General features: G+C 72.4%; 110 protein-coding genes and 1 riboswitch (2 of these 111 only partly in view). Of the genes, 57 read left to right on the top strand and 53 right to left on the bottom strand.

The window, feature by feature from the left end:
• Both AB0J46_RS16405 and AB0J46_RS16400 read left to right on the top strand, forming a co-directional pair.
• On the top strand, positions 1–533 hold the 3' end of the coding sequence (locus AB0J46_RS16405; RefSeq protein WP_364331969.1) for an aminotransferase class I/II-fold pyridoxal phosphate-dependent enzyme. Its footprint begins 640 nt before the window's first position; 533 of the gene's 1,173 nt are visible here — the last part of the coding sequence; the start codon falls outside the window, past its left edge; it ends in the stop codon at positions 531–533.
• A 47-nt stretch (positions 534–580) separates the two neighbouring features.
• Positions 581–1,516: a serine/threonine dehydratase gene (locus tag AB0J46_RS16400; RefSeq protein ID WP_364331966.1), complete on the top strand. Its 936-nt coding sequence runs from the start codon at positions 581–583 to the stop codon at positions 1,514–1,516.
• Between the two features lie 70 nt (positions 1,517–1,586).
• Here the strand turns inward: AB0J46_RS16400 and panB are convergent, their stop codons facing one another.
• A complete protein-coding gene (gene panB / locus AB0J46_RS16395; RefSeq protein ID WP_364331963.1) occupies positions 1,587–2,426 on the bottom strand; it encodes a 3-methyl-2-oxobutanoate hydroxymethyltransferase in 840 nt (279 codons plus the stop codon).
• 134 nt (positions 2,427–2,560) lie between these two features.
• Between panB and AB0J46_RS16390 the strand changes: the two genes are divergently transcribed.
• The 3 genes from AB0J46_RS16390 (at position 2,561) to AB0J46_RS16380 (ending at position 6,185) form a co-directional block, all read left to right on the top strand.
• The gene (locus AB0J46_RS16390) at positions 2,561–3,787 is read left to right on the top strand and encodes an MFS transporter (protein WP_364331960.1); all 1,227 of its coding nucleotides are present in this window, start codon (positions 2,561–2,563) and stop codon (positions 3,785–3,787) included.
• Positions 3,788–4,018: 231 nt separating this feature from the next.
• Entirely contained in the window at positions 4,019–5,560 is a 1,542-nt protein-coding gene (locus AB0J46_RS16385) for an MFS transporter (protein ID WP_364331957.1), read from the top strand.
• A 7-nt stretch (positions 5,561–5,567) separates the two neighbouring features.
• Positions 5,568–6,185, top strand: coding sequence for a TetR/AcrR family transcriptional regulator (locus AB0J46_RS16380; RefSeq protein ID WP_364331954.1), 618 nt, complete (start codon positions 5,568–5,570; stop codon positions 6,183–6,185).
• A 70-nt stretch (positions 6,186–6,255) separates the two neighbouring features.
• On the opposite strand, the gene AB0J46_RS16375 is transcribed toward AB0J46_RS16380, so the two are convergent.
• From AB0J46_RS16375 to AB0J46_RS16355, 5 genes are all read right to left on the bottom strand, one after another.
• The gene (locus AB0J46_RS16375; RefSeq protein WP_364331951.1) at positions 6,256–7,359 is read right to left on the bottom strand and encodes a DNA alkylation repair protein; all 1,104 of its coding nucleotides are present in this window, start codon (positions 7,357–7,359) and stop codon (positions 6,256–6,258) included.
• A gap of 129 nt (positions 7,360–7,488) precedes the next feature.
• On the bottom strand, positions 7,489–9,261 hold the full coding sequence (locus tag AB0J46_RS16370; protein ID WP_364331948.1) for an NAD+ synthase: 1,773 nt from the start codon (positions 9,259–9,261) through the stop codon (positions 7,489–7,491).
• A gap of 32 nt (positions 9,262–9,293) precedes the next feature.
• Complete coding sequence (locus tag AB0J46_RS16365) at positions 9,294–10,772, bottom strand: BTAD domain-containing putative transcriptional regulator (protein WP_364331945.1); 1,479 nt, start codon at positions 10,770–10,772, stop codon at positions 9,294–9,296.
• A gap of 49 nt (positions 10,773–10,821) precedes the next feature.
• On the bottom strand, positions 10,822–12,702 hold the full coding sequence (locus tag AB0J46_RS16360) for a sensor histidine kinase (protein ID WP_364331942.1): 1,881 nt from the start codon (positions 12,700–12,702) through the stop codon (positions 10,822–10,824).
• Positions 12,703–12,818: 116 nt separating this feature from the next.
• Positions 12,819–14,012 carry an MFS transporter gene (locus AB0J46_RS16355; protein ID WP_364331939.1) on the bottom strand — a complete coding sequence of 398 codons (1,194 nt, stop codon included), beginning with the start codon at positions 14,010–14,012 and terminating at the stop codon, positions 12,819–12,821.
• A 58-nt stretch (positions 14,013–14,070) separates the two neighbouring features.
• On the opposite strand from AB0J46_RS16355, the gene AB0J46_RS16350 reads away from it, so the two are divergent.
• Entirely contained in the window at positions 14,071–15,036 is a 966-nt protein-coding gene (locus tag AB0J46_RS16350; RefSeq protein ID WP_364331936.1) for a DUF5937 family protein, read from the top strand.
• Between the two features lie 18 nt (positions 15,037–15,054).
• Here the strand turns inward: AB0J46_RS16350 and AB0J46_RS16345 are convergent, their stop codons facing one another.
• Both AB0J46_RS16345 and AB0J46_RS16340 read right to left on the bottom strand, forming a co-directional pair.
• Complete coding sequence (locus AB0J46_RS16345; RefSeq protein ID WP_364331933.1) at positions 15,055–16,035, bottom strand: terpene synthase family protein; 981 nt, start codon at positions 16,033–16,035, stop codon at positions 15,055–15,057.
• An 8-nt stretch (positions 16,036–16,043) separates the two neighbouring features.
• Positions 16,044–16,589: an EF-hand domain-containing protein gene (locus tag AB0J46_RS16340; protein ID WP_364331930.1), complete on the bottom strand. Its 546-nt coding sequence runs from the start codon at positions 16,587–16,589 to the stop codon at positions 16,044–16,046.
• 153 nt (positions 16,590–16,742) lie between these two features.
• Here AB0J46_RS16340 and glnA (AB0J46_RS16335) point away from each other — a divergent pair, with 153 nt between their 5' ends.
• Positions 16,743–18,104, top strand: coding sequence for a type I glutamate--ammonia ligase (gene glnA, locus AB0J46_RS16335; RefSeq protein ID WP_352353441.1), 1,362 nt, complete (start codon positions 16,743–16,745; stop codon positions 18,102–18,104).
• 26 nt (positions 18,105–18,130) lie between these two features.
• Here glnA (AB0J46_RS16335) and AB0J46_RS16330 read toward each other — a convergent pair whose 3' ends face one another.
• Positions 18,131–18,475 (bottom strand): YciI family protein, encoded by a 345-nt coding sequence (locus AB0J46_RS16330; RefSeq protein ID WP_364331926.1) that lies wholly within the window; start codon positions 18,473–18,475, stop codon positions 18,131–18,133.
• Between the two features lie 45 nt (positions 18,476–18,520).
• Positions 18,521–19,114: an ABC transporter ATP-binding protein gene (locus AB0J46_RS16325; RefSeq protein ID WP_364331923.1), complete on the bottom strand. Its 594-nt coding sequence runs from the start codon at positions 19,112–19,114 to the stop codon at positions 18,521–18,523.
• A gap of 445 nt (positions 19,115–19,559) precedes the next feature.
• On the opposite strand from AB0J46_RS16325, the gene AB0J46_RS16320 reads away from it, so the two are divergent.
• The gene (locus AB0J46_RS16320) at positions 19,560–20,273 is read left to right on the top strand and encodes a hotdog fold domain-containing protein (RefSeq protein WP_352353435.1); all 714 of its coding nucleotides are present in this window, start codon (positions 19,560–19,562) and stop codon (positions 20,271–20,273) included.
• Positions 20,274–20,317: 44 nt separating this feature from the next.
• Here AB0J46_RS16320 and AB0J46_RS16315 read toward each other — a convergent pair whose 3' ends face one another.
• Positions 20,318–21,166 carry an alpha/beta hydrolase gene (locus AB0J46_RS16315; RefSeq protein WP_364331920.1) on the bottom strand — a complete coding sequence of 283 codons (849 nt, stop codon included), beginning with the start codon at positions 21,164–21,166 and terminating at the stop codon, positions 20,318–20,320.
• A gap of 113 nt (positions 21,167–21,279) precedes the next feature.
• Here AB0J46_RS16315 and AB0J46_RS16310 point away from each other — a divergent pair, with 113 nt between their 5' ends.
• Positions 21,280–21,966, top strand: coding sequence for a type 1 glutamine amidotransferase (locus AB0J46_RS16310; protein ID WP_364331917.1), 687 nt, complete (start codon positions 21,280–21,282; stop codon positions 21,964–21,966).
• A gap of 33 nt (positions 21,967–21,999) precedes the next feature.
• Here the strand turns inward: AB0J46_RS16310 and AB0J46_RS16305 are convergent, their stop codons facing one another.
• Positions 22,000–22,563 carry an HXXEE domain-containing protein gene (locus AB0J46_RS16305; RefSeq protein ID WP_364331914.1) on the bottom strand — a complete coding sequence of 188 codons (564 nt, stop codon included), beginning with the start codon at positions 22,561–22,563 and terminating at the stop codon, positions 22,000–22,002.
• A gap of 82 nt (positions 22,564–22,645) precedes the next feature.
• On the opposite strand from AB0J46_RS16305, the gene AB0J46_RS16300 reads away from it, so the two are divergent.
• Both AB0J46_RS16300 and AB0J46_RS16295 read left to right on the top strand, forming a co-directional pair.
• Positions 22,646–25,567 (top strand): bifunctional [glutamine synthetase] adenylyltransferase/[glutamine synthetase]-adenylyl-L-tyrosine phosphorylase, encoded by a 2,922-nt coding sequence (locus AB0J46_RS16300; RefSeq protein ID WP_364331911.1) that lies wholly within the window; start codon positions 22,646–22,648, stop codon positions 25,565–25,567.
• A 33-nt stretch (positions 25,568–25,600) separates the two neighbouring features.
• Positions 25,601–26,644: a hypothetical protein gene (locus AB0J46_RS16295; RefSeq protein ID WP_364331908.1), complete on the top strand. Its 1,044-nt coding sequence runs from the start codon at positions 25,601–25,603 to the stop codon at positions 26,642–26,644.
• A 13-nt stretch (positions 26,645–26,657) separates the two neighbouring features.
• On the opposite strand, the gene AB0J46_RS16290 is transcribed toward AB0J46_RS16295, so the two are convergent.
• Positions 26,658–27,485, bottom strand: a complete 828-nt coding sequence (locus tag AB0J46_RS16290) for a LysR family transcriptional regulator (RefSeq protein WP_364331905.1) — start codon at positions 27,483–27,485, stop codon at positions 26,658–26,660.
• 83 nt (positions 27,486–27,568) lie between these two features.
• Between AB0J46_RS16290 and AB0J46_RS16285 the strand changes: the two genes are divergently transcribed.
• Positions 27,569–28,843: an MFS transporter gene (locus tag AB0J46_RS16285; RefSeq protein WP_364331902.1), complete on the top strand. Its 1,275-nt coding sequence runs from the start codon at positions 27,569–27,571 to the stop codon at positions 28,841–28,843.
• Positions 28,840–29,562 (top strand): phenylalanine--tRNA ligase beta subunit-related protein, encoded by a 723-nt coding sequence (locus AB0J46_RS16280; protein ID WP_364331899.1) that lies wholly within the window; start codon positions 28,840–28,842, stop codon positions 29,560–29,562. The genes AB0J46_RS16285 and AB0J46_RS16280 overlap by 4 nt, the downstream gene beginning before the upstream one ends.
• Before the next feature lie 25 nt (positions 29,563–29,587).
• Here AB0J46_RS16280 and AB0J46_RS16275 read toward each other — a convergent pair whose 3' ends face one another.
• The 3 genes from AB0J46_RS16275 to AB0J46_RS16265 all read right to left on the bottom strand — a co-directional run bounded on the left by AB0J46_RS16275 (position 29,588) and on the right by AB0J46_RS16265 (position 32,604).
• Positions 29,588–29,821: a hypothetical protein gene (locus AB0J46_RS16275; RefSeq protein ID WP_364331896.1), complete on the bottom strand. Its 234-nt coding sequence runs from the start codon at positions 29,819–29,821 to the stop codon at positions 29,588–29,590.
• A 240-nt stretch (positions 29,822–30,061) separates the two neighbouring features.
• Positions 30,062–31,486 carry a type I glutamate--ammonia ligase gene (gene glnA, locus AB0J46_RS16270; protein ID WP_364331893.1) on the bottom strand — a complete coding sequence of 475 codons (1,425 nt, stop codon included), beginning with the start codon at positions 31,484–31,486 and terminating at the stop codon, positions 30,062–30,064.
• Positions 31,487–31,581: 95 nt separating this feature from the next.
• Positions 31,582–32,604 (bottom strand): hypothetical protein, encoded by a 1,023-nt coding sequence (locus AB0J46_RS16265; protein ID WP_364331890.1) that lies wholly within the window; start codon positions 32,602–32,604, stop codon positions 31,582–31,584.
• 77 nt (positions 32,605–32,681) lie between these two features.
• On the opposite strand from AB0J46_RS16265, the gene AB0J46_RS16260 reads away from it, so the two are divergent.
• Genes AB0J46_RS16260 through AB0J46_RS16245 form a run of 4 tightly spaced genes read left to right on the top strand, consistent with a single transcriptional unit; the run spans position 32,682 to position 35,950 of the window.
• Positions 32,682–33,143, top strand: a complete 462-nt coding sequence (locus tag AB0J46_RS16260; protein ID WP_352323046.1) for an RDD family protein — start codon at positions 32,682–32,684, stop codon at positions 33,141–33,143.
• Entirely contained in the window at positions 33,140–34,336 is a 1,197-nt protein-coding gene (locus AB0J46_RS16255; protein ID WP_364331886.1) for an MFS transporter, read from the top strand. Before AB0J46_RS16260 ends, AB0J46_RS16255 begins: the two co-directional genes overlap by 4 nt.
• A gap of 49 nt (positions 34,337–34,385) precedes the next feature.
• The gene (locus AB0J46_RS16250; RefSeq protein WP_364331883.1) at positions 34,386–35,009 is read left to right on the top strand and encodes a TetR family transcriptional regulator; all 624 of its coding nucleotides are present in this window, start codon (positions 34,386–34,388) and stop codon (positions 35,007–35,009) included.
• On the top strand, positions 35,009–35,950 hold the full coding sequence (locus tag AB0J46_RS16245; protein WP_364331880.1) for a hypothetical protein: 942 nt from the start codon (positions 35,009–35,011) through the stop codon (positions 35,948–35,950). The genes AB0J46_RS16250 and AB0J46_RS16245 overlap by 1 nt, the downstream gene beginning before the upstream one ends.
• On the opposite strand, the gene AB0J46_RS16240 is transcribed toward AB0J46_RS16245, so the two are convergent.
• The 14 genes from AB0J46_RS16240 to AB0J46_RS16175 form a co-directional block, all read right to left on the bottom strand.
• Complete coding sequence (locus AB0J46_RS16240; protein WP_364331877.1) at positions 35,931–36,695, bottom strand: class I SAM-dependent methyltransferase; 765 nt, start codon at positions 36,693–36,695, stop codon at positions 35,931–35,933. The two genes, AB0J46_RS16245 and AB0J46_RS16240, sit on opposite strands and share 20 nt — an antisense overlap.
• On the bottom strand, positions 36,695–37,375 hold the full coding sequence (locus tag AB0J46_RS16235; RefSeq protein ID WP_352323051.1) for a DUF4191 domain-containing protein: 681 nt from the start codon (positions 37,373–37,375) through the stop codon (positions 36,695–36,697). The genes AB0J46_RS16240 and AB0J46_RS16235 overlap by 1 nt, the downstream gene beginning before the upstream one ends.
• 57 nt (positions 37,376–37,432) lie before the next feature.
• Positions 37,433–39,787: a glycoside hydrolase family 3 C-terminal domain-containing protein gene (locus tag AB0J46_RS16230; RefSeq protein WP_364331874.1), complete on the bottom strand. Its 2,355-nt coding sequence runs from the start codon at positions 39,785–39,787 to the stop codon at positions 37,433–37,435.
• A gap of 67 nt (positions 39,788–39,854) precedes the next feature.
• Positions 39,855–40,646: an alpha/beta fold hydrolase gene (locus tag AB0J46_RS16225; protein WP_364331871.1), complete on the bottom strand. Its 792-nt coding sequence runs from the start codon at positions 40,644–40,646 to the stop codon at positions 39,855–39,857.
• On the bottom strand, positions 40,643–41,026 hold the full coding sequence (locus AB0J46_RS16220) for a VOC family protein (RefSeq protein WP_357967623.1): 384 nt from the start codon (positions 41,024–41,026) through the stop codon (positions 40,643–40,645). The genes AB0J46_RS16225 and AB0J46_RS16220 overlap by 4 nt, the downstream gene beginning before the upstream one ends.
• A gap of 96 nt (positions 41,027–41,122) precedes the next feature.
• Positions 41,123–42,109 (bottom strand): helix-turn-helix domain-containing protein, encoded by a 987-nt coding sequence (locus AB0J46_RS16215; protein ID WP_364331869.1) that lies wholly within the window; start codon positions 42,107–42,109, stop codon positions 41,123–41,125.
• An 84-nt stretch (positions 42,110–42,193) separates the two neighbouring features.
• Positions 42,194–43,123, bottom strand: coding sequence for a lipoyl synthase (lipA, locus tag AB0J46_RS16210; RefSeq protein WP_352353393.1), 930 nt, complete (start codon positions 43,121–43,123; stop codon positions 42,194–42,196).
• A 42-nt stretch (positions 43,124–43,165) separates the two neighbouring features.
• A complete protein-coding gene (locus tag AB0J46_RS16205) occupies positions 43,166–44,149 on the bottom strand; it encodes a M48 family metallopeptidase (protein WP_364331866.1) in 984 nt (327 codons plus the stop codon).
• 56 nt (positions 44,150–44,205) lie between these two features.
• The gene (lipB, locus tag AB0J46_RS16200) at positions 44,206–44,898 is read right to left on the bottom strand and encodes a lipoyl(octanoyl) transferase LipB (protein WP_358294179.1); all 693 of its coding nucleotides are present in this window, start codon (positions 44,896–44,898) and stop codon (positions 44,206–44,208) included.
• Between the two features lie 37 nt (positions 44,899–44,935).
• Positions 44,936–45,673, bottom strand: a complete 738-nt coding sequence (locus AB0J46_RS16195) for a peptidase E (RefSeq protein WP_358294177.1) — start codon at positions 45,671–45,673, stop codon at positions 44,936–44,938.
• A gap of 36 nt (positions 45,674–45,709) precedes the next feature.
• Positions 45,710–46,603, bottom strand: coding sequence for a TIGR01777 family oxidoreductase (locus tag AB0J46_RS16190; RefSeq protein ID WP_364331861.1), 894 nt, complete (start codon positions 46,601–46,603; stop codon positions 45,710–45,712).
• A 65-nt stretch (positions 46,604–46,668) separates the two neighbouring features.
• The gene (sucB, locus tag AB0J46_RS16185; RefSeq protein ID WP_364331858.1) at positions 46,669–48,126 is read right to left on the bottom strand and encodes a 2-oxoglutarate dehydrogenase, E2 component, dihydrolipoamide succinyltransferase; all 1,458 of its coding nucleotides are present in this window, start codon (positions 48,124–48,126) and stop codon (positions 46,669–46,671) included.
• A 38-nt stretch (positions 48,127–48,164) separates the two neighbouring features.
• On the bottom strand, positions 48,165–49,529 hold the full coding sequence (gene lpdA / locus AB0J46_RS16180) for a dihydrolipoyl dehydrogenase (RefSeq protein WP_364331855.1): 1,365 nt from the start codon (positions 49,527–49,529) through the stop codon (positions 48,165–48,167).
• A 51-nt stretch (positions 49,530–49,580) separates the two neighbouring features.
• Positions 49,581–51,050 (bottom strand): leucyl aminopeptidase, encoded by a 1,470-nt coding sequence (locus tag AB0J46_RS16175; protein ID WP_358294170.1) that lies wholly within the window; start codon positions 51,048–51,050, stop codon positions 49,581–49,583.
• Between the two features lie 105 nt (positions 51,051–51,155).
• On the opposite strand from AB0J46_RS16175, the gene AB0J46_RS16170 reads away from it, so the two are divergent.
• From AB0J46_RS16170 to AB0J46_RS16160, 3 genes are read left to right on the top strand one after another with little or no spacing between them, the layout of a single operon-like run.
• Positions 51,156–51,503 (top strand): GntR family transcriptional regulator, encoded by a 348-nt coding sequence (locus tag AB0J46_RS16170; RefSeq protein ID WP_364331852.1) that lies wholly within the window; start codon positions 51,156–51,158, stop codon positions 51,501–51,503.
• Positions 51,500–52,465, top strand: coding sequence for a hypothetical protein (locus AB0J46_RS16165; RefSeq protein ID WP_364331849.1), 966 nt, complete (start codon positions 51,500–51,502; stop codon positions 52,463–52,465). Before AB0J46_RS16170 ends, AB0J46_RS16165 begins: the two co-directional genes overlap by 4 nt.
• Positions 52,462–53,349 (top strand): CPBP family intramembrane glutamic endopeptidase, encoded by an 888-nt coding sequence (locus tag AB0J46_RS16160; protein WP_364331846.1) that lies wholly within the window; start codon positions 52,462–52,464, stop codon positions 53,347–53,349. Before AB0J46_RS16165 ends, AB0J46_RS16160 begins: the two co-directional genes overlap by 4 nt.
• A gap of 31 nt (positions 53,350–53,380) precedes the next feature.
• Here the strand turns inward: AB0J46_RS16160 and AB0J46_RS16155 are convergent, their stop codons facing one another.
• A complete protein-coding gene (locus tag AB0J46_RS16155) occupies positions 53,381–54,124 on the bottom strand; it encodes an adenosylcobinamide-GDP ribazoletransferase (RefSeq protein WP_364331843.1) in 744 nt (247 codons plus the stop codon).
• A 35-nt stretch (positions 54,125–54,159) separates the two neighbouring features.
• Between AB0J46_RS16155 and AB0J46_RS16150 the strand changes: the two genes are divergently transcribed.
• A complete protein-coding gene (locus tag AB0J46_RS16150; RefSeq protein WP_364331840.1) occupies positions 54,160–54,960 on the top strand; it encodes an ATP-binding cassette domain-containing protein in 801 nt (266 codons plus the stop codon).
• A 24-nt stretch (positions 54,961–54,984) separates the two neighbouring features.
• Here the strand turns inward: AB0J46_RS16150 and AB0J46_RS16145 are convergent, their stop codons facing one another.
• Both AB0J46_RS16145 and AB0J46_RS16140 read right to left on the bottom strand, forming a co-directional pair.
• A complete protein-coding gene (locus AB0J46_RS16145) occupies positions 54,985–55,968 on the bottom strand; it encodes a bifunctional adenosylcobinamide kinase/adenosylcobinamide-phosphate guanylyltransferase (RefSeq protein ID WP_364331837.1) in 984 nt (327 codons plus the stop codon).
• 10 nt (positions 55,969–55,978) lie between these two features.
• On the bottom strand, positions 55,979–56,668 hold the full coding sequence (locus AB0J46_RS16140) for an SCO2322 family protein (RefSeq protein WP_364331834.1): 690 nt from the start codon (positions 56,666–56,668) through the stop codon (positions 55,979–55,981).
• 84 nt (positions 56,669–56,752) lie between these two features.
• On the opposite strand from AB0J46_RS16140, the gene AB0J46_RS16135 reads away from it, so the two are divergent.
• The gene (locus tag AB0J46_RS16135) at positions 56,753–56,959 is read left to right on the top strand and encodes a hypothetical protein (RefSeq protein ID WP_358294157.1); all 207 of its coding nucleotides are present in this window, start codon (positions 56,753–56,755) and stop codon (positions 56,957–56,959) included.
• 62 nt (positions 56,960–57,021) lie between these two features.
• Here AB0J46_RS16135 and AB0J46_RS16130 read toward each other — a convergent pair whose 3' ends face one another.
• The gene (locus AB0J46_RS16130; protein WP_364331831.1) at positions 57,022–58,020 is read right to left on the bottom strand and encodes an aldo/keto reductase family protein; all 999 of its coding nucleotides are present in this window, start codon (positions 58,018–58,020) and stop codon (positions 57,022–57,024) included.
• 56 nt (positions 58,021–58,076) lie between these two features.
• Here AB0J46_RS16130 and AB0J46_RS16125 point away from each other — a divergent pair, with 56 nt between their 5' ends.
• The gene (locus AB0J46_RS16125) at positions 58,077–59,042 is read left to right on the top strand and encodes an SMI1/KNR4 family protein (RefSeq protein ID WP_364331828.1); all 966 of its coding nucleotides are present in this window, start codon (positions 58,077–58,079) and stop codon (positions 59,040–59,042) included.
• A 110-nt stretch (positions 59,043–59,152) separates the two neighbouring features.
• Here the strand turns inward: AB0J46_RS16125 and AB0J46_RS16120 are convergent, their stop codons facing one another.
• On the bottom strand, positions 59,153–59,737 hold the full coding sequence (locus AB0J46_RS16120) for a DUF3043 domain-containing protein (RefSeq protein ID WP_358294154.1): 585 nt from the start codon (positions 59,735–59,737) through the stop codon (positions 59,153–59,155).
• Positions 59,738–59,888: 151 nt separating this feature from the next.
• Here AB0J46_RS16120 and AB0J46_RS16115 point away from each other — a divergent pair, with 151 nt between their 5' ends.
• From AB0J46_RS16115 to AB0J46_RS16090, 6 genes are all read left to right on the top strand, one after another.
• The gene (locus AB0J46_RS16115) at positions 59,889–60,692 is read left to right on the top strand and encodes a PspA/IM30 family protein (RefSeq protein WP_364331825.1); all 804 of its coding nucleotides are present in this window, start codon (positions 59,889–59,891) and stop codon (positions 60,690–60,692) included.
• Complete coding sequence (locus AB0J46_RS16110; RefSeq protein ID WP_352323076.1) at positions 60,689–60,967, top strand: hypothetical protein; 279 nt, start codon at positions 60,689–60,691, stop codon at positions 60,965–60,967. The genes AB0J46_RS16115 and AB0J46_RS16110 overlap by 4 nt, the downstream gene beginning before the upstream one ends.
• A 5-nt stretch (positions 60,968–60,972) precedes the next feature.
• The gene (htpX, locus tag AB0J46_RS16105) at positions 60,973–61,872 is read left to right on the top strand and encodes a zinc metalloprotease HtpX (RefSeq protein ID WP_358294153.1); all 900 of its coding nucleotides are present in this window, start codon (positions 60,973–60,975) and stop codon (positions 61,870–61,872) included.
• Positions 61,873–61,878: 6 nt separating this feature from the next.
• The gene (locus AB0J46_RS16100) at positions 61,879–62,436 is read left to right on the top strand and encodes a hypothetical protein (RefSeq protein ID WP_364331820.1); all 558 of its coding nucleotides are present in this window, start codon (positions 61,879–61,881) and stop codon (positions 62,434–62,436) included.
• 25 nt (positions 62,437–62,461) lie between these two features.
• The gene (locus AB0J46_RS16095; protein WP_364331817.1) at positions 62,462–63,805 is read left to right on the top strand and encodes an alpha/beta fold hydrolase; all 1,344 of its coding nucleotides are present in this window, start codon (positions 62,462–62,464) and stop codon (positions 63,803–63,805) included.
• Between the two features lie 78 nt (positions 63,806–63,883).
• Positions 63,884–64,483, top strand: coding sequence for an SIMPL domain-containing protein (locus tag AB0J46_RS16090; protein WP_364331814.1), 600 nt, complete (start codon positions 63,884–63,886; stop codon positions 64,481–64,483).
• Between the two features lie 98 nt (positions 64,484–64,581).
• Here AB0J46_RS16090 and nadA read toward each other — a convergent pair whose 3' ends face one another.
• Complete coding sequence (gene nadA, locus AB0J46_RS16085) at positions 64,582–65,739, bottom strand: quinolinate synthase NadA (RefSeq protein ID WP_364331811.1); 1,158 nt, start codon at positions 65,737–65,739, stop codon at positions 64,582–64,584.
• 157 nt (positions 65,740–65,896) lie between these two features.
• On the opposite strand from nadA, the gene erpA reads away from it, so the two are divergent.
• Positions 65,897–66,250, top strand: coding sequence for an iron-sulfur cluster insertion protein ErpA (erpA, locus tag AB0J46_RS16080; RefSeq protein WP_049566397.1), 354 nt, complete (start codon positions 65,897–65,899; stop codon positions 66,248–66,250).
• Between the two features lie 108 nt (positions 66,251–66,358).
• A complete protein-coding gene (locus AB0J46_RS16075; protein ID WP_364331808.1) occupies positions 66,359–67,345 on the top strand; it encodes a carbohydrate kinase family protein in 987 nt (328 codons plus the stop codon).
• Positions 67,346–67,398: 53 nt separating this feature from the next.
• On the opposite strand, the gene AB0J46_RS16070 is transcribed toward AB0J46_RS16075, so the two are convergent.
• Genes AB0J46_RS16070 through AB0J46_RS16060 form a run of 3 tightly spaced genes read right to left on the bottom strand, consistent with a single transcriptional unit; the run spans position 67,399 to position 69,266 of the window.
• Positions 67,399–67,827: a CBS domain-containing protein gene (locus AB0J46_RS16070; RefSeq protein WP_358294148.1), complete on the bottom strand. Its 429-nt coding sequence runs from the start codon at positions 67,825–67,827 to the stop codon at positions 67,399–67,401.
• 54 nt (positions 67,828–67,881) lie between these two features.
• Positions 67,882–68,127 (bottom strand): sulfurtransferase TusA family protein, encoded by a 246-nt coding sequence (locus tag AB0J46_RS16065; protein WP_364331804.1) that lies wholly within the window; start codon positions 68,125–68,127, stop codon positions 67,882–67,884.
• Complete coding sequence (locus tag AB0J46_RS16060) at positions 68,124–69,266, bottom strand: aminotransferase class V-fold PLP-dependent enzyme (protein ID WP_364331801.1); 1,143 nt, start codon at positions 69,264–69,266, stop codon at positions 68,124–68,126. Before AB0J46_RS16060 ends, AB0J46_RS16065 begins: the two co-directional genes overlap by 4 nt.
• A gap of 142 nt (positions 69,267–69,408) precedes the next feature.
• Between AB0J46_RS16060 and AB0J46_RS16055 the strand changes: the two genes are divergently transcribed.
• The 4 genes from AB0J46_RS16055 (at position 69,409) to AB0J46_RS16040 (ending at position 73,654) form a co-directional block, all read left to right on the top strand.
• A complete protein-coding gene (locus tag AB0J46_RS16055; protein WP_364331798.1) occupies positions 69,409–70,242 on the top strand; it encodes a cytochrome c oxidase subunit II in 834 nt (277 codons plus the stop codon).
• Positions 70,239–71,900 carry a cytochrome c oxidase subunit I gene (gene ctaD, locus AB0J46_RS16050; RefSeq protein ID WP_364331795.1) on the top strand — a complete coding sequence of 554 codons (1,662 nt, stop codon included), beginning with the start codon at positions 70,239–70,241 and terminating at the stop codon, positions 71,898–71,900. Before AB0J46_RS16055 ends, ctaD begins: the two co-directional genes overlap by 4 nt.
• Positions 71,900–72,313, top strand: coding sequence for a cytochrome c oxidase subunit 4 (locus tag AB0J46_RS16045; RefSeq protein WP_352353336.1), 414 nt, complete (start codon positions 71,900–71,902; stop codon positions 72,311–72,313). Before ctaD ends, AB0J46_RS16045 begins: the two co-directional genes overlap by 1 nt.
• A gap of 141 nt (positions 72,314–72,454) precedes the next feature.
• Complete coding sequence (locus AB0J46_RS16040) at positions 72,455–73,654, top strand: Ig-like domain-containing protein (RefSeq protein WP_364331791.1); 1,200 nt, start codon at positions 72,455–72,457, stop codon at positions 73,652–73,654.
• Between the two features lie 101 nt (positions 73,655–73,755).
• Here the strand turns inward: AB0J46_RS16040 and trpD are convergent, their stop codons facing one another.
• Together trpD and AB0J46_RS16030 are read right to left on the bottom strand one after the other, a co-directional pair.
• Positions 73,756–74,802 (bottom strand): anthranilate phosphoribosyltransferase, encoded by a 1,047-nt coding sequence (trpD, locus tag AB0J46_RS16035; protein WP_364331788.1) that lies wholly within the window; start codon positions 74,800–74,802, stop codon positions 73,756–73,758.
• A 6-nt stretch (positions 74,803–74,808) separates the two neighbouring features.
• Positions 74,809–75,207: a hypothetical protein gene (locus AB0J46_RS16030; protein ID WP_352353671.1), complete on the bottom strand. Its 399-nt coding sequence runs from the start codon at positions 75,205–75,207 to the stop codon at positions 74,809–74,811.
• Between the two features lie 207 nt (positions 75,208–75,414).
• Between AB0J46_RS16030 and AB0J46_RS16025 the strand changes: the two genes are divergently transcribed.
• Genes AB0J46_RS16025 through AB0J46_RS16010 form a run of 4 tightly spaced genes read left to right on the top strand, consistent with a single transcriptional unit; the run spans position 75,415 to position 79,659 of the window.
• Positions 75,415–76,065 carry a heme-copper oxidase subunit III gene (locus AB0J46_RS16025; RefSeq protein ID WP_125630774.1) on the top strand — a complete coding sequence of 217 codons (651 nt, stop codon included), beginning with the start codon at positions 75,415–75,417 and terminating at the stop codon, positions 76,063–76,065.
• A gap of 14 nt (positions 76,066–76,079) precedes the next feature.
• Positions 76,080–76,889: a c-type cytochrome gene (locus AB0J46_RS16020; RefSeq protein WP_364331785.1), complete on the top strand. Its 810-nt coding sequence runs from the start codon at positions 76,080–76,082 to the stop codon at positions 76,887–76,889.
• Positions 76,886–78,004: a Rieske 2Fe-2S domain-containing protein gene (locus AB0J46_RS16015; protein ID WP_364331782.1), complete on the top strand. Its 1,119-nt coding sequence runs from the start codon at positions 76,886–76,888 to the stop codon at positions 78,002–78,004. The genes AB0J46_RS16020 and AB0J46_RS16015 overlap by 4 nt, the downstream gene beginning before the upstream one ends.
• Positions 78,001–79,659 carry a ubiquinol-cytochrome c reductase cytochrome b subunit gene (locus tag AB0J46_RS16010; protein ID WP_364331779.1) on the top strand — a complete coding sequence of 553 codons (1,659 nt, stop codon included), beginning with the start codon at positions 78,001–78,003 and terminating at the stop codon, positions 79,657–79,659. Before AB0J46_RS16015 ends, AB0J46_RS16010 begins: the two co-directional genes overlap by 4 nt.
• A gap of 267 nt (positions 79,660–79,926) precedes the next feature.
• Here the strand turns inward: AB0J46_RS16010 and AB0J46_RS16005 are convergent, their stop codons facing one another.
• Together AB0J46_RS16005 and AB0J46_RS16000 are read right to left on the bottom strand one after the other, a co-directional pair.
• The gene (locus AB0J46_RS16005; RefSeq protein WP_125630767.1) at positions 79,927–80,214 is read right to left on the bottom strand and encodes an Lrp/AsnC ligand binding domain-containing protein; all 288 of its coding nucleotides are present in this window, start codon (positions 80,212–80,214) and stop codon (positions 79,927–79,929) included.
• A 17-nt stretch (positions 80,215–80,231) separates the two neighbouring features.
• A complete protein-coding gene (locus AB0J46_RS16000; RefSeq protein WP_364331775.1) occupies positions 80,232–81,956 on the bottom strand; it encodes a DEDD exonuclease domain-containing protein in 1,725 nt (574 codons plus the stop codon).
• 137 nt (positions 81,957–82,093) lie between these two features.
• Here AB0J46_RS16000 and AB0J46_RS15995 point away from each other — a divergent pair, with 137 nt between their 5' ends.
• The 3 genes from AB0J46_RS15995 to AB0J46_RS15985 all read left to right on the top strand — a co-directional run bounded on the left by AB0J46_RS15995 (position 82,094) and on the right by AB0J46_RS15985 (position 86,774).
• Positions 82,094–83,596, top strand: a complete 1,503-nt coding sequence (locus tag AB0J46_RS15995; protein WP_364331772.1) for a serine/threonine-protein kinase — start codon at positions 82,094–82,096, stop codon at positions 83,594–83,596.
• Positions 83,586–85,028 (top strand): serine/threonine-protein kinase, encoded by a 1,443-nt coding sequence (locus tag AB0J46_RS15990; RefSeq protein ID WP_364331769.1) that lies wholly within the window; start codon positions 83,586–83,588, stop codon positions 85,026–85,028. Before AB0J46_RS15995 ends, AB0J46_RS15990 begins: the two co-directional genes overlap by 11 nt.
• A 69-nt stretch (positions 85,029–85,097) precedes the next feature.
• A complete protein-coding gene (locus AB0J46_RS15985) occupies positions 85,098–86,774 on the top strand; it encodes a hypothetical protein (RefSeq protein ID WP_364331766.1) in 1,677 nt (558 codons plus the stop codon).
• A 613-nt stretch (positions 86,775–87,387) separates the two neighbouring features.
• Here AB0J46_RS15985 and AB0J46_RS15980 read toward each other — a convergent pair.
• The 4 genes from AB0J46_RS15980 to AB0J46_RS15965 all read right to left on the bottom strand — a co-directional run bounded on the left by AB0J46_RS15980 (position 87,388) and on the right by AB0J46_RS15965 (position 90,234).
• Complete coding sequence (locus AB0J46_RS15980; protein ID WP_364331763.1) at positions 87,388–87,708, bottom strand: hypothetical protein; 321 nt, start codon at positions 87,706–87,708, stop codon at positions 87,388–87,390.
• A gap of 152 nt (positions 87,709–87,860) precedes the next feature.
• Positions 87,861–89,510 carry a PH domain-containing protein gene (locus AB0J46_RS15975; protein WP_364331760.1) on the bottom strand — a complete coding sequence of 550 codons (1,650 nt, stop codon included), beginning with the start codon at positions 89,508–89,510 and terminating at the stop codon, positions 87,861–87,863.
• Positions 89,507–89,998, bottom strand: coding sequence for a PH domain-containing protein (locus AB0J46_RS15970; RefSeq protein ID WP_364331757.1), 492 nt, complete (start codon positions 89,996–89,998; stop codon positions 89,507–89,509). The genes AB0J46_RS15975 and AB0J46_RS15970 overlap by 4 nt, the downstream gene beginning before the upstream one ends.
• Positions 89,995–90,234: a hypothetical protein gene (locus tag AB0J46_RS15965; protein WP_364331754.1), complete on the bottom strand. Its 240-nt coding sequence runs from the start codon at positions 90,232–90,234 to the stop codon at positions 89,995–89,997. Before AB0J46_RS15965 ends, AB0J46_RS15970 begins: the two co-directional genes overlap by 4 nt.
• A 111-nt stretch (positions 90,235–90,345) precedes the next feature.
• On the opposite strand from AB0J46_RS15965, the gene AB0J46_RS15960 reads away from it, so the two are divergent.
• Positions 90,346–91,563 (top strand): histidine kinase, encoded by a 1,218-nt coding sequence (locus tag AB0J46_RS15960; protein ID WP_364331751.1) that lies wholly within the window; start codon positions 90,346–90,348, stop codon positions 91,561–91,563.
• A gap of 20 nt (positions 91,564–91,583) precedes the next feature.
• Positions 91,584–92,240, top strand: coding sequence for a response regulator transcription factor (locus tag AB0J46_RS15955; protein WP_364332248.1), 657 nt, complete (start codon positions 91,584–91,586; stop codon positions 92,238–92,240).
• Here the strand turns inward: AB0J46_RS15955 and AB0J46_RS15950 are convergent.
• Entirely contained in the window at positions 92,230–93,309 is a 1,080-nt protein-coding gene (locus tag AB0J46_RS15950; protein ID WP_364331748.1) for a phosphotransferase family protein, read from the bottom strand. The two genes, AB0J46_RS15955 and AB0J46_RS15950, sit on opposite strands and share 11 nt — an antisense overlap.
• Positions 93,310–93,453: 144 nt before the next feature.
• On the opposite strand from AB0J46_RS15950, the gene AB0J46_RS15945 reads away from it, so the two are divergent.
• The 6 genes from AB0J46_RS15945 (at position 93,454) to AB0J46_RS15920 (ending at position 100,875) form a co-directional block, all read left to right on the top strand.
• Complete coding sequence (locus AB0J46_RS15945; protein ID WP_364331745.1) at positions 93,454–94,776, top strand: NYN domain-containing protein; 1,323 nt, start codon at positions 93,454–93,456, stop codon at positions 94,774–94,776.
• Positions 94,777–94,908: 132 nt separating this feature from the next.
• Positions 94,909–95,835, top strand: a complete 927-nt coding sequence (locus tag AB0J46_RS15940) for an NlpC/P60 family protein (RefSeq protein WP_364331742.1) — start codon at positions 94,909–94,911, stop codon at positions 95,833–95,835.
• 350 nt (positions 95,836–96,185) lie between these two features.
• A riboswitch (cyclic di-AMP (ydaO/yuaA leader) is annotated at positions 96,186–96,349 on the top strand.
• Positions 96,350–96,479: 130 nt separating this feature from the next.
• Positions 96,480–96,962, top strand: coding sequence for a C40 family peptidase (locus AB0J46_RS15935; RefSeq protein WP_364331739.1), 483 nt, complete (start codon positions 96,480–96,482; stop codon positions 96,960–96,962).
• 153 nt (positions 96,963–97,115) lie between these two features.
• On the top strand, positions 97,116–97,949 hold the full coding sequence (locus AB0J46_RS15930; protein ID WP_364331736.1) for a hypothetical protein: 834 nt from the start codon (positions 97,116–97,118) through the stop codon (positions 97,947–97,949).
• An 11-nt stretch (positions 97,950–97,960) separates the two neighbouring features.
• Entirely contained in the window at positions 97,961–99,784 is a 1,824-nt protein-coding gene (locus AB0J46_RS15925) for a M48 family metalloprotease (protein WP_364331733.1), read from the top strand.
• Positions 99,781–100,875: a glycosyltransferase family 4 protein gene (locus AB0J46_RS15920; protein ID WP_364331731.1), complete on the top strand. Its 1,095-nt coding sequence runs from the start codon at positions 99,781–99,783 to the stop codon at positions 100,873–100,875. The genes AB0J46_RS15925 and AB0J46_RS15920 overlap by 4 nt, the downstream gene beginning before the upstream one ends.
• Positions 100,876–100,919: 44 nt before the next feature.
• Here AB0J46_RS15920 and AB0J46_RS15915 read toward each other — a convergent pair whose 3' ends face one another.
• From AB0J46_RS15915 to AB0J46_RS15905, 3 genes are read right to left on the bottom strand one after another with little or no spacing between them, the layout of a single operon-like run.
• Positions 100,920–101,837, bottom strand: a complete 918-nt coding sequence (locus AB0J46_RS15915) for a carbohydrate ABC transporter permease (protein ID WP_364331728.1) — start codon at positions 101,835–101,837, stop codon at positions 100,920–100,922.
• Positions 101,834–102,706, bottom strand: a complete 873-nt coding sequence (locus AB0J46_RS15910; protein ID WP_352322927.1) for a sugar ABC transporter permease — start codon at positions 102,704–102,706, stop codon at positions 101,834–101,836. The genes AB0J46_RS15915 and AB0J46_RS15910 overlap by 4 nt, the downstream gene beginning before the upstream one ends.
• Positions 102,706–103,992 carry an extracellular solute-binding protein gene (locus AB0J46_RS15905; RefSeq protein WP_364331724.1) on the bottom strand — a complete coding sequence of 429 codons (1,287 nt, stop codon included), beginning with the start codon at positions 103,990–103,992 and terminating at the stop codon, positions 102,706–102,708. The genes AB0J46_RS15910 and AB0J46_RS15905 overlap by 1 nt, the downstream gene beginning before the upstream one ends.
• 182 nt (positions 103,993–104,174) lie before the next feature.
• On the opposite strand from AB0J46_RS15905, the gene AB0J46_RS15900 reads away from it, so the two are divergent.
• Positions 104,175–104,957 carry a DeoR/GlpR family DNA-binding transcription regulator gene (locus tag AB0J46_RS15900; RefSeq protein WP_364331721.1) on the top strand — a complete coding sequence of 261 codons (783 nt, stop codon included), beginning with the start codon at positions 104,175–104,177 and terminating at the stop codon, positions 104,955–104,957.
• A gap of 122 nt (positions 104,958–105,079) precedes the next feature.
• On the opposite strand, the gene AB0J46_RS15895 is transcribed toward AB0J46_RS15900, so the two are convergent.
• Complete coding sequence (locus AB0J46_RS15895) at positions 105,080–105,973, bottom strand: aldo/keto reductase (protein ID WP_364331718.1); 894 nt, start codon at positions 105,971–105,973, stop codon at positions 105,080–105,082.
• Between the two features lie 59 nt (positions 105,974–106,032).
• Between AB0J46_RS15895 and AB0J46_RS15890 the strand changes: the two genes are divergently transcribed.
• On the top strand, positions 106,033–106,401 hold the full coding sequence (locus AB0J46_RS15890; protein WP_364331715.1) for a MerR family transcriptional regulator: 369 nt from the start codon (positions 106,033–106,035) through the stop codon (positions 106,399–106,401).
• 3 nt (positions 106,402–106,404) lie between these two features.
• Here AB0J46_RS15890 and AB0J46_RS15885 read toward each other — a convergent pair whose 3' ends face one another.
• On the bottom strand, positions 106,405–108,150 hold the full coding sequence (locus tag AB0J46_RS15885; protein WP_364331712.1) for an AMP-dependent synthetase/ligase: 1,746 nt from the start codon (positions 108,148–108,150) through the stop codon (positions 106,405–106,407).
• 128 nt (positions 108,151–108,278) lie between these two features.
• On the opposite strand from AB0J46_RS15885, the gene AB0J46_RS15880 reads away from it, so the two are divergent.
• From AB0J46_RS15880 to AB0J46_RS15860, 5 genes are all read left to right on the top strand, one after another.
• A complete protein-coding gene (locus AB0J46_RS15880; RefSeq protein WP_364331709.1) occupies positions 108,279–109,046 on the top strand; it encodes a metallophosphoesterase in 768 nt (255 codons plus the stop codon).
• Positions 109,047–109,107: 61 nt separating this feature from the next.
• Positions 109,108–109,551 (top strand): SRPBCC family protein, encoded by a 444-nt coding sequence (locus tag AB0J46_RS15875; protein ID WP_352353271.1) that lies wholly within the window; start codon positions 109,108–109,110, stop codon positions 109,549–109,551.
• Positions 109,548–110,711 carry an ArsA family ATPase gene (locus tag AB0J46_RS15870; RefSeq protein WP_358294108.1) on the top strand — a complete coding sequence of 388 codons (1,164 nt, stop codon included), beginning with the start codon at positions 109,548–109,550 and terminating at the stop codon, positions 110,709–110,711. Before AB0J46_RS15875 ends, AB0J46_RS15870 begins: the two co-directional genes overlap by 4 nt.
• A gap of 39 nt (positions 110,712–110,750) precedes the next feature.
• Positions 110,751–111,158, top strand: a complete 408-nt coding sequence (locus AB0J46_RS15865) for a DUF5304 family protein (RefSeq protein ID WP_364331705.1) — start codon at positions 110,751–110,753, stop codon at positions 111,156–111,158.
• Positions 111,159–111,171: 13 nt separating this feature from the next.
• A protein-coding gene (locus AB0J46_RS15860; RefSeq protein WP_364331702.1) for an ROK family glucokinase crosses the window boundary here: on the top strand, positions 111,172–111,206 show its 5' end (the start). The gene runs 898 nt beyond the window's last position; only the first 35 of its 933 coding nucleotides appear in the window; its start codon is at positions 111,172–111,174; the stop codon falls past the right edge of the window.

The raw sequence follows: 111,206 nt of genomic DNA, 5'->3' as shown, positions 1-111,206 counted from the left end.
ACGTGATCGGCGGCGTCGCCGTCTTCGCCGACCCCGACCTGTACGGCAGGGTCTGGCACTTCGCCACCGAACTGGGGGCCGCGGCCGCGCCCTTCACGGCCTGGCTGACGCTGCGCGGGATCCAGACGCTGCCGCTGCGCATGGAACGCCACTGCGCCAACGCCGACCTCCTGGCCCGGCGGATCGCCGACCACCCCGCCGTGTCGGCCGTCCACTGGCCGGGGCTGCCCGCGCATCCGTCGTACGAGCTGGCCGCCAAGTTGCTGCCCGCCTTCGGCGGCGTGTTCTCCTTCGAGCTGGCCGGCGGGCGGGCGGCGGGGGAGGCGTTCATGCGGTCCGTACGGCTGGCGCGCATCGCCCCCTCGCTCGGCGGCGTCGAGACCCGCGTCATGCAGCCCGCCACCACCTCCCACCGCTTCCTCGGCCCCGAGGACCTGGCCAGGCACGGCGTGAGCGAGGGCATGGTGCGCGTGGCCGTGGGCATCGAGCATCCCGAGGACCTGTGGGCAGACGTGGCCCAGGCGCTCGGATAGCGTCGGCTCATGCCCGCTGATCGCGGGCGCACGACCGAAGGAGAGCCGTGACCACCGTCACTTACCAGGACGTCCTCGACGCGGCCGGCCGGATCGAAGGGCACGTGCTGCGCACGCCCGTCCTGGAGATCTCGCCGGGCCTGTCACTGAAGCTGGAGTTGCTGCAGCACTCGGGCTCCTTCAAGGTGCGGGGGGCCTTCAACCGCATCCTGTCGGCCGGCCCGTTGCCCGCCGCCGGGGTCATCGCGGCCAGCGGCGGCAACCACGGATTGGCCGTCGCCCACGCCGCCAGGGCGCTCGGCGTGCGGGCCGAGATCTTCGTGCCGGAGGTGACGAGCCCGGTGAAGGTGGCCGGGCTCAAGGCGCTCGGCGCGCACACCACCCAGACCGGGGCGATCTACTCCGAGGCCGCCGAGGCCGCCGCCAAGCGCGCCGCCGAGACGGGCGCGCTGGCCGTGCACGCCTACGACCAGGCCGAGGTGCTGGCCGGGCAGGGCACGGCCGGGCTGGAGATCATGGAGCAGACCGGGGGCGTGGACACGGTGGTGGTGGCCGTGGGCGGCGGCGGGCTCGCCGGCGGGATCACCCTGGGGGCCAGGGCCGGGGGAGACGCGCCGCGGATCGTGGCGGTGGAGCCGTACGCCATCCCCACGCTGCACGAGGCGCTGCGCGCCGGCCGTCCGGTGCCGGTGCAGGTGGGCGGCGTGGCGGCCGACGCGCTCGGCGCCACGCAGCTCGGCGGGCTGGCGTTCGAGGTGTTGTCGGGGGCCGGGGTGGACAGCGTCCTGGTGGACGACGACGCGATCGTGGCGGCCCGGCGGACGTTGTGGGAGCGGCACCGGCTGGTGGCCGAGCCCGCGGGCGCGGCGGCGTACGCGGCGCTGCTGTCGGGGGCCTACCGGCCCGCGGCGGGTGAGCGGGTGGCCGTCGTGGTCTGCGGCTCCAACACCGACCCCGCCACGCTCTCCGGCGCGGCGGGGTGAGCCCGTCCCGGAAGTGCGGGGCGCGGGAACGCGCCCGGGGCCTTTCCGGGGCGGGGGAAGGCGCTCGCGGTCAGCAGTAGGTGTGCTCGGGGGCCGGGAAGGCCCCCGAGGTCACCTCGTCGGCGAAGGCCCGCACCGCGCGGTCCATCTCCGAGGCCAGGTCGAAGTAGCGCTTGACGAACTTGGCCGGGCGCGGCGTCAGCCCCATCATGTCCTGCCACACCAGGACCTGCGCGTCCGTGGACGGCCCTGCCCCGATGCCGACCGTGGGGATCGACAGCGACGTGGTCACCCGGTGGGCCAGATCGGCCGGCACGCACTCCAGCACCACCGCGAACGCCCCGGCCCGCTCCAGGTCCTTGGCGTCGGCCATGAGCTCGTCGCCCGACTGGCCGCGCCCCTGCACCCGGTAGCCGCCGAGCGTGTTGACCGACTGCGGCGTGAGCCCGAGGTGCGCCATGACCGGCACGCCCGCCGACACCAGCGCCTCGACCTGCGGCAGCACCCGCCGGCCGCCCTCCAGCTTGACCGCGTGCGCCCCCGCCTCCTTCATGAACCTGGCCGCCGACTCCAGCGCCTGCTGCGGCGACCCCTGGTACGACCCGAACGGCAGGTCCGCCACGACGAGCGCCCGCGACGACCCCCGCACTACGGCCGCGGTGAGCGGCACCAGGTGGTCGAGGGTGACCGGGAGAGTGGAGTCGAAGCCGTAGACGACCATGGCCGCGGAGTCGCCGACCAGCAGCACGGGCACGCCCGCCTGGTCGAACACCCGGGCCGTCATCGCGTCGTAGGCGGTGACCATGGGCCACCGCTCTCCGCGCTCCTTGGCCGCCGCGAGGTCGCGGACGGTGACCCGGCGGCCCGACGCGCCGCCGTACAGCGTGGTGGAAGACGTGGTAGATGACATGGACTACCTCCAGAAACGTCTCGAGGCGTCCCAGTGACGTCCCCGGACTCCTTCGATGATGTCATGAGGGGAAATCCAGTGGCGAAACTGTCGGTGCCTCTTGACACAATCGACGCGGAGGTAAACGACACACCATGGCTCTCGACCAATACCGCAGGCTCTTCCGGCTGCCCGGCGTCCGCACTCTGCTCCTGGTGGGGATGCTCGCGCGCGTCCCGGCCACCGCCATGGGAATGGCGCTCACCCTCCACGTGGTCTTCGGGCTGCGCCTCGGCTACGTCGAGGCCGGCGTGGTGACGATGGCCAGCACGGTCGGCATGGCCGTCGGCTCGCCGCTGTCGGGCCGGTTCGTCGACCGCCACGGGGTGCGTCCCGTGCTCGTCGTCACCACCCTGGCCCAGGCGGTGTTCTGGTCGTGCGCGTGGGCGCTGCCGCTGCCCGCCCTCGCCGTCGCGGCGGCCGTGGCGGGCCTGCTCAACCTGCCGGTGTTCAGCGTGACCAGGCAGTCGCTGGCCGCGCTGGTGCCGCCGGAGCAGCGGCGCACCGGGTTCACGCTCGACTCGATGCTGGTCGAGCTGTCGTACATGACCGGTCCCGCGCTCGCCGCGGCCGGCATCACCACGCTGGGCAGCACGACCACGCTGGCCCTCATCGGCGTCGGCATCACGGCCGCGGGCCTCGGCCTGATCGTGTTCAACCCGCCCACCCGGTCGGCCGTCGAGCTGGAGGAGCCGGTGGTGAAGGTGCCGCGGCGGCAGTGGCTCACGCCGGGCTTCGTCGCGCTGCTCGGCACCACGGCGGCGGCCACGTTCATCCTCACCGCGACCGAGCTCGGGCTGGTGGCCACCATCAACACCGCGGGCGAGACGCAGTGGGTGGGCCTCGCCGTGGCGATCTGGTGCCTCTACTCGCTGGTCGGGGGCTTCGTCTACGGCGGGCTGTCGCGCGGCTTCTCGCCCCTGGTGCTCATCGCGGGCATGGGCCTGCTGACCATCCCCGTGGGCCTGGCCGGGGCCGACTGGCGGTGGCTGATCCTGGCGATGCTGCCCGCCGGTCTGCTGTGCGCCCCGGCGCTGTCCTCCACCGTCGACGTGCTCAGCCGCTGGGTGCCCGCCGCGGCCAGGGGCGAGGCGATGGGCCTGCACGGCACGGCCCTGCTCATCGGCGGTGCCGCGTCCTCGCCGATCGCCGGGGCGATCATCGACGGCAGCGGGCCGACGTGGGCGTTCGTGGTGGCGGGGCTGGTCGGGGTGGTCATGGTGGTGGTCGCGCTGCCGCTGTGGCGGCGGCGTCCGCCGGTCGCCGGCACGCCGGTCGAGGCCAAGGAGCACGTGCTGCCTCCGGCGGCGATCAAGAGCTGATCCGGCGGTGGTTCCAGCCTGCCGGCCGTTCGGGCCGGGGGGCCTGTCAGTGGTGTCCGCAGGGCCTTGTGACGGCCTGCGCGGGCGGGTGAACGGGGTTTCCCGTTTGTTTCCCCGTGCGCACTCCGCCCGTCAGGCGAAAGTTACGAAACGAGACCGTTGCGTATCGGAATACCTTGCGATACGGTGTCGTTGCGAAACTTGGTCGTATCGAAATTAAGGGACGTTCTCATGGATCAGAACGCGGGGCATCCACGCAGGTGGGGCATCCTGGGAGTGCTGGTGTTCAGCCTCCTGGCGGTCGTGCTGGACAACACGATCCTCAACGTGGCGATGAAGACCATCGCCGACCCCCATGCCGGCTTGGGCGCGACGCAGGGCCAGCTGGAGTGGGCGATCAACTCCTACACGCTGGTGTTCGCCGGGCTGCTGTTCACCTTCGGCGTGATCGGCGACCGCACCGGCCGCAAGCGCATGTTGTTCATCGGCATGGCGCTGTTCGGCCTGGCCTCGCTGGCCAGCGCCTACTCCCAGGACCCGATGCAGCTGATCCTCGCCAGGGCGGCGATGGGCATCGGCGGCGCGGCGATCATGCCGGCCACGCTGGCGATCATCTCCAACGTGTTCCCGCCCGGCGAGCGTGGCAAGGCGATCGGCATCTGGGCCGGCGGCGTGGGGCTCGCGGTGGCGATCGGCCCGATCACCGGCGGCCTGCTCATCGAGCACTTCTGGTGGGGCTCGGTCTTCCTGATCAACGTGCCGATCGTGGTGATCAGCATGTTCCTCATCGCGGCCTTCGTGCCCGAGTCGCGTGACCCGAAGCCGTCCAGGCTCGACCCGGTGGGCGTGCTGCTGTCGATCATCGGTCTGGTCGCGCTGGTCTACGGCATCATCCGCGGCGGCGACCAGGGCACCCTGGCCAGCGCCGAGGTGATCGTCCCGACGGTGGCCGGCCTGCTCGTGCTGGGCGTGTTCGTGTGGTGGGAGCGTCGCATCGACAACCCGGTGTTCGACGTGCGCAACTTCAGCAACGTACGGTTCAGCTCGGCCATCGGCATGATGGGCCTGGTCTTCTTCGCGATGATGGGCGGGATGTTCTTCCTGACCTTCTACCTGCAGATCGTGCTGGGCTTCAGCCCGATCCAGGCGGGGGCCCTGATGATCCCGTTCGCCGCCGCGCAGCTCATCTTCGCGCCGCTCAGCCAGCGGGTGAACCAGCTCTTCGGCGCCAAGCTGTCGGCCACGGTCAGCATGCTCGTGGTGACCGCGGCGCTGGGCAGCTACGCGTTGATGGACGTCGACACGCCCGTGGTGCTGATCGAGATCATCTTCTTCGTCCAGGGCGCGGCGATGGCGAACATCATGCCGCCCGCGACCACCGCCATCATGGAGGCGCTGCCCAGGGAGAAGGCCGGTGTGGGCTCGGCCATGAGCAACACCGTCCGCCAGGTCGCCGGCGCGCTCGGCGTGGCCGTGCTCGGCTCGGTCCTGTCCAGCAGCTACCGCGGCGAGATCGCCTCGGCGCTCCCGGCCGGCGCCCCGCACGCCGCCGGTGAGTCGATCATGGCGACGATGGAGTTCGCCGGGAAGCTCGGCGAGCGCGGCCATGCGCTGATCAAGCCCGCCTTCGCCGCCTTCGTCGACGGCATGCACGTCACGGCGATGGTGTCGGCCGTGATCGGCCTGGTGGGCGTCGCGGTGGTGGCCAAGTGGATGCCGGGCAAGGCGCGCCCGGTCCAGCAGGCGGAACAGAAGGAACCAGCGGTAGTGTGAGGCCGCGATGACGATCCAGGATTCAGGGACTGCCCGCCCGGCGGGCCGTCCGCGCAGCGAGAAGGCCGAGAAGGCGATCATCGACGCGACCCTCGACCTGATCGGCGAGGGCATGGGGGTGTCGGAGCTGTCGATCGAGGCCATCGCGGCGCGGGCGGGCGTCGGCAAGACCACGATCTACCGGCGCTGGTCCAACAAGGAGGACCTGGTCGTCGACGCCCTGTCCACGCTGAAGGCGCCGCTCCCGCCGCTGTCCGGCATCTCCGTGCGCGACGACCTGATCGTCCTGCTCGACGCGATGCGCCGGGAGGCGGGCCAGGCCCGCACCCGGTGCGTGATGAACATCGCGATGAGCGAGGCCGATCGTTATCCCCGGCTGATGGAGCGCTTCGTGAAGCGGGCCGTCGAGCCGCGCAGGGAGGCGCTGCGCTCGGTGGTCGAGCGCGGCGTCGCCACCGGTGAGCTCCGGCCAGACCTCGACGTCGACCTGGTGATGGCCCTGTTCTCCGGCACGATGATGTGGCAGTCCAAGTGGGGTCCGGCCGGCGACCTCCCGGCCGACCTGGCCGAACGGGTGGTCGACATGGTCCTGCTCGGGCTGGCCGGAGACCGCGCCGAGCCCTGAGCCGCCCACACCCGCCACGGAGGCCCGCCCCTCGGGACGGCCTCCGTTCGTCGTTCCGCGGGCCTGTGCCCTACTGCCGCGCCATGCCCTGCGCCGCCGGGCCGGGGGCGCTGGTCAGGGTGAAGGGCACGGTGGCGGCCACGCGGCCGTTGACGATGACGTCGAGCTCGCGCGGGCCGGGCGGCTCGTTGCGGGTGGTGACCGGGCGGAAGGAATGGCTCTTGCGCAGCGTGAACGCCGCCCCCTCGGCGGTGGCCGAGCGTTCGCCCAGGTGGAAGACGCGGCGCGAGCCTGCCCGGCGGACGGCGTACTTGAGCACCAGCGGGCCGGGCGCGCCCGCCGTGACCGTGACGGTGAAGGTCAGGCTGCCGCCGACGGCGACCGTGTCGGACTCCAGGGTGAGCGCCCGCGCCGAGCCGCTGCCCGGCGTGGCGCCCAGCAGCGCGAGCGCCTCGGGATGCCCGGACCGCAGCAGCCCGCGCACCGCGTGGCGGACGACCCGCTCGACGTGCGAGCCGCCGTCCGCCCGCCAGCGGGCCAGCACGGCGAGCGCCGCGTCGGGGTGGTCCTTGGCCAGGTCGTTGACGTGGTTGGCGACCGAGCGGCGGACGTATTCGCTCGGGTCGTCGCGCAGCAGGTCGAGCAGGGGCAGGGTGGGGCCGGGCGTCATCAGCCAGCCGACCCGCGGCGCCCACGGCAGGCGCGGCCGGGAGCCTTCGGAGGCCAGGCGGCGCAGGTGCTCGTCGGGGGACTCGGCCCAGCCGTACATGATCTTGAGGGCGTCGTCGCGGTGGCGGTCGAGGTAGGGACGCACGGCGAACTCGCCCGTCGAGTACGGCGTGAGCGCCGCCAGCGTGGCCATCGCCGCCTCCAGGTGGCCGAGCCCGTGGACGGCGGTGTGGTCGGTGAGCGGCCAGCCGCTCCACAGGTCGAGCTCCCCGCGCGCGGCGCAGGCCCGCACCAGCTCGGCGGCCCGCGGATAGGGCAGCGGGAGGGCGTCGTGCAGGGCCGCGGAGACGTGCCTGACGCGGCCCTTCAGCTCCAGCGGGCCGAGCCCGGCCAGGGCGTGCTCGGTGAACCGGGCGCGCGGGAACGACGGCCACACGGCGGCCATGCCGCCGGCCAGCACCGAGACGGACCGGGCGTTGATCAGGTCTTTGAGCGGTTGTGCCACGCGCCCACCCTGCCACCCACGACCGACAATCCGCCCGCCCCTCCGGAGTGGCGGGGGCGGGCGAGCCTGCCGGTCGTCTTGCGGAGGAAGGGGCAGCCCATCAGCCCGCGGGTGGACGAGGGCGGTGGGTCAGCCGGTCGTCTCCCGCCACCGGTTGGTGATGGGCAGACGGCGGTCGCGCCCGAAGTTCTTCGGCGTGATCTTCGGGCCCGGCGGGTACTGGCGGCGCTTGTACTCCGCCAGGTCCACCAGCCTGATCACCCGCGTGACCAGCGCCGGGTCGTGCCCGGCCGCGATGAGCTCCTGCGAGCCCATGTCCTTCTCCACGTAGTCGTCCAGCAGCCGGTCCAGCACCTCGTACGGCGGCAGCGAGTCGGTGTCGCGCTGGTCGGGACGGAGCTCGGCGCTGGGCTCCTTGGTGATCGAGTTCTCCGGGATCGGCTGCTCGACGGCCATCAGGAAGCCCTCGCAGGTGTGCGCGTTGCGCCACCTGGACAGCTCCCACACCATCGTCTTCGGCACGTCCTTGATCGGGGCGAAGCCGCCGGCCGAGTCGCCGTAGAGGGTGGAGTAGCCGGTCGCCAGCTCGCTCTTGTTGCCGGTGGTGAGCACCAGGTGGCCGTGCTCGTTCGACAGGCCCATGAGGATCATGCCGCGCACCCTGGCCTGGAGGTTCTCCGCGGCCAGGCCGGACAGCTCGATCTCCTTCTCGAAGGCCGTGACGATCTCGGCGATCGGCGCGATCCTGGAGTTGATGCCCTGCCTGGCCACCAGGTCCTCGGCGTCGGCCAGCGAGTGGTCGGAGGAGTAGCGCGAGGGCATGAGCACGACGTGGACCCTGGACGGGCCGATCGCGTCGGAGGCGATGGCCGCCGTCAGGGCCGAGTCGATGCCGCCGGACAGGCCCAGGATGACCGACTGGAAGCCGTTCTTGGCCACGTAGTCGCGGACCGCGAGCACCAGGGCCGAGTACACCTCGGCGGGCAGGTCGAGCCGCTCGGCGACGGGGGCGGGCGCCGCCGGGTAGGGCGCCACGGGCTCCTGCGAGAGCACCCGGCGCTCCACGGTGATCGTGGTGCCGTCGAGGGCGTCGTAGGGGAACGTCCCGGGCTCGGCGTCGGCGACCGGCAGGTCGAGGTCCACGACCAGCAGCTCCTCGCGGAACTGGCCGGCCCGCGCGACCAGCTCGCCCGAGCCGTCCACGACGATCGAGTCGCCGTCGAAGACCAGCTCGTCCTGGCCGCCGACCTGGTTGACGTAGGCGAGCGCGCAGCCGGCCTCGCGCGCCCTGCGGGCGCACAGCTCCAGCCGTACGTCGTCCTTCTCCTTCTCGTACGGCGAGGCGTTCGGCACCACCAGCAGCCCGGCGCCCGCCTGGCCGACGACGGACACCGGCCCGCCCTCCTGCCAGAGGTCCTCGCAGACCGCGATCGCCACGTCCACGCCGTGCAGCCGGAAGATCGGCAACCGGTCGCCGCGCACGAAGTAGCGGTACTCGTCGAACACGCCGTAGTTGGGCAGGTGGTGCTTGGCCGTGCGGGTGACGACCTCGCCCTTGTGCAGCAGCGCGGCCGCGTCCAGCGGCGCGCCCTTGGGCTGCCCCACGCGGGGGGCCAGGCCGGCGCGGTCGACGTAGCCGACGACCACGGGGAGGTCGCCCAGTCCCTCGCGGTCGAGCCTGCGCGCCACCTCCTCCAGGGTCCTGATGCTGGCGTCCACGAAGGACGTGCGCAGCACCAGGTCCTCGACGGGATAGCCGGTGAGGAACATCTCGGTGAAGACGACGAGGTGAGCGCCCCGCTCGGCGGCGTCACGGGTCCACGCGACCAGCCGCTCGGCGTTGGCGGCAAGGTCGCCGACGGTCGGGTTCGTCTGTGCCAGGGCTATGCGCAGTTGTGCCACGTCATTAGCCTAGTACGACCCGATTTTTATCGTCAAAGCGACGAAAAGTGGCCCATGTCGCCAGGAGTGACCAATCCGGACTCGTAGGCCGCCATCACCAGCTGCGCCCGGTCGAACAGCCCCAGGTGGTCCAGCAGCGACTTCACCAGCACCGACACCTCGTCCTCGGGCAGCGCGAGCGTCTGGCCGATCTGCCGGTTGGTCAGCCCGCGCGCGACGAGTTTGAGCACGTCGAGCCGGGCGTCGGAGAGCCCGGCCAGCGCCGGCGGCGAGGCCGGGTCGGTGCGGCCGGCGAACGCCGAGATCAGCCGGGTGGTGACCGCCGGGTCGATGAGCGCGTCCCCGACGGCGGCCGCCCTGATGGCGGCCAGGAACTGCTCGGGGGCCGAGGTCTTCAGCACGAAGCCGCTCACGCCCGCGCGCAGCGCCGCGTACAGGTTCTCGTCGCTGCCGAACGTCGTCATCATGACGACCTTGGGCGGGCGTTCCCCGGCCAGGATCCGGCGGGCGGCGGCCAGGCCGTCCAGGTGCGGCATCTGGATGTCCAGCAGCACGACGTCCGGCCGGTGCGCGCGCACGCCCGCGATGGCCTCCTCGCCGTTGGCGGCCTCGCCGGCCAGCGCGACGCCGTCCTCGCTGTCGAGCATGGCGCGCAGCCCCGCCCGGACGAGCGCCTGGTCGTCGGCCACCAGCACGCGCAGCACCCGCTCGTCGGCGGCCGCGGCCGGCGCGGGGGACGACGGCGCCGGGGACGGCGGGGGCGGCGGCTCCTCCAGCCGCTGGGCCAGCATGTCGGCCTCCAGCCGGCGCAGCCCGGCCGACAGGTCGAGCCCGAGCTCGTCCCGCCACACCGTGCGGGCCCGGCGCAGCGCGGCCAGCGCGTCACCCTGGCGGCCCATCCGGTACAGCGCGAGGGCCAGCAGCCGCCACGCCTCCTCGCGCAGCGGATGGGCCGAGGCGTGCGCCTCCAGGTCGGCCACCAGGGAGGTGGCCCGGCCGAGCGCGAGACCGGCGTCGGCGCGCCGCTCGACCGCGATCAGCCGCAGCTCCTCCAGCCGGCCCGCCTCGGTCGCCGCCCACGTCAGCTCGGCGAACTCGGCCAGCGCCGGCCCGCGCCACAACCCGAGCGCGCTGTCCATGGCCGCCCATACCTGCGGCGGCGGCCCCTCGGTCTTCACCAGGCCCTCGAACCGCCACGAGTCCACCTGCTCGGGCGCGGCGCGCAGCGCGTAGCCGGGCGCGGCCGAGACCAGCACCTCGGCCTCCTCGCGCGGCGCGCGGCCGGGCTCCAGCGCGCGCCGCAGCCGGGAGACGTAGCCCTGGATGGTGGACAGGGCCTGCGCGGGCGGATCGCCCGGCCACAGCTCGTCGATGAGGGTGTGCACGGGCACGGCCCGGCCGCCCGCCACGAGCAGACGGGCGAGCACCGCCCGCTGCCGCTGGCCGCCGAGGTCGAGGGGGACGCCGTCGCTCCAGGCGTGGAACGGTCCCAGTGCGGTGAATGTCAGCATGTCAGGGGTAAGCGTAGAGGGAGAACACGTCCGGGGATATGGCGAATTGTCACAGGGGGAGTTCGGCGTGGACAACCGTGCCACCTCCCGGTCCCGCTCGTACGGCGCAGGTGCCCCCGAGCTCGGCGGCCCGTTCGCGCATCGAGCCCAGGCCGACGCCGGGCCGCGCGTCCGGCGGCAGGCCGATCCCGTCGTCGCCGACCGTGACGCGCAGCCGGTCGTCGCGGCGCAGCGCCACCGTGATCCGCGAGGCACTGGCGTGCTTGCGGGCGTTGGTGAGCGCCTCCTGCACGATGCGGTAGGCCGCGACCTCGACCGCGGCGGGCAGGCCGGTCAGCTCGCCCGACGTCTCGATCGGCGTCCCGGCCAGCTCCTCGATCGCGCCGGCCAGGCCCAGCTCGTCCAGGGCGGGCGGGCGCAGGCCGTAGACGAGCTGCCGGATGTCGCCGGTCACGGCGTCCATGCCGGCGCGCAGCCCGGCCAGCAGCCGGTCGGCCTGCTCGGGGTCGCTGTGCATGGTCAGCCGGGCGGCGTTGATCGACATGGCCATGCCGGTGAGCGACTGGCCGAGCCCGTCGTGCAGGTCGCGGCGCAGCCGCCGCCGTTCCTCCTCCCGCGCGGTCAGGATGCGCTCGCGCGAGCGCTGCAACGCCGCCGTCAGCCGTACGGCGTGCGCGGCGTCGGCGATGTACGGCGTGATCGTGGCGATCACCCGCTCGTCGTGGGCCGCGGGGAACCTGCGCCGGTCCGTCGGCCCGATCAGCAGCAGCCCGACCGGCTCGCCGTGCCACACCAGCGGGACCGTCCTGGCCGCCGCGCCCACCACGCCGGACGTGGTCACCGCGCCGTCGGCCTCGACCGCCACGCCGGTCACCGACAGGCCCTCGCGCAGCACGTCGAGCGTGGCCAGCAGGCCGTGCACCGGGTCGGTGTGCTGGAGCCGGTGCCGCAGCCGCCGGGCCAGCGTGCCGGGGACGCCGGTGCTGCCGTACAGCAGGCGGTCCACGCCGCGCTGCAGGCCGCGGCGCATCGGCTGGAAGAACGCCCCGGCGAACAGGGCCGCCGGGATCCCGGCGATCCGGTCCACCTCCGACAGGAACAGGCTGAGCGCCGCGCTGACCGCCACGTACACGAGGGTGATCACGATGGCCAGGCCGGTGCCCACCAGCGCCCTGCTGATCAGCGTGTCGATGCCGAACAGCCGGTAGCGCAGCACCGCCACGGCGATGGCGGCCGGGATCAGCGGGATGGCCAGCGAGGCCACCCACCAGACGTCCGCGCCGAGCATCCAGGGCACCAGCAGGCCCGGCAGGGCCACCAGCAGCCACAGGAGCTGCCGCCGCTCGACCGCGTCGCCGCGCCGGAAGCGCACGACCAGCGAGGCGAAGGCCAGCACCATGCTCGCCGACAGCGTGCCGTGCCCGGCCTCGCGCAGCTCCGGCCGGCCGGTCAGCAGCCCGGCCCAGTCCAGCGCCTGCCCGGCCACGGCCAGCGCGATCACCGCCCGCCAGCGCCGCGACAGCAGCCTGCCCACCGGGTACAGCAGCGGCAGCAGGACGCCGAGGGTCAGCTCGCAGACGTTCCAGGTCAGGTTGACGACCGGCCAGCGCGGCCCCGGCCGTCCGTCGAGCAGCTGGTAGAGGTTGGCCGACAGGATGTTGGCCGCCGCGCTCGCCCCGCCCAGGCACAGCAGCCAGCCGATGACCAGCCGCGGCCTGCTGTGCACGAGGATCGCGCCGAAGACCGGGAAGGCCGTGCCCGCCATGTCCTCCGGCGCGAACGGCAGCGGCGTGTACGGCGACGGCGGCAGCTGGGCGGTCACCCAGATGTCGGCCAGCTCCAGCACGACGGCGAACGTGGCGATCCCGATCGCGACGCGGGGCGTGGCCAGCCTCGTCACCACCCGGCGCGCCCAGAGTGCGTGGCGCATCCCACCATTTCCTTCCGTGATCGGCAGGAAATTATCGGGAACCGGCCAACATCCGATCAAAATTCTCTCAACGGCGGCGGATTCCGTGGAGCGCCGCCCCGGACCTCAGGCCGGCGTCAGCGCCGCCGGATCGCCGGGCCGAGGGCCAGCATGCCGGCCGCCGAGACCAGCGCGACGCCGCCCACGGCGAACCACAGCGTCTTCGGCCCGGCCGCGAGCAGCGGGCCGCCCATCAGCGGCGCCAGCACCGAGGCCAGCGACCAGGCGAAGCCGAACAGCCCCGAGTACCGTCCCCGCAGGTGCTCGGGGGCCAGCGCGGCCACGATCGTCCCGGAGATGCCCGCGGTGATGATCTCGCCGACGGTCCACACCGCGATCGTGACGGCCAGCCAGAACGTCGTGGTGACGAAGGCCGTCAGCGCGAACCCGGCCCCCATGACCGCGAGCCCGAGCGCGAACGTGCGGGAGGGGTCCCTGCGCCCGAGCCAGCCGGAGACCAGCGGCTGCACGACGACGATCAGCACCCCGTTCAGCGCCATGGCCAGGCCGAACTGCCCCGGCGTCAGCTTCACCACCGACGTCATCGCGACCGGCAGCATGGTCACGGTCTGCAGGTAGACCAGCGCGTTGCCGAGCACCACCAGCGTGAAGGCCACCATCAGCCGGTCGCGCAGCACGACGCCGAACCCCCCGGACGACTCGCGCGCCGGCGGCCGGGTCTCCGGCACCGCCCGCCACACCAGCGCGGCGAAGACCAGGCACGAGGCCGCGTCGATCCAGAACAACCAGGCGAACCCGACGCTGGCCAGCCAGCCGCCGGCCGTCATGCCGACCGCGTAACCCAGGTTGATCGCCCAGAACAGCAACCCGTACGCGCGGGCCCGCTCCGACGGCGACACCAGGTCGGCCACCAGGGCGCTGGACGCCGGCCGGTAGATGTCGATCACCAGCCCGAGCACGAACATGGAGGCGACGATCGCCGGCAGCGAGGTGCTGTAACCCAGCGCCAGCATGGTGGCGGCGGTGGCCAGCATGCCGCCCGCCAGCGTGACCCGGCGCCCGATCCGGTCGGTGAGCACGCCGGCGAGGATCTGCGACAGCAGCGAGCCCGCGCCGTAGACGCCCATGACCAGGCCCACGGCGGTCACCGACATGCCGCGGGAGTGGGTCAGGTACACGCCGGTGAACGGCATGACCAGGGTGCCCAGGCGGTTGACGAGGGTGCCGCTCCACAGGGCCCAGAAGGGCCGCGGCAGTCCGCCGACCTGGGAGCGGAGGAAGGAAGGCTTCTCAACAGCGGTGCTAGACACGGACCAAGGGTCAGGTCTGGACGGCCGAGGCGCCATCGATTTAGTGCACACTAAAACCATGGCCGTCACCTGGGACCTCAAGCCGGAGGACGTCGCGCGCATCCGGTTCGCGTTCTCGCCCATGTGGGAGCTGGTCGCGAGCCTGCGCACCCTCCAGGACCCCTCCAGGCAGTCGATCCACCTGCCCTGGGTCAAGGCCGTGCGCCCCCGGCTGGCCGGGCTCGACCTCGACGAGCTGTTCGCGCTGGTGCCGCCGACCGGCTACCTGGCCGACTTCATCACCCCGCCGCCGCAGACGCCGCTGCCCGACTTCGCCGCCGAGCTGGAGCAGGTCCGCGGCACGCCGCCGGAACGCGCCCGCACGGAGGCCGCGACCATCGCGGGCACCGACCGGGCGCTGCTCGACCGGTTCATGGCGGACCCGGCGGCCGGCGTGGCGCGGGTGGCGGGGGCGCTGGAGACGTACTGGCGGGCCTGTTTCGAGGAGTTCTGGCCGCGCGTCTACGGGCTGCTCGAACGCGACGTGCTGCGCCGCTCCCGCCAGCTCGCCCAGGGCGGGGCCAGGGAGCTGTTCGCCGGGCTCGGCCCGGCCGTGGAGTGGACGGGGGAGCGGCTGCTCATCGACCGGCCCTGGTGCCACGCGGGCGGCCTGCACGGCGACGGGCTGCTGCTGGTGCCGAGCGCGTTCTACTGGCCGTCGGTGGCCGTGATGTCGGCTCCGTACCAGTCGATGCTCGTCTATCCGGTGCTCGGCGTCGGCACGCTGTGGGAGCAGGGCCCGCCGCCCGCCCCCGGAGCGCTGGCCGCGCTCATCGGCCGCAGCCGGGCGCAGATCCTGCTCGCGCTGGCCGAGCCGAGCACCACCTCGGCGCTGGCCGCCCGGATGTCGCTCACCCCGGGCGCGGTCAGCCAGCACCTCGGGGTGCTCAGCGACGGCGGGCTGGCGGTGGGCCTGCGCCTCGGCAAGCAGGTCGTCTACCGCCGGACGGCGGCCGGCGACATGCTCGCCGGCGCCTCCCCCTGATCGGTTCCCTGATCAGCCTCAGGCGTACCGGGATGACTCCAGCAGCCAGTCCAGGTGGGCGCGCGGCGCGGCCAGGTAGGCGCAGGCGACCTTGCTGACGTCCCTGGCCGCCTTGGGCGGGAGGTCGTCGAGCGGCAGCCGCCTGGCCGCCCGGTTCATGTCCTGGCAGCGCCCGGCGATCCGGTCGAGCACCCACGCCACGGCCTCGCGCTCGCCCAGCCCGAGCTGCCGGACCGCCAGCACGACCAGATTGTGCACGTCGCCGCGCTCCTTGGGCCGCGAGGCCACGTCGTTGCACCAGGCCGTGACGTCGCTGCAGGCGTCCACCAGCTCCCGCCACGGGTCGCACTGGACCACCCAGGCCGGCACCTCGACCCGCAGGCACGGCTCCACCAGGTCGTACAGGTAGGGGCCCACGGTGCCCCTGCGCAGCGCCGGGTACTCCTCCAGCGTCGGCATGCGCCCGGCCGCCCGGTTGTCGGCCTCGGTGCGGCACGCGTCGGCCTGGCGGCGCAGGTTGACCGCGAAGCGGGCCCGCCACTGGTCGCTCATCCGCGCGCTGGTCACCCGCCACAGGTCGGCGAAGGCCGCCTCCAGCGGGTGCCGGGCCGCGCCCTTCAGCATGCCGCCGAAGATGTCCAGCGGGCACGACCCCTCGTCCAGCTCGTCGTCGAGATGGAACAGCCAGGTCAGCCACTGGGCGAACAGCGCCGCCGCGGCCGCGTCGAACTCGGCGAACGCGCGCCCGGCCATCCGGTGGAAGCCCACCCCGGCGTCGGCGCGCAGGCCCGTCCGCCTGGCCCAGTCGATGACCGCGGCCTCGATGGCGTACACGGCCGGGTGCATCCGGCAGGGCGCCGCCATCGCCGGCACCCGCTCGACGAGCGGCAGCAGCGCCAGCGCGGGCGAGCCGCCCTTGCGCGGCAGCGGCAACATCGGCTTCCAGTGCAGGACCGAGCGGAGCGCGGTGCGCACCGTGGCGAACACGGTGGTGCTCACGGCCGTGTTCACAGCGGACCGTAAAGCCAGTTGCCCGCGGCGTTCGGGTCTGAGCTGCGGTAGTAGTCCTCGGCCGCGCGGATCAGCTCCTCGACGGTGAGCGCGCCTCTGCCCTCCCGGTCGAGCCGGTCGAACGCCTCGTCCACGTCGTCGTAGGCGGTGCCGAACGCGCTGAGCATCGTCCGGAACTCGCCCGGCCGGATCAGGCCGTCGCCGTCGCCGTCGCAGAGCTGGGCCACCGCCACCGTCGCCGGCCGGAACACCGGCTCGTACCGGTCGCCGGTGACGAACGCCGCCGTCATCCCGCCGCGGAAGTCCGTACGCGCGATGCCGGAGTCGCCGTCGCGGTCGAGCGCCCGCGACAACGTCGACCAGATGCCGTCGAAGCTGCCGACGAGCCGGTTGCCGGTGACCGAGGTGGGGGACTCCCCGAAACCCACCAGCAGGCGTGCGCCCAGCCCCAGCAGGTCCTCCCGTTCGACGACGCCGTTGCCGTTCGCGTCGATGTGGTCGAACGCCCGATCGAGCTTGTGATTGAGCAGGTCGATAGCCACCAATGCCTCCCCCGAGACTAACTGCGTGATCACAGTAGATCTGGGCGGCCCCTTTGTCAGTGAGGCTCGCACCGGCACCCCCCGTAACGTGTGCGAAACACGGGCACGGCATGCTGATATCAAGACCCGCACCGTCTTCAACGAGGGGACGCCTTGGACCGCCAGCAGGAGTTCGTGCTCCGCACGCTAGAGGAACGCGACATCCGGTTCATCCGGCTCTGGTTCACCGACGTCCTCGGCTTCCTCAAGTCCGTCGCGATCGCGCCCGCCGAGCTGGAAGGCGCCTTCGCCGAGGGCATCGGCTTCGACGGCTCGGCGATCGAGGGCTTCGCCCGCGTCTACGAGTCCGACATGCTGGCCAAGCCCGACCCCTCGACGTTCCAGATCCTGCCCTGGCGCAGCGAGACGCCGGGCGCGGCGCGCATCTTCTGCGACATCCTGATGCCCGACGGCACCCCGTCGCACGCCGACCCGCGCTGGGTGCTCAAGCGCACGCTCGCCAAGTGCGCCGACATGGGCTTCACCTTCTACACCCACCCCGAGATCGAGTTCTTCCTGCTGAAGAACCGTCCCGAGGCCGGGCAGCGGCCCGAGCCGATCGACTCCGGCGGCTACTTCGACCACACGCCCCACAGCTCCGGCCACGACTTCCGGCGCCAGGCGATCATGATGCTGGAGTCGATGGGCATCTCCGTCGAGTTCAGCCACCACGAGGGCGCCCCCGGCCAGCAGGAGATCGACCTGCGCTACGCCGACGCGCTCACCACGGCAGACAACATCATGACGTTCCGGCTGATCATGAAGGAGGTCGCCCTGGAGCAGGGCATCTGGGCCTCGTTCATGCCCAAGCCGTTCACCGAGCACCCCGGCTCGGGCATGCACACGCACATGTCGCTGTTCGAGGGCGACCGCAACGCCTTCCACGAGGCGGGCACCGACTACCGGCTGTCGAAGATCGGCCGCTCGTTCATCGCGGGCCTGCTGCGGCATGCCGCCGAGATCACCGCCATCACCAACCAGTGGGTCAACTCCTACAAGCGGCTGTGGGGCGGCGCCGAGGCCATCGCGGGGCAGGGCGGCGAGGCGCCCTCCTACGTGTGCTGGGGGCACAACAACCGCTCGGCGCTGGTCCGGGTGCCCATGTACAAGCCGCACAAGGGCGGCTCGACCCGCATCGAGTTCCGCTCCCTCGACTCGGCGTGCAACCCGTACCTGGCCTTCGCGCTGGTGCTGGCCGCCGGGCTCAAGGGCATCGAGGAGGGCTACGAGCTGCCGCCGGCCGCCGAGGACAACGTCTGGACCCTGACCAGCGCCGAGCGCCGGGCCCTGGGCATCCAGCCGCTGCCCGGCTCGCTCGACGAGGCCATCGCCGTCATGGAGCGCAGCGAGCTGGTGGCCGAGACGCTGGGCGAGCACGTCTTCGACTTCTTCCTGCGCAACAAGCGGGCCGAGTGGCGCGAGTACCGCCGTACGGTCACCGAGTTCGAGCTGGGCCGCTACCTGCCGGTGTTGTGAGGCCGGGCGGGGGAGATCCGCCCGGTTCAGCCCTTGAACTCGCGCACCTCGACCGGCAGCACGCCCACGGCGCGGGCGAGCCGGCGTCCCCACTCCAGCGCGGCCTCCAGGTCGGGGGCCCGGATGACGGTGAACCCGCCGACGTGCTCCTTGCCCTCGGTGTAGGGGCCGTCGGTGGTGAACGGCTCGTCCGCGCGCATCCGGATCACCGACGCCTGCTCGGCCGGGGCCAGGCCGCCGGAGAAGACCCACACGCCGGCCGCGCGCATCTCCGCCTCGACCGCGCCGATGTCGCGCATGATCGGCTCCAGGACCGCGGGCTCGGGCGGCGGGCCGTCAGGCTCGAACAGCGTGAGCAGGTACTGCTTCATGGGGCGTGGTCCTTCCTCGTGCGTCCGCATCCCCCCGGGACGCCGTCAGTCGGCGGGGGCGCGGTCGGCGCTGTCGAAGACGATGTGCTCCAGCAGGTCGGCCTCGGCCCGGGTGAGCACGTGCGCGCTGACGGCCGGGGCCGGGTCGCCGCCGGTCACCCGCGCCAGCAGGCTCTCCCAGCGGCGGCGGTGGCGGGCGAACGTGCGGGGCGCGACCACCCGGCCCCTGGCGTGCTGCCCGGCGACCGCCGCCTCCGGCGGCGCGTCGAGCAGCAGCAGGTGGAAGCTCGCCCGCTGCCTGCGGGCCAGCCAGGCGAACCCCCTCAGCACGTACGTGGCGCAGCCCCGGTTGTGCGCGAGGACCGCTCGCCCGCCGGCCAGCGCCCGGCTGATGCGGCTCAGGTGGGTGGCGAACACCACGGCGCGGCGCACCGGACGGGGAGCCCAGAGGATCCGGCCGTCCCAGCGCAGGCGGGACTGCCCCGAGTCGATCACCACGACCGCGTCGGCGGCGACGGGCGCGCTCTCGGCGCCGTGGAGGCCGTAGAGGCGGCGCAGCAGCGTGGTCTTGCCGGCGCCGGGCAGCCCGGTCAGCACGACCAGCGACCCGGGCGGAAAGCGTAACGTCGCCCGCTGCACAGACCCACCCCGCCCGATCGGATTCGCTTCGACCCCTGTTCGCGCCAGCATAGGGCGCGGAGGCGGGTGCCGGGCGGGCCCGGCCGCCGGAACGGTCCGACGGGATTCACCGGGAATGGGCCCGGGGCGGGGAAATCACGGGATAAGGTACTGCCGACGCCTTGATCGGTCTCACCCCGGATACAGATGCGGCTCCGGGTTGGGGCCGATTTTCGTTGTTCCTCACCCCCGAGTCACATCCGTGCCATGGACGGCGCCGACCCTGGGAGGGGACGGCCGGGGGCGGCCGGGGAAGTTTCGGCCACGCCTGTGGCGTTATGGCATGAGTCGGCCGTCGGTCAGGGACCCCCAGCATCGTGGTAATCCGGGAGTCCAGTAAAATCGGCCTACTCTTTACGATATTTCCGGACTTCTCGCCTTCTGGGGCGATATTGGAGGGTGTGGCATGACGACGGCTGCCCTGCAGACCGTGTTGACCGTTCCCGAGCGTTTCCGGGGCCCGGTGGGAGTCGCCAACGGCGGCTGGATCGCGGGCACCATGGCAGAGGCGCTGAACGGCGGCCGATCAGCGGTCGAGGTCACGCTGCACGCGCCCACGCCCCTGGAGACCGAGCTGCGCCTGGAGCACGTCGCCAACAGCGTCTCGCTGTCCGACGGCGACAAGGTCCTGGTCGAGGCCATCCCCGTTGCCGAGACCCTGACCGGGCCCGGGTTCGTGCCGTTCACCGACGCCGCCCGCGCCGAGGCCGGGTTCGTCGGCCTGCAGGCCCACCCGTTCGCCGAGTGCTTCGCCTGCGGCCTGCGCGAGCCGGGCGACGGCCTGCGCATCTTCCCCGGCCCGGTGGAGGGCTCCGACCTGGTCGCCGCCGGGTGGCGGGTGCCGTTCACGGTGAGCGGCGAGGACGGCGTGCCCGCCTCGATCGTGGGCGCGGTGCTCGACTGCATCACCGGCTGGGCGCACTTCGGCCCCGGCGAGTCGGCCCTGCTCGGCCGCCTGGTCGTGCAGATCAACGGCCCGGTGCTGCCGGGCGGCCGCTACTCCGTCGTGGCCCGTCCGACCGGCCGCGACGGCCGCAAGATGTACGGCGAGAGCGGCATCTACGAGGACGACGGCACCCTGGTGGCCGCCGCCCGCGCCACGTGGATCGCTCCACGCTGACCCGCGTCTGCGAACGGCCCCCGAGCCCGGCTCGGGGGCCTTTCTCATGCCCCGGTGATCCGTTCCAGGACGGTCGTCACCGGCTGCTCGTCGAACAGGATCGTGTAGTGGTTGCAGTCGGGCACGACCTCGTCGCGCAGGCCGGGCACGCGGGCGGTCCAGGTGCGGGCGACCTCGTCGGGGAGCATGCCGGTGTCCTGGTCCAGCAGGCCGCGCGGGGCCCTGAGCAGGTGGGTGGGCGCCTTGATCGCGGCCAGCGCGGCGGCGATCCGGGCGGTCTCGGTGCGCATCCAGCGCCCGTCCGCCATCACGGCCTCGCCGACCGCCCGCGAGCGCAGCGCGCCCTCGGGGCCGTCGAGGTCGTAGCGCACGTACGCCTCCACGTCGGGGCTCCAATGGCCGACGAAGGCGGGGTGGGCCTTGAAGAAGTCCACGTACTCCTCCGGGGAGGCGAACGTCCGTTGCAACCGGGCCAGCGCGGGGCCGAGCGTGGCCGCCAGCGCGGCGTCGGGGTCCTCGCCCTCCGGCAGGGGGAGGGGGAGGCCGCCGTCCACCAGGACGACCCGGTCGAAGTCGCGTTCGGCCCCGGCCAGCACGGCCACGTACGCGCCCATCGAATGGCCGGCCAGCACCGCGTCCGGGCCCGCGCCGACGTGCTCGGCGACGCGCAGGACGTCCTCGGCGTGCCGGGGCAGCCCGTACGGGCCGGGCAGGGAGGCGCTGTGACCACGGCCGCGCAGGTCCATCGCGATCAGCGACCACTCCTCGGGCAGCCGCCGCCCGACCGCGCCCCAGGCCATCAGCGACGCGCTGATGCCGTGGACCGCGATGACCTTGCGGGGGCCGGTGCCGAACGTGGCGACGCGGAGCCCGTCCACTTCGTCGAATCTCATAGCCGGATCCTAGGGACGCCGTCCGGGAGCGGGAATCACCGGCCGTCGGGCGGGCACTTCGCACGGCGGGCGTAAGGGCGTTTTCGCCAAAAAATGCGGATAAATTACCCGATATGCGCATCACTGTGATCGAGCACGAGGCCGGCGCCGGGCTCGGCCACCTGGTGGACTGGCTGGGCCTGACCTGCGACGTCGTACGGCCGTACCGGGGCGAGCCGGTGCCGGAGCGGGCCGCCGACGGCCTGATCGTGCTCGGCGGCGCCGCGGCCGCCTGGGAGGACGAGCGCAGCCCCTGGCAGCCCGCCACCCGCGCCCTGCTGCGCCGCGCCGTGGCGGAGGGCACGCCCACGCTGGGCATCTGCCTCGGCGCCCAGCTTCTCACCATGGCGCTCGGCGGCACGGTCGAGCGCGGCGGGAACGGCCTGGAGGTGGGGGCGTGCGAGGTGGTCGCGCTGCCCGCCGCCGCCTCCGACCGGCTGCTGTCCGGCGTCCCGGCCCGGGCCACCGCCATCCAGTACCACCAGGACGCCATGACGCGGCTGCCGCAGGGCGCGGTGCCGCTGATGACCGGGGCCCAGTACCCGAACCAGGCCTACCGGGTCGGCGAGCGCGCCTGGGCGGTGCAGTTCCACCCCGAGGCCACCCCGGAGATCTTCACCTCCTGGACGGCGGAGTCGGACCTGGAGTCGGCCGAGGACCTGAACGCCGCCGTCAAGGCCGCCGAGCCCGCCCTGGTAGCGACCTGGCGCCCGGTGGCGCAGGCGTTCGCCCAGGTGGTCGAAGCCTCCCGCCCGACCTGACAGGGGCGGCCGGGGGCGAGACGCCGGGGCGGGTCAGAACCAGCGGTCGTGGCCGAGGCCGTCCGTGGCCGATGACTCGGCGGCCCGGTCGTGGCGGCGGGTGAGCAGGTGGGCGATCGCGTGCACGCCTCCCACCGTCAGCGGCAGCGCCGCGAGCCCGAACGCGGTCGCCCGTCCCGGCGCCGCCACCACCCCCGCCCGCCGCAACCGCCGCCACGCCCACGCCGAGAACGGGATCACCACCAGCGGCGCCGTCGCCACCCCCGGCGTGTACCCCCGCGTGGCGGCCGCCTGCGCCAGGTGGACGACCCCGTGCAGCCCGAACCCGGCCAGCACCGCCTGGAACACCGGGCTGCGCCCGCCGCTGCGCGCCCCCAGCGCCGAGGCCCCCGCCACCACGCCGCCCATCAGCCCGATCGCCACGTTCACCCGCGCCTGCGACACCTCCAGCCGCTCCCACGGCACCCCCGGGTACATCCGCTCCAGCCGGGGACGGGCCCGCCGCGCCCACCCCGCCATGGTCGCCAGCTCCTCGGCGTCGTGCACGGCCCAGGCCGCCAGCAATCCCCAGGTCACCGCCGCGGGCATCCGGCTCATGTCGTCCCCTCCTCAGCAAAAAACAACGCTACGTTGCGTTGTACTCTACGGCTTTCCGGAAGCCACCTGTCAAGATGAGCAGGTGCCCAGGATCGAATCGACCGCCGCACGCCTCGCCAAGCTCGGCTTCGCCGACGGTGCCAGAGCCGCCCAGCTGCTCGACCGCACCCCGGCCGACCTCGACGACCTCCTGGAGTCCCTGGTCGCCGTGGCCGATCCCGACCTGGCCCTGGTCTCGCTGACCCGCCTGGCCGAGCGCGAGCCGACCGTCCTGACCGCGGTCCGCGAGGACGAGCGGCTCAGGGCGCGCCTGTTCGCCGTGCTGGGCGTCAGCGCCGCGCTCGGCGAGCACCTGGTCCGCCATCCCGGGCAGACGGCCCTGCTGGCCGAGCCCGAGCTGGGCGAGGCGCGCGCCGCGCTGCTGCGCGCCGTCGGCGCCGAGCCCGGCGAGCCCGAGCCGCGCGCCGGCGACCCCGACCCGCTGGTGGCGCTGCGGGTGGCCTACCGGGGCCGGCTCATGCACCTGGCCGCCCGCGACCTCACCGGGCAGGCCACGCTCCCGGAGGTCATGGCCGAGCTGTCCGACCTGGCCGGCGCGGCGCTGGAGGCCGCCCTCGCGATCGCCCGCGCCGAGGTCGACGACTCCGAGGCGCGCCTGGCGGTCATCGGCATGGGCAAGTGCGGCGCGCGCGAGCTCAACTACATCAGCGACGTCGACGTGATCTTCGTCGCCGAGCCGCGCGAGGGCGCCGACGAGACCAAGGCGCTGCGGTCGGCGACCCGGCTGGCCCAGGCCATGATGCGGGCCTGCACGGCGGCCACCCAGGAGGGCTCGCTGTGGGAGGTCGACGCCGGTCTGCGCCCCGAGGGGCGGTCGGGTCCGCTGGTCCGCACCCTGGCCAGCCACCTGGCCTACTACCGCCGCTGGGCCAAGACCTGGGAGTTCCAGGCGCTGCTCAAGGCCCGTCCGGTGGCGGGCGACCAGGAGCTCGGCGAGTCCTACGTCCAGGCGGTCAACGACCTGGTCTGGACGGCCGCCACCCGCGAGCACTTCGTCGAGGACGTCCAGGCCATGCGCCGCCGCGTCGAGTCGCACGTGCGCGCCGAGGGGGAGCGGCAGCTCAAGCTGGGGCCCGGCGGGCTGCGCGACATCGAGTTCGCCGTCCAGCTCCTGCAGCTCGTGCACGGCAGGCTCGACCCGCTGCTGCGCCGCCGGGCCACCCTCCCGGCCCTGGCCGCCCTCTCCCGCGGCGGCTACGTCGGCCGCGACGACTCGCGCGGGCTCGCCGAGGCGTATTCGTTCCTGCGCCAGGTCGAGCACCTGTTGCAGTTGCACCGGCTGCGGCGTACCCACCTGCTGCCCACCGACGAGGCCGACCTGCGCAGGCTCGGCCGCGCCCTCGGCATGCAGGCCGACCCGGTGGGGGAGTTCACCGCCCGGTGGCGCCGGCACGCCATGGAGGCGCGGCGGCTGCACGAGAAGCTGTTCTACCGGCCGCTGCTCCAGGCGGTGGCCCGGCTGCCGGAGTCGGAGGCGCGGCTGTCCACGGCCGCGGCGGCGGCCCGGCTGGAGGCGCTCGGTTACGTCGATCCGAGCGGCGCCCTGCGGCACATCGCGGCGCTGTCCACGGGCGTGTCCAGGCGCGCGGCCATCCAGCGCACGCTGCTGCCCGTCATGCTCGGCTGGTTCGCCGACACGCCCGACCCCGACGCGGCGCTGCTCGGCTTCCGCCAGGTCAGCGACAAGCTCGGCAGCACCCCCTGGTACCTGCGGCTGCTGCGCGACGAGACGGCGGTGGCCGCCCGCATGGCCCGGGTGCTCGGCACCGGCCGTTACGCCACCGGCCTGCTCATGCACGCCCCCGACGCGGTCGCGATGCTCGGCTCCGACGCGGAGCTGGCCGTGCGCCCGCCCGAGTCGCTGCGCGGCGAGGCGTCGGCCGCGGTGTCCCGGCACGCCGGCGACCCGGAGACCGCGGTGGCGGCCGTGCGCGGGCTGCGCCGCAGGGAGCTGTTCCGCACGGCCGTCGCCGACATCTCGGGGCTCCTCGACATCGAGGCCGTCGGCACGGCCCTGTCGTCGCTCACCGACGTGACCCTGCAGGCGGCGCTCGACGCCGCGCTGGCCAAGGCCCCCGACGCGACCAGGTTCGCGGTCATCGCCATGGGCCGGCTCGGCGGCATGGAGTGCTCGTACGCCAGCGACGCCGACGTGATGTTCGTGCACTCGCCGCTGCCCGGCGTCGAGGAGCGGGAGGCCACCGACGCCGCCTTCGCCGTGGCCAACGAGCTGCGCCGGCTGCTGTCGCTGCCCGCGCCCGACCCGCCGCTGCTCATCGACCCCGACCTGCGCCCCGAGGGCCGCCAGGGGCCGCTGGTGCGCACGCTGGCCTCCTACCGGGCCTACTACGCCCGCTGGTCGTCGCCGTGGGAGGCGCAGGCGCTGCTGCGCGCCCGCTTCTCGGCCGGCGACGCCTCGCTCGGCGCCGCGTTCACGTCCGTGATCGACGAGTTGCGTTACCCGGCCGGCGGGCTGCGTGAGGACGCGATCAGGGAGATCAGGCGGCTCAAGGCGCGCATGGAGGCAGAGCGGCTGCCGCGCGGCGCCGACCCCGCCCTGCACACCAAGCTCGGCCCCGGCGGGCTGTCGGACGTGGAGTGGGTGGCCCAGCTGCTCCAGCTCTGCCACGCGGGCGAAGTGCCGGCCCTGCGCACCACCCGTACCATCGGGGCGCTGCGCGCGGCCTCGGCCGAGGGGCTGCTCGCCCCGGACGACGAGCGCGTGCTGGCCGAGGCGTGGCGGTTCGCCTCCCGGGTCCGCGACGCGATCATGCTGGTCCGGGGCAGGCCGGGAGACAGCGTGCCGGCCGAGGCGGGGGAGCGCCGGCTCATCGCCCGTACGCTCGGCTACCCGCCGGACGGCTCGGAGGACTTCCTCGACGACTACCGCCGCGTCACCCGCCGCGCCCGCCAGGTCGTCGAGCGCGTCTTCTACGGGGGTTGATCCCGGTCCGCGGCCGGGTGTATCAAGACGCAGGTGTTATCCGTTTACGTGGACCTGGCCCTCGGCCTGGTGGTGTCGTTCCTGCTGCTCTCCCTGCTGGTGAGCGGGGTCAACGAGGCGTTCGTGCGCCTGCTCGCGATCCGCAGCAAGTTCCTGTGGGCCTACCTCAGGGACACCCTCGACGGCGCCGACGCGCATGGCAGGTCGTGGCTGCCCGCCAAGGTGCGCGACGTGTTCGCCGCGCTGCCGTTCTCCCGTGATCCCCGGCCGGTCCACAGCGACCAGCCCGCCCCCGCCGAGCCCGGCACGCTGCCGGTCGCCGAGACCGAGGCGCAGGACGCCATGGTCCGGCTGCTGTACGAACGCGTCCAGGAGATCGACCACCCGACGAAGGGCCGGACGAGCATCGCCGACATCCCGCCGGGGCGCTTCGCCGTCGCCCTGATGGAGATGGCGGCCGCCGAGCCCGAGGGCGTCGAGGGCTTCCTGGCCAAGCTCAAGGAGATGGGCAGCCCCCTGTACGGCCACCTGCGCGGCGTCTGGGAGACCGCGCAGCGCGACCTCGACCGGTTCAGGCAGGGCGTCGAGACCTGGTTCGACGGCGAGATGGAACGCCTGTCGATGTTGTACAAGCGCTATGTCAAGTGGGTGGTGGCCGTCCTCGGCCTCCTGGTCACGCTGCTGTTCACCATGGACGGCCTGGAGTACGGCAAGACGCTGCTGCGCGACAACGCCTTCCGCGCCTCGGTGACCGCGGTGGCCGAGGCGGGCCCGGCGGCCTACGACGAGCTCAAGGCCCGGTGCGGCCAGTCCGACCCCGTGCCGTGCATCACCGAGACGCTCAGCGAGCCCGCGATGGTCCAGATGCTCCAGCACGCGCTGGTCAGCATCGCCATCCCGGCCGAGGGCGACCCCACGCTGCACTGGAACGGCGCCACCTGGTGGAGCCGGCTCACCACCCCCAGCCACTGGCCCGGCTACCTGCTGACGTACGTGGCCCTGCTGTTCGGCGCCCCCTTCTGGTGGGACGTGTTCCGCCGCATCACCGGCATCAAGGCCCGGCGCAAGGACCAGTGAGCAGGCCGCCGGTTCAGGCGCTCATGGCGTACAGCACGTCCCGCAGCGACTCCTCGCGCCCGCGCAGCCAGACCAGGCGCAGGGCCAGCGCGGGCGCCCGGCAGTCGAGCGCGACCAGCGCGCCGGAGCCGAGGTCGGCGCCCAGCGCGAAGTCCGGCAGCAGGGCCTGCCCGAAGCCCTGCCTGGCCCACTCGCGGGCGGTGGCGATGCTGGTCAGCTCCCTGCGCGGCACGTCCGGGCCGAACGCCTGGTCGGCCGCGAGCCGGATCGAGCAGCCGGGCGGGCTCACCAGCAGCGGCTCCCGCTCGCCGTCGGGCGCGGCGACCAGCGACAGCGCGACCTCGCCGACGTCGAGGAAGTCCATGCCGGGCGGCGGGGTGAACCCGAGGCCGCCGATCCGCGGGCCGAGGTCGAGCAGGAGCGCCGCGTCCAGGTCGCCGGAGGCCACCTGGGCCAGCAGGTCCTGCCGCATCAGGGAGCGCACGTCCACGTCCAGGTCGGGGCGGCGTTCGGACAGGCGGCGCAGCACGGCGGGCAGCCGGGCCGCGGCCAGCATCTCCAGCGCGCCGACGCGCACCCGGCGGCGCCGGCCGGTGACCGCGCGGCGCACCTCCTCGGCGTGGTCGAGCAGGCCCTGCGCGCGGCCGAGCAGCGCCGCGCCGGCCTCGGTCAGCCGCATGCCCTGGGGCGTGCGCTCGAACAGCGGCACGCCGAGGCTGCCCTCCAGCCTGCGCACCTGCTCCGACACCGACGCCGGGGCCAGGCCGAGCGCGTTCGCCGCGCCGGTGACGGTGCCCGCCCCCGCGACGGCGACAAAGCCCCTCAACTGCCGCAAGTCCATATAAAGCAGCATAAGGTTTTCCCGAATGCCCCGTACGGCGCCGCCTGTTGAGGGGAAATGCGGCGTTTGACCAGGCTGTGGGCATGCGAATGTTCGGTTTCTCCCTTGCCTACTTCCTGGTGATCCTCGACACGACCGTGCTGACGATCGCGCTGCCGGACCTGCGCGCCTCCCTCGGCGGCTCGCTGGCCGGGCAGCAGTGGGCGGTCAATGCCTACACCGTCGCATTCGCCGCGTCGCTGCTCACCGCGGGCGCCGTGGCCGACCGGTTCGGCGCGGCCCGCGTCTTCAAGGCCGGGGTGGCGTTGTTCGGCGCGCTGTCGCTGCTCAGCGCGGCGGCGCCGGACCTGGGCGTGCTGGTCGTGCTGCGCGCGCTGCTCGGCGTGGCCGCGGCGCTGTGCACCGGCGGCTCGCTCGGGCTGCTCGCCGAGATGTTCCCGGCGCCCGCCGCCCGCGCCCGCGCCACCGGCCTGTGGGCGGCCGTCACCGGCTCGGCGCTGGCCGCCGGCCCCCTGCTCGGCGGCCTCCTGGTCGGACTGTCCGGCTGGCGCGCGGTCTTCCTGGTCAACGTGCCCTTCGCGGTGGCCAGCCTGCTGATCATGCGGAACGTCGTCTCCCCGCGCGGCTCCCGCCGGATCGACTGGCAGGTCCAGGCCCTGGCCTGCGTGCTGCTCGGTCTGGTCGCCGAGGCCCTGATCGACACCTCCGCGCTCGCCGCCGCGCTGGCCGTGGCCGTCCTGGTGGCGCTGGTGCTGGTGGAGCGCCGCAGCCACGCCCCCGCCCTGCCCGGCGGCCTGCTCGCCGCCACCTGGCCGGAGCTGCTGGCCGGGACGGTCGCCAACTTCGCCTTCTCCGGCGCGCTGTTCGTGCTCACCCTCCTTCTCCAGGACACCCGCCACCTGTCGCCGGTCGCCGCCGGGCTCGCCTTCCTGCCGCTCACCCTGCCCATGACGGTGAACCCGCTGCTCACCGGCCGCCTGGTGGCCCGCTACGGCCCGCGTCCGCCGATCCTGGGCGGTCTCGCCCTCCTCGCGGCCGGCCTGGCGGGGGTGGCGTTCACCGACGTGCTCGCGCCCTGGCTGGTGGTCATGGGGTTCGGGCTGTCGTTCGTGTTCCCGGCGCTGATGGCGGGCATGGTGAACGCCGCGCCCGCGGGCACGGCCGGCACCGCGGGCGGCGTGCTGAACGCCTCCCGCCAGGTCGGCGCCACCCTCGGCGTGGCGGTGCTGGGCGTCGTCGGGCGGCCCCTGCTCGCCGCGGCCGTCCTGACGGCGGCGACGTTCGGCTGCTACGCCCTGGCCGCCGCCCGCGCCCGGCATGCCGCGCGGGGACGGCGGGAGGCCGCCGCAGTATCGTGAGGCGCACGAGTCAGACGACCGGCGAGGTGACAGTGCGTTTCCAGCATTCCGCGGAGATCTGGCGGGACTTCCCCGACCTGGTGCCCTTCGCGCTCCACGTGGCGGGCGTCGACGCCGCCGCCCGCGTCGAGGACCAGGTGGCCCGCTACTGCGACCTGGCCGCCCGGCGGGCCGCCCCCGAGAGCGAACTGCCCGAGATCCAGGCGTGGCGGCGGGCGTTCACCCGGATGGGGCTCAAGCCGACGCAGTACCGGTGCGCGTCGGAGTCGTTGCTGCGCCGTTTCCGGAAGGAGGGCGCACTGCCGCGCCTGCATCCCCTGATCGACCTGTGCAACGCGGTCTCGATCGCCTTCGCCGTGCCGGTGGCGGTGTTCGACGTCTCCCGCGTCTCCGGCTTCGTCGAGGTGCGGTACGCCTCGGGCGAGGAGACGTACCTGACCTTCTCCGGCGAGACGGAGCACCCGGCCGCCGGAGAAGTGATCTTCGCCGACGCGGACGACCAGGCGCACGCGCGCCGCTGGACCAACCGGCAGAGCGGCCTGTCGGCGGTCCGCGACACCACCACCGACGTGCTCATCGTGGCCGAGGCCCTGCACGAGACGGCCCGCGCCGACGTCGAACGCCTGGCCACGGCCCTTTACGACGAGCTGACCGCCCTGTGGCCGGTGTCGCCGAAGTCGGAGATCCTCACCGCGTCGGCGCCCCGCTTCGACTTCTGACCACGGGGCGGTCCCCGCTCACGGCTCAGCAGGGCGTGAAGTAGACCTTCTGGGTGCCCGACAGGATGCCCCACTCGCCGGCGGGCTGGCCGCAGCCGAACCAGCGCTGGCCGACGAGCTGGTCGCCGTTGAAGTAGGCGAAGACGACGAGGAGGTCGCCGCCGGGTGGCGGCGGCGGGATGGCGTGAGCCGGGGTCGAACCGAGACAGAGCGCGCCGGCGGCCAGCACCCCGGCTAACAGCCCTCGTCTGATCCTCATGACGGTCCTCCAGATCCTTCGGGCGCGTTCGGCCGATGGCCGGTTGCGTGATCTGGGATCAAGGTAACCGCGTTCGGCGAACCCCGCCAGAGCCCTCCCAACCGGCCGTTGCGGGGCCGGACGACCGGCCCGGAGGGCGCGGTGGCTCCGTTTCGCGGGAGTGAGCGGGAAAGGGCCCGGCGCCGTCATCGGCGCCGGGCCCTTTCGTTCCGCGGTTCTCCCGATGGGAGAACCGCGGCCTCACACGTCGTAGTACAGCTCGAACTCGTGCGGGTGCGGACGCAGGCGGATCGGGTCGACCTCGTTCTCCCGCTTGTACGACACCCACGTCTCGATCAGGTCGGGCGTGAACACGCCGCCTTCGAGCAGGTAGTCGTGGTCGGCCTCCAGCGCGTCGAGCACCTCGGGCAGCGAGCCGGGCACCTGCGGCACCTGGCGGGCCTCCTCCGGCGGCAGCTCGTAGAGGTCCTTGTCCATCGGCTCCGGCGGCTCGATCTTGTTGCGGATGCCGTCGATCCCCGCCATCAGCATCGCCGAGAAGGCGAAGTACGGGTTGCACGACGGGTCGGGCACGCGGAACTCGATGCGCTTGGCCTTCGGGTTGGACCCCGTGATCGGGATGCGCACGCAGGCCGAGCGGTTGCGCTGGGAGTAGACCAGGTTGACCGGGGCCTCGTAGCCCGGGACCAGGCGGTGGTAGGAGTTGACCGTCGGGTTGGTGAAGGCCAGCAGCGACGGCGCGTGCCGCAGCAGGCCGCCGATGTAGTAGCGGGCGGTGTCGGACAGGCCCGCGTAGCCGACCTCGTCGTAGAACAGCGGCGAGCCGTCCTTCCACAGCGACTGGTGGCAGTGCATGCCGGAGCCGTTGTCACCGAAGATCGGCTTGGGCATGAACGTGACGGTGTGGCCGTACTCCAGGGCGGTGCTCTTGATGACGTACTTGTAGAGCATCAGGTTGTCGGCCGTCTTGAGCAGCGTGCCGAACCTGAAATCGATCTCCGCCTGGCCCGCCGTGCCGACCTCGTGGTGCTGCATCTCGACGTCGATGCCGCACTCGATGAGGTTGCGCACCATCTCCGAGCGCAGGTCGGTGAAGTGGTCCATCGGCGGCACCGGGAAGTAGCCGCCCTTGTAGCGCGGCTTGTAGCCCAGGTTGCCGCCCTCGGCGCGCTTGCCGGTGTTCCAGGCGCCCTCGATGGAGTCGATGTAGTAGTAGCCGGCGTTCGCCTTCGTCTCGAAGCGCACGTCGTCGAAGATGTAGAACTCGGCCTCGGGGCCGAAGTAGGCCGTGTCGGCGATGCCGGTGCCCTTGAGGTACTCCTCGGCCTTGCGCGCCACGTTGCGCGGGTCGCGGCTGTAGGCCTCGCCGGTCAGCGGGTCGTGCACGAAGAAGTTCAGGTTGAGCGTCTTGTGCTGGCGGAACGGGTCGAGCACCGCGCTGGACGGGTCGGGCAGCAGCAGCATGTCCGACTCGTGGATCGCCTGGAAGCCGCGGATGGACGAGCCGTCGAACATGAGCCCGTCGGTGAAGACGTTCGCGCCGAAGTTCTCGACCGGGAAGGTGAAGTGGTGCGTCGTCCCCGGCAGGTCGGTGAACCTGACATCGACGAACTGCACCCCTTCGTCACTGATGAACTTCAGGACGTCGTCGGCGGAGTTGAACACTCTCGAACCTCCCTGAGGGACTGGCCATCATGCCGACGCTAGGTCGCGGCCGTTTCCGTACGGTGTCTCGATTGTTTCGCATGTGTTACGCAGGGTCACGTCCCCTGGGACGTGTCGCAGCCTCCGTCGAAATCCGGCCGGACGTCCAGGTCGTAGGGGTCGGTGGCCGGGCCCGTCGGCGCGACGGAACCGGGCGGGTCGTCCTCGTAGACGGGGTGGACGAACCCGTCGTCGATGTCGCAGTCGGCCGGGGTGCTGCTCATGCCCCACTTCACCCACAGGGCCGGCTTGCCGTCCGAGCGGTACAGCTGCACCTCGCCGCTGAGCTGCGAGACCAGCCGCATGGTGGTGGCCGGCACGCCGGGGCGGCGCACGGCGTAGACGGCCAGGTAGTTCACGTCGACCTTGACGCCGTGCAGCCCGTCCTCCCGGAAGGTGCCGAGGCGGGCGGCGCCGTTGATCTTGACCACGTCGGTGGCGAGCTCGGCGCTGCCGGGGGCGAAGCTGTTGACCATCTGGCGGCTGTCGTACTTCTTGCCGCCCAGCTCCTTGGAGAACTCCACGCGCTGGTCGGGGTCGAGCAGTCCGGCGAACGCCTTGGGCCTGCCGCCCAGCAGCGTCTCGCGGTCGAGCAGGGCGGCCGCCAGCAGGGCGCGGGTGCGCTCCAGGCCCTTGGCCACCTCCGCCTTCGACAGGCCGCCCAGCGCCTTCGCCGCCGGCATCACGAGGCCCGCGGCGCCGTCGGCGTAGTGCTCGGCGGGCGAGCCGGCGAAGGGGTCGTCCGGGGCCACGGGGTTCGCGGGCACGGACAGGGCCTCCAGGCCGGGGTTCCCGCCGAGCAGGTCGGGGCGGTAGGTGACCACGAGCCCCGCGGCGCCCACGATCGCGCACAACGCGATCAGGGCGACCGACATGCGCCCCAGCCGGCGCGGACCGCGGTCGACCGGCACGTGATCGGCGGGTAAGCGGTCCCGCCGCGGCGGGCGTGGCGCGCGTTGCCGCGTCACGCCCTCCTTGGCCCCCTTGGCGGCGGACGAGCGCATCCTGCGGCGCTCGCCCTCGTCGATCTGCGCGATCACCTCGTTGAAGCGCGCGTCAAGGTCATCCCCGTGTGGCATGGCGACCATGATGGCGAGGGCAGAGCGCGGTTGGGTCACGATGCCGACCGCCCCGGGGGCCGGATACCGTTGACGGCATGAGCAGCAACGAGCCTCGGTGGACGCAGACCTGGCTGGGCGGCATCCGGTCCGCCGGGATCGACCTCGGATACCCGGGTGAGCGCCTCGGGCTGCCCGAGGAGGGCAGCGGATCGGTCGCCGGGTGGGGGCGCAGGATCGCCGCGCTCGTGATCGACTGGATGATCTGCACCTGGGTCGTCGTGCAGCTGCTGCTCAGGATGAACCCGGCCGAGTCCCCGTGGGCGCCCGTGCTGGTGTTCGCGCTCCAATACCTGCTGCTCGTCGGCTTCATGGGCCAGACCTTCGGCCACCGGCTGGCCGGCGTCCGCGTCGCCGCCATGGACGGCGGCGCGCCCCGCCTGCTGCCCGTGCTGGTGCGCACCGTCCTGCTCGGCCTGGCCCTGCCGGCCCTGATCTGGGACCGTGACCACCGCGGGGTGCACGACCGGGTGTCCAACACCGTGGTCGTCCGGATGTGACGACCCGCCGGGCCGGGGCGGGCCGGTGGTTCGGCCCGCTCATGGTGGCGGCGGTGTGCGTGCAGGCGGCGACGTTCGCGGCCCGTCCGATGGTCAGCTACCGGGCCATCGAGATCGGCGCGGGCAACCTCGGCATCGGGCTCATCACCGCCGGATTCTCGGTGCTCCCGCTCTTCGCGGCCGTCTCCGTCGGGCGCTGGGTGGACGCCTCCGGCGAGCGCGGCGCGGCCCTGCTGGGCGCCGCGCTGATCACCGGCAGCGCCCTGGCCCTGGCCGTGGCCCGCTCATTGTGGGCGCTGGTACTGCTCAACGCGCTGTTCGGGCTCGGGCACCTGCTGTCCGTCGTCGCCCAGCAGGCCGTCATCGCCAACCGGGTGGCCGCCGGGGGCCACGACCGCGCCTACGCGCGCTTCACCGTGTTCACCTCGCTCGGCCAGCTCGCCGGGCCGTCCGCCGCGGCACTGGTGGCCGGCGGCACGCTCGCCACCGGCGGCGACGCGGGGGGTGCGGCCGGCGTCGGGCCCGCCCTCGTCGTGGCGGCCGGGTTCGGGCTGGTGGCGGGGCTGGCGAGCCTGTGGACCGACGGGCCGGGCCCGGCGCGCGGGCGGGCCGCCGTCCGGCGTTTCCCGCTGCGCGGCACGCTCGGCCAAGAGGGCATGTGGCAGGCCCTGGTCACGAGCCTGGCCACCGTGTCCACGATCGACCTGGTGCTGGCGTACCTGCCGGCCTGGGGACAGAGCCGCGGCGCCGGGGTGGTCGCGGTCGGCGCGCTGCTGGCGCTGCGGGCCGCCACCACCATGGCGAGCAGGCTCGCCATGGAACGCCTGGTCCTGCGGTACGGCCGCCGCGCCGTCCTGGTGACCAGCACCGTCGCCGCCGCGGTCACCGTCACCGCGCTGCCGCTGTGCGGCCCGGCCACCGCGGTGCCGGTGGTCGCGCTGATGGGGTTCGCGCTGGGGCTGGGCCAGCCGCTGACGTTGTCCTGGGTGGCCGGTCGCGCGCGGGCCGGCGAGCGCGGCACGGCGCTCGCGCTGCGCCTGACCGGCAACCGGCTGGGTCAGGTGCTGGTGCCCGCCCTGGCGGGCGTGGTGGCGGGGGCCACCGGCGTGCTCGGCGTCTTCGCGCTCAGCGCCGCCGTGCTCGCCGCCACCGCCGCTCTGGCCGCCCGCGCGCCGATGAGCACCGCGGAGTAGAAACCCATACCGGGTTTGTTTTCCTACCCGGTACGGTTATCGTGGAGCCATGATGGCGGGGCTCAGGGAGCGCAAGAAGGAGCAGACGCGGCGGCGCATCGCGGAGACGGCTCTGCGACTGTTCGCCGAGCGCGGCTACGACGCGGTGACGGTCAACGAGATCGCCGAGGCGGCCGGGGTCGCGAAGGTCACGCTGTTCGCGTACTTCCCCAGCAAGGAGTGCCTGGCCCTCGACGGCGTCACGGAGGACACGGCCGCGATCGTGGCGGGCCGGGCGCCGGGCGTCTCGCCGCTCGGCGCGCTGCGCGAGCACTACCGGACGATGGCCGCCCAGGGGGCGCGGGACGTGGACGTGGAGGGGCTGCTGACCCGCGTCCGGGTGATCGCGGCCACCCCGGCGCTGCTGGCGGCCGTCCAGCAGACCCACGCGGGGGAGCGGCACGCGCTGGCCGCGGCGCTGGCCGAGGCTGTGGGCGCGCCCGCGGGCGGCCTGACCGCCCAGCTCATGGCGGCCCAGATCACCGCCACGATCACCACGCTGCAGGAGACGTTCTTCCACCGGCTCGCCTCGGGGGGCTCGCTGGAGGAGGCGGGCCGGCTGCTGGCGGACGACGTCGAGACGGCCTTCGATCTCCTCGAAAACGGCTTTTCATCCATAAAAGGAGGAAAATAGTGAAAAAAGGGATTAACTATGATACTGGGTTTCTGAACGGCCCGCAGCTCAGCCGCCGGACCTTCGATCCCGACGTCGTCGCCCGCGAGATGCGGGTGATCGCCGACGAGCTCCACTGCACGGCCGTCCGCGTCTCCGGCGGCGATCCCGACCGGCTCTCCGTCGCGGCCGAGCGGGCCGCGGCGGCCGGTCTGGAGGTGTGGTTCGCGCCCTTCCCCGTGGACGCCACCCCCGAGCAGGCCGTCGCCCTCTACGCCGACTGCGCCGCCCGCGCCGAGTCCCTGCGCCGCACCGGCGCCGAGGTGGTGCTGGTCGCCGGGTGCGAGACGAGCGCGTTCTGCCACGGTTTCATCCCCGGCGCCACGTACGGCGAGCGCCTGCAGGCCATGACGACGGCCGACCTGGCCTGGTGGCAGACGACGGCCGCCGACGTCGCGCCCCGCTTCAACGCCTTCCTGGCCGAGGCCGCCGCGGCGGTCAGGGCCCGGTTCGGCGGCCCGCTCACGTACGCGTCGGGCCCCTGGGAGTTCGTCGACTGGACGCCCTTCGACATCGTCGGCGTCGACGCCTACCGCGCCGCCTACAACGCCGCCGACTTCCCGGCGGAGGTGCGCGCCCACTTCGCCCACGGCAAGCCGGTGGCCGCCACCGAGTTCGGCACCTGCGCCTACAAGGGCGCGGCGGAGCGGGGCGGCTCGGCGTGGCTGGTGCCCGAGGGGGCCGTGCCCGACGAGGGCGAGCAGGTCCGCTACTTGGAGGAGTTGCTCGACGTCTTCGAGGCCGAGGGCCTGGCGGCCGCGTTCTGGTTCACCTTCGCCGCCTACAACCGGCGCGGCGCCGACGACCTCGGCTCCTACGGCGTGGTCCGGATGCTCGACGAGACCCGCTGGGAGCCCAAGGAGGTCTTCGCGGCGCTGGCGGCTAGGTATTCGCGCAGGTGAAGATGGCCGTGCCCGGGATGTGCCGGCCGCGCAGCGGGCTCCAGCCACCCCACGCCCGCTCGTGGCCCTGCGGCCACTCCGGCTCCAGCAGGCCGGTGAGGGTCAGCCCGGAGGCGGCCAGCAGGCCGATCCAGTCGCCCATCGTGCGGTGGTGCTCGACGTAGGAGGGGGTGCCGTCGTCGTCCTGCTCGACGTAGGGCGAGCGGTCGAAGTAGGAGCGGTCGGAGGTGAGCCCGCGCGGGCCGGGATCGTCGGGGAAGGCCCACCGGATCGGGTGGCTCACCGAGAACACGAACCGGCCGCCCGGCCGCAGCACCCTGCGCACCTCGCGGAAGACCGCCAGCGGGTCGGCCACGAACGGCAGCGCCCCGTACGCCGAGCACGCCAGGTCGAAGGCCCCGGACGCGTACGGCAGCGACTCGGCGTCGGCCTGCGCCACGGGCACGCGCAGGCCGGTGTCGAGGTCGATGCGCTGGGAGTGGCGCAACTGCCGGTGGGAGATGTCGAAGGCGGCCACCCGGGCCCCCTGCGTCACCAGCCACCGCGCGCACTGCGCCGCGCCGCAGCCGATCTCCAGCACCCGCCGGCCGCGCACCTCGCCCAGGAGGCGCGCCTCGGCCTCGTCGACGCCCTCGGGGCACCAGACGAACCCGGTGTCCCGCAGGAAGCCGCCGTGCTCGACCTGGTAGTCGTCGGCGTTGCCGTCCCACCAGTGGCGGTTGGCCCGCGAGGAGACCGACAGCACTAGCGCATCTTCGGGCCGCGCGGCATGCGGGCTCCCTTGGGCATCGGGCCCTTGGGCATCGGCAGGTTCTTCGGCAGCGAGCGCAGCCGGTCCTTGACCTCGTTGACCGAGGGCTTCTTCAGGTTGCGCGGCAGCTTCATGATGTGCCGCTGGAGCTTGGCGATCGGCACCTGGCCCTCGCCGTCGCCGCACTGGATGTCGTAGATCTCGACGCCCAGCACCACGCGCGCGACCCGCTTCTTCTCGGCCGCGAGCATCTTGGCCACCCGGTTGCCCGGCCCCTCGGAGACCAGCACGACCCCCGGGAAGCCGACGACGAGGTGGACCAGGTCCTGGTCACGGTTGACGGCGATGGCCGGGGTGACCTGCCAGTTGCCCCGCATGCCCTGCAGGACCGCGGCGGCGGCGCCGGTCTGGCCGTGCAGGATCGAGTACTGGGCCTTCTGGGCGAGCTGGCCGAAGACGACCAGCCCGACGGTGAGCGCGGCCAGGACGCCGATGAACACCGAATACCACAGGTAGTCCGTGACCAGGCCGATCACGACGACCACAGCCAGCGTGCCCACCGCCGAGAGGAAGACGATCGGCATCCCCTTGGGATTGGCCTGCTTGATGATCTGCGCGATCATGCGGAGCTGCTTGATGCGCCCCGGCTTCTCTGGATCCTCGGACTTTGCCATGCTCAGAAGGATACAAACCAACTGGTGCACTATGGAAAACGCGACCGGCCTTTGTCGCTAGATCTTCACCGTGGTCGACAGCCTCGGGTCCGCGACGTGGTGCGACGCCTGGAGCGTGTACTCGCCCTCGACCGTGCGCCAGCCGTCCTCCCACACCTGGAAGGCGCTGTCGGGCAGGAACACGGTCGTGATCACGGTCTCTCCGGGCCCGGCCTCGACCACGTCGAACCCGGCCAGACGGCGGTCGGCGCCCCGGCAGAGGTAGATCTGCACGACCTCGCGGCCGAAGCGGTCGCCGGTGTTGGTCAGCGCGACGGTCACGGTCGTGCCCTCGGCGGCGATGGAGTCGTAGCTCCACGTCGTGTAGCCGAGGCCGTGGCCGAACCAGAAGGCCGGAACCCGCCCGGACCGCTCCCAGGCCCGGTACCCGATGGACGTGCCCTCGTCGTAGGCCACAGCGCCGTCCACGGGGGTGACGTCCGTGACGGGGGCGTCCGCGAGCGTGGCGGGCCATGTGGTGGGCAGGCGGCCGCCGGGCTCGGCGCGGCCCGACAGCACGTCGGCCAGCGCTGACCCGGCCTCCTGCCCGGGGAACCAGGTCAGCAGCACGGCCGCGACCTCGTCCGCCCACGGCATCTCCACCGGCGAGCCCGCGTTGACCACGACCACCGTGCGCGGATTGGCCGCGGCCACGGCGCGGATCAGCTCGTCCTGGCGGCCGGGGAGCGCGAGGGTCTCGCGGTCGAAGCCCTCGCTCTCGACCTCCGGCGTGGTCGAGGCCACGACCACCGCCACGTCGCTGTCCGCCGCCACCCGCACGGCCTCGGCGATCAGCTCGTCCGGCCCCGGCGCCGGGTCGGCGTGGCCCAGCGTGTACGCCACGAACGCCATGCCCCCGAAGGCCCCCGCCGGATGCGTCACGCTCAGCTCATACGACTCGCCCGCGGCCATCTCGACGGCGAAGCGCCGCTCCGGCGGCGACAGGAACGCGGCCGCCGGATCGCCCCCTTCCGGCTCGATCGTCGCGTCCAGGACGGTCTCGCCGTCCACCGTGACGGTGAAGGCGCCCACGCCCGCCACCGACAGCTCGTGCCGGCCCGACGTGCCCGGCGTGTACGTCGCCCGCAGCCGCACCGCCCCGAGCCGCTCGCCGTCCACGTCCGGCGGCAGCTGGCCGACCCAGCGCGCCTCGGCGGCCGCCAGGGGATGCTCGGCCAGCAGGCCGCCGCCCGCGTCGAGGAACTGCGCCACGACCGGGCAGGCCAGTGGCGCCAGGCGGATCCGCGGGTCGGTCCCGACGGCGTGCCGGACCTCGACGCCCTCCAGCGCGCTCAGCCCGGCCAGCGGCGAGACGATCCGGTCGGGGAAGACCTGGGCGCTGCCGCCGCCCATGACCCGGGCCTCGCCGGCGGCCGAGCCGATGAGCGCGAGCGTGCGCACGTCCCGCAGCGGCAGCACGCCGTCGTTGGTGAGCAGGGTGAACCCGCGCGCGGCCACCTCGCGGGCCAGCGCGAGTCCGTCGATGGGGCCGTCGATGGAGCCGGGGGAGGGCCGCTCGCCGCCGCCGAGCGCGCCCGTGCGCCGGGCCAGCCGCAGGACGCGCCGGACCTTGTCGTCGACCACCGACTCGGGCACCCGCCCCTCCCGGACGGCGGCCTCCAGCTTGTCCCCCCACGGGCCGAACGGGCCGGGCATGGCCACGTCGGTGCCGCCGAGGGCGGCGGCCTCGGTGCTGCGCACGGCCGTCCAGTCGGACACGACGAGCCCGTCGAACCCCCACTCGTCCTTCAGCACGCCGTTGACCAGGGCGGAGTGCTCGGTCATGGTGGTGCCGTTCACCGCGTTGTAGGCCGTCATCAGCCCCCACGCGCCGGCCCGCACCACCCGCTCGAACGGCCGCAGGTACACCTCGCGCAGCGTCTTCTCGTCGACCCGCACGTCCACGGTGAAGCGGTCGGTCTCGAAGTCGTTGGCCACGAAGTGCTTGGGCGTGGTGGCCACGCCGCCCTCCTGCACGCCCTCGACGTAGGCCGCGCCGATCTCGCCGGTCAGGTACGGGTCCTCCGAGAAGCACTCGAAGTGCCGGCCGCCGAGCGGGGAGCGGTGCAGGTTGATCGTGGGCGCGAGCAGCACGTGCACGCCCTTGCGCCGGGCCTCCTGGGCCAGCAGCGCGCCGGCCCGCCGGACGAGCTCCACGTCCCAGGTGGCCGCGAGCGCGGTCGGGCTGGGCAGCGCGATCGACGGGTCGGCGGAGGTCCACTGCTCGCCGCGGACGCCGATCGGGCCGTCGCTCATCACGAGCCGGTCGAGCCCGATCTCGGGGATCGGCGGAAGGGACCACATGCCGGCCCCGGTGAGCAGGCGGATCTTGGTGGCGAGGTCGAGCCGGGCGATCAGTTCGTCGAGTTCCACGGCATCAGTGTTCACCAGAAAACCGAGCACTCGATAGGTTTGTGACCTTTACGTTACGCAAAGCCTGTCACCGGGCGAAGAACTCCAGCAACTCGGGCACCAGCGCCTCCGGCGTCACGGCATGGGCCTGCTCCTCCAGCACCCGGTGCCGCGCCCCCGGCACGCCCGCCGCGACCGCCAGCGCCGCGCCCGCCATCCACCGGGGGCTCCGCTCCCCGCTCAGCACCAGCAGCGGCTGTGCGATCGCGGCCAGCGTGGCGGCCGGCAGCCGATTGCCCGGCCCGAGGACGGCGGCCTCGTAGACCAGCGTGCGGGCCACGTCCTTGAGGTGCGCCCACGACGCGTCGGCCCGCATCGCGGCCACGGCCTCGACCGGCACCTCGGCCGCCTCCACCATGAACCGCTCGACCGCCTCCTCCCAGCGGCCCGCGTCCACCAGCGCGTCGAGCTGCGCGGCGAAGTCGTCCGGCAGCGGGGGAGCGTCGTCGTCCACGTGGTACGGCGGCTCCCACACCGCCACCCTCGTGATGCCGAGGCCCTGGGCGGCGGCCGCCAGCACGAGCGCCGCGCCGGACGAGCCCCCGAACACCATGGCCGTCCCGCCCGCCGCCCCGATCACCGCCGCCAGGTCCTCGATCTCCCGCTCGACCGCGTACGGCCGGGTGTCGCCGCTGCCGCCCCGGCCCCTGCGGTCGTAGTTGACGACCGTGAACCAGGGCGCCAGCCCGGCGGCCACGCCCGCCAGCGTGGGGTGCGCCCGGTCGCCGAACGCGCCGTTGACCAGCACGACCGCGGGCCCGGCGCCGTAGCTGTCGTAGGCCAGCACGGTGCCGTCCGCCGAGGTGGCGTGGCCGTTCACGCGGGCTGGACCAGGCAGAGGGCCTCCCAGTGGTGCCCGTCGAGGTCGGCGAAGCCGCGCTGGTAGCGGAACCCGGCCTCCTGCGGCACGCCGGCCGGGGTGGCGCCGAGCGCGAGCGCCTTGTCCACCAGCTCGTCCACCTGGGCCGGGTTCTCCATGCCCAGCACCAGGATGGCCTCGGTGCTGGTGGCGGCGTCGGCGATCTCCTTGGTGACGTACGTGGAGAACGTCGGCTCGGTGAGCAGCATGACCTGGGTCTGCTCGTTGACGAGCATCGAGGCCATGCCCTCGGCCATGCCGTACATCGTGAAGCCGAGCTCGGTGAAGAACTTCTGCGACCGGTCCAGGTCCTTCACCGGAAGGTTGAGGAAGAGCTGCATGTCGTGCTCCTAGGCATCTGAGGTGTTTTGTGACACCTTCAGTCTGCTGACCACGACCTCGCGCGTCTTGGATCCCCGTGCCAGGACGGTTGACGATCAGCGCACGGGGTTGGCGCGCCGGAACTCGGCCGGCGGCAGCCCGTACGCCCGCTTGAACAGCCTGCTGAAGTGCGCCGAGTCGGGCAGCCCCCACCGCGCCCCGACCTCGCCGACCGGCAGGTGGCGGGCGCCCAGCAGGTCGGCGCGGCAGCGCTCAAGCCGCCGGTGCCTGATCCAGGCGGCCACCGTCGTGTTCTCGGACTCGAACAGCCGGTGCAGGTAACGCACCGAGACGTGGTGCGCCTCGGCCACCATCGCCGGATCGAGGTCGGACCAGCCCAGACGCTGGTCGATGAAGGCGCGCACGCGCAGCAGCAGGGCGCGGCGGCGGGCGTCCTCGGGCACCGCGGCGGCCTGTTCGGCCCGCTCGGCCAGGGCCGTGGTGACCAGGTCCATCACCACCGTCGCCAGCCTGGCCGCGCTGGCCGGGGTGTAGTCGTCGTAGTCCTCGGTGACCCGGCGCAGCAGCGGCACGGCCAGCGCGCCGGCGCCCTCGCGCGCCGAGACGGGCACCGCGGTCAGCCGGGCCACGTCGTCGTAGGGCAGCGGCAGCAGTTCGTGCGGGAAGCTGAACACCGCCAGCTGCACGGCCGAGTCGTAGGCGATCTCGTAGGGGCGGGTGAAGTCGTAGATGGCGAACTCGCCCTTGTCCAGGCGGATCTCGCGGCCGTCCTGGCGCAGCACCGGCTTGCCCGAGACGGCCAGCACGGCCCGGTAGAGCTCGGGGTTGTCGCGGTGGATCAACTTCGCCGTGCGGTGGACGCTGTGCGGCGTGGACGTGCGCACCCGGCCCACGCCCACGGGGCCTAACTGCCCCAGCTCGATCTCGCCCCGCAGCGGCGCGCCGGAATCGATGCGCAGGTCGAGCGGGCCGAGCGTGTCGCAGACGATGCCGCGCCAGGCGTCGTGACGGCTGCGCGAGGGCAGGTCGCTGGTGCGGATCACGGTCGCCATGGCCTCGCCCTCCCTCGGCAGCCCTGCCATGCTAGGGACGCGAAAAGCCCCGGGCAAACGGCCCGGGGCTCCGCTCAAGCAAGATCAAGCAGGATCGGCTGGGGTCAGCCTGGATCAGGTGGTCTGGCGGGCCGCGATGGCCTGCTGGTAGAGCCTGCCAGCGCGGTACGACGAGCGCACCAGCGGCCCCGACAGCACCCCGGCGAACCCGATCGCCTCGGCCTCGGCCTGCAGCTCGACGAACTCCTCCGGCTTGACCCAGCGCTCCACCGGGTGGTGGCGCGGCGTCGGCCGCAGGTATTGGGTGATCGTCAGCAGGTCGGTGCCGGCGGCGTGCAGGTCGCGCATCGCCTCGACGATCTCTTCGCGGGTCTCGCCCATGCCCAGGATCAGGTTGGACTTGGTGACCAGCCCGGCCTCGCGGGCCGTCGTGATCACCCCGAGCGAACGCTCGTAGCGGAAGGCGGGGCGGATGCGCTTGAAGATGCGCGGCACCGTCTCGACGTTGTGGGCGAACACCTCGGGCTTGCTGGAGAAGACCTCCTCCAGTTGGTCGCGGTTGCCGTTGAAGTCGGGCACCAGCAGCTCGACGCCGCAGCCGGGCAGCAGGGAGTGGATCTGCCGGGCGGTCTCGGCGTAGAGCCAGGCGCCGCCGTCGGGCAGGTCGTCGCGGGCCACGCCGGTCACGGTCGCGTAGCGCAGGCCCATCTGCTGGACGGACTCGGCGACCCGGCGCGGCTCGTCGCGGTCGTATTCCTTGGGCTTGCCCGTGTCGATCTGGCAGAAGTCGCACCGGCGGGTGCACTGGTCGCCGCCGATGAGGAAGGTCGCCTCGCGGTCTTCCCAGCACTCGTAGATGTTGGGACAGCCCGCCTCTTCACAGACCGTGTGCAGGCCCTCCCGGCGCACGAGCGATTTCAGCTCGGTGTATTCGGGGCCCGTCTTCAGCTTGGTCTTGATCCACGGGGGCTTGCGCTCGATAGGGGTCTCGGCGTTGCGCACCTCCAGGCGGAGGAGCTTTCGGCCATCAGGAGCAACGGTCACCCGTCCAGCTTACGTCCGCCGCAGAACCGGACCGGTCGAGGGTCAGGTGATGAGCCCGAAGCCGCGGATCGCCCTGGTGTAGTGGCGTAGCAGCTCCTCGTCGATCAGCGCGGACCCGGCGGTGTCCAGCAGCTCCGAGTGCGGCGCCGAGGTCAGCACGCCGTCGTCGGTGAGCCGGTGGCGGGCCAGCGCGCCCTGCCTGATCGCCGTGACGCTCTCGCCGCGCAGCGCCGCGGCCTGGATGGGCGCCAGGTAGCCGCCGGCGGCCAGGCCGCGCAGCTCGTCCAGCTCGGCCTCGGACACGACCCGCCGGGCGATCGCCTCCCGCCGCTGCTCGGCACGGGGCCGCCCGGCGCGGGCCAGCGCCGTCAGCGCGTACTCCGCCAGCAGCACCGGGCCGCCCAGCACCCGCCCGATCATCCGGCCGAAGAACCCCGCCGCCTCGTACGTCGTGCCGGGCTGGTCGATCGCGCCCAGCGAGGACCGGGCGATCGCGGTCTGGGCCTCCTCCCTGATCTTCAGCGGACCGCTCGCTCCGAGCAGGGCGTCGTGCCAGGCGGCCAGCGTGAACAGGGCGCCGTCCACGACCAGCTCCTCGGCGGCGGGGGTGCGCGCGTACGCGGTGGCCAGCAGCGCCACCCGCTGCCGCGGCGTCAGGGCCAGCCACAACGGCAGCCCGATGACCAGCACCGGCGTGCGCAGCACGCCCACATGGTCATAGACGGTCTCGGCGGTCAGGTCCCGGACCGCGACCTTGCGCGGCCTCTTGACGCGGGCCCGGTCGGCCACGCGGCCGGCCAGGGCGTACAGCTCATCGGCAGCGGCGCGGTCGAGCACCTCGGCGTCGGCCGGCAGGCGGGGAAGGCGCGGTCGCAGCGCCCATCCCACGGCCAGGCTCACGCCTCCGACCAGCCACGCGACGAGGGAGCCGAGATTCGTCAGCACGGCCCACACGCCCAGCGCGAGGAAGGCCAGCGTGAGCAGGTGAACCAGGAGCGCGAGGACGAGAGCGGCGGAACGCTTCACACGGCGATGTTAAGCCGGAAAGATCCAGATTTGACCGCTGTTCGATGCCGATTCGGTCACCTGCGCAGCAGATCCTCCTCGTGCAGGTCGAACGGCTCCCTGCCGAGGGCGTCGGCCAGCCGCTTCTCGGCGATCGGGATGACCTCCTCGACCACGATCCGGCGGCCGGTCTCGGCCGAGAGCGAGGAGACCCCCGCGTCGGGCAGCCCGCACGGCGTGATCCGGTTGAACCACCGGGGGTCGTTGGCGCAGTTGAGCGCGAACCCGTGCATCGTCACGCCGCGCGCGACGCGGATGCCGACCGCGCCGAGCTGCCGGTCGGGCAGCCCCAGGGCGACGTCGCCGGCCGCCCACACGCCAGGACGCCCCGGCACCCGCCGACCGGTGACGCCGAAGTCGGCGCACACCTGGATCATCGTCTCCTCAAGGGCGCAGACGTAACGGGTCACGTCGGCGACGGCGACGATGGGGTAGGCGACGAGCTGGCCGGGGCCGTGCCAGGTGACCCGGCCGCCCCGGTCGGCGTCGACGACGGGGGTGCCGTCGGAGGGGCGGTCGCCGGGCAGGGTGCGCCTGCCCGCGGTGTAGACGGGGGCGTGCTCCAGGATCAGGACCGCGTCGCCCAGCTCGCCGGCGACCCGCTTGCCGTGCATCCAGCGCTGCAACGACCAGGCTTGCTCGTAGGGGACGTCCACACCAAGGCGGACGACGGCCAGCGCGTGGGGATCGTCCCCGTGGATGGGGCGCATGAGCCTATTGTGCCGTTCCCTCACCCTGTCCGGGTAATCAGGGGGTCAACAGGCGTGGCTCGATCCTGAACTCCTTGACGCCGTTGGCGCCGTCGTACTCCAGCCGGTACGCGTAGGCCCGCGGGTCGACGGTGACCGCCTGGATGAACTCGGTGCCCACGTAGTGCAGGGCGACGCCCTCGTCGGCGGCGTACCCGCCGGGCAGCTCGCCGGAGGCGACCGACTCCTGCAGCAGCGGGCGGCGCTGCGGCTCGGCGTTGTAGTGGACCCCGCACGAGTACGGCAGCAGCGCGAGCCCGTCGGCCCACGGACGCAGCGCCGGGCCGAAGGAGTCGGTGTTGCCGCCCACGTGCCAGCACAGGGCGCCCGCGCTCTGCCCGGACAGCACCACACCGGCCCGCCAGGCCTCCTCGAAGACCTCGTCGAGGCCGTGCAGCCGCCACAACGCCATCAGATTGGCCACGCTGCCACCGCTGACGTAGATCATATCCTGTTCGAGCGCCCAGGCCCGCGCGTCCTCCACGTTGGGCATGGGGAAGACGGTCAGGTGGCTCAGCTCGACGTCCCAGCCGGAGAAGGCGCCGTACATCTTCAGCAGCCAGTCGGAGGAGTCGCCGACGGCGGTGGCGACCAGGCCGAGCTTGGGGCGGTCCTGGCCGGTCAGGTCGAGGCCGTACCGCAGCAACCCGCTCGCCTCGATGAAGTTGTGACGCTCGCTCGGGCGGAACGACCCGCCCCCGATGGCCAGAATGTGTGACTGCCCGGACCTGCTCATGTCGGATCTCCCGCGTGCTGAAGGACGAACGGCACCCTACAGTACGGCGCGCAGCGCCTCGTCGAGACGGGTATGCGTGAAGCCGTAGCCGCTGTCAAGCAGTTTCCGCGGGATCATGCGATGGCTCGGCAGCAGCCCCGCGCGGGCGAATTCGCCCACCCCGATGGACAGGGCGAACGCCGGTACGGGCATGGGGACTGTGCCTTTACGCAGGCATTTACCCAGAGTCCGGGTGAATTCTTCGTTGGTGACCGGAGAAGGGGACCCAAGATTGACCGGACCCTCGATATCCCGATTTTTCAGGATATGTAGTGCGGCGGCCACCCAATCGTCCAAGGAGATCCACGACCAGTACTGCCGGCCCGTCCCCAGCGGCGCGCCCAGCCCCATGCGGAAGATCGGCAACATGCGCCCGAGCGCCCCGCCGTGCCGGCTCAGCACCATCGCCGTGCGCAGCCGCGCGACCCGGCAGCCGGCCTCGGCGGCCCGCTCGGCCTCCCGCTCCCAGCGCTCGCACAGCTCGGCCAGGAACCCCTGGCCCTTGCCCTGGCTCTCGTCGATCTCCCGGCTGCCCGTGTCGCCGTAGTAGTCGACCCCGGAGGCCGACAGCAGCACCTCGGGCGGTCTGCCGAGCGCGCGCAGGGCGTCGACCAGCAGCCGGGTGCCCTCGACGCGGCTGCGCACCAGCTCGCGCTTGTAGTCCGCGGTCCAGCGCCGGTCGCCGACCGAGGCCCCGGCCAGGTGCACCACGGCCTCGGCCCCTTCGAGCGCGGCCCGGTCGATCACCCCCGCCGAGGGGTCCCAGAAGGCCTCTCCCGGCCCCGCGGGCTCGCGCCGGACCAGGCGGACGACCTCCCGCCCCTCGTCGCGCAGCGCCCCGGCCAGCGCCGTACCGATCAGGCCCGACGCCCCGGTCACGATGATCGCCATGGCCCCACAGTACGCCAAAGGCCGGGCGGCCCCCCGAAGGAGCCACCCGGCCTCATGGACGATGACTACGCGAGCCCGAGCTGGGCCTCGAAGCGGCCCTCCTCCAGGCGACGCTTGATCGTCGTCAGGAAGCGGGCGGCGTCGGCGCCGTCGACCAGGCGGTGGTCGTAGGTCAGCGCCAGGTAGACCATCGAACGCACCGCGATGACCTCGCCCTCGGGCGTGTCGAGCACGACGGGCCGCTTGACGACCGCGCCGGTGCCGAGCATGCCCACCTGCGGCTGGTTGAGGATCGGCGTGTCGAACAGCGCGCCACGGCTGCCGGTGTTGGTCAGCGTGAACGTGCCGCCGGTGACCTCGTCGGGCGTCACCTGGTTGTTGCGGGTGCGCTCGGCCAGGTCGGTGACCTTGCGGGCGAGGCCGGCCAGGTTGAGGTCGCCGGCGTTCTTGACGACCGCCGCGAGCAGGCCGCGCTCGGTGTCGACCGCGACGCCCAGGTTCTCCACGTCGAAGTACGTGACCTCGTTGGTCTCGTTGTTGATCGTGGCGTTGAGCTTGGGGTGCTGCTTGAGCGCCTCGACGGTGGCCATCGCGAAGAACGGGGTGAAGGTCAGCTTCACGCCCTCGCGGCGGAAGAAGTCGTCCTTCGCCCGCGCCCGGAGCTGGGCGATCTTCGTGACGTCGACCTCGACGACCGACGTGAGCTGCGCCGCGGTCTGCAGCGACTCGACCATGCGCTTGGCGATGGTCTGACGCAGCCGCGTCATCTTCTCCGTACGGCCGCGCAGCGTGGTGTCCACCTCGACCGGCTCGGGCGCCGCGGCGACCGGGGCCTGGGCGGCGGCGGGGGCCGGCGCGGCGGCGGCCGGCTGGGCGGCCGGAGCCGCGGCCGGGGCGGCGGCCTGCGCGCGCTGGGACTTGGCGGCCTCCAGCACGTCCTGCTTGCGGATGCGGCCGCCGACGCCGGTGCCGCTGATCGAGTCGAGGTCGACGCCGTGCTCGTTGGCGAGCTTGCGCACCAGCGGCGTCACGTAGGGGCTGTCGCCCGAGGACGGCAGCGGCGTGGGCTCGGCGGGCTGCTGCGGAGCCGGGGCCTGCGGGGCCGGAGCCGGAGCCGGAGCGGCCTGCGGGGCCGGGGCCTGCGGGGCCGGAGCCGGGGCGGCCTGCTGGGGAGCGGGCTGGGCCGGGGCCGGCTGCGGGATGGAGGAGGCCGGGGGAGCCGGGGCGGGCTCGGGCTCCGGCTCGGGCTCGGCCTGCGGGGCCGGGGCGGCGGCGCCCGGCTGGGCGTTCTCGTCGATGATGGCGAGCTCGGCGCCGACCTCGACCGTCTCGTCCTCAGCCACGACGATCTTGGTGAGCACACCCGCGGAAGGCGACGGGATCTCGGTGTCGACCTTGTCGGTCGAGACCTCGAGGAGCGGCTCGTCGGCCTCGACGCGCTCGCCCTCCTTCTTCAGCCAACGGGTTACCGTGCCCTCGGTCACGCTCTCGCCGAGCTGGGGCATCTGTACGGAGACCGGCATCGTTATTCTTCTCTCGCGTTCTGATCTCGAGGGCTGGACTAGTTGTGTACGTGCAACGGCTTGCCGGCCAGGGCCAGCATCGCCTCACCGACTGCCTCGGACTGGGTCGGATGTGCATGGATGAGCTGGGCGACCTCTGCGGGCAGCGCCTCCCAGTTGTAGATCAGCTGGCCTTCCGTGACGAGCTCGCCGATGCGCCGGCCCACCATGTGGACGCCGACGACCGGGCCGTCCTTCTGGGCGATGACCTTCACCGCTCCGGAGGTGCCGAGGATCTGGCTCTTGGGGTTGCCGGCCAGGTCGTAGACCTGCTCGACGATCTCGATGCCGCGCTCGGCGGCCTGCGCCGACGTGATGCCGACCGAGGCGACCTCGGGGTCGGAGTAGGTGATGCGGGGCACGCCGGCGTAGTCGATCGGCGGGGGGTTGAGGCCGGCGATGTGCTCGGCCACCATGATGCCCTCGGCGAACCCGGCGTGGGCCAGCTGCAGCGTGGGGATCAGGTCGCCGATGGCGTAGATGCCGGGGACCGAGGTCTGGCAGTGCTCGTCGACCACGACGGCGCCGCGCTCGATGGTCACGCCCTGCTCCTCGAAGCCCATGCCGGACGACACCGCGCCGCGGCCGACCGCGACGAGCAGGAGCTCGGCGTCGAGGGTCTTGCCGTTGGCCAGGGTGACGACGACGCCCGTCTCGGTGGTCTTGGCGGAGTCGAAGAAGACGCCCAGCTCGTACTTGATGCCGCGGCGGCGGAAGGCCCGCTCCAGCAGCTTGGAGCTGGACTCCTCCTCGGTCGGCAGCAGGTGCGGCAGCGCCTCGACGATCGTGACCTCGGCGCCGAAGGAGCGGTAGACGCTGGCCAGCTCGACGCCGATCACGCCGCCGCCCAGGACGATCACCGACGACGGCACGCGGTCCATCTTCAGGGTGTGCTCGCTGGTGATGACCCGCTCGCCGTCGATCTCCAGGCCGGGCAGCGTGCGGGGGGCCGAACCGGTGGCCAGCACGAGGTTGGCGCCCTCGTAGACCTCCGAGCCCACCTGCACGCTGCGCGGGCCCACCAGACGGCCCTCGCCCTCGACCACCGTCACGCCCGCGCCCTTGAGCAGGCCCTGGACGCCCTTCCAGGCACGCGTGACGATCTTGTCCTTGAACGCGTGCACGCCCTGGACGTCGATGCCCTCGAAGCTCGCCTTGACGCCGAAGGACGCGCTCTCGCGGGTCTCGTCGGCGACCTCGGCCGAGTGCAGCAGGGCCTTCGTGGGGATGCATCCCCTGTGGAGGCAGGTGCCGCCGATCTTGTCCTTTTCGATGAGGACGACCGACTTGCCCAGCTCGGCCGCCCGGAGGGCGCAGGCGTAACCGCCGCTGCCGCCACCTAGGACGACGATGTCATAGGCCACAGGAAGGCTCCTTGTCGGGGTGTTCGTGATGCCGTCATCTTTTCATTTGTTTCAGATGCTCGCGTGCCGCTCTGCGAGTCCGATGAGGGTGCGGGTGATGGCGCCGGTGCCGCCCTTGGGGGTGTAGCCGTACGCCTCGCCCTTGTTGTAGGCCGGTCCGGCCATGTCGATGTGCGCCCAGCGCACCCCGTCGGGCACGAACTCCTTGAGGAAGATGGCGGCGGTGAGCATGCCGCCGAAGCGCTCGGGGTGGAGGTTGGCGATGTCTGCGACCGGCGAGTCGAGGCCCTTGCGCAGCTCCTCCGGCAGCGGCATGCCCCAGGCGCCCTCGCCCGCGGCGGTGGCGGCCTCGACGACCAGCTCGCGGACGGCGTCGTCGTTGGCCATGACGCCCGCGGTGCGCCAGCCGAGCGCGACGATCTGCGCGCCGGTCAGCGTGGCGATGTCGACGATCAGGTCGGGGTCGTCCTCGGCGGCGCGCGCGATGCCGTCCATGAGCACCAGGCGGCCCTCGGCGTCGGTGTCGAGCACCTCGACGGTCTTGCCGCTGTAGCTGTGGATGACGTCGGAGGGGCGCTGGGCGGTGCCGCTCGGCAGGTTCTCGGCCAGGCAGAGGTAGCCGACGACGTTGACCGGCAGGCCGAGCCGGGCGATGCCGACCAGCGCGCCGAGCACGGCGCCCGCGCCGCCCATGTCGGACTTCATCCAGTCCATGGCGGCCGACGGCTTGAGCGACAGGCCGCCGGAGTCGAACGTGATGCCCTTGCCCACGAACGCCAGCGTCTTGCCCGCCTCGGGGTGGCTGTAGGCGACGCGGACCAGGCGCGGCGGGTTGACCGAGCCCTGGCCGACGCCGACCAGGCCGCCGTAGCCGCCGTCCTTGAGCTGCTTCTCGTCGAGGACCTCGACGGTCAGCCCGTGCTTGGCGCCCTCCTGCTCGGCGATCTCGGCGAACTTCGCCGGCCACAGGTCGGACGGCGGCGTGTTGACCAGGTCGCGGACGAGCGAGACCGACTCGGCCAGCACGCCGGCCCGCTCGGCGGCGGACTCGCCCTGCCCGGACAGGACGGTGATCTCGGAGACGGGGGCCTTGGGCGGCTCGCCCGTGCGGTAGCGGTCGAAGCCGTACGCGCCGAGCAGCGCGCCCAGGGCGACGGCCTCGGCCTGGGCGTCGTCGTCGGCCGGCAGGGCCAGCGCGGCGCGCGCGGTGCCGGCCAGCGACCGTACGGCGGCGCCGGCGGCGCGGCGAAGGGACTCGTGGTCGGAGGAGTCGCCCAGGCCGACGGCGACGAGCACCGGGGCCTGGACGGCGCCGAACGTGGGCAGCTTGGCCAGCTCTCCGGGTTTGCCGGAGAAGCCGAGCGAGCTGAGGGAGGTGGCGAGGTTGCCGCCGAAAGCCGCGTCGAGGGACTCAGCGCCCGTGGCCGGGCGGGGGCCGTCCTGGCCGGGCCGGAAGCCGACGATCAGGGCGTCGGTGTCGACAGAGACTGGGTCTGCTGAGTTCAGCCGCACAGTGGTCACGTAAACCGATGCTATCCACGGTTTCTGCGTACTCACAAACAGGGGTTCATCCTACAAATGCTGGTCGGGCGCATTCCGTTTCATGGTGCTAGTGTCATTAGCATCATGTTGCTCGCGCTCGATCTCAACGACGCACGGCCCCTCCACGAACAGGTGGCCGGCGCCATCCGCCGCGCCATCGGCGAGGGCTCCTACACGCCCGGTGACCGCCTTCCGCCGGCCCGCGACCTCGCCAGGGCGCTCGGCATCAACCCCAACACCGTGCTGCGCGCGCTGCGCGACCTGCGCGACGAGGGGCTGCTGGAGTTCAGGCGGGGCCGAGGGGTCAGCGTCGCGGGCCAGGCCGACGGGCGCGCGCTGCTCGTGCAGCGCACCCGGGAGCTGCTGGAGGAGGCCAAGAGGCACGGCTACCGCCGTGAGGACCTCATCACCATCCTGGAGGATCTGCCATGAACCCCCGAATCCCCGCGGCCGCGTGGGGCGCGGCCGTCACGGCGACCCTGCTCCTGGCCCCCATGGGGCTGCGCGACCGGGTGCCCGACCCGCTGGCCACCCACTGGGGCGCGGCGGGTGTCGACGGCTCGGCGTCCTTCCAGGCCCACGTGCTGACGGTGGCGGCGGTGTGGACCGTGGTGTGGATCGTGTTCCTGGCCGTCGCCGCGCGGGGCTGGGCGCTGCGGCACCGGAACGGCCGGGCGCTGTGGTGGGGCGGCCTGTTCGGCGGCGGCGTCCTGGTGCTCGGCACGCAGGCCTCCACGCTGGCGGCCAACCTCGACGTGCCCGACTGGACGGCCGCGAGCCTGCCGGGCTGGCACGTCCCGCTGGTTCTCTTCGGTTCCCTCGGCGTGGGCGTGCTCGCCGGCTACCTCGGCAGGGGCGCGCCCGATCCGGTCGAGGCCGTTCAGCCGCCCCCGGCCATGAAGCTGCGGGCCGGTCGCCGCACGGTCTGGGTCAGCCGGCTGGTCAACCCCTGGCTGGTCGCGGTGGCGCTGGTGGCCGCGGCGGCGATCGTCGTGCTCTGCGGGCTGCGCCTGGCCGGCGTCGTGTCGGTGGCGACCATGGCCTCCGCCCTGCCCGGGGCCGTGATCGTGCTGGTCGCGGGGCTGGCGACGGCGACGCTGTCCGTACGGGTCGGCGACGACTCGCTGGTCATCGGCTTCGGGCCGTTCGGCGTCCCGGCGCGCAGGATCCCGCTCTCGCGGATCGACCGGGCCTGGACCGAGGACCGCAGGCCGAGCGAGGTCGGCGGCTGGGGCTTCCGCGGCCTGCCCGGCGCGGCCACCATCATGCTGCGCGGCGGCGAGTGCCTGGTCGTCGGCTACCGCTCCGGGGGGCGGCTGGCGATCAGCATCGACGACGCCGAGCGCGGCGCGTCCCTCATCAACGCACTCGTCGCGGAGCGTGCACGGTCATGAGAAAACAGCTTCCCGTCTTCCTCGTCCTCGCCTTCGGGCTGTCCTGGCTGGTGGCGTTGCCCATCTGGTTCGGCGCGGGCCTGGGCTCGCCCGCGGCCAAGGGGCTGGCCGCCGTCATGATGTTCACGCCGACCGCCGGGGTGCTCGGGGTGTGGGCGCTGTCGCGCGCGCCCTGGCGGCGCTGGGCCGCCGAGACCGGCCTGACGCTGGGCGAGAGCAAGGGCCGCACCGGCCGGTACGTGCTGGCCGCCTGGCTGGGCGTGCCGCTGCTGATCGCCGTCTGCGCCGGGCTCAGCACCGCCGTCGGGCTGTTCCCGCTCGACCTCGACCGGTTCAGCCTGTTCCGGGCCCAGCTCGCGGCCGGGGGCGTGCAGCCGCCGGCCGATCCGGGCCCGGCGCTCTACCTGCAGATCGCCATCGGCGTGCTGGCGGGCCCGGTGCTGAACGCGATCCCGGCGCTGGGCGAGGAGTGGGGCTGGCGCGGCTGGCTGCTGCCCCGGCTGTCCGCCACGTACGGCCCGCTCGGCGGCCTGGCGCTGTCCGGGGCGATCTGGGGGCTGTGGCACGCCCCGCTCACCCTGCTCGGCTACAACTACCCGAGCCTCGGGTCGTGGGCGGCGCTGCAGTTCATCGGCTTCTGCGTGCTGGCCGGCATCGCGATCGGCTGGCTGCGGCTGCGTACGGGCAGCGTGTGGCCCTGCGTGGTCGCGCACGGCTCGCTGAACGCGGTGCTGCCCGCCGTGCTGCTGCTCGGGGACGCCGCGGCCCCGCCCGACACCGCGGTGTCCGGGCTCACCGGGCTGGTCGGCTGGGTCCCGCTCGCGCTGCTCTGCGTGGTGCTCGTGCGCCGCCTCCCGGCCCGCGCCCCGCAGCCGGTCGCCTGACCCCGCCTGCGCCGGGCCGCCAGTCAGCCGGTCAGAGCAGGATCGCGCACACCACCAGCGCGGCCGTCGTCCCGGTCTCCACCAGGGCGCCGAACACGTCCCCCGTGACGCCGCCGAGCCGCCGACGGGCGTGCCGGAGCAGCAGCAGCGCCGCCCCGAGCCCGGCCGCCAGCGCGATCGGCGGCGCCCACGTCCCGGCCGCCAGACCCAGCCCGGCGGTCACGGCCAGGGCGGCCGCCGTGGCCAGCCACGCCGCAGGATCGCTCACGGTGCCGGCCACCATCGCCCCGAGCCCGCCGGGCCGCGCGGCGGGCACGCCCGCCCGGCACGCCCAGGTGAGCGCCAGGCGCCCGGCCACGCAGGCGGTCACCAGGGCGGGGTAACCGGCCCCGGTCAGCGCCGCCGCCTGGACGAGCAGCGTGATGACCAGCGTCATCACCCCGAACGGCCCGATGTCCGACTTTTTCATGATGTCGAGGGCGTCTTCGGCGGGCCGGCCGCTGCCCAGGCCGTCGGCGAGGTCGGCCAGCCCGTCCAGGTGCAGGCCGCGGGTGAGCGCGGCGAGCAGCCCGAGCGCGAGCGCCGCGCCCAGCAGCGGCGGCCCCGGCAGCAGCAGCGCCAGGCCCGCGACCGCGCCGAGCCCCAGCCCGACCGCGGGCGCCGCCACCATGGCCGGCCCGGCGACCTCCCGATCGACCCTGTCGACCCGCACGGGAACGGCGCTGAGCATGCCGATCGCGAAGCGCAGCCCATGGGTCAGCTCAGCAAGCGGCATAACGACCGATCCTAGGGCCGACTAATGTGGCGGGAATGCACGTGCTTGAACTCGAAGGTGTAGCTGTCCGGGTTGTCGGCAAAACGCTGCTCGACGGCATCGACTGGCAGGTGGCGTACGGCGACCACTGGGTGATCCTCGGCCCCAACGGCGCGGGCAAGACCACCCTGCTCTCGCTGGCCGGGGCGGTGCGCCACCCGAGCGAGGGCGCGGTCAGCGTGCTCGGCCACCGGCTCGGCCGGGTCGACCTGCGGGAGCTGCGCCGCCACATCGGCCTCGTCGCGGCCAGTCAGCGGCTGATCGACGAGGACCTGCTGGAGGAGGAGGGCGCCACCGCCCACACGGTGGTCCTGACCGGCCACACCGGCACGAGCGTCCCGCTGTGGGACAAGTACGGCGACAACGAGCGCGAGCGCGCCACCCGCCTGCTGGCCGACCTGGGCTGCAAGGACCTGGTCGACCGCCCGTTCCGGGTGTGCTCGCAAGGGGAGCGGGCCCGGGTCAGGGTGGCCAGAGCGCTCATGGCCGAGCCCGCCGTGCTGCTGCTCGACGAGCCGTTCGCCGGGCTCGACCTGCCGGCCCGCGAGGACCTCATCACCGCGGTCGAGCAGCTGGCCGCCACCCGCCCGGTGCTGACCACGGTCACGGTGACCCACCACCTGGAGGAGGTGCCCGCGACCACCACGCACGCGCTGCTCATGCGCGACTCGCGGCTGCTGGCCGCCGGGCCGGTGTCGGAGGTGCTCACCCCCGGCCTGCTGTCCGAGTGCTTCGGCCGCCCGCTGCACGTCGACCGCCTCGACGGCCGCTGGTACGCCAGAGCCGTACGCCCGTAGCCCCGGCTCCCGGGGGCCACGGGCTCACAGTTCCAGCGGACGTCCCGCGACCACCAGGGCGACGTACTCCGACTCGGCGGCGAGCCGTTCGTTGAGCCTGCCGAGCGCGTCCCTGAAGGCCCGTCCGGCGGACGTGGCGGGCACCACGCCCATCCCCACCTCGTCCGAGACCGCCACGAGCGGCACCGGCGTGCCGCGCCACGCCTCGACCAGCTCCGCGCAGCGCCGGACGACCGGCGTGCGGTCGCCGTCCCAGGCCCCGTGCTCGTCGAACACCGCCGCCAGCCACGTGCCCAGCCCGTCGATCAGCAGGGGCGTGCGCGCCGCCGCGATGACCCCGGTCAGGTCCGTCGTCTCGGCCGTGTCCCAGTGAGCGGGCCGCCGTTCCCGGTGCGCCCGTACCCGCGCCGCCCATTCGCCGTCCGCCGCGCCGTCGCCGCCGGTGGCGACATAGGTGACGTACGGCTCGGCCGCCAGCCGCAGCTCGGCCTCGGCCGACTTGCCCGACCTGGACCCGCCGAGCAGCAACGCCCGCCGCGGCGGCGTCTCGCGGACCGTTCCGCCGCTGCCCAGGACCGTCCCGTCCGGCACGGCCACCGCCCCCCACAACCGCAGCCGCCTGGCCAGCTCCTCCTCCGACCTGATCCGGTGGTCCAGCCACGCGGCCACCACCGTGGTCCGGTCGTCGGCCGGCCCGGCCCGGCGTAGCTCGCCGAGCCGCTGCGGGCGGTCCAGCAGGTCCAGCACGACGACGTCGTAGCGGGCGGGACCGTCCGAGGGGGCCTCCCGGCCCGGCGGCAGGCACAGCACCGCCGCGCCGTCGGCCGCCACCAGCCCGAGCCCGCCGCCGAAGGCGCCGCCGCCGGTGAAGGGGAACCGCGCCGTGTCGTCCACGAGCAGCTCGAAGGGGCGGCGACGGCCCTGGGGGAGCCGGGCGCACGAGGCGCACGGGCACCCGTCCACCGGCCAGCCCGCCGCACCCCCGGTTCCGGAGAGAAGAATCTTCACCGCCCAGAGGCTACCGAGCGCCCCGACCGGGGTGGCGGCGGGTGGCCAGGGCCGTGCCCCCGCCGAGCAGCAACAGCACCCCCGCACCGCCCGCGATCAGCAGCGCCGGGACCCCGCCGGGCGCGCTCGCGGGCGCGGCGGCCCGCTCGGCGGCATCCGCCTCCTGGGACGGGGCCGTCCCCGCGCCCTGGGACGGGTAGCCGCTGACCGACACGACCTCGCCGCGCCCGTTCACGCCGACCCTGGCCGCGGAGGCCAGGAGCTGGGCGGCGGTCGCGTCCTCGGCGCCGGTCACGCAGCGCAGCAGCGGGTGCGCCGGCGGCCGGTCACCGGGCGGGACGTCGCCCTCCCCGTCCCCGAAGTCCACCGCGACCGCCACCCGCTTGTGCCCCGAACCGGCCGCGTCCTGGACGCACACCGCCGGGAACGACGGCAGCTCACCCCCCGGCGGCTCGCCCACCGACCCGTCGGCCGAGACCGCGAAGCGCCACCCGACCACCGAGCCGTCCGCCGGCTCGTACCCGGCCGTGGACGCCAGCCACGCCGTGCCGTCGCTGCGCCAGACGCCCCACAGCCGCACGGCCCCCGGCGCGGGACCACCGGACCGCGAGGACGGTGAGCCGAGCGCGGAGGAGGGGAGAAGGACTACGGCGGCCGCCCCCAGGACGACCGCCGCGGCAACACGGCCCGCGCGCAGCATCGATGGACCTCCGAGCTCGGGAGTAGGGTTCCAGTGCCGTCGGAGGGAAGGCGCCGGCGAACCCGCGGAGAAGGAGCGTATGGCATGACATGGCGGTGGCGTTATGAAAATGCAAATGGTGGTGAGGTGACGGACCGCCCTTTGCCGCGAGAGGTTTTTCCGAGTCAGGCCGATGCGGAGTCCTGGCTCGGGGAGAACTGGCGTGAGCTGCTCGAATCCGGCGTCGAGCAGGTGTCGCTGCTCGACGAGGACCGCGTCGAATACACGGGAATGTCATTGCGTCCGGAGTGATCCGCGAAAAAACGGAAACCCCTTGAGCGCATTGTGGCTCAAGGGGTTTTTCGTTTTCCGGGTCACGGACGGGTGGCAGGGCTCACCGTCTTGGCCGGGTCGCGCTCCACGACCGTGCCGAGCACGTCGTCGATGCGCTTGAGCACGTCGTCCTCCAGCTTGACGCCGGCCGCCTTGACGTTGTCGCGCACCTGCTCGGGGCGGGTGGCGCCGACGATGGCGCTGGAGACGTTCGGGTTCTGCAGCACCCAGGCCACGGCGAGCTGGGCCATGGTCAGGCCGAGGTCGTCGGCGATGGGCCGCAGCTCCTGCACGCGGGTGAGCACGTCGTCGTTCATGTACCGCGCGATCATGGCGCTGCCGCTCGCGTCGGTCGCCCGCGAGCCCTGCGGAGGCTGCCGGCCGGGCAGGTACTTGCCGGTGAGCACGCCCTGCGCGATCGGCGACCAGACGATCTGGCCGACGCCCTCGCGCTCGCTCAGCGGCACGACCTCCGCCTCGATGACCCGCCACAACATCGAGTACTGCGGCTGGTTCGACACGATCCGGTCGAAGCCCATCTCGTCGGCGATCTTCAGCGCGCGGCCGATCTGCTCGGCCGTCCACTCGCTGACGCCGACGTAGAGCACCTTGCCCTGGCGCACGAGGTCGTCGAACGTCTTGAGGGTCTCCTCAAGGGGCGTCTCGTTGTCGAAGCGGTGGGCCTGGTACAGGTCGACGTAGTCGGTCTGGAGGCGGCGCAGCGAGGCGTTGATCGACTCGGTGATGTGCTTGCGGGACAGCCCGCGGTCGTTCTTGCCGGGGCCGGTGGGCCAGTAGACCTTGGTGAAGATCTCCAGCGACTCCCTGCGGACGCCCTTGAGCGCCCGGCCGAGCACCTCCTCGGCTTTCGTCCCCGCGTAGACGTCGGCGGTGTCGAAGGTGGTGATGCCCTCGTCGAGCGCCGCCTGCACGCACAGCTTGGCGGCGTCCTCCTCGACCTGGGAGCCGTGGGTGAGCCAGTTGCCGTAGCTGATCTCACTGACCATGAGACCGCTGCGGCCGAGGTGTCGGAATTCCATACGTTCGACCTTAGAGCGTCACATGAGCCGATTCGATTCGGGATAGGGTGCGCGACGTGCTCAAGCTCGTCCGCCAGGCTCTCACCGCGGCCGTCCTGATCGCCCTCGCGGTGCGGTTGCGCCGCCGGGCCCGCCTGCCGCGGGCCGAGCCGCCGCCGTCCGTCCCGGCGCCCGCACCGCGGCGCCGACGTGCGGGAACGGTCCTGTCGTGGCTGGTCATCGCGGTCGTCGTGACGCTGACGCTGGGGTTCGCCCTGATGGGGACGTCGGTGCAGCGCGGCGCCCTGGCCCTCGTGCGCGCCGTCACCGAGCAGCAGGAACCGCCCCCGGCCGGCCCCGAGCCCGTGACGCCCGTGACGCCCATGACGGCAGTAACGCCCGCGGAGCAGCCGGCCGAGCCCGTGGCGACCGTGCAGCCCACGCCCGCCGCCTCCGCCGCCCAGGCGCCCAACTGCGCGCCCCGGCGCCGCCCGATCGACCCCCGCAGGGTCGCGCCCGACGTGAAGCGGGCCGTGGACGCCCAGTGGCGGCGCATCGAACGCTGGCTCAGGAGCAACGCGCCCCGCACCTACCGCACGCTCGGCGGCCCGGTCAGGGCGCGCACGATCGCCGTGGCCGAGTCGCAGATGGGCGTGGACTTCCCCGACGCCCTGCGCGCCTCACTGCTGCGCCACAACGGCGCGCGCGGCGCCGGCGTCCTGGGCTTCCGCTCCGAGGCCGGCGACCACCTCACCGTCCGCGGCATCAGGGACGCCTGGCGCGAGATGTGCGCCCGCCGTCCGGCCGGGGCCTGGGACGGCCTGCTGATCCCGATCCTGTCCTACACGACCTTCGACGGCGACACGGCGTACGCCACCGTGAGCTCGGCCGACGGGACGGTGTCCGGAGTCACGGGCAGGCGGCTGCGGTCGTCGTACACGCTGCTGCGGACCGTCGCCGACGCCCTCGAACGGGGCGGCGCGATCGACGGCCGCCGTCCGGTGGTCACCGGCGGCGTCCTGCGCTGGAAACCGGCCCGCTGAGCGAGCGGGCGGGACGCGGAAGGCAGGAAGCACGAGTGCCCACCACCGGACGGTGATGGGCACGCGGACGTCGCCGATAAGCCGTTTCCCGAAAAATCGGGAAAACCGGGCTACTTCTTGGGCGGCGCGGGCTTCCCGCCCGGCAGCACCGTGGGCGGCGGGAACCGCAGCTTGCGGATCTGCAAAGCGCGCATGGCCGCGTAGAAGCCGACGCCCTTCACGCTCTCGTTCGGGAACTTGGCCGCGACCTCCTTCTTCACCTTCCACGCCACGTAGAGGGAGGTGGCCAGGACGCCGACCATCATGATCGGCCAGCCGACCGCGATCACGATGTTGAGCACCTTGGCGCGGATCTCGATCGGCCACGGGATCCAGGTCGCCAGCAGGATCAGTAGCGAGAACGGCAGGAAGTACTGGCTGGGCAGGCGCCGCGAGTCGACCCAGTCACGCGCGAACTTGCGCCCCGGACCCTTGTCGCGAACCGGAAGGTAACGCTCGTCACCTGCGAGCATGCCCTTGCGGGCCCGGTCGCGCTCGGCGGCCTGCTTGGCGCGCATCTGCCGATAGGCCTCCTTGCGGTCCTTCGGCGCGGAGACCGGCTGGCGTCGTCTGCCCTCGGCATCCCGGCGCTTGGGTGTGGGACGACCTTTACCCTGGGGCTTAGGATCGTCAACGGGGACGGGGGTGTCGTCCACGGAGGTTTGGGATCGGCGTCGCAACACACGTCAACCCTACCTGGACTGCAACTTAGTGACGCCCCCGTGCGTTATGCGTAGGGTAATCCCAAGGCGGCTGCGCTGCATTGGGTGAACACCAGCACGACCTAGAAGGGGACGGCCGACGCGCATGAGCGTGATGAAGAGACTTTCGATGATCTTCAAGTCCAAGGCCAACAAGGCCCTGGACAAGATGGAGGATCCGCGCGAGACGCTTGACTACTCCTATCAGCGGCAGCTCGAGTTGCTGCAGAAGGTGCGTCGAGGGGTGGCCGACGTGGCCACCTCGCGCAAGCGGGTAGAACTGCAGATCAACGGCCTGGAGGCGCAGGCCAGGCGCTACGAGGAGCAGGGCCGCAAGGCGCTGTCCGTCGGGCGCGAGGACCTCGCGCGCGAGGCCCTGCAGCGGCGGTCGAATCTGCAGGGGCAGATGGCCGACCTCAAGGTCCAGCACGACAACCTGCAGGCCGAGGAGGAGAAGCTGACCACGGCTTCCCAGCGGCTGCAGGCCAAGGTCGACTCCTTCCGCACGAAGAAGGAGACGATCAAGGCGACCTACACCGCCGCCGAGGCCCAGACGCGCATCAACGAGGCGTTCTCCGGCATCTCCGAGGAGATGGGCGACGTCGGCCTGGCGATCCAGCGCGCCGAGGACAAGACGGCGCAGATGCAGGCCCGCGCGGGCGCGATCGACGAGCTGCTGGCCAGTGGCGCGCTCGACGACTTCAGCGGCACCCGCGGCGACGACATCCAGGCCGAGCTCGACCGCATGGGCGGCGGCATGGACGTCGAGCTGGAGCTGGCCCGGATGAAGGCCGAGCTGGGCCAGGGCCCGGCGCCCAAGAGCGCCATCGAGCAGGGGCAGCCCCAGCAGCAGGCCCAGCCGCAGCAGGGTCACACCCAGCAGCTGCGTCAGCCCGGGGAGAACGCATGATCGTCAGAATCATGGGCGAGGGCCAGGTCGAGATCTCGCCGGACGACATCGCGGTGCTCAACGAGCTCGACAGCGAGCTCGAGGCCGCCATCGAGACCGGTGACGAGGGGGCCTTCCGCGTCAAGCTGCACGCGTTGCTCGACAAGGTGCGCCATGTGGGCAAGGCGCTTCCCGACGACAGCCTTGAGCCGTCAGAGCTGATCCTTCCCCCCGCGGACGCCTCGATCGAGGAGGTCCGGGAGATGCTGGGCGACCAAGGCCTCATCCCGGGCTGAGTCCCGTGGGCACGCGGTTCGCGTCCGACAGCGGCCTGACCCGCCGCATGGTCGTGACGATGTTCCTGCTGGGGCTGCTCTACGTGGCGTTCGTCGGCGTGCTGATCGCCCTCGGCGTGCGCGCGCTGACCGTGCTGGTGCTCGCCGGGGGGCTGCTGCTGGTGCAGTACTTCCTGTCCGACCGCATCGCCCTGTTCGCGATGCACGGACGGGAGGTCTCCCCACAGGAGGCCCCCGAGCTCCACGGCCTGATCGACCGGCTGTGCGCGCTGGCGGACATGCCCAAGCCGCGGGTGGCGATCGCCGACTCCGACGTCCCCAACGCCTTCGCCACCGGCCGTAACCAGAAGCGGGCCGTCGTCTGCGTGACGACGGGCATCCTGCGCCGCCTGGAGCCTCAGGAGCTCGAAGGCGTCCTGGCGCACGAGTTGTCGCACGTCGCCCATCGCGACGTCGCCGTCATGACGATCGCCTCGTTCCTCGGCATCGTCGCCGGGCTGATGACGAGGTTCGCCCTGTATGCCGGCTTCGGCGGACGCCGGGACAACGGCCAGGGCGGCGTGCCGGTCGGGCTGATCATCATGTTCGTCTCGCTCGTCGTGTACGCCGTCAGCTTCCTGCTCACCAGAGCCCTGTCGCGCTACCGCGAGCTGGCCGCCGACCGGGCCGGAGCCCTGCTCACGCAGCGTCCGTCGGCCCTGGCCAGCGCGCTGACCAAGGTCACCGGCGACATGGCCCGGATCCCGACCACCGACCTGCGCGAGGCGGCGCCGTTCAACGCCTTCTACTTCGCCCCGGCCCTGGCCAGGGGGGAGACGCTGGCGAACCTGTTCTCCACGCATCCGCCGCTGGAGCGCCGGCTCGAACTCCTCGCGTCCATCTCCAAACAGCTCGGAAGGGGCTGAGGCCGCATGGGCTGGCTCGACTCGCTGCTGGGCCGGTCCAAGCCGGCCAAGCCCAACCTCGACGCGCTGTTCGCGCTGCCGTCCGCCGCCGTGACGCTCCAGGCCGCGACCGGTCTCGTCCCCACCGGTCTCGGCTCGGTGTCGTTCAGGGCCGCGGAGGGCGGCGCGTTCGCCACGCTGGAGAGCGACGTCAAGGCGCTGCTCGGCGGGCGCGTCGAGGAGTCCGACGACGGCTACGGCTACACCTGGCTGCTGGTCCGCCGCGCGCCGGACGACGTCAGCGACCTGGTCACCGAGCTGCACGCGGTCAACTCCTCGCTGGAGTCGGCCGGGTTCGGGCCCTCGCTGCTGTGCTCGCTGGTGTCGTTCGCCGATCCGGCGGGCAGGCGGCTGGCGGTGGTCTACCTGTACAAGCGCGGCACGTTCTACCCGTTCGCGCCGCTGCCCGGGAACAGGCGCGACAACGCCCTCGAACTGCAGGCCAGAGGCGTCCTGGACGGCGAGCTGCCACTGGAGGCCGACCTCGGCCGATGGTTCCCGGTATGGGGTGCTCCGGGCCTTTGACTACGGATGGTGTTCTAATCATCACGTGGAGCGAAGGTTGTTCGTCGCCGCGGCCGCGGCGCTCATCGTGGCGGCCGTGCTTTACAGCGCCTGGATCACCGGCCAGTTCACCACGCCCGCCGTGGACAGGACCGACGGCTATGTGAGCGAGCTGGCCGCCCGCGACCAGCCGTGGACGCGCCTGTTCCGGGTCAGCGACGTGCTGTCCGGGCTGGCCTGCCTGGCCGCGGTGGCGACGCTGCCCAGGGTGGCGCGCGAGTGGGCCGGCTGGCTGGCACTGGCCGCCTTCGGGCTGCTGACGGTCGTCTCCGGGCTGGTTCCGCTCGACTGCGCCGTGCTCAGCGACCCCGCCTGCCGCGGCGAGACGGTCTCGCACCGGCTCCACATGGTGGCCGGCGCGCTGGCCACGACGGCCGTGCTGACCGCCATGGCGGTGCTCTCCGCGCGCTGGCGCTCGTGGGTGTCGTGGTTGTTCACCGGCCTGAACGTGGGAGCCACCGGGCTCATGCTGGCCGCCCTGGCCGCCGGGCGGCTGGCCGGCGTCGCCCACCGGATCCAGCTCACGATGGTCGCCGTCTGGGTCGTGTACGTGGCGCTCAGGCTGCTCGTCCACGACGACGAGGAGGCCCCCTGCGGCCCTCCGCACGTCCTCGACCAGGGCGCGGGCCCCGGCGTGCTCATCACGGCGGGCCTCGGGGGCGCCTGGTTCCACTGGGACGCCGTGGCCGCCGGTCTGGCCGCCTGCCACCGGGTCGTCCGCTTCGACCGTCCCGGGCTCGGCCTGAGCCCGCCCGCGACCGACCGGCCCACCCTGTACGGCGAGGTGGCCCGGCTGGCCGCGCTGGCCCCCGCGCAGCCGTCCCAGGTCACCCTGGTCGCGCACGGCCTGTCCTGCTGGCACGCCGAGGCGTTCGCCCGGTTGCACCCGCTCTGCGTGGCCAAGCTCGTCCTGGTGGACCCCAGCCCGCCGCCCGTGCGCCGGCCGCTCGCGCTCGCCGCCGTCCTGGGCGCGTGGCTGCCCGCGCTCGGCGGCACGTGGGGCGCGAACGTGCTGGCCCGCCTGACCGGGCCGCCGGCACACCGCCTGGTCACGGGCATGGGCGACCCCTTCGGCGTGTACCGGATGGGCAAGGTGCCCGCGGCGGTGGCGGGGGAGTGGCTGGCCCGCCGCGACATGGCCGCCGACCTCCGTGACATCCGGGCCGGCCATCCCTTTCCCGACATCCCGGTCACCGTGCTCGGCGCGGGCGGCCGGGACGCCCGCAGGCAGAGCCTGGCGGCCCGCCTCGACGCCAAGCTGGTGCTGCTGCCCCGCTCGGGGCACCAGGTCGAGCTGGACGATCCGGGCGCGATCGTCGACGCTGTCTGAACCGCCGTGTGAACCGGCCGTGGGCGGGGGCAGGACACGCCCGTAGGATCGAGGCGAACCCAGTCTTAGGGGGCAGGCGTGGACATCTCCGTCGTCGGTGAGGGCAGCGTGCAGGCCGCGCCCGACGTCCTGCGGTTGCTGGCGGGCGTCGAGGTGCGCAGGGCGTCGGCGTCCGAGGCGTTCACGGCGGTCAGGGCCGCCGCCGCCCGGCTGGCCGACGCGCTGGCCGGGGCCGGCGTCGCGGCCCACGACGTGCGCACGGTCGAGCTCTCGCTCGGCCCCGAGTACGAGGTCTACCCGAAGGTCTCCGCCTACCGGGCGGCACAGGGCGTCGAGGTGGTCGTCAGGGACCTGTCGCGGGCCGACGCCGTCATCGACACGGTCGCCGGCGTGGGCGAGGAGGCCCGGCTCAACGGCGTGACCTTCGAGCTGTCCGACCCGGCGTCGGTGCTCGGCGAGGCCAGGGCGAGGGCGTTCAGGGACGCCGCCGCCAAGGCCGCCCACTACGCCGAGCTGGCCGGACGCCCGCTCGGCCCGGTCGTGTCGATCTCCGAGGAGGTCAGGGGCGGCCCCCAGCCGCTGGTCGCGATGGCCGCGGCGGCCGAGAGCGCGTCCTCGGTCAGCCCCGGCCGCCAGACGCTGACGGTCGGCGTCCGCGTCGGCTACGACTTCGTCTGACCGCGCCGGAAAAGACTCGGAACAGAGCCGGAACGCAGCCGGGCCCGCGGCGAGGGCGGGCGCTCCTCGCCACGGGCCCGGCCCGTCGGGGGAGGGCGTTACGGGAGCGCCAGCATGCGGTCCAGCGCGACCCTGGCCCAGTGGGCGGTGTCCGCGTCCACCGTGATCCGGTTGACGACGTCGCCCAGCACGAGCGACTCCAGCGCCCACACCAGGTGCGGCAGGTCGATCCGGTTCATCGTGGAGCAGTAGCAGACCGTCCGGTCCAGGAACGACACGTTCTTGTCGGGAAACATCGTGGCCAGCCGCTTGACCAGGTTCAGCTCGGTGCCGACGGCCCAGTTCGACCCGGCGGGAGCGGCCTGGAGGGTCTTGATGATGTGCTCGGTCGAGCCCACGTGGTCGGCCTTGAGCACCACCTCGTGCCGGCACTCGGGGTGGACCAGCACGGTCACGCCGGGGATGCGCGCGCGCACGTCGTCGACGGACTCGGCCGTGAAGCGGCCGTGCACCGAGCAGTGGCCCTTCCACAGGATCATCCGCGCCCGGTCGAGCTGCTCGCGGGTCAGCCCGCCGCCGGGGCGGTGGGGGTTCCAGACCACGCAGTCCTCAAGGGACATGCCCATCTCCAGCACCGCCGTGTTGCGCCCGAGGTGCTGGTCGGGCAGGAACAGCACCTTGCGGCCCTGCTCGAAGGCCCAGTCGAGCGCCCTCTTGGCGTTGGAGGAGGTGCACACCACGCCGCCGTTGCGCCCGCAGAACGCCTTGATGTCGGCGCTGGAGTTCATGTACGTGACGGGGACCACCTCGCCGGCCAGACCGGCGTCCTCAAGGGCCTCCCAGCACTCCTCCACCTGGTCGAACGTGGCCATGTCGGCCATGGAGCACCCGGCGGCGAGGTCGGGCAGTACCACCTTCTGGGCCTCGCCGGTGAGGATGTCGGCGGACTCGGCCATGAAGTGCACGCCGCAGAAGACGATGAACTCCGCCTCGGGCCGCGCGGCGGCCTGCTGGGCGAGCTTGAAGGAGTCGCCGGTCACGTCGGCGAACTGGATGACCTCGTCGCGCTGGTAGTGGTGGCCCAGCACGAACAGGCGGTCGCCCAGCGCCTCCTTGGCCTTGCGGGCGCGTTCGACCAGGTCAGGGTCGGACGCGGGCGGCAGCTCGCCGGGGCAGTCGACGCCCTTCTCGCTGTGCGGATCGGCGCCCTGCCCGAGGACGAAGAGCGGCAGCCCAGTCTGGGTGGCCATCGCCATACCCCCTTATCGTCGTTTTGACGATACTCACTATGACACATGGACGAACGTGGTTATTCCGGGGGTAGGGGACCCGGGAATGTGTGGCATGGGCGAGGTGTTGGTAGCGTCATCAGTAGGACGTCGGAAACAGACAGCCGGGTTAGGGAGTCAGCAGATGACGGTTGAGAGCAGCGAGACCACGACGCAGGGCCTGATCCTGACTGACGCGGCCGCCGCGAAGGTCAAGAGCCTGCTGGAGCAGCAGGGTGAGGAAGGTCTGCAGCTGAGGGTCGCCGTGCAGCCGGGTGGTTGCTCCGGCCTGCGCTACCAGCTCTTCTTCGACGACCGTTCCATGGACGGTGACGTGGTGACGGACTTCGGCGGTGTCAGCGTGGTCACCGACCGCATGAGCGCCCCCTACCTGATGGGCGCCAGCATCGACTTCGTCGACACGATCGAGAAGCAGGGCTTCACCATCGACAACCCCAACGCCACCGGCTCCTGCGCCTGTGGCGACTCGTTCAACTAAGGGGTCACGGCTTCGGCCTGTGGGGTCCCGCCCGCCTTTGTGCGAGCGGGACCTTCGCGTATTCTCGTGGGGCTCATTGGCCTGCTGACAACGAGGAAGAAGAATCCCGTGCGCATCGCCGTAACCGGCTCCATCGCGACAGACCACCTGATGACGTTCCCAGGAAGCTTCGGCGATCAGCTCATCGCCGAGCAGCTCGACCGGGTGTCGCTCTCGTTCCTGGTCGACGACCTTCAGATCCGTCGCGGCGGCTGCGCGGCCAACATCGCCTTCGGCATGGGCTGTCTCGGCCTCAAGCCGATCCTGGTGGGCGCCGTCGGCAACGACTTCGCCGACTACCGCTCCTGGCTGGAGCGTCACGGCGTCGACTGCGAGTCCGTGCACATCTCCGAGACGCAGCACACCGCGCGTTTCCTGTGCACCACCGACGAGCACCACAACCAGATCGCCTCCTTCTACACCGGGGCGATGGCCGAGGCGCGGCTGATCGAGCTGCAGCCGGTCGCCGCCCGGGTCGGCGGCCTCGACCTGGTGCTGATCAGCCCCAACGACCCCGACGCGATGCTGCGGCACACCGACGAGTGCCGCCAGCGCGGCATCCCCTTCGCCGCCGACATCTCCCAGCAGCTCGCCCGCATGGAGGACGAGCAGATCAGGCAGCTCGTCGACGGCGCCGCCTACCTGTTCTCCAACGACTACGAGAAGGGGCTCATCGAGCAGAAGACCGGCTGGTCCGACGAGGAGATCCTCGACCGGGTCGGCGTCCGCGTCACCACGCTCGGCCCCAAGGGCGCCGTCATCGACCGTAAGGGCGAGCCGTCCATCCAGGTCGCCCCGGCCCCCGAGCGCGGCAAGGCCGACCCCACGGGCGTCGGCGACGCCTTCCGCGCCGGCTTCCTGTCCGGCCTGGCCTGGGGCCTGCCGCTGGAGCGCTGCGGCCAGATCGGCAACCTGACGGCCACGCACGTGCTGGAGCGCGTCGGCGGCCAGGAGTACGAGCTGGGGCAGAAGGTCTTCCTGGAGCGCTTCACGGCCGCCTACGGCGCCGAGGCGGCGGCCGACATCGCCGGCCAGGTGCGCTGCTACCACCCCTGACACGCCTACGCCCCGCCCGCCGCAGGCGTGGCGGGGCGATCCCCGTACGGGTGTCAGCGCTTGGCGTACACCCGGTGCACGAACTCGGCGAGCTGGTCGTCCGGCAGGCACCGGGCGAGGTCGGCCTCGCTGATCATGCCGACGATGCGCTCGTTCTCCAGCACCGGCAGCCGCTTGATCTGGTTCTGCTCCATGCGCGACAGCGCCTCCTGCACGGTGGCGTCCGCCGTCACCCAGACCAGGCCGGTCGCCAGCTCGCCCGCCGTCACCTGCGCGGGGTCGTGACCGGCCGCGACGCACTTGATGACGATGTCGCGGTCGGTGATGATGCCGGTCACCCGGTCGTCGGGGCCGCACACGGGCAGCGCGCCCACGTCGTTGCTGCGCATCATCTGAGCCGCCCGGTCGAGCGTCTCGTGCGCGGCGATGCACTCCGCGCCCGTGCTCATCACGTCACGGGCGGTCTCGTTCCCCTTGGCCATGGTCTCCCCCGAATGGTCGATGTGCCGTCAGGGGAGGGCCCTACCCACAAACCGTCAGTAGTTGCGCATCACGTGGATCGCCCAGCCGCCCTCGGGCAGCTCGTACGAGGCAACGTGGCGGTGGGACTTCAGCCGGCACCACGCCGGCACGTCGGTGTAGGCCGCCGGATCGTCGGCCAGCACCGCCACCACGGCGTTTCGCGGCACGTGGTTGATCTGCTCGGCGAGCATGATGATCGGGATCGGGCACTTCTTCCCGAGCGCGTCGATCGTCAATGACGGCTGAGTTACCTCGGTCATGCGACTCCTGCGTCGTGCCGGATGCGGCGCACCAGATCGGGCAGCACGGCCAGGAACCGGTCGACCTCGGCCGCGGACGTGCCCCTGGGCAGCGACACCCGGACATTCCCATGCGTCAGCACGCCCATCGCTTCGAGGACGTGCGATGGACGAAGCGTACTAGCGGTGCACGAGCTTCCGGACGATACGGCGAATCCCGCCTTGTCCAGCTCGGTGAGCAGCGCCTCGCCGTCGACGTAGAGACACGAGAAGGTCACGATGTGGGGCGCCCGGCCGACCGGGTCGCCGATCACCTCGACGTCCGGCACGACCTTCGGCACGGTCTCCCTGATCCGGGCGACGAGCGTGGACAGCCGGGCCTGCTCCTGCGCCGCCTCGGCGCTCATCGCGCGCAGCGCCGCCGCCGCGGCCACGATGCCCGGCACGTTCTCGAAGCCGGGGACGCGCCGCCGCTCGCGTTCGTCCTCGGGCAGGAACGAGCGGAACCGGGTGCCCTTGCGCACCGCCAGCACGCCGACCCCGGCCGGGCCGCCCCATTTGTGGGCGCTCGCGGTCAGCACCGACCAGCCCGGCGGTATCGGCATGCGGCCGGCCGTCTGGGCGGCGTCGACCAGCAGCGGCACCCCGCCCGCCCGGCACGCGGCGGCGGCCTCGGCGACCGGCTGCACCGTGCCCACCTCGTGGTTGGCCGTCTGCAGGCAGGCCAGCGCCGTGCCGGGACGCGCGACCGCCTCGGCGAACGCGTCGAGGTCGACCCGCCCCTCCAGGCTCACGCCCACGGTCTCGACCGTGCCGCCGTCGCGTTCGTGCACGCCGGCCGCGTGCAGCACGCTGGAGTGCTCGACCGCGCTGGTGACCAGATGACGCCCGACCCTGCGCCTGCCGTGTAGGGTGCCGAGCACGCCGAGATGCGCGGCCTGCGTGCCGGACGAGGTGAACGACACCTCGTCGGGGCGCGCGCCGAGCGCCTCGGCCACCTCCGTGCGGGCCTGCTCCAGCAGCAGGTGAGCGCGGCGGGCCTGGGTGTACAGTCTCGCGGGGTCGGCCCAGCCGACATCGATCGCCGCCAGCAGCGCCTCGCGTGCCTGAGGGTGGAGCGGCTCGCTCGAGGCCGCGTCGAAATACGCCACGAGACCCATCGTCCCACTTGCGGCGCCATCGAGGGGTCGCGCGGTAGGGCGGGACACCTGCACGCTAATGTGTCTGCAATCAGCTGTGCATTTGGAAATACGAGCACCCAAGGGAAAGACTCTTGGGCTTCATCTGTGGGGTAGGCGATCCGTGAGTCCGACTCGCCGTACGACGCGGCGTTCGTTGGCCCGGCGCAGGGTGCCGCGCGCCGCCGCTTTGGCGTTGCTGCTGGCCACTGCTACGGCGTGTGCTAATGACGTTCCCAAGTTCGACTGGTCCAACGGCCTGCTGCCCGAGGGCGTGACCGAGCAGGCCAAGGTCGTTCAGCATCTGTGGAACGGGGCCTGGATCGCCGCACTCGCCACGGGCGTCGTCGTCATCGTCCTGATCGTCTGGGCCGCGATCTTCCACCGCAAGCGCAAGGGGAAGGCCGAACTGCCGCCCCAGGTGCGCTACAACCTGCCGATCGAGATCCTCTACACGGTGGTCCCGCTCGTCATGGTTTCGGTGTTCTTCTTCTTCACCGCCCGCGACAGCAAGGCCCTCACGGACGTCGCGGGTGACGCGCCCGTCAAGGTCAAGGTCGAGGCGTACCAGTGGAGCTGGCGCTTCACCACGACCTACAACGGCAAGGCGACGAAGCCCGTGTCCGGCATGCCGGTGCACGACTACCACCAGGGCCCTCAGCTGGTCCTGCCGACGAACACCAAGGTCGAGTTCGACCTCTCGACCGACGACGTGATCCACTCGTTCTGGGTGCCCGAGTTCCTGTTCAAGCGGGACATCATCCCCGGCATCCCGGAGGGCAACCCGGGGCGCAAGTTCGAGATCAAGACGCTCGGCGACGACCGCGTGGGCGTCTACGCCGGCCGGTGCGCCGAGCTGTGCGGCGTCGACCACAGCCGGATGCTGTTCTCGGTGAAGCTCGTCAAGCAGGCTGAGTTCGACCAGTACATCGCGACCCAGGCTGGGAGTGCCCAGTGACCGCCATCCAAGAACCGCTTCGGGCGCCGGTCCGGCCCGTCACCAAGGGCCAGATCATCGCCAAGTGGATGTCCTCGACCGATCACAAGATCATCGGGCACATGTACCTGATCACGTCGTTCGCCTTCTTCCTGATCGGCGGCGTCATGGCGCTGATCATGCGGGCCGAGCTGGCGCAGCCGGGGCTGCAGATCACCAGCAACGAGCAGTTCAACCAGCTGTTCACCATGCACGGCACGATCATGCTGCTGATGTTCGCGACGCCGCTGTTCGCCGGCTTCGCCAACGAGCTGATGCCGCTCCAGATCGGCGCCCCCGACGTGGCGTTCCCGCGCCTGAACATGGTCAGCTACTGGCTCTACCTGTTCGGCAGCGTCATCGCCGTGTCCGGCTTCCTCACCCCGGGCGGCGCGGCCTCCTTCGGCTGGTTCGCCTACACGCCGCTGTCGAACGCGATCCACTCGCCCGGCATCGGCGGCGACCTGTGGATCATGGGCCTGGCCCTGTCGGGCCTCGGCACGATCCTCGGCTCGGTGAACTTCATCACCACGATCATCTGCATGCGCGCCCCCGGCATGACCATGTTCCGCATGCCGATCTTCACCTGGAACGTCCTGCTGACCAGCATGCTCGTGCTGATGGCCTTCCCCGTGCTGGCCGCCGCGCTGCTGGCGCTGGAGGCCGACCGCAAGCTCGGCACGCACATCTTCGACCCGGCCAACGGCGGGCCGATCCTGTGGCAGCACCTGTTCTGGTTCTTCGGCCATCCCGAGGTGTACATCATCGCGTTGCCGTTCTTCGGCATCGTGACCGAGATCCTGCCGGTCTTCAGCCGTAAGCCGATCTTCGGCTACATCGGCCTGGTCGGCGCCACCATCGCGATCGCCGGTCTGTCCATCACGGTCTGGGCGCACCACATGTTCCCGACCGGGCAGGTCCTGCTGCCGTTCTTCTCGTTCATGACGTTCCTCATCGCGGTGCCGACGGGCGTGAAGTTCTTCAACTGGATCGGCACGATGTGGCGGGGTCACCTGTCCTTCGAGTCGCCGATGCTGTTCTCCGTCGGCTTCCTGATCACCTTCCTGCTCGGCGGCCTGACCGGCGTCATCCTGGCCTCGCCGCCGCTGGACTTCCAGATCAGCGACACCTACTTCGTCGTCGCCCACTTCCACTACGTGGTCTTCGGCACGGTCGTGTTCGCCATGTTCGCCGGCTTCTACTTCTGGTGGCCCAAGTTCACCGGCAAGATGCTCGACGACAAGCTGGGCAAGGTGCACTTCTGGCTGCTGTTCATCGGCTTCCACACCACCTTCCTCGTCCAGCACTGGCTGGGCATGGTCGGCTTCCCCCGCCGGTACGCCGACTACAGCGCGGCCGACGGCTTCACCGACCTGAACATGATCTCGTCGGTCGGCGCGTTCATCCTGGGTGCCTCGACGCTGCCGTTCTTCTACAACGTCTGGAAGACCTGGCGGTCGGGGGTCAAGGTCACCGTCGACGACCCGTGGGGCTACGGTGGCTCGCTCGAATGGGCGACCTCCTGCCCGCCGCCGCGGCACAACTTCACCTCGCTGCCGCGCATCCGGTCCGAGCGCCCGGCGTTCGACCTGCACTACCCGCACATGTCCGCCAAGTCCGCCCAGGAGGTGGAGGCCTGATGAAGGTCCAGGGTTGGCTGTTCCTGCTGTGCGGCCTGTTCTTCGCCGGTGTCGACGTCGGCTACTGGTTCTGGACCAAGGCCGCGACCGGCCACGGTGAGCCCGTGGGCACCACCGCCATGGCGATCTCGGTCGGGTTCGCGTTCATGGTCGGCTACTACCTGATGTTCACCGCGCGGCGCATCGGCGCCCAGCCGGAGGACGACAAGCAGGCCGACATCAGCGACGGCGCCGGCGAGATCGGCTTCTTCAGCCCGAGCAGCTGGTGGCCGCTGTTCCTGTGCCTGGCGGCGGCCTTCGCCTTCGCCGGGTTCGTGATCGGCTTCTGGATGTTCCTGATCGGCGTGTTCCTGATCATCATGGCCATGATCGGGTTCGTGTTCCAGTACTACCGGGGCAACTTCTCGCACTGACAAGCGGCTCGAAGCGGGCGTCCTTCCCATAGGGGAGGACGCCCGCTTTTTCGTGTTCTTTACCAGGTCACGGATGTCGTGAATAGATCACTCAGGGTAATAAGGGAGGAGAAGGTTGGATCTTGGGCGAGGGGGTCACTCGTGAGACGCGTGGCGAATGGATCGGCCGGCCTGCTGGCCCTGGCGCTGCTCACGGCGTGCTCGCTGAGCGGCACGGCGAACGAGACGAAGGAGCTGACCGCGGTCGCGCGGCAGCCGGCGGTGGGCGTCACGCCCCAGGACAAGGCCGTGAACGTGGCCACCGACCAGCCCGTGGTGGTGTCCGCGCACGGCGGCACGATCAAGAGCGTCCGGGTGGACGGCGGCAAGGCGGGCCGGTTGAAGGGCGTCCTGAGCGGTGACGGCACCCGCTGGCGCAGCACGACCACCGCCCGGCCGAGCGCCGGCTACACGGTCACCGTCGTCAGCGTGGACGCCTCGGGCAAGCAGAGCGAGACCTCCAGCACGTTCACCACGGTCAAGGGCGACAAGACATTCGACATCCAGACGATCACTCCCAACAAGGACGACACCGGGCTGACGGTGGGCATCGGCATGCCCGTCATGATCGCCTTCGACAAACCGGTGAGCGACCGGGTGGCCGTCGAGCGCAACCTGACCATCCGCAGCTCCAAGCCGGTGGACGGGGCCTGGCACTGGTTCGACGACAGCCATGTGGACTTCCGGCCGGAGGAGTACTGGCCGGCGTACACGAAGGTGCGGCTGGAGGCGAAGCTGGCCGGCGTGCGCGGCGGCCCCGGCCTGTACGGCAAGCGCGACGTCACCCTCGACTTCAAGATCGGCCGCTCCCAGATCACCCGCGGCAGCACCGACGAGCACGTGCTGACGGTCCGCCGGGACGGCAAGCGCATCCGCACCATGCCGATGAGCGCCGGGCAGGGCGGCCAGTGGAAGTACTACACCACCTCGGGCGTGCACCTGGCGATGTCGCGGGAGGCGGTGACCGTCATGACCTCGCCCGGCATCGGCCCGGGCCAGTCGGGCTACTACCAGCTCACCGTCTACAACACCGTGCGCATCTCCAACAGCGGCGAGTACGTGCACAGCGCGCCCTGGTCGGTGGGCTCGCAGGGCAACTCCAACGTCAGCCACGGCTGCGTGAACGTCAGCCCGGAGAACGCGGCCTGGTTCATCAAGAACACCCTGATCGGAGACCCGATCATCATCACGGGCTCGCCGCGCAAGCTGGAGCCCACCAACGGGTGGGGCCACTGGCAGGAGAACTGGAAGGACTGGCTCAAGTGGAGCACGCTCAAGGACGGCCCGAGCATCACCTTCTGACCGCCACCCGGCCCTGAGCAGGCCCTGGAGGCTCTACCGGGGCCTTGGGGCACCGACGTACCGCCGAAGGACGTGAGCGCGCCTCAGGGGCGCGCTCACGGTCACGACGGGCGGTAGGAGCTGCTGACCTCGATCCAGCGGCGCAGCGTGTCGGCGGCCAGGCCGGAGTCGATCGCCTGCGTGGCGCGCTCGTAGCCCTTGATCATCGCCGTGTCGAGGTCGTCGCCGGCGCCGTCGTGGGCGACCAGCGCGGCGGCGGTGTTGAGCAGGACGGCGTCGCGCACCGGCCCCTTCTTGCCGCCCAGCACGTCGTGCACGGCCTGGGCGTTGAACTGCACGTCGCCCCCGCGCAGCGCGTTCGCGTCGGCCCGGGGGATGCCCAGGATCGCGGGGTCGAACCTGGCCTCGGTGGCCGTGCCGTCGCGGACCACCCACACCGTGGAGGTGCCGGTGATGGTCAGCTCGTCGAGCCCGTCGTCGCCGCGGAAGACCAGGGCGGACACGCCGCGCTCGGCGAAGACGCCGGCGATGACGGGCAGCATGCGGGCGTCGTAGACGCCGATGGCCTGGGCGCTGGGCCGGGCCGGGTTGGTCAGCGGGCCCAGGAAGTTGAAGACCGTCGGGACGCCGATCTCCTTGCGCGCCGGGCCGGCGAACCGCAGCGCCGGGTGGTAGACGGGCGCGAAGCAGAAGGCGATGCCCGCCTCGCGCGCCACCCGCGCGGTCTGCTCCGGCGTCAGGTCGAGCCTGATGCCCATGTGCTCCAGGACGTCGGCGGCCCCGCACAGCGAGGAGGCCGAGCGGTTGCCGTGCTTGACGACCCTGGCCCCCGCCGCGGCGGCCACGATGGCGGCCATGGTGGAGACGTTGACGGTGTGGGCGCGGTCGCCGCCCGTGCCGACGACGTCGAGGACGGGCCCCTCGACGGTCAGCGGCGTGGAGAACTCCAGCATCGTCCGGGCCAGGCCCACCACTTCGGCTACCGTCTCGCCCTTGGCCCGCAGGGCCAGCGCGAAGCCCGCGATCTGGGCGGAGGTGGCGTTGCCCGAGAAGATCTCCCGCATCGCCCAGGCCGTCTCGTCGGCCGACAGGTGCTCGCCGGAAAGGAGCGCGGAGAACAGGGCAGGCCAGGTCGTCCGGGAGTCCATGGGCACCTACTTCGCGTTGAGTCGGGTGGCGGAACGGCGGCGCATCAGGTCGGCGACGGTGTCGGCCAGGACCATGGGCTCGATGGGCTGCGGGACGACGGCGTCGGCCTTGGACCACTCGGCCAGCCAGCGGTCGTCGCGCCTGGCGATGATCAGGCAGACGGGCGGGCAGTCGTAGACCTCGTCCTTGGCCTGACGGGAGACGCCCATGCCGCCGGCGGGCTGGGTCTCGCCGTCGAGGACCGCCACGTCGATCTCGCCGGAGCCGAGCCACTGGTGGACCTTGGGCTCGGTGGCGCACTCGATGATCTCGACGAGGGGCAGATCGGCCGCCGGCCGCCGGCCGATCGCCTGGCGGACCTCGGCCCGGGTGGTCGCGTCGTCGCTGTAGACGAGGACCCTCATCGTGTCGTCGGTGCTCCCAGAGGACGTCACTGTCGCGCTCACTATCGGTCGAAGCTGTATGGTCACCTGGATCGTACCGTTGCGCCGGGATGCAATCCCAGGCCACCGGGTCTGACAGGCGTTTTGTCCCAATTATCCCAGGTTGATGGCCGGTTTGTTCCTCCTAACGGGGGGTCGTTGGCCGGACCGAACACCGGAGCCGCAATAATGCTGCCCGTGGCGACAGCATCCGCAATAACTTCGACGACGACAGCACAGTCGTACCGACGGCCGAACCTGGTCAGTGTCGGGACGATCGTCTGGCTGTCCTCTGAGCTCATGTTCTTCGCGGCGCTGTTCGCGATGTACTTCACCATCCGGTCGGTGAGCGAGGGGAAGGGCATCGAGTGGGGCCCTGCCTTCCTTCCTGCAGGCGTTGAGGCAGAAGGCGCTCACCTGAACATCCCGTTCGCGACGGTCAACACGATCATCCTGGTCCTGTCGAGTGTGACGTGCCAGCTGGGCGTGTGGGCCGCGGAGAAGGGGCAGGTCGGCAAGCTCCGCTTCTGGTACATCGTCAGCTTCCTGATGGGCGCGATCTTCGTCGCCGGTCAGCTGTACGAGTACGGCGAGCTGGCGTCAGAGGGCGCGACCCTGTCCGCCAACGCTTACACCTCGGTGTTCTACCTGACGACGGGCTTCCACGGCCTGCACGTGACCGGTGGCCTGATCGCGTTCCTGTTCATGCTGGGACGCACGTACGCCGCGAAGCGCTTTACGCATGAGCAGGCCACCAGCGCGATCGTCGTGTCCTACTACTGGCACTTCGTAGACGTCGTCTGGATCGGTCTTTTCGCGACCATCTACATCATTCGTTAAGGAACGGGATCTCTGTGACTAGGATCACCGCTTGGCGGCGGCATCCCCTCGCGAGATACGCCGTCCTGATTTTGGCGTTGGCGCTGGTCGGGATGGTATACGCCGCCTTTGTCCAGGCGGGCAAGCCTGCCGACGCGGCGCTGGCGGCAGGCAAGGTCGACGACGTGGCCGAGGGCAAGAGCCTGTTCGTGGCCCACTGCTCGAGCTGCCACGGCATGAACGCGGAGGGCACCAACACCGCACCCACGCTCGTCGGCGTCGGCGCCGCGGCGGTCGACTTCCAGATGAGCACCGGCCGCATGCCCGCCGCCAACCCCGGCCCGCAGGCGCCTCGCAAGCCTCCGGCCCACTGGGTCACCGAGGAGACGACCCGTCAGGTCGCCGCCTACGTGCAGTCGCTCGGCGGCGGCCCGCAGGTCCCGGGCAAGGAGCAGGTCGACCCGAAGCTCGGTGACGCCGGCAAGGGCGGCGAGCTGTTCCGGGCCAACTGCATCCAGTGCCACAACTGGGCGGGCGCCGGCGGTGCCCTGACGCAGGGCAAGTACGCGCCCAACCTCAACGAGTCCTCACCGACGCAGATCTACGAGGCGATGATCACCGGCCCGCAGGCGATGCCGGTCTTCAACGACTCGACGATCACGCCTGAGGAGAAGCGCAGCATGATCGCGTACATCACCCAGGTCCGTGAGCAGAAGGACCCCGGAGGGTTCGGCCTCGGGCGCATCGGCCCGGTCACCGAAGGTCTCGTAGCGTTCGTGGTAGGCATCGCCGCCCTAGCCCTCGCCGCCATCTGGATCACCGCGAAGAAGCGACAGAAGTCATGACAGACAACGAGCACGAGATCGAGCAGCCGGACGAACGCGTGCCCAAGCGCGTCATCGGCACTCCCGCGCCCGGCACGTCGATGCTGGGCGCCGCGGAGAAGGAAGCGGACGCCGCCGAGCGCGACGTCCCGGGCGTGACGCTGCCGGACGAGGCCAAGGCCCGCAAGGCCGAGAAGATCGTGGCGCTCTGCTTCGCGATCACCTTCCTGGCCGGCATCGCCTTCCTCATCTCCTACGTGGTGTTCCAGGTCGGCAGCCCCGAGGCGACGGGGGTCTCCAACCTCGCCCTCGGCGGCACGCTGACCCTGGCCGTCCTCGGCCTCGCGGTCGGCATCGTGGTCTGGGTCCGCCAGATGATGCCGAAGTACGCGCTGGTCCAGGAGCGCCACACGATGGCCTCCGACGAGGACGACCGCGAGGTCGTCTCCGAGACCTTCCTGCAGGGCGCCAACGAGAGCGGCTTCGTCAAGCGCAAGCTGATGCGCCGCACGCTGCTGCTGGCCGCCGCGCCCCTCGGCCTGGTGCCGCTGGTGCTGCTGCGCGACCTGGACAACTCCAAGATGCCCGGCGCGAAGTTCAACAAGCTGCTGCGCCACACGGTCTGGGGTGAGAAGACCAAGGAGGGCAAGCCGCTGCGCCTGGTCGTCGAGGGCACCGGCCAGCCGATCCGCGCGGCCGACTTCAACTCGCCCGGCGGCATCCTGTCGGTGGTGCCCGAGGGTTACGAGCACGACCTCAACGCGCTCGCCAAGGCCACGCTGATCCTGATCAAGTTCCGTCCGGAGGAGCTCAAGAGCGGCGTCAAGCAGAACTGGACGCACGACGGCATCGTCGCCTACTCCAAGATCTGCACGCACGTCGGCTGCCCGGCGGCGCTCTACGAGCAGACCACCCACCACATCCTGTGCCCGTGCCACCAGTCGACCTTCGACGCGGCCGACGGCGCGAAGGTCATCTTCGGCCCGGCCGCCCGGCCGCTGCCGCAGCTGCCCATCACCGTCGACGGCGAGGGCTATCTGATCGCCCAGGGTGACTTCAACGTGCCCGTCGGTCCCAGCTACTGGGAGCGCGGCGACGCCGAGGCCGAGGCCAGGGAGAAGGGAGGCCAGGCATGAGCGACCTGAACGCCGTACCGAAGGCCATCGCCGGGCCGTCGACCTTCCTGGACGAGCGTCTGGGCGGGGCGAACTTCCTCAAGCGCAACCTGCGAAAGATCTTCCCTGACCACTGGTCGTTCCTGCTGGGTGAGATCGCGCTCTACTCGTTCATCATCCTGCTGCTCACCGGTACGTTCCTGACGCTGTGGTTCAAGCCGAGCATGGGCGAGATCGCCTACGACGGCTCGTACGCGCCGCTCAAGGGCGTCATGATGTCGGAGGCCTACGCGTCGTCGCTGGAGATCAGCTTCGACGTCCGGGGTGGTCTGCTGATGAGGCAGATGCACCACTGGGCGGCCCTGCTCTTCGTGGCCGGCATGACGGTGCACATGCTGCGGGTGTTCTTCACCGGCGCCTACCGCAAGCCGCGCGAGCTCAACTGGATCATCGGCGTGCTGCTGCTGACCCTGGCGCTGGCCGAGGGTCTGACCGGCTACTCCCTCCCCGACGACCTGCTCTCCGGCGCCGGTCTGCGGATCACCGAGGGTGTGGCGATCTCGCTGCCGCTGGTGGGCACGTACATCACGTTCTTCCTGTTCGGCGGGGAGTATCCGGGCGGGGACGTCATCTCCCGGTTCTACTCGCTGCACATCCTGCTCATCCCGGGCATCCTGCTGGCGCTGGTCTCGGCCCACATGGTGCTCATGTGGGTGCAGAAGCACACGCAGATGCCGGGCAAGGGGCGGAACAACAAGAACGTGGTGGGCGCGCCGTTCTACCCGGCCTTCATGGCCAAGGCGGGCGCCTACTTCCTGTTCACGCTCGCCGTGGTGTCGGGGCTGGCGACGTTCGCCCAGATCAACCCGATCTGGCTGTTCGGGCCGTACACGCCGGCGGACATCTCCGCCGGTTCGCAGCCCGACTGGTACATGGGCTTCCTCGAAGGCTCGCTGCGGCTCATGCCGCCGTGGGAGTGGAACCTGTTCGGCACGGCCCACGCGGGCACGCTGCCACTGAGCGTGATCATCCCGGCGCTGGTGCCGATGGGCATCATCATGACCGGTCTCGCGCTCTACCCGTTCATCGAACGGTGGGTCACCGGGGACAACCGCGAGCACCACGTCGCCGACCGTCCGCGCAACAACCCCCACCGCACCGCGATCGGCATCTCGGCGATGACGTTCTACGGTGTGCTGTGGCTGCTCGGCGCCAACGACGAGATCTCGGCCAACTTCCACATCAGCCTCAACTGGACGACGTACATCGGCCGGGTGCTGGTGTTCGTGGGGCCGGCGCTGGCCTACCTGATCACCTACCGCATGTGCCTCGGCCTGCAGCGCAGCGACGCCGCGGTCATCGGGCACGGTGTGGAGTCGGGTGTCATCAAGCGGCTGCCGCACGGTGAGTTCATCGAGGTGCACACGCCGCCGTCCGACGACCTCGAGGCCCACATGCGGGGCAAGGAGGCGGTGCCGGCCCTGCCCGTGGACGAGGACGCCTCCGGCATCCCGCCCAAGGGCATGCGCGGCCCGCTCGGCAAGCTCCGCGGCCGGATGTCCAAGGCGTACGGCGGGGAGAAGATCCCGCTCGACGACGGGCACCACGGCGAGCACGGGGAGCACGGCGAGCACGCCGCGATCGGTTCCGGCGACGACCGGAGCCTCACCCACTAGGGTTTCGCCTGATCGAGATCGGCCCGGACGGGGTTTCCCCGTCCGGGCCTTTCCGCGTTCCGACCCACCGGCCGAGGACGGCTCGGGCCCGGGAACGCGCCGGGGCCGGCCGAAGAACGGCCGGGCCCAGAAGACGGACACCAAGGACGGACGCCCAAGGCGGGCACCCAATGCGGGCACCCGAGACGGACGCAGAAGCGGAAGCGGACGCAGACGCCGACGTGGAAGCGGGTGCGGGGGCTTACGGGGGAACCGCGGGGGAGCGGGTCAGTCGGATTCGGGGAAGCCGATCGAGAAGGCGGCGTCGAGGTCGTGCCTGGAGTAGGTGCGGAAGGCGATGTGCGTCTCGGTGTGCTCGACGCCGTCGACCTTGTTGACCCGCCCGGGGATGACCTCGGCCACCTCCTCGTAGCGGGCGACCCTGACCATGGCGAGCAGATCCCATTCGCCGGTGATGGAGTAGACCTCGCTGACCCCGTCGATCTCGGCGATCGTCTGGGCGACCTCCGGGATCCGGTCTACCTCGGCCTTGATGTGGACGATTGCCGTGACCATGTATTAACTGTATCCGGTCATCGCAAAGGCCGTCCCTCTCGGTCGCGCCGCTGATCAAGCCCGCGGTAGGCCAGGTCGATGCGGGCCTTGTGGCGGGCGGCGCCCCGTGCGGGCATCGACCACACGCCGTCGACCTCGACCAGCCGCACGCCCGGCGACTCCAGCCAGCGCAGGATGCACTCGGTCTCCTCGGCGCTGGCCGCGTGGACCGGGCCGGGGCCCGGGATGACGGCCTCGGCCATGGCCTTGAGCGAGGCGACGAACGGTGTGGGATGGGCGCCCTTCGGCATCACGCCCGCCGCGGCCAGCCGCCCGTAGCGGACGACGTGGATGTCCCAGCCGCCGTCGAAGGCCGGGCTGGCGGCCACGAGCTCGGGGATGCGGGTGATGGCGCTCAGGCGCTGCATGCGGGCCGCCGCCCGGACGAACGCGGCCAGCCGGTCGCGGTCGACGGACGCCTCCTCGTAGCGCTGCTCGACCGACAGGCGCTCCATGCGGGCCGCGACGGCGGTGTAGACGAGCGAGGCGTCGGAGGTCATGGCCCGGCGGGCGCTCTCGACGTGCGCGGCGTACTCCTCCGGGCTCTCCTTGCCCGCGCAGGGCGCGCCGCAGCGGCCCATCTCGTGCAGGACGCAGGCCGCCCGGCGGGTGCGCAGGCTGATCGGCTGGGTGCACTGGCGCAGCGGCACGGCCTCGTGCAGCGCGATGCGGGCCTCGTCGGCCAGGCGGGAGCTGCTGAACGGGCCGAGGTAGGTGGCGTCGTCGTCCTTCAGCTCGCGCACGATCGACAGGCGGGGGAAGGGGCCGGCGGTGAGCTTGAGCCAGACCACCTTCTCCGGGAAGCGCGAGCGGCGGTTGTAGCGCGGCTTGGCGCCGCCGATCAGCCGCAGCTCCCTGACCTCGGCCTCCAGCCCGGTGGCGCAGACGACGTGGCGCACGCGCTCGGCGATGCCGATCATCTCGCGGATGCGCGGGCGGGTCTCGGCGGCCGTGAAGTAGGAGCGCACGCGGTTGCGCAGGTTGGTGCTCTTGCCGATGTAGAGCACCTCGCCGCGGTCGTCCTCGAAGAAGTAGACGCCCGGGGCGTGCGGGACGGACTCGGCCAGGTGGCGCTTGCGCTGCTGCTCCGGCGTGGGGGCGCGGACGAACGACTTCAGCTCCTCCAGCGTGTGGACCTGGAAGGAGCCGGCCCGCTCGATCAGCCCGTGGAGCACGTCGACGGTGGCCCTGGCGTCCTGCAGGGCGCGGTGGCACGGCTCGGTGGGGCTGCGGAAGAACCGGGCGAGCGTGGACAGCTTGGCGTTGGGCGTCTCGTCGCGGGTCAGCACCCGCCGGGCCAGGTCGACGGTGTCGACGACCGGGTTGGCGGGCGGGGGGTAGCCGTGGGCGGCGCAGGCGGCCTTGACGAAGCGGGTGTCGAAGCCCGCGTTGTGGGCCACCAGCGTGGAGCCCTTGATGAACTCGAGGAAACTCGGCAGCACCGCCTCGATGCGCGGGGCGGCCACCACCATGGCGTCGGTGATGCCGGTCAGCACCGAGATGAACGGCGGGATGGGGCCGCCGGGGTCGACCAGGGTGGAGAACTCGCCCAGCACCTCACCCGCCCGCACCTTGACCGCGCCGATCTCGGTGATCGAGTCTTCGGCCGGCGAGCCGCCGGTGGTCTCCAGGTCGAACACGACGAACGTGACGTCGCTCAGCGGGGTGCCGAGCTCGTCGAGGGTGCCTTGTACCGCGTCCACGTTCCAAGACCATAGAGAGGGGGACCGACAGTTACTCCGCCGGACCACGCCGGAGCGCGGGGAAGGGGGGCCCGGGACGGCATGGGGGGACGTGCTCGAATAACCATCCTTCTTGATCCTTAGTTACCCTTCCCTTTATGTCCGCGGGAAGACTTGCCGGCCGCTACGCCCTGCTGCGCCCACTCGGCGCCGGCGGCATGGGGAAGGTGTGGCTGGCCAAGGACGAGATGCTCGACCGCGAGGTCGCGGTCAAGGAGCTCACCCTGGCCGAGGGCATGCCGTCCAAGGATCGCGCCGACGCGGTCACCAGGGCCGTGCGCGAGGCGCAGGCCACCGCCCGGCTGCGCCATCCCGGCATCGTGGCGCTGCACGACGTCATCGTCGAGCACGAGCGGCCGTGGCTGGTCATGGAGCTGCTGCGGGGCCGTACGCTGGCCGACACCGTGCGAGAGTTCGGCCCCATGCCCCCCGAGTACGCCGCCCGCGTCGGCGCCGACGTGCTGGAGGCGTTGCAGGCCGCCCACGCCCAGGGCTTGCAGCACCGCGACGTGAAGCCGGGCAACGTGTTCCTGACCGACAGCGGCAGGGTGGTGCTGACCGACTTCGGCATCGCCCGGCAGGAGGGGCAGGCCGCGCTCACCGAGCAGGGGCTCATGATCGGCTCGCCCGGGTTCATCGCGCCCGAGCGGCTGGAGGGCGAGCCCGGCGGCCCGTCCAGCGACCTGTGGTCGCTCGGCGCGACCCTGTTCGTCGCCGTGACCGGCGGGAACGCCTACCAGGGCTCGATCGCCGAGCGGGTCAGGGCGACCGTGACGCAGCCGGTGCCGGTCGCGCCGGGGCCGCTCGGGCCGCTGCTGGCCGCCATGATGGCGCGCCATCCTGACGCCCGTCCCGATCCGCGCAACGTCGTGCACGCGCTCAGGCAGCTGGCCGCGGGCGGCCCGGCGCCGGTCCTGGCGGCCGGCGAGCAGGCGACCGCGCCCCGCCGGGTGGGGCGGCGCGGGCGGCCGCTGCTGCTGTGGGGCGCGGTCGCGGCCGTGCTCGTGGTCGCCGCCGGGGCCACCGGCTTCGTCGTGCTGCGCGACGACGACGGGCCGCCGGCCGCGTTCACCGTGCCGATGGACGTGTGCACCCTGCTCACCCCGCAGGACGTCGGCGGCCTGCTGCGCACCCAGAGCCCGCCCAAGGCCCAGCCGGACAGCAACGAGGTGGGCCCCGAATGCGGCTGGCCGGCCGCCGGCACCGGCATCGGGCTGCAGGTGCAGAAGGACTCCGACACCGTCGATCCCTGGTCGATGAGCGCCGCCACGGCCCGCACCCTGTTCCAGAACCAGAAGCGCTACTGGGCCAAGTACGACCAGATCGACTGGACCTGGCCGGAGATCGGCGTCAAGTCCGACATGCGCTCCACCCGCACCCCCGTCCACGACCTGGCGGGCCTCGGCGAGGAGGCGTTCGCGTTCGAGCTGAAGGGCAAGACCGGCCGCGTCCATTCGGCTCACGTCTACTACCGGATCGCCAACCTGGTGGTGGCCGTCCAGTACGCCACCCTGGCCGACAAGCCGACCGACGAGGACGTCCGGCAGGCGGCGATCAAGGCGGCCCGGGCGAGCGAGCAGGCGTTGCGCCGTGCGAAGTGACCACTACCTGCTGGCCGGCCGCTACCGACTGGTCGAGCAGCTCGGGCAGGGCGGCGCGGGCACGGTGTGGCGGGCGCTGGACGAGACGCTCGACCGCGAGGTCGCCGTCAAGCAGGTGCGGGTGCCGCCGGGGCTGAGCCCCCACCAGCGTGCCGAGTTCGCCGGCCGCGCCATCCACGAGGCCAGGTCGGCCGGACGCCTGCGCGACCCGGCCATAGTGCTGGTGCACGACGTGGTGCTCGACGGCGACCAGCCGTGGATCATCATGGACCTGGTCATCGGCCGGTCCCTGGACAAGGTGATCAGGGAGAACGGGCCGCTGCCGCCCCCGTACGCGGCCCGCATCGGGCTGCAGGTGCTCTCGGCGCTGGAGGTCGCGCACTCCCACGGCATCCTGCACCACGACGTCAAGCCGGCCAACATCCTGCTCGACGCCGACGGCTCGGCCATGCTGACCGACTTCGGCATCGCCGTCCCCATGGGCGGTCAGGGCGACGGCGCCGGCAGCGGCGGCTCGCCCGGCTACATGGCGCCCGAGCGGCTCAACGAGCAGGCGCCGGGCCCGGAGTCCGACCTGTGGTCGCTGGGCGCGAGCCTGTACACCGCCGTGGAGGGGCGGGCGCCGTTCGAGCGGCAGCTGCCCGCGGCGGTCGCGGCGGCGGTGCTGCTGCACGACCCGCCCTTCCCCGCGCGGGCGGGCCGCGAGCTCGGCGGGCTGCTCATGGCGATGCTGGCCAAGGAGCCCGCCGCCCGTCCCACGGCGGCCCAGGTCCGGCAGGTGCTCAGCGGCGCGCCGGTGCGCTCCGGCCCGGTCCCCGGGCGTCGCCGGCGGTGGTTGCTGCCGGTGGCCGTCGTGTCCGGCGTCGCGGTGCTCGGCGCCGGCTGGTACGCCGTGGACGCCCTGGCCGGTCAGCCGGAGACCGGCCGGTACGCCGCCGCCCCCGACCCCTGCCGCCTGCTGAGCGACGCCCAGGCCGCCGAGCTGGCGAAGGGCGCCGTCCGGCGCAGCGCCACGCGCGACGGCGAGTGCCAGTGGGTCGCGGGGCTGGAGGAGCGGCGGGGCCGGCGGATCACCGTACGGACCTGGATCGAGAAGCCCGACGGCGACCTCGGCGGGCCGCAGGTGGCCGCGCGCCGGTTCACCAGCGAGAAGGGCACCAGGAACGCGGCGCAGGGCACCCGGGCGCGGACGGCCGCCGGCGAGGTCGTGGACGTCACGGGGGTGGGGGAGGCGGCGTTCGTGCAGAACCGGTTCGAGCTGTTGATGTCCTCAAGCACGGTCGGCCGGTTCGACAGCATCGTGCTCTTCCGGTCCAGCAACCTGCTCGGCGAGGTGGTCTGGCATCGCGACGAGGTGTCGGTCAAGGCGCCGGTCGACAAGGAGACGGCGCTGCGGATCGCCCGGGTGGTCTCCGGGGCGCTGCCGGGATGATCGTCGTGCGTGCCGCAAGGGGCGTTCCGCCATGTCTCACCGCAAGTCAGGGCAATCTCAGGAGTCGCAGTGAATCCCGGTAGCGAGTACGAGCCGCCGACCACCCCTCACCCGGTGCCGGGCCGGCGGTTCGAGCCGCAGGGAAGGCCGCCGACACCGCCGCCCGGCCCACCCCCCGGTCCGCAGCCGGGCCCGCAGCCGGGCCCGCAGTCCGGCCCGCAGTCCGGCCCGCAGTCCGGCCCGCAGTCCGGCCCGCAGTGGGGGCCGCAGTGGGGGCCGTCGCCGGAGCCGCCCACGGGGCCGATGGGAGGGCCGCCCGCCGGTCGGCCCGGACGCCGCCCGGCGTGGTTGCTGCCCACCCTCGCCGCGGCCCTGGTGGTGGTCGTGGCCGGCGGCGGCGTGGGGGCCTACCTGCTGCTGTCCGGCAAGGGCGGCGGCGGGACGGCCGCCGGGCCGTCGTCGTCGGCGGCGCGGTCCGTGGTGCCGGCCGCCGCCGCGCCCGGCCCGGACGCCTGCTCGATGCTGCCCGCGGACGAGGCCGAACGGCTGGCGCCCGGCGCGACGGTGAGCAAGTCCTCCAGGGACTCCGACTACACCGTCGCCTTCACCTGCAACTGGCAGAACCAGCGCATCTCGTTCGGCGAGTTCTGGCGCAGCAGGGAGATCGACGTCAGGATCGAGCAGCACAAGGGCGAGGGCGCCAAGACCGGCCGCTCGATGGCCCAGAACTCCTACGAGATGGACTACCGCGGCGCCAAGTACGGCGCCACCGCCAAGCCCTCGCTCGACCCCGACGAGAAGGAGTACGTCTCCCCGGTCAAGGACGTCGCCGGCGTCGGCGAGGGGGCGTTCGCCCAGTACACCTGGCGGCGCGACGGCAAGCTGCTGTGGTACTCCTTCGGCCAGGCCCACGCCCAGGTCGGGGACATGACGGTCCGGGTCAAGTTCCAGGCCGGGCAGCAGCGCAAGGACGCGCAGATCCTGTCCAACGAGAGCACCAGGTCCATCACCGAGGAGAACGCGATCCGCGAGGTCAGCGGCCTGATCGCGTACTTCGCCAAGGGCGTGGCCGCCTGGCAGGCGCAACACCCCGGCGTGCTGGCCAAGCCCGACCAGGCCCCGGCCACCCAGAGCCCGGCCGCCCGCCCGACGCCCTCGCCCACGGAGCTGGCCGCCTTCCCGCCCGCCTGCCAGGCCGTCACGGAGGCCGCCGGCCGCCTGGTGCCGAAGCCCACCACGAGGGCGCGCGCCACCGAGTCGGGCAACGACGACGAGACCGAGTGCCGCTGGCTCAACCTCGACCTGCCGGGGGCGGCCGGGAACGTCAAGATCCGCAGCATGCTGATCACCACCCACCGCTTCACCAACCGGGCGGGCGCGATCGACCCGGGCGCGGCCAAGGCGTACTACGCCGGCGAGTACGGCGGTGACAAGAACACCGCCGGATCGTCCATCGGCGGCATCACCTGGGGCGAGCTGGGCGACATCAAGGGGCTCGGCGAGCAGGCCTACGGCCAGTTCGTGCAGACCAGGCAGGGGGAGGTGTCGGCCTCCAGCGGCACGGTGATCGCGCGTACCGGCGCGCTGGTGGTCAGGGTCGACTACTCCGGCGCCGAGCGGCCCAAGGGCGAGCCGGCGAACTCGCCCAAGGCCCGGCTCATGCCGCGCAAGGAGGCACAGGACGGCGCGCTCGCCCTTGCCAGGGCGTACCTGGCGGAGCTGGCCAAGCAGCCGGCCGGAAGCTGATCCCGCGCGACGAACCTCAGGGCACGGACGTCGGGGCGCGGACGTCGGGGCGCGGGCGTAGGGCGGCCTGCAATCAGCAGAGCCGCGCCGACGACGAGCGCGACGGGCACCGCAGCGACCTCGTGCGGCAGCGGCGGCGTGCCCGGCGGCACGGTGAGCTGCGGGATGCGGCCCAGCGCCACCTTGGCCGCCGTCAGCCCGGCGGCGAGCCCGGCCATCGTGCCGGCGGCCACCGTGATCACCTGCTCCAGCAGCAGCGCGACCCGCAGCGCCGCCACCCGCGCGCCCGACGCCTCCAGCGCGGCCGGCTCGTACCCGCGCCGCTTGGCGGCCGTGTGCAGGGCCGGCACGGTCCTGCCGAGTGCCAGCACCGCCGCCGACAGGGCGGCCACCAGCAGCAACAGCAGGGCCAGGCCCGGCCCCTGACCGGCGAACGAGGTGGCTGGCTCCGCGGCACTGCGGCGGGAGATCACGCTCAGCCCCTGCGCGCGCAGGGCCGCCTCCAGCGCCGCGGTGTCGGACTCGCGGGTCCAGATCCGGTACTCGGCCTTGGCGTGCACGCCGTAGGACCTCCTGTCGGCCTGATCGAGGTCGACGAGCACGCCCGTGTCGGTCAGGCCGGGCGCGTACGTGGCCGGGCGCATGGACGGCTCCCGGAGTGGTGGCGCACGGCCGAGCGCAGCCGGATCACGCGGTCGCAGCGCTCGGCCACCTCGGGGTCGTGCGTGGCCAGGACGAGGGTGGTGCCGTCGCCGGTCACCGCGAGCAGCTCGTCGAGGTCGAGCGCGCGGTGCGTGGCGTCCTGCTCGGCCGACGGGCCCATCAGCGCCACCCGCTCACCCGGAGCCGGCGCCAGGGTGAGGTCTTCGGTGATCGTGCGTCCGCCGGCGCGGCAACTCAGCGCCCGGCACGACAACGCCGGTCGTGGCACCACGCGGGGATCATCCTCCCGGCGGGCGATCTACGTCAACGGTCAACAAGGCTGCAACTCGGTTGCAAGCGCGACAAATAGCGTATTGACCAGAAAGCCGCCGGGCCGCGCGATCACGGCTTGTCCGCTACAGGGGCATGGGCAACCGTGGTGGATCACGCGGCCTGCCGCCCGCCGCCCTGTCCGCCGTCCTGTCCGCCGGTCAGGAACGGCTCCAGCAGGCCCGGTACCGCGCGTGCCGCCAGGTCGAGCCCGTCGCCGCGGCCCACGTCCAGGACCTCGTAGTGGCCGCTGCCCGCGGCCGTGCAGGCCGAGACGGTCAGCAGGCCCGAGCGCCGCTGGAAGAACGACTGCCGGAACGTCCAGCCGGTGATGCCGGCCCGGTCCAGCGCCACCGTACGGCGGACGAGCGCGCCGCGGCGCGTGACCAGGTGCCGCGGGCCCAGCGCGTGACCGAGAGCGCGCCGGCTCTCGGCGGCCAGCCACAACCCCACCGGGAGCGCCAGGGCCGGCGCCGCCCACACCCACGCGCGCGGCCACGACGCGGGCAGCAGCCACCAGGCGAGCCCCGCGCCCGCAGCCAGCACGACGACGGCCACCAGCGCCCGCACGACCCGCCGCCGCCCGGCCGCCACCGGATGCGCGACCAACGACATGCCCCCCGCGCCGATCCCCGAGCCGATCCCCGAGCCGATCCCCGAGCCGATCCCCGAGCCGATCCCCGAGCCGATCCCCGCGTCGCGCCTCGTGTCGACTCCTGTGCCGATCCCCGCGCCGACGCCCGCTCCGGCTTCGGCGCCCGCTGTCGTGTTCGCGATCGCGGCGGCGACGCGGGCGGCCTCGGCGCGGGGGAGCGGCGGGGTGAGGGCGGCCACGTCCTCGGTCTCGTCCTCCGTCCTGGCCAGGCCGGTGGCGACGGCCTTGACCCGGGCGCCGCCGCCCAGCCGCAGCAGCAGCGGCTCGCTGATCTCGACGCCGCGCAGCCGCCGTTCCTCCAGGGTCAGCGAACGCGTGGTCAGCAGCCCGCGGCGCAGCCTGAGCCGGCCGGGCTCGCGTTCCAGGCGGTAGCGGCCCCAGGACTCGGCGTACAGCAGGAACGCGCCGAGCGCGCCGACGGCCGCGTTGAGCGCCAGGACCAGCGGGACGGCCAGCCACGGCTGCGCGCTCACCCAGCCCCACAGGCCGCTCGCCGCCCGGTCGGTGAAGTCCTTGAGCCCGACGGCGCCGAGCCCCTTGTAGGCCGCGCCCAGGACCACCGCCGCCCCGGTGAACGTCCAGACCGACAGGGGCGCGTACCGGATCCACGACCAGCGCAGCTCGGCCAGGGGACCGTCCTCGGGCGCGGGCGCGTCCTGGCGCAGCAGCGTGCGGCGCAGCATCTCGGCCGAGTGCCGGTCGAGGGCGTCCAGCACCAGCTCCGAGCCCTCGGCCGCGCGCTCGCCCGTGCCGACCTTGACCACGGTCAGGCCGAACGCCCGGCGCACCGGGTCGGCGCGCAGGTCCACGCTGCGCACCCGGTCCAGCGGGACCGCGCGGTGCTGCCGCACGGTCACGCCCGAGCGCAGTTCGAGCCGGTCGGACGTGAGCCGCCAGGCGGTCGTCCGCAGCCGGGCCGCCTCGTAGGCCACCGCCCCCGCCACGATCAGCACGGCGGCCCCCGCGCACGCGGCGACGACGCCGCCCGCCTCCCAGTCCTGGCCCACCAGGAAGCGCGCCAGCGCGGCCACGGCGCCGGCCGCGAACGCCAGCGACCTGGCGGCCGCGTTCCACAGGCCCCGGCCCGACAGCCGCTGCCAGCCGGTCACGTCGCGTCCCCGGGGGTCGCCTGGGTGCGCGCGGTGAGCCGTTCGGCCAGGTCCGCGGCGAGCCGGTGGTCCAGCGCCGTGATCTTGACGGCTCCGGCGGAGGAGGCGGTGGTCACCGTGACGTCGGCCAGCCCGAACAGCCGCTGCACCGGCCCCCGCTCGGTGTCGACCCGCTGGATCCGCGACATCGGCGCCACCTTCCACGTGTGCGTCAGCCACCCCTGGCGGACGTAGACCGCCTCCTCGGTGACCTCCCACCGCTGCATCCGGTAGGCCGCCCACGGCTCGGCCAGCGCCACCAGCAGGCACGCCGCCGCGAACGCCGCCGCCGCCACCCCCAGCCCCGGCGTGCGCGGCGTGAACACCAGGTACGCGCCCACGGCCGCCGCCGCCACGGGGACCATGAGGACGAGCCACTGCACCGTCCACCACGCCACCGCCCGGCGGTCGGGACGGTGCCGCGGCGGACGCAGCGCGGTCCCGCTCATCGGCCCTCCTCCGCCCCGCCGGCCGCCCGCCCGGCCGCGCCCGCCACCGCGAGCAGCGCGAACCCGAGCACGCCGATCACGACGGCCGCGAAGACCTCGTAACCGTCGAGGAAGGGCAGCACATTGACGACGAGCAGGCCGTGCGCCCACCCCCACCAGCCGAACAGCGTGTTGAGCAGCCCGCCGACCCCCTGCAGGATCAGCAGCCAGCCGAACACCTCCACCACCGCTTTCATGCCGTCCACACTCGCCGCCGCGGCGGCCCGCCCGCCTCGGCCATCGGTCTGCGGCGACATCGACTTTGGTCGCTGTCGCCGGCTCCCGCGCAGGGCATAACCTCGACGAATGTGAGGGAACTGCGGGGGGAGGGCGATCCGGCCCTGGAATACCGGTGGGCGTTGCCGTCCACGCTGCTCGGCGACGGGCGCGGAGGCCGGGTGCGGCGCTCGACCCTCGACTGGGTCTCCGACATCGCGCTGTTCCTGCTGGCCTGCGGCGTGACGTTCATCAGCCTGGAGGAGATCAGGAACGAGCCCGAGCCGCTGCTGGCCGTCGAGCAGATCGTGGGGGCGCTGGCGTGCGCGGGGGTGTGGCTGCGGCGGCGCTGGCCGGTGGGGTTCGCGCTGGTGACGATCCTGCTGTCGTCCTATCTGGAGCTGGTCGGCGGAGCCTCGCTGGTGGCGCTGTTCACCGTGGCGGTGCACCGGCCGTTCAAGGTGTCGGGGCCCGTCACGCTGCTGGCGCTGGTCACCCTGGCCCCGTACGTGCTGCTGCGGCCCCAGGAGGACCTGACGCCGCTGTGGGGGGCGGCGTTCGGGGTCACGATCGTGCTGACCGTCTACGCCTGGGGCATCGTCATCCGGGCCAGGCGGCAGCTCGTCTGGTCGCTCAGGCAGCGGGCCGAGACCGCCGCCGAGGACGCCAAGCGGCTCGAACGCGAGCGCATCGCCCGCGAGATGCACGACGTGCTGGCCCACCGCATCTCGATGCTCAGCCTGCACGCCGGGGCGCTGGAGTTCCGTCCCGACGCGCCCGCCGAGGACGTCGCCAGGGCCGCCGGGGCGATCAGGAGCAACGCCCACCTGGCGCTCCAGGACCTGCGCGAGGTGATCGGCGTGCTCCGCCACACCCCGCCGGGGGCCGCCGACCCGGTGCCCGACCGGCCGCAGCCGACGCTCGCCGACCTGCCCGCGCTGGTCGAGGAGTGCCGCCAGGCCGGCATGGACGTACGCCTCGACCTGGGCGCCGCGGACGGCGTCCCGGCCGGGGCGGGCCGCAACGTCTACCGCATCGTGCAGGAGGCGCTCACCAACGCGCGCAAGCACGCGGGCGGCGCGCCGGTGGCCGTGGCCGTGGCGGGCGAGCCGGGCGAGGGGGTCTCGGCCGAGGTGCGCAACCCGGTGTGGTCGCGGCACGGGCCGCGCATGCCGGGGGCGGGCGCCGGGCTCATCGGGCTGACCGAACGGGCCGAGCTGGCCGGCGGCCGGCTGGAGCACGGCGTGACCGGCGGCGAGTTCCGGCTGCGCGCCTGGCTGCCGTGGCCGCCGGAGCAGGACGGGGAGTGACGTTGACCGACGGAGGGCAGATGGACGCGCCGATCAGGGTGCTGATCGTGGACGACGACGCGATGGTGCGGGCCGGGCTGTCGATGATCCTCGGCGGGGCCGCGGACATCGACATCGTGGGCGAGGCGGCCGACGGGGCCGAGGTGCCGCCGCGGGTGGCCGAGCACCGGCCGCACATCGTCCTGATGGACATCCGCATGCCGGGCGTCGACGGGCTCACCGCGACCGAGGCGCTGCGCCGCACCGCCTCGCCGCCCGAGGTCGTGGTGCTGACCACGTTCCACGCCGACGCCCAGGTCGTGCGGGCGCTGCGCGCGGGGGCGGCCGGGTTCCTGCTGAAGGACATCCCGCCCGGCGACCTGGTCGACGCCGTCAGGCGGGTGGCCGCGGGGGAGCCGATCCTGTCGCCGGCGGTGACCCGGCAGCTCATCTCGCACGTGTCCGACGGGGGCGGGCGCGACCGCACCGAGCGGGCGCGGGGGCTGCTCGGCCGGCTGAGCGAGCGGGAGCGCGAGGTCGCGCTGGCCGTGGGGCAGGGCAGGTCGAACGCCGAGATCGGGCGGGAACTGTTCATGAGCGTGCCCACGGTCAAGGCGCACGTCTCGCGCATCCTGACCAAGCTCGACCTGAACAACCGGGTGCAGATCGCGCTGCTGGTCTACGACGCTAGCGGGTGAGCAGCTCCTCGATGGCGGCCCGGTGGAGCACCAGGTCATCGGGGTCGTCCGGCATGGGCTGCTCGCCGAAGTGGATCCTGCGCTGCCACACCCGGGCCATGATGACGCCGTGGCGGAGGGCGGCGTACATCTCGTAGAAGTCGAGGTCGCGAGGCTCGTAGCCAGTTATTTCGCAATATTTCTGGCAAACGTCGTCGCGGCGCATGAAGTCCGGTATGCCGGGCAGGCCCATCGTCACCGCGAGGTCCTGGAAGAAGCGGTGCAGGAAGATCATCCAGGAGACGTCCAGCTCGCGCGGGCCCACGGCGGCCATCTCCCAGTCCAGCACCGCCACAGGCGTGAAGTCGCGGTACATCACGTTGCCGATCCTGGCGTCGCCCCAGGTCAGGACGTCGGGGCCGGGGTCGTCCGGCCAGTGTGAGCCGAGCCAGTCGAAGGCCCGCTCCAGCACGGGGATCGGCCGTGCGCCGTGCGCCCACCGGTAGTAGGCGCGCTGGGCCTCGACGTGCGCGCGCAGGCCGTCCGTGCCGCCGGGGGCGAGCGGGCCGAGCACCGCGACGTCCTGCCCGGTGTACGGCGTCTCGTGCAGCGCCGCCACGAGCCCGACGCTCGCCTCCTGCAGCCGCCGCCGGTCGCCGGGGGAGGCGTCGTGCAGCCAGCCCCCGAACGTGTACGGCATGACGTCCGGCGGCACCTCGCCCTCGGCCCGCTCCATGACGAAGAACGGCGTCCCGAGCGGCGCGGGGTCGGGCTCGAACCAGAGCGGTCTCGGCGCTGGGATCCCAGCTTTCTCCCTGGCCAGCCGCATGACCTCGAACTGGGCCCGCAGATCGTAGGAGGGGAACACCGGAACGGCTTCCGCCGCAGGTGCGAGCCTGGCCACGCACCGCCGCGTCCCGGCGGCCCAGGTGGCGGTGAAGAACAGCGTCTCGCTCGACATGCCGTTGCCGGAGGGCCGCGACAGCTCCGACACCGTGGCGTCCCCGCCGACCCGTCCGCGCAGCCAGCGGGACGCCCGCTCGCGCAGTTCCTCCAGGTCACGCGTGGACGTGCGCATCTGTTCCGTCACCGCTCACCTCCAGGCCGCACCGCTGCCCCGGCTCAGTCGTATACCCCCTACCAAGCGCTTGTCTAGGTTCAAGGGACCGTTACGGTCAGGTACGCAAGAGCCGTACCCTTGTCTGAAAGGGCATGTCACGAAGGGACAAGTGGGATGAGTTCAGCGGGTGAAGGCCTGTCTCGCCCGCTTCCCGAGCAGGTGCGCCTCAACGTCGTCGACCTGGCCGCGCAGGTTCTCGGCACGATGCCCGCCGTCTCCGTGCCGCCGCCGCTGCGCGGCATCGCGAAGTTCGACCCGCGCAAGCGCGCCAAGCTGGGCAGCGCGCCGATCGCCGCGCAACTGGAGAATGACAAGAAGTTCCGCGAACTGGTCGCCGAGTCCGTCGCCACCGGCTGGCCCGAGCTGGTCGCCGCGCTGGCCGAGGGCAGTGTGCCGCCCGCCGCCGACCCCGTGCTGGTGGCTGCCGCAGCCTATCTCACCAGGCCCCCCGGCTGGGCGGAGATGATCGAAACCGCCCGCGCCGACCTGGAGCAGTCCGCCGTGGCGGCCGAGGGGTCCGAGCGCGAGGAAGCCGTGACGCGGCTGCGCGAGCAGCTCGCCGCGCAGAAGACCGCCGCCAAGGAGGAGGCCGACCGGCTGCGCGAGCAGATCAAGGCGGCCCGCGCCGAGAACTCCGACCTGCGGCGCAAGCTCCACGACGCCCGCGAGCGGGCCAAGGCCGCCACCCGCAGGGCCGAGGAGATGGAACAGGCCGCCGACGACGCCCGGCACGCCGCCTCTGCCGCCGGCAACGCGGGCGAGGCCGAGCTGCGCCGCCTGCGCGAGCGCCTGGCCGACGTGGAGAGGCAGCTCGAAGCCTCCCGCCGGGCCGCCCGCGAGGGCCGCAGCATCGAGGACGCCCGCATCAGGGTGCTCCTCGACGCCCTTCAGGACGCCTCGGCCGGGCTGCGCAGGGAGCTGGCGCTGCCCACCACGATCAGCAGGCCCGCCGACTCCGTCGCGGCCAGCACCGGCGAGCGTCCCGGGGTGCGCGGGGTGCCCGCGCGGGCCCTGGCCGACGACGACCCGCAGCTCCTCGACCAGCTCCTGGCGCTGCCGCAGGTCCACCTGATCATCGACGGCTACAACGTCACGAAGACCGGCTACGGCACGCTCACCCTCGCCGACCAGCGCAACCGGCTGATGACCGGCCTCGGCGGGCTGGTGGCCCAGACCCGGGTCGAGGTGACGGTGGTCTTCGACGGCGCCGAGCTCAACGCGCCGGTGCAGGTGGTGGCGCCGCGCGGGGTGCGGGTGCTGTTCAGCGCGCCGGGGGAGATCGCCGACGACCTGATCCGCCAGCTCGTCCGGGCCGAGCCGCCCGGCCGGGCCATGGCCGTCGTCTCCTCCGACCGCGAGGTCGCCGAGTCCGTACGCCGGATGGGCGCCAGACCGGTTCCGTCCGGTCTGCTGCTGCGCCGGTTGGGCCGCGCATAAGTTACGAATTAGCACTATTGGCGAGACCCCACCCGCCACTTCTGTACTATTTCGCCCCAGGTGTAATCCCTGGGAGGCGACGCTGTGAGGTTTGGCCGGGTGACGGTGGCCGCGGGTCTCGCGATCGGACTGATGACGGTCCCGATGGGTGCGGCGCTCGCTGATCCCAAGCCCACCCTCAAACAGGCCAAGGCCAAGCTGGAGAAGCTGAACGACAAGGCCGACAAGGTCGTCGACCGGTACAACACGGCGACCGAGAACTACAAGAAGGCCAAGAACGCCTACACCAGCCTCAACGACCGTTACAAGCAGAAGCTGCAGACGGTCGCCGACCTCCGCGCCGAGATCATCAGGGTGGCGGTGGACTCCTACAAGCTGGGCGGGGACGTCACCTCCCTGCCCGGCATGGTCGGCGTCGAGGACCCCGAGAACCTGCTGGCCGGGCTGGCGATGGCCGGGCAGCTCTCGCGCGAGCGGCTGGAGAAGCTGGCCGCGTTCGACCGCGAGAACAAGGGGCTCAAGGCCGAGCGCGACAACGCCGAGACCGCGCTGGCCGACGCCGACAAGGAGCGGGACGCCGTCCAGCGGGAGCGGGCCGAGGTGCTGAAGCTGGTCGGCCAGCAGAAGAAGCTCCTGGACAAGCTGGGGGCCTACAACCCGGGCAACCCCAACAGCACCGGCATCAAGTACACCGGTCCCGCCTCGGGCAATGCGGCCGCCGTCCTGAACTTCGCCTTCGCCCAGGTGGGCAAGCCGTACATCTACGGGGGCACGGGCCCGCGCGGCTACGACTGCTCAGGGCTGACCCAGGCCGCCTGGCGCGCCGCCGGCGTCTCACTGCCGCGGACGACGTGGCAGCAGTGGGCCTGGGGCGCGAGCCGGAAGGTGGACCTCAAGGACCTCCAGCCGGGTGACCTCATCTTCAGCGAGGGGCTCGGGCACGTCAGCATCTACGCGGGGGGCGGCAAGATCGTCCATGCGCCGCAGACGGGCGACGTCGTCAAGGTCGTCCGCCTCGCCGACTACCGCCGCCCGCTCGTCGGAGCCGTCCGCCCCTGACTCGGCCCCCGCCCGAATCGCGGGCGGTTTCGGCGTGCCCATGATCGCTGGGGCGAACGGGACAAACGGGGCGAAAGTGCCCTGACAACCGCGTGTGCCGGGAAGTGTGAGAAGGGTCACAAAGCGGTAACGGAACCCTCTGGTCGAGCAGGGGTTTCACCCTTTACTTACACCTTTATCTGATCTTTACAGGCCGTGTCTCCCTTTGCCAAATCTTGACCCCTCGGCGTAGTTTCTGGCGTCGCGGTCAGCAAGCCATGCGCACCGCGAACCGACATCGGAACCCCCGATGCGGACCAGATGAAAATCCAGCGGTCGCCGCCGATATCCCCGTTAAGGCACATCCATCGGGCGGCGACCTGCCGAGTCCGTGCAGCCAGGAGGCACGGAGCCGGGGACCCAAAGATCCCGTAATCCCCCGGGATCAGGGGTGAATCGGCGCGTCATCGCGCCGTAGGGCGACTTCCAGGCCCGAATCCGTCAGCTAACCCGGTAGGCGTTCGTGGAAGACACAAGGAGAAATCCTGTCTACCTCCCTGCATAACCCCCGTCTGTCCCGTCTTGCCCTGAGGGGCGTCGCACTCACGATGACCGTGACGGCCGGAGGTGCGGTTCTCCATGCCGTGCCGGCCGGGGCGCAGACGGTGAGCGAATCGGCCGCCAGGCTCACCGCGGTGTCCAGCACCGCCAAGGCGGCCACTGCGAAGTCGGCCAGGTCGGCGAAGACCGCCAGGTCTGCCAAGTCGGCGAAGGCCGCGCGGCAGGCGTCGAAGGCCCGCAGGGCCGTCGCCGTCGCCAAGCATCAGGTCGGCGACCCGTACCGGTACGGGGCCACGGGCCCTGGTGCGTTCGACTGCTCCGGACTCGTCCAGTACGCCTGGAAGAAGGCCGGAGTACGACTCCCGCGCGTGACGAACAGCCAGTTCGCCCGCATCAAGCGCAAGGTCTCCTGGCGCAATCTCAAGCCGGGCGACCTGATGTTCTTCAACGGGCTGGGCCACGTCGGCATGTACGTCGGCCACGGCAAGATGGTCCATTCGCCGCGGACCGGCGAACGGGTGCGCATCGACAAACTGGGCGGATGGCGGAAGTCGTCGTTCGTCGGCGCGGTGCGTCCCGGCGCGTGACAACGGGCCCCGCCCGGACCCTCCCCGGTCCGGGCCGGGGCCTGTCGCATGCCCGGCCCCGAGCAGGGCCCGATCCGGCCAAGGGCCCGGCTCTGTGGAGGGTCCGGCCTCGGGAAGGGGCCGGGAGGGGCGTGGGCCTACTAGCATCGGGCCGTGTCCTCGCAGGTGCGTCCGTCCCTTCGCGGTCCGCGTCTGCTCCTTCCGGTCCTGCTGCTGTCGACGGCGGTGCTCGTGGTGGCCGACGCGCCGCCCGCCGTCGTCCTGCCCGCCGGGGCGCGCGGGTTGTGGAGCGACGGCGGTCAGGTGGCCCGCGGCGCGCGGTCCGTGGTCGTGGGGCACCGCGCAGAGCCCGGCGTGCTCGCCGATCTGGCCCGCCGCGCGGACCTCGCCGGACGGCGGGTGTCCGCGATGCTCGGCCGGCCGGTGCGCGCGCTGGTCATCGTGCCGGACTCCGACGCCGAGGCGGCCGGGCTGGCCGGCACGGGCCCGCTGGACGGGCTGGCCGCGGTGGCCGACGGCGCCAGGGTGATCGTCGTGCCCGGCTCCTTCGCCCGGCTCACCCCCACGGGACGCGACGTCGTCCTCACCCATGAGCTCACCCACGTCGCCGCGGGCACCGACCGGCTGCCCGTCTGGCTCTACGAGGGGTTCGCCGACTACGTGGCCTACCGCGACGCCGGGCTCCCCGTCGGGACGGCCGCCGCCGAACTCGCCGCCGACGTACGGGCCGGCCGGCTGCCGAGCGAGTTGCCCGGACCTGCGGCTTTCGCCCCCACGGCGGCCGATCCCGGACGGCTCGCGCGGGCGTACCAGGAGGCCTGGATGGCGTGTCGCTTCCTCGCAGACCGGTTCGGTGACGGGACCCTGGTACGGCTCTACCGTGATGCCCGCGTGGCCGGCGTCGATCAGGCGCTCGCCTCTGTGGGGCTCACCGCCGAGACCCTGGCGGCACGGTGGCGCGAGTACGTACGAGAGCAGCTCGCGTGAAGGGGAGGCAGATGAGCGAGCGGAACGACCAGCCCCGGGAAGGGGACGAGCCCGCCGGAGCGGTCGCCGGAGGGGCCGACGAGCCCGGCACGGCGGTCGCGGCGGCGCACGGCGGCGGTGTGGCCATCAGGGACGACGGCGGGGACCGGCCCGGCGACGGTGCACCGCCGGAGCCGTCCGGCACCAACGAGCCCCCCGAGTCCCCGGGCCACCCCGACGACCCCGACTATCCGGACGCCCGCCCCGACGCGGACGCCGACCCCGACACCGAGGACCCCCGTCACCCCCGACCCCCCACCCCCGACGACCGCCCCCACGCGACCCGCGCCGACGCCCGGCCCCCCGCGCAGGCAGCCGAGGGCCCGGACGCCCCCAGCAAGAGCCCCGAAGACCCCGACGAGCACCCGGACCGCCCCGGAAAGGGCGGCAAAGGCGGAGACGAGGGCAAAGGCAAGGGCAAGGGTCGCGGCAAGGGCGCGGGCGATCCCACCACCCCCCTCGCCGAAGGCGTCGAGGCCCGTCCAGGAACCGGCAAGCTGACGGGAACGGCGGAGCACCTGATCGCCCGCGAACGGCGACGCGCGGAGTCCCGCTCCAGGCGCGCCGCCGGCGCCGCCCTGGCCCTGGTCGGCGGCGTGATCCTGGCCGTGGCCGCGTTCACCACCCCCTGGCGGGTCCTGGCGGCGGGCGCGCCCGCCGTCGCCCCCGACCCCGCCCGCGACTTCAGCGCCGCCCAGATCGCCAGGGCGCAGGCGTTCGACGCGGCCACCACCCTGCCCGGCTACATCTCGCTCGGCCTCACGGTCCTGTTCGCCGGGCTGCTGGTCCTGACGCCGTTCGCGGCCAAGGTGCTGGGCGTGCTCAGGGGCCCGTGGTGGGTGCGGGTGCTCCTCGGCGTGGTGGTGCTCACCGCGATCACCGAGGTGCTGAGGTGGCCGCTCGGCATGTGGTTCGAGACGATCCTGCGCGACTACGGCCTGTCCACCCAGGACTGGGCGGGCTGGACCGCCGACCGGCTCAAGAACACCGGCGTCAGCGTGCTGCTGATGGCCGTCATGTTGCTCGCCCTCGTGGCGCTGGCCCGCAAGGTGCGCCGCTGGTGGATCCCGGCCGCCGTGGGCGCGTTCGCGCTCACCCTCGGCGTGTCGTACGTCTACCCGGTGGTGTTCGAGCCGCTGTTCAACGACTTCACCTCCATGCCGCAGGGCTCGCTGCGGTCGGAGCTGCTGGCCATGGCCGAGCGGGACGGCGTCCCGGTCGAGGACGTGCTGGTCGCCGACGCCTCGCGGCGCACCACGGCGCTCAACGCGTACGTGTCGGGCTTCGGGGCCACCCGCCGGATCGTCGTCTACGACACGCTGCTCAAGGCGCCGGAGTCGGAGGTCGAGCTGGTGGTCGCGCACGAGCTGGGCCACGCCAAGCACGCCGACGTGCTCGACGGCACGCTGCTCGGCGGCCTGCTGGCCGCCTTCGGGGCGATCGGCCTGTTCCTGCTGGTCGGGCCGCTGCGGCGGCGTACGGGGATCGCCTCGGTGGCCGACCCGCGGGCCATCGGCGTGCTCATGGGGCTGATGACGCTGGCCTCGCTGGCCTCCGACCCGGCCCAGAACCTGATCACGCGGCACGTGGAGGCGCGGGCCGACGTGCACGCCCTCGACCTCACCAGGGATCCGGCCACGTTCGTCGCGATGCAGAAACGCCTCGCCATAACCAACATTTCCGACTTGTCGCCGGATGCGGTGGAATATGTGCTCTATGCCTCCCATCCCTCCAGCCCCGAGCGCAACGCCCTGGCCCGCTCGTGGGCGAGACTGAACGGCGTCCCCGAACCGTGACCGACGTGGTCTTCGTGACGAACGACTTCCCGCCCAGGCCGGGCGGCATCCAGTCGTTCGTGCACGGACTCGCGCTCCGCACGCCGGGGGTTGCCGTCTACGCCCCCGCCTGGCCGGGATGCGAGGAGTTCGACCGGCGTCAGCCGTACCGGGTCGTCCGGCACCCGACGCGGCTGATGCTGCCCACCCCGGCCGTCGCGCGCAGGGCGGCCGGGCTGGTGGCCGAGCACCGCGCCGAGACCGTCGTCTTCGGCGCGGCCGCGCCGCTCGGCCTGCTCGCGCCCCGCCTGCGCGCGGCGGGCGCGCGGCGGGTGGTGATGCTCACCCACGGCCACGAGGCGTCGTGGGCGGGCGCGCCGGGCTTCCGCTCGGTGCTGCGCAGGATCGGCGCGCACGCCGACGTGGTGACCTACCTGGGCGACTACACGCGGCAGCGCCTGGCCGTGGCGATCCCCCCGCACAAGCTCGTACGTCTGGCGCCCGGCGTCGACGTCGACCAGTTCCACCCGCGGGCCGCCAAGGCGGCGCTGGGCCTCGACGGCCGGCCGGTGGTGGCCTGCGTGTCCCGGCTGGTCCCGCGCAAGGGCCAGGACCAGCTCATCCGGGCCTGGCCCAGGGTGCTGCGCGCGGTGCCGGACGCGGTGCTGCTGCTCGTGGGCGGCGGCCCGTACCGGTCGAGGCTGGAGCGCCTGGCGGGCGGGCACGAGTCCATCAGGTTCACCGGCACGGTCCCCGCCGCGAGCCTGCCCGGCTACTACGCGGCGGCCGACGTCTTCGCGATGCCGTGTCGCACCCGCTGGAACGGCGTGGACGTCGAGGGACTCGGGATCGTCTTCCTGGAGGCGTCGGCGACCGGCCTGCCGGTGGTCGCGGGCAACTCCGGCGGCGCGCCGGACGCCGTCCGGCCCGGGGAGACGGGCCTCGTCGTGGACGGCGCGGACGTCGCGGACGTCGCCCAGGCCGTCGCCGACCTGCTCTCCGACCCCGCGCGGGCACGCAAGATGGGCGCCCGCGGCCGCGACTGGATCACCCGCGAGTGGACGTGGGAGCAGGTCGCCACCCGCTTCCACGCCCTGCTCCGGCCCTCCTGACCCCTGCCCTGACCCCTGCCCTGACCCCTGACCTGGCCCTCGACCTAGCCCTTGGTCGAGCCCAGCGTGAGCCCGGCCACGAACTGCTTGTGCAGGAGCTGGAAGACGACCAGCGTGGGCAGCGCCACCAGCAGGGACCCGGCCGCCAGCAGGTTGTAGTCGGTGAAGAACTGGCCGCGCAGGTTGTTCAGCGCCGAGGTCACCGGCAGCTTGTCGCCCGAGGACATCAGCACCAGCGCCCACAGGAAGTCGTTGTACATCCAGGTGAACTCCAGGGTGGCCAGCGCCGCCAGCACCGGCCTGCACAGCGGCAGCGTGAGCCGCCAGTAGCGCTTCCACACGCTCGCGCCGTCCACGAGCGCCGCCTCGGTGATCTCCTCCGGGATCGTCCGCATGAAGTTCGCGATGACGAAGACGCAGAAGCCGAACTGGAACGCCACGTGGATGAGGATCAGCCCGAGGTAGGAGTCGTAGAGCGACTGGGAGTCCGACAGCCAGGCGGGCAGCGGCACCAGCGTGTAGAGGGTGTAGAGCGGGGTGATGAGCACCTGCGGCGGCATCAGGTTCCCGGCGGTGAACACGATCAGCAGCGCCTTGCGCCCCGGGACGCGCACCCGCGCGACGGCGAACGCCGTGAACGAGGCCAGCAAGAGCGTGACCAGCACCCCGGGGACGACGATGATCAGCGTGTTCAGGTAGTAGCGGGGCAGCTCGGCCCGGCTCCACGCCTCGGCGTAGTAGCCGAACGTGAGGTGCTCGGGCACCGACAGGTAGCCCAGCCGGGCCGTCTCCGCGTACGGCCGCAGCGAGGCGTAGACCGACAGGGCCAGCGGCAGCACCCAGCCCAGCGCGACCAGTGCGAGGAAGACGTGCAGCAGGACGCGCAGCGGCCGCACGGGCCGGCGCGCGGGCGGCCGCCGGTCCTGCGCCGGGGGAGCGGCGGCGGGCGCGGTGAGCGTCATCGCTCCTCCTTGAACAGCTGCGACAGGTACGTGACGATGAACCCCAGCGAGATCACCAGCAGGATCACGGCGATGGCCGAGCCGAAGCCGATGCGGCCGGCCTCGCCCACGATGTTCTCGGTGACCAGCACCGACAGCAGCTCCAGGCCGTTCCTGCCCTTGTTGACGGCGTAGACGACGTCGAACGCGCGCAGCGCCTCGATCACGGTGATGACCAGCACGATCACGTTGACCGGCCGCAGCGTCGGGAACACCACGCGGAAGAAGGCCTGCGCCTCGGTGGCCCCGTCGATGGCGGCGGCCTCCTTCAGCGCCGGGTCCACGGCCTTGAGCCCGGCCAGGTAGATGATCATGACGTAGCCGACGTGCCGCCAGCCGGCCGCGACCATCACCACCCAGATGTTGATCGACCGGTCGCCCAGCCAGTCCACGGTCAGGCCGGTGACCGCGTTCAGCACGCCGTAGTCGGAGGAGTAGACGAGCTGCGCGATGAAGCCCACCACGGCCAGCGACAACACCACCGGCAGGTAGAGCGCGCTCTGGTAGACCCGCGACCAGCGCAGCCGCCGGTCCAGCAGCACCGCGCAGAACAGCCCGAACGGCGTCGCGACCAGCCCCAGGAAGCCCAGCCACAACACGTTGTTGCGCACCGCCGACCAGAACGGCGGATAGGCGGTGGCCAGGTCGTGGTAGTTGCGCCCGCCCACCCACTCGATCGGCCCGATGCCGTTCCAGTCGGTGCCGGACAGCGCGACGGAGGCCAGCGCGGGCCCCCAGATGAGGCCCACGTTGACGATGACGGCCATCCCCAGCCCGATGACCAGCACGGTCACGTCCCGGGCGGAGTAGCGACGGGTTTTGACGGTCATCAGCGGAAGATGTTGGCCTTCTGCTTCTCGATGCCCGCCAGCAGGGAGTCGATCTCGTTCGGCGCGCCGACGAACGCCTGCAGGGACGGGATCATCACGGTGGAGGCGAAGTCCGGCCGGGTGTCGCGGTCGAGGAACTGCGCCAGGTGGGTGGCCTGGGAGACCAGTTCGGCGCCGCGCTTCTGCAGGGCGCTGTAGCCGCTGGTGTCGGCCTTGGAGCTGGACGCCAGCGTGCCCGGGTCGAGCTTGGTCGCCTCGTTCTGGGACGAGCCCTTGGCCAGGTGCTTGAGCAGGGCCTTGGCGCCGTCCACGTTCCGGGCCTTGGCCGAGATCATGTAGCCGTCGATGGGGGCGTCGATCGAGTCGGTGCCGTGGGCGGGGTCGATCTCGGGGAAGGTGAAGAAGTCGAGGTCGTCGCGGTCGGCCTCGGGGAACTGCTGGGCGACGAACATGCCGAGCAGGATCATGCCGGTCTTCTTCTGCGCGAGCGACTGCCCGGCCTCCTGCCAGGTGCGCCCGAGCGCGGCCGGCTGGTGGTACTCCATCAGCCCCCGCCAGGTGCCGAAGACCTGCCTGACCTTCGGGTCGGTCCACGACTCCTTGCCGGCCATGAGCGAGATGTGGAAGTCGTAGCCGTTCGTGCGCATGTTGAGGATGTCGAACGTGCCCATCGCCGGCCAGCCGTCCTTGTCGGCGAACGCGATCGGGACCAGCCCGTCGGCCTTCATCCTCCTGGCCAGGGCGGTGAACTCATCCAGGGTTCTCGGGGGCTCGTACCCCTTGGCCCGCCACAGGCTCTTGCGGTAGAAGACGGCCCATGGGTAGTAGGTGAACGGCACGAAGTACTGCTTGCCGTCGGTGCCGGTCGACTGGTCCTTGAACGCCTGCGTGTAGTCGCCGCCGATCTCCCGCCACACGTCCGAGATGTCGGTCGCCAGGCCCTGCTCGGCGAAGAAGCGCATCCGGTAGCCGGCGAACCAGGTGAACACGTCGTCGGGCGTGCCCTTGAGATAGCGGTTGATGTTCTCCTGGAAGGTGTTGTGGTCGACCGTGTTGACCTTCGGGACGGCCTGGGTGAAGCCCTTGAGCACGGTCTCCAGGGCCTTCTTGGGCACCTCGTCGGAGGCGTTCGAGCCGATCGTGACCGTGCCCGTCCCGCCGCCGGACGACCTGCCCGGCCCGGTGGCGGGGCTGCCGGACCCGCACCCGACGAGGACGGCGGGCACGCCGAACGCGGCGGCTCCGAGGAGTAGACGGCGGCGGGAGATCGGCATGTGTCGGTCCATGGTGGTTCCTCCTTGCCGGACCCTTCAGATTCCCCCGAGTTCGCTCACACCCATTCATCGAAAGACGAAGCCCTACCGCTGTCAACGCACTGTTTCATGACGTTTTCGACGCATTCACCGGGTCGGTGTCATGTCATGATGCGGACGGGATGTGTCGGAACCTGTTGGGATCTGGTGATGCGATGCTCGCCCCGCAGCGTCAGCAGGCGATCCTGGACCTCGTCCGGCAGAACGGCGGCGTCAGGGTCGTGGACCTGGTGCGCACGTTCGGCGTCTCCGACATCACGATCCGGCGCGACCTGGAGCTGCTGGCCGAGCGTGGCCTGCTGGCCAAGGTGCACGGCGGCGCGACCACCATCGGCTCCACGAACGAGCCGGGATTCGCCGCCAAGTCCGTGCAGCAGGAGGCGGAGAAGCAGGCCATCGCCGGGCACGCCGCCGCGCTGGTGCGCCCCGGCACGGCCGTGGCCCTGTCGGCCGGCACCACGACCTGGACGCTCGCCCACCACCTGGGCCAGGTCCCCGGCCTGACCGTGGTGACGAACTCCGTCCGCGTCGCCGACGTCTTCCAGCACGCCGGCCGTCCCGACCAGACGGTCGTGCTCACCGGCGGCGTGCGCACCCCGTCCGACGCCCTGGTCGGCCCGGTCGCGGTCGCCGCCATCCGCCGGCTCAACGTGGACCTGCTCTTCCTGGGCGTGCACGGCATGACCGCGAGGACGGGCTTCACCACCCCGAACATGATGGAGGCCGAGACCGACCGCGCGCTGGTCGAGGCGGCCTCCCGGCTCGTCGTGCTGGCCGACCACACCAAATGGGGGACCGTCGGCATCAGCACGATCGCCGAGCTCGGCGAGGCCGACGTGGTCGTCTCCGACACCGGCCTGCCGGAGCCGGCCAGGCAGGCGCTGTCGGAGCGGGCGGGCCGGCTCGTCCTGGCGGAGACGCGGCCCGTCCCGAGGTGAGGCCCGTCCCGAGGTGAGGCCCGTCACCAGCGGTGGGGCCCGTCACCGGCCGAGGGGCCGCACCGCGCCCCCGCCTCCGGACGGCGGCCTCAAGCGACCGCCTTCGCCTCCGGACGGCGGCCTCAAGCGACCGCCGCCGACAGCCGGTCGTACTGCTCGTCGGAGAGCTCGACCGACAGCGCCGCCACGTTCTCCTCCAGGTGCCCGATCGAGGAGGTGCCCGGGATCGGGATCACCGTGGGGGAGCGGCGCAGCAGCCAGGCCAGCGACGCCTGGGCCGGGGTGACGCCGATCTCGGCCGCCACCGCCGCCAGCGGCGTGCCGGGCCCGGCGTGGGAGCCCGCCGCGATCGGGAAGAACGGCAGGAACGCGATGCCGTGCGCGGCGGCGTGGTCCACGACGTCCTCGTGCTGCCGGGTGGCCAGGTTGTACATGTTCTGCACGGCCGCGATCGGCGTGATCTCCGCCGCCTGGCGCAGCTCCTCGGCGCTCACCTCCGACAGGCCGACGTGCCGGACCTTGCCTTCGTCCCTGAGCTGCTTGAGCGCGCCGATCTGGTCGGCGAGCGGGTAGGCCGGATCCAGGCGGTGCAACTGGAGCAGGTCGATGCGCTCCACCCGCAGCCGGCGCAGGCTCAGCTCGGCCTGCTGACGCAGATAGGCCGGATGGCCGAGCGGCACCCACTCGGCGGGCGAGGGCCGCAGCACGCCGATCTTGGTGGCCACCGCCACGCCGTCCCCGTACGGGTGCAGCGCCTCGGCGATCAGCTCCTCGTTGGCGCCGAGCGCGTAGGAGTCGGCGGTGTCGAAGAGGTTCACGCCCAGCTCGGCCGCCCGGCGCAACACGGCCACGGCGCCCGCCCGGTCCGCCGGCGCCTCCCAGATGGGCGCCTCCATCGCCGAGCGCGCGGGGTCGGGGGCGTCGGCCAGCCGCATCGACCCGTAGCCGATCCGGCGCACCTCCAGGTCTCCGCCAAGAGTGAACGTCTGTACAGTTTCGCGAGGAATTTCGCTCATGGACGTCACGCTAGAAGCTCACATCGATGTGAGATGCAAGCGGGTGTGAGGAGCATCACGTGAAGATCGGCGCGCTCTCCGCGGAGACCGGGGTCAGCCCCCGGCTGCTGCGCTACTACGAGGAGCAGGGGCTGCTGACCTCGTACCGGGCCGACGGCGGACACCGGCGCTACGGAACGGACGCGCCCGTCGCGGTCCGGCGCATCCGCACGCTGCTCGCCGCGGGCCTGCCGACCAAAGTGATCAGGGACGTGCTCCCGTGCGCCTCCGGCTCCGGCGAGGTGCTGGACGCGTGCACCCTCGGCCACCTCCGCGGCCGGCTCACCGGCCTGGACGAGCAGCTGGCCGAGCTCCAGGCCACCCGCCACGCCCTGGCCGCGATCCTGACCGCGACCGAGCGGGCCGGTGAGCTGGTGGGGGCCGCCTGACGGCTAGTGGCCGTAGAGCTCGTCGATCTCCTTGGCGTAGTCGCGCATCACCAGGTTGCGCTTGACCTTCAGCGTGGGCGTCAGGTGGCCGCTCTCCTCGGTGAGGTCGGTGTCGAGGATCGTGAACTTCTTGATCTGCTCGGCCTTCGACACCGTGCCGTTGGCCCGGTCGACGGCCTCCTGCACCTGCGCCAGGATCGCCGGGTCGGTGCGCAGCTCGGCCGCGCTGCGGCCGGCGGGCGTCGCCTCGGGGTCGAGCGTGACCAGCGCGGCGACGAACGGACGGCCCTCGCCGACGATCATGGCCTGGGACACCAGCGGGTGCGCGCGCAGCGCGTCCTCCAGCGGGCCGGGGGCGACGTTCTTGCCCGCGGCCGTCACCAGGATCTCCTTCTTGCGGCCGGTGATGCGCAGGTAGCCGTCGGCGTCGAGCTCGCCCACGTCGCCCGTGCGGTACCAGCCGTCGGCGTCGACCGCCTCGGCGGTGGCGGCGTCGTTCTTCCAGTAGCCGTGGAAGACGTTGCGGCCCTTGGCCAGGATCTCGCCGTCGTCGCCGATGCGGACCGAGACGCCGGGCAGCGGCTTGCCGACCGTGCCGATCTTGTTCCCGCCCGGCATGTTGACCGAGATGGGGGCGGAGGTCTCGGTCAGGCCGTAGCCCTCGAAGACCTCGATGCCGACGCCCCGGAAGAAGTGGCCGAGCCGGTCGCCGAGCGCCGAGCCGCCGGAGACGGCGGCCGACAGCCGGCCGCCGGTGGCCGCCCGCAGCTTGGCGTAGACCAGCCGGTCGAACAGCATGTGACGCAGCCGCAGGCCGAACGGCGCGCCGCCGGACGCCTCCGCCTTGCTCCAGGCCACCGCCACGTCGACGGCGCGGGCGAAGATCTTGCCCTTGCCGCCCGCGGCGGCCTTCTGCTCGGCGCCGTTGTAGACCTTCTCGAACACGCGCGGCACGCCCAGCAGGAACGTCGGCTTGAAGTCCTGGAGGTCGGGGGCGACGTTCTTCATGTTCGGGGTGTGCGCCATGACCGCGCCGGCCTCGACCAGCACCACCTGGATCATCCGCGCGAAGATGTGCGCGAGCGGCAGGAACAGCAGCGCCGCCGGGTCCTTCGAGCTGAACAGCCGGTCGAGCGGCCCGCGCAGCACGTTGAGCGCGGTGAACAGCAGGTTGTCGTGGGTGATCCGGCAGCCCTTGGGACGGCCGGTGGTGCCCGAGGTGTAGACGATGGTGGCCAGGTCGGCGGCGACGACCTTCTTCCTGCGCTCCTCCACGGCCGAGCCGGGCACGCCCTCCGCGTCGAGCCGCCCCTCGACCCGCCAGACGGCCTTCAGCTCGGGCGCGGCCTCGCGGACGGTCTCCTCGTGCGCGTCGAGCTCGACGAAGGCCGCCTTGGCCTCGCTGTCGGCCAGGATCCACCGGACCTGCTCCACCGACGAGGTCTCGTAGATGGGGACGGTGACCGCGCCGACGGACCAGAGGGCGTAGTCGACCAGCGTCCACTCGTAACGCGTGCGCGACATCAGCGCGACCCGGTCGCCGTGCTCGATCCCGGCCGCGATGAGCCCCCTGGCCACCTCGACCACCTGGTCGCGGAACTCGCCCGCGGTCACGACGGGCCAGCCGTCGTCGGTCTTGCGGCGCATGATCACGGTGCCGGGCTCCCGCTCGGCCCGGTCGAAGACCGTGTCCGGCAGGCTTGCTGAGGCAGGCACATCGACCAGGACGGGGACGCTGTACTCGCGCACGAACTTTCAACTCCTCTACGGGGACCGCCTGGACGTTACCGCCTTAAGTTACGCGCCGGTAGCATCGTCATGGGAGCGTTATGAAGGGCGTTCATCACGCTAGCAGCCGTCCCACCTAGGATTTCCCCATGAGGGTCCACGTGGTGAGTGACGTGCACGGCAGGGCCGACGCGCTGGCCCGCGCGGGCGAGGGCGCCGACGCGCTGGTGTGCCTGGGCGACCTGATCCTCTTCATCGACTACGACGACCACGCCAACGGCATCTTCGCCGACCTGTTCGGCGCGGAGCGGGCCGCCGAGTTCATCGCCCTGCGCACGGCCAAGCGCTTCGAGGAGGCCAGGGCCATGTCGGCGCGGCTGTGGGCCACCCTCGACGGCGACCCGCGCGAGCACATCGAGCGCAACGTGCGCGCCCAGTACGCCACCCTCTTCGCCGCCATGCCCACCCCCGCCTACCTCACCTACGGCAACGTGGACATTCCCCGCCTGTGGCCCGACTACCTCAAACCGGGCCATCAGGTGCTCGACGGCGAGGTGGTGGAGATCGGCGGCCTGCGCTTCGGCTTCGTCGGCGGCGGCCTCAAGACCCCCTACCGCACCCCGTACGAGATCGGCGACGAGGAGTACGCCGCCAAGGTCGAGGCGATCGGCGAGGTCGACGTGCTGTGCTGCCACATCCCGCCCGCCCTGCCCGAGCTGCTCTACGACGTCGTGGCCAGGCGCTTCGAGCGCGGCAGCGAGGCCACGCTGGCGGCCATCCGGCGCACCCAGCCGCGTTACGCCCTGTTCGGCCACGTCCACCAGCCCCTCCACCGCCGCGCCCGGGTCGGCCGCACCGAGTGCGTGAACGTCGGCCACTTCCGCGGGAGAGGTGAGCCGTTCGTCCTGGAATGGTGAGCCGGGCGGCCCGTGACCGGCGCTCCGCCGCAACGGGCGGATTCTGCATTACGGTGGTCGCATGGCTGATCGCACCACTTCGAGCACCACCATCGGCGCCGGCCGCGCAGAGGTCATGGCGGTCATCGCCGACTTCCCCGCCTATCCCGAATGGGCCGGATCGATCAAGCGCGCCGAGGTCGTCAGTACGGGCGCCGACGGGCGGCCCGAGCAGGTGCGGTTCGTCCTCGACGCGGGCGTGATCAACGACACCTACACCCTGGCCTACACCTGGGACGGCGACGACAACGTGCGCTGGCAGGTGGTCGAGCCGGGCAAGATGGTCGGCGACCTGCGCGGAAGTTACCAGCTCGCCGAGACGGGCAGTGGCACCGACGTGACGTACGAGCTCACCGTCGACCTCACGGTGCCCATGATCGGGATGATCAAGCGCAAGGCCGAGAAGGTGATCGTGGACACCGCGCTCAAGGGGCTGAAGAAGCGCGTCGAGGGCCGTACCCGGTGAGCCCCCGGGTCCTGCTCTTCACCGGCAAGGGCGGCGTGGGCAAGACCACCGCCGCCGCCGCGACCGCCACGCTGGCCGCCGAACGCGGGCTCAAGACGCTGATCGTCTCCACCGACACCGCCCACTCGCTGGCCGACGCGCTCGCCGTCGAGCCCGGCGAGATCGCGCCGGGCCTCCACCTGCACCAGGTCGACACGCAGAAGACGCTGGAGCGTCACTGGGGCGACCTGCAGCACTACGCCAGGGGCGTGCTCACCGAGCTGGGCCTCGACGAGATCACCTCCGAGGAGATCACCGTGCTGCCCGGCGCCGAGGAGGTGATCGCCCTGCTCGAACTGCGCGAGCACGCCCGCCACGGCGCCTGGGACGTCATCGTCATCGACTGCGCCCCCACCGCCGAGACGCTGCGGCTGCTGGCCCTGCCCGAGGCGCTCGACTGGCACGTCACCAGGCTCATGCCGGTCGGCCGCAAGCTGGTCAAGGTCGTCTCGCCGTTCATGCGCAGCGTGGCCCGGGTCAGCGCGCCGGGCGACGACGTCATGAACGCCGCCGAACGCTTCCACCGCGGGCTGATGGAGGTGCGCGAGCTGCTCACCGGCGACAGCGCGTCCGTGCGGCTCGTGCTCACCCCCGAGGCCGTGGTGCTCGCCGAGGCCAGGCGCACCCTCACCTCGCTCAACCTGTACGGATACCGCGTCGACGCGGTCATCGCCAACCGCGTCTTCCCGGCCGGCGGCGCCGACGAGTGGCGGGCCAACTGGGTGAGCGCCCAGGCCAGGCTGCTGGCCGAGGCCGAGGAGTCCTTCGCGCCGCTGCCCGTCCACACCGTTCCGTACCTGCCCGCAGAGCCGGTCGGCCGGCGCGCGCTGGCCGAGGTGGGCGCCTCCGTCTACGGGGACACCGACCCGTTCGCGGCGCCCGCCGTCGAGCCGCCGCTGCGGCTGAGCGCCGACGAGCTGACGCTCGCCCTGCCCGGCGCCGACCACGACGACGTCGACCTGGCCCGCAAGGGCGACGAGCTCATCATCACCGCCGGCCCGTACCGCAGGATCCTGGCGCTGCCCGCGGCGCTGGCCCGCAGGAAGATCGGCTCCGCCGTGCTCCGCGACGGCGCGCTGAGAATACGGTTCAGTGTGGGGAGCGAATCCGGCTCCGAATGAGTTGAGCAGGATGAGCGAACCATACGCAGGGAGGGCCAGATGACCGAGAACAACGACAGAGATCCCAGCAGGGACCCCATCGGCACCGTGGCCGACGAGGCGCGCAAGCTGTTCGAGACGATCCAGGGGCGCGCCACGCGCCAGGTCGGCAAGACCGTCTACAACTCCTTCACGGGCGGCGGCGCCCGCAAGGAGCGGGACGTGTGGAGCGAGGCGGTGTCCGAGCCCCACGACGAGTACATCTGCCGCGCCTGCCCGGTGTGCCGGGCGATCGCGGCGCAGCGGGAGTCGGGCTCCGACGTGACCGGCCACCTGGTGGCCGCGGGCGGCGAGCTGTTCGCCGCGGTGCGCGGGGCGTTCGACGCGCTGAGCAGGCCCGCCCCCCGCGGGCCGCGCGACACCCGTGACCGCGATCGCGGCGACGTGGAACACATAGATCTGGGATAGGGAGACACGCGGCATGCTCACGATCGGTGTCGACATCGGCGGTACCAA

The organism is Nonomuraea sp. NPDC049758 (assembly GCF_040674635.1).
Classification (GTDB): domain Bacteria; phylum Actinomycetota; class Actinomycetes; order Streptosporangiales; family Streptosporangiaceae; genus Nonomuraea.
The sequence above is the reverse complement of the archived record's forward strand: the minus strand, read 5'-3'. Positions and strand labels throughout refer to the sequence as shown.

Excerpts from the sequence above, each read along its gene's own strand:
- panB (WP_364331963.1), bottom strand. The coding sequence starts at position 2,426 with ATGTCATCTACCACGTCTTCCACCACGCTGTACGGCGGCGCGTCGGGC.
- AB0J46_RS16390 (WP_364331960.1), top strand. The coding sequence starts at position 2,561 with ATGGCTCTCGACCAATACCGCAGGCTCTTCCGGCTGCCCGGCGTCCGC.
- AB0J46_RS16385 (WP_364331957.1), top strand. The coding sequence starts at position 4,019 with ATGGATCAGAACGCGGGGCATCCACGCAGGTGGGGCATCCTGGGAGTG.
- AB0J46_RS16380 (WP_364331954.1), top strand. The coding sequence starts at position 5,568 with ATGACGATCCAGGATTCAGGGACTGCCCGCCCGGCGGGCCGTCCGCGC.
- AB0J46_RS16365 (WP_364331945.1), bottom strand. The coding sequence starts at position 10,772 with ATGCTGACATTCACCGCACTGGGACCGTTCCACGCCTGGAGCGACGGC.
- AB0J46_RS16360 (WP_364331942.1), bottom strand. The coding sequence starts at position 12,702 with ATGCGCCACGCACTCTGGGCGCGCCGGGTGGTGACGAGGCTGGCCACG.
- AB0J46_RS16350 (WP_364331936.1), top strand. The coding sequence starts at position 14,071 with ATGGCCGTCACCTGGGACCTCAAGCCGGAGGACGTCGCGCGCATCCGG.
- AB0J46_RS16330 (WP_364331926.1), bottom strand. The coding sequence starts at position 18,475 with ATGAAGCAGTACCTGCTCACGCTGTTCGAGCCTGACGGCCCGCCGCCC.
- AB0J46_RS16320 (WP_352353435.1), top strand. The coding sequence starts at position 19,560 with ATGACGACGGCTGCCCTGCAGACCGTGTTGACCGTTCCCGAGCGTTTC.
- AB0J46_RS16315 (WP_364331920.1), bottom strand. The coding sequence starts at position 21,166 with ATGAGATTCGACGAAGTGGACGGGCTCCGCGTCGCCACGTTCGGCACC.
- AB0J46_RS16310 (WP_364331917.1), top strand. The coding sequence starts at position 21,280 with ATGCGCATCACTGTGATCGAGCACGAGGCCGGCGCCGGGCTCGGCCAC.
- AB0J46_RS16305 (WP_364331914.1), bottom strand. The coding sequence starts at position 22,563 with ATGAGCCGGATGCCCGCGGCGGTGACCTGGGGATTGCTGGCGGCCTGG.
- AB0J46_RS16290 (WP_364331905.1), bottom strand. The coding sequence starts at position 27,485 with ATGGACTTGCGGCAGTTGAGGGGCTTTGTCGCCGTCGCGGGGGCGGGC.
- AB0J46_RS16285 (WP_364331902.1), top strand. The coding sequence starts at position 27,569 with ATGCGAATGTTCGGTTTCTCCCTTGCCTACTTCCTGGTGATCCTCGAC.
- AB0J46_RS16275 (WP_364331896.1), bottom strand. The coding sequence starts at position 29,821 with ATGAGGATCAGACGAGGGCTGTTAGCCGGGGTGCTGGCCGCCGGCGCG.
- AB0J46_RS16265 (WP_364331890.1), bottom strand. The coding sequence starts at position 32,604 with ATGCCACACGGGGATGACCTTGACGCGCGCTTCAACGAGGTGATCGCG.
- AB0J46_RS16260 (WP_352323046.1), top strand. The coding sequence starts at position 32,682 with ATGAGCAGCAACGAGCCTCGGTGGACGCAGACCTGGCTGGGCGGCATC.
- AB0J46_RS16250 (WP_364331883.1), top strand. The coding sequence starts at position 34,386 with ATGATGGCGGGGCTCAGGGAGCGCAAGAAGGAGCAGACGCGGCGGCGC.
- AB0J46_RS16235 (WP_352323051.1), bottom strand. The coding sequence starts at position 37,375 with ATGGCAAAGTCCGAGGATCCAGAGAAGCCGGGGCGCATCAAGCAGCTC.
- AB0J46_RS16220 (WP_357967623.1), bottom strand. The coding sequence starts at position 41,026 with ATGCAGCTCTTCCTCAACCTTCCGGTGAAGGACCTGGACCGGTCGCAG.
- AB0J46_RS16215 (WP_364331869.1), bottom strand. The coding sequence starts at position 42,109 with ATGGCAGGGCTGCCGAGGGAGGGCGAGGCCATGGCGACCGTGATCCGC.
- lipB (WP_358294179.1), bottom strand. The coding sequence starts at position 44,898 with ATGCGCCCCATCCACGGGGACGATCCCCACGCGCTGGCCGTCGTCCGC.
- AB0J46_RS16195 (WP_358294177.1), bottom strand. The coding sequence starts at position 45,673 with ATGAGCAGGTCCGGGCAGTCACACATTCTGGCCATCGGGGGCGGGTCG.
- AB0J46_RS16190 (WP_364331861.1), bottom strand. The coding sequence starts at position 46,603 with ATGGCGATCATCGTGACCGGGGCGTCGGGCCTGATCGGTACGGCGCTG.
- sucB (WP_364331858.1), bottom strand. The coding sequence starts at position 48,126 with ATGCCGGTCTCCGTACAGATGCCCCAGCTCGGCGAGAGCGTGACCGAG.
- AB0J46_RS16170 (WP_364331852.1), top strand. The coding sequence starts at position 51,156 with ATGTTGCTCGCGCTCGATCTCAACGACGCACGGCCCCTCCACGAACAG.
- AB0J46_RS16165 (WP_364331849.1), top strand. The coding sequence starts at position 51,500 with ATGAACCCCCGAATCCCCGCGGCCGCGTGGGGCGCGGCCGTCACGGCG.
- AB0J46_RS16160 (WP_364331846.1), top strand. The coding sequence starts at position 52,462 with ATGAGAAAACAGCTTCCCGTCTTCCTCGTCCTCGCCTTCGGGCTGTCC.
- AB0J46_RS16155 (WP_364331843.1), bottom strand. The coding sequence starts at position 54,124 with ATGCCGCTTGCTGAGCTGACCCATGGGCTGCGCTTCGCGATCGGCATG.
- AB0J46_RS16150 (WP_364331840.1), top strand. The coding sequence starts at position 54,160 with ATGCACGTGCTTGAACTCGAAGGTGTAGCTGTCCGGGTTGTCGGCAAA.
- AB0J46_RS16140 (WP_364331834.1), bottom strand. The coding sequence starts at position 56,668 with ATGCTGCGCGCGGGCCGTGTTGCCGCGGCGGTCGTCCTGGGGGCGGCC.
- AB0J46_RS16135 (WP_358294157.1), top strand. The coding sequence starts at position 56,753 with ATGACATGGCGGTGGCGTTATGAAAATGCAAATGGTGGTGAGGTGACG.
- AB0J46_RS16130 (WP_364331831.1), bottom strand. The coding sequence starts at position 58,020 with ATGGAATTCCGACACCTCGGCCGCAGCGGTCTCATGGTCAGTGAGATC.
- AB0J46_RS16115 (WP_364331825.1), top strand. The coding sequence starts at position 59,889 with ATGAGCGTGATGAAGAGACTTTCGATGATCTTCAAGTCCAAGGCCAAC.
- AB0J46_RS16110 (WP_352323076.1), top strand. The coding sequence starts at position 60,689 with ATGATCGTCAGAATCATGGGCGAGGGCCAGGTCGAGATCTCGCCGGAC.
- AB0J46_RS16100 (WP_364331820.1), top strand. The coding sequence starts at position 61,879 with ATGGGCTGGCTCGACTCGCTGCTGGGCCGGTCCAAGCCGGCCAAGCCC.
- nadA (WP_364331811.1), bottom strand. The coding sequence starts at position 65,739 with ATGGCGATGGCCACCCAGACTGGGCTGCCGCTCTTCGTCCTCGGGCAG.
- erpA (WP_049566397.1), top strand. The coding sequence starts at position 65,897 with ATGACGGTTGAGAGCAGCGAGACCACGACGCAGGGCCTGATCCTGACT.
- AB0J46_RS16070 (WP_358294148.1), bottom strand. The coding sequence starts at position 67,827 with ATGGCCAAGGGGAACGAGACCGCCCGTGACGTGATGAGCACGGGCGCG.
- AB0J46_RS16065 (WP_364331804.1), bottom strand. The coding sequence starts at position 68,127 with ATGACCGAGGTAACTCAGCCGTCATTGACGATCGACGCGCTCGGGAAG.
- AB0J46_RS16060 (WP_364331801.1), bottom strand. The coding sequence starts at position 69,266 with ATGGGTCTCGTGGCGTATTTCGACGCGGCCTCGAGCGAGCCGCTCCAC.
- AB0J46_RS16045 (WP_352353336.1), top strand. The coding sequence starts at position 71,900 with ATGAAGGTCCAGGGTTGGCTGTTCCTGCTGTGCGGCCTGTTCTTCGCC.
- trpD (WP_364331788.1), bottom strand. The coding sequence starts at position 74,802 with ATGGACTCCCGGACGACCTGGCCTGCCCTGTTCTCCGCGCTCCTTTCC.
- AB0J46_RS16030 (WP_352353671.1), bottom strand. The coding sequence starts at position 75,207 with ATGAGGGTCCTCGTCTACAGCGACGACGCGACCACCCGGGCCGAGGTC.
- AB0J46_RS16025 (WP_125630774.1), top strand. The coding sequence starts at position 75,415 with ATGCTGCCCGTGGCGACAGCATCCGCAATAACTTCGACGACGACAGCA.
- AB0J46_RS16015 (WP_364331782.1), top strand. The coding sequence starts at position 76,886 with ATGACAGACAACGAGCACGAGATCGAGCAGCCGGACGAACGCGTGCCC.
- AB0J46_RS16010 (WP_364331779.1), top strand. The coding sequence starts at position 78,001 with ATGAGCGACCTGAACGCCGTACCGAAGGCCATCGCCGGGCCGTCGACC.
- AB0J46_RS16005 (WP_125630767.1), bottom strand. The coding sequence starts at position 80,214 with ATGGTCACGGCAATCGTCCACATCAAGGCCGAGGTAGACCGGATCCCG.
- AB0J46_RS15995 (WP_364331772.1), top strand. The coding sequence starts at position 82,094 with ATGTCCGCGGGAAGACTTGCCGGCCGCTACGCCCTGCTGCGCCCACTC.
- AB0J46_RS15970 (WP_364331757.1), bottom strand. The coding sequence starts at position 89,998 with ATGAGCGGGACCGCGCTGCGTCCGCCGCGGCACCGTCCCGACCGCCGG.
- AB0J46_RS15965 (WP_364331754.1), bottom strand. The coding sequence starts at position 90,234 with ATGAAAGCGGTGGTGGAGGTGTTCGGCTGGCTGCTGATCCTGCAGGGG.
- AB0J46_RS15955 (WP_364332248.1), top strand. The coding sequence starts at position 91,584 with ATGGACGCGCCGATCAGGGTGCTGATCGTGGACGACGACGCGATGGTG.
- AB0J46_RS15945 (WP_364331745.1), top strand. The coding sequence starts at position 93,454 with ATGAGTTCAGCGGGTGAAGGCCTGTCTCGCCCGCTTCCCGAGCAGGTG.
- AB0J46_RS15940 (WP_364331742.1), top strand. The coding sequence starts at position 94,909 with ATGACGGTCCCGATGGGTGCGGCGCTCGCTGATCCCAAGCCCACCCTC.
- AB0J46_RS15925 (WP_364331733.1), top strand. The coding sequence starts at position 97,961 with ATGAGCGAGCGGAACGACCAGCCCCGGGAAGGGGACGAGCCCGCCGGA.
- AB0J46_RS15915 (WP_364331728.1), bottom strand. The coding sequence starts at position 101,837 with ATGACGCTCACCGCGCCCGCCGCCGCTCCCCCGGCGCAGGACCGGCGG.
- AB0J46_RS15910 (WP_352322927.1), bottom strand. The coding sequence starts at position 102,706 with ATGACCGTCAAAACCCGTCGCTACTCCGCCCGGGACGTGACCGTGCTG.
- AB0J46_RS15905 (WP_364331724.1), bottom strand. The coding sequence starts at position 103,992 with ATGGACCGACACATGCCGATCTCCCGCCGCCGTCTACTCCTCGGAGCC.
- AB0J46_RS15900 (WP_364331721.1), top strand. The coding sequence starts at position 104,175 with ATGCTCGCCCCGCAGCGTCAGCAGGCGATCCTGGACCTCGTCCGGCAG.
- AB0J46_RS15895 (WP_364331718.1), bottom strand. The coding sequence starts at position 105,973 with ATGAGCGAAATTCCTCGCGAAACTGTACAGACGTTCACTCTTGGCGGA.
- AB0J46_RS15880 (WP_364331709.1), top strand. The coding sequence starts at position 108,279 with ATGAGGGTCCACGTGGTGAGTGACGTGCACGGCAGGGCCGACGCGCTG.
- AB0J46_RS15875 (WP_352353271.1), top strand. The coding sequence starts at position 109,108 with ATGGCTGATCGCACCACTTCGAGCACCACCATCGGCGCCGGCCGCGCA.
- AB0J46_RS15865 (WP_364331705.1), top strand. The coding sequence starts at position 110,751 with ATGACCGAGAACAACGACAGAGATCCCAGCAGGGACCCCATCGGCACC.